This is a genomic window from Enterobacter soli ATCC BAA-2102, from assembly GCF_001654845.1.
Classification (GTDB): Bacteria; Pseudomonadota; Gammaproteobacteria; order Enterobacterales; family Enterobacteriaceae; genus Enterobacter; species Enterobacter soli.
Genome location: NZ_LXES01000024.1, coordinates 114,794 through 227,290 on the forward strand (window position 1 = coordinate 114,794; position 112,497 = coordinate 227,290).

At 53.4% G+C, this 112,497-nt stretch carries 112 protein-coding genes, 1 tRNA gene and 1 pseudogene (1 of these 114 running past the window's edge); 61 read left to right on the forward strand and 53 right to left on the reverse strand.

Annotated elements, in window-relative coordinates; genetic code table 11:
• The 3 genes from M987_RS07945 to bsmA form a co-directional block, all read right to left on the reverse strand.
• A protein-coding gene (locus tag M987_RS07945; protein WP_014068624.1) for a methyl-accepting chemotaxis protein crosses the window boundary here: on the reverse strand, nucleotides 1–1,581 show its 5' portion. It extends 351 nt beyond the left edge of the window; 1,581 of the gene's 1,932 nt are visible here — the first part of the coding sequence; it begins with the start codon at nucleotides 1,579–1,581; its stop codon lies off the left edge, out of view.
• 170 nt (nucleotides 1,582–1,751) lie between these two features.
• A complete protein-coding gene (yjfN, locus tag M987_RS07950; RefSeq protein WP_014068625.1) occupies nucleotides 1,752–2,039 on the reverse strand; it encodes a DUF1471 family protease activator YjfN in 288 nt (95 codons plus the stop codon).
• A gap of 136 nt (nucleotides 2,040–2,175) precedes the next feature.
• Nucleotides 2,176–2,505, reverse strand: a complete 330-nt coding sequence (gene bsmA / locus M987_RS07955; protein ID WP_014068626.1) for a biofilm peroxide resistance protein BsmA — start codon at nucleotides 2,503–2,505, stop codon at nucleotides 2,176–2,178.
• A 137-nt stretch (nucleotides 2,506–2,642) separates the two neighbouring features.
• Here bsmA and yjfP point away from each other — a divergent pair, with 137 nt between their 5' ends.
• Complete coding sequence (gene yjfP, locus M987_RS07960; protein WP_014068627.1) at nucleotides 2,643–3,374, forward strand: esterase; 732 nt, start codon at nucleotides 2,643–2,645, stop codon at nucleotides 3,372–3,374.
• Here yjfP and ulaR read toward each other — a convergent pair.
• Both ulaR and ulaG read right to left on the reverse strand, forming a co-directional pair.
• Nucleotides 3,371–4,126 carry an HTH-type transcriptional regulator UlaR gene (ulaR, locus tag M987_RS07965; protein WP_014068628.1) on the reverse strand — a complete coding sequence of 252 codons (756 nt, stop codon included), beginning with the start codon at nucleotides 4,124–4,126 and terminating at the stop codon, nucleotides 3,371–3,373. The two genes, yjfP and ulaR, sit on opposite strands and share 4 nt — an antisense overlap.
• A gap of 111 nt (nucleotides 4,127–4,237) precedes the next feature.
• Entirely contained in the window at nucleotides 4,238–5,302 is a 1,065-nt protein-coding gene (gene ulaG, locus M987_RS07970) for an L-ascorbate 6-phosphate lactonase (protein ID WP_014068629.1), read from the reverse strand.
• A gap of 359 nt (nucleotides 5,303–5,661) precedes the next feature.
• Here ulaG and ulaA point away from each other — a divergent pair, with 359 nt between their 5' ends.
• From ulaA to M987_RS08000, 6 genes are read left to right on the forward strand one after another with little or no spacing between them, the layout of a single operon-like run.
• On the forward strand, nucleotides 5,662–7,062 hold the full coding sequence (gene ulaA / locus M987_RS07975) for a PTS ascorbate transporter subunit IIC (protein WP_014068630.1): 1,401 nt from the start codon (nucleotides 5,662–5,664) through the stop codon (nucleotides 7,060–7,062).
• 12 nt (nucleotides 7,063–7,074) lie between these two features.
• Complete coding sequence (gene ulaB / locus M987_RS07980; protein WP_014068631.1) at nucleotides 7,075–7,380, forward strand: PTS ascorbate transporter subunit IIB; 306 nt, start codon at nucleotides 7,075–7,077, stop codon at nucleotides 7,378–7,380.
• Nucleotides 7,381–7,389: 9 nt separating this feature from the next.
• Nucleotides 7,390–7,857 (forward strand): PTS ascorbate transporter subunit IIA, encoded by a 468-nt coding sequence (ulaC, locus tag M987_RS07985; protein ID WP_014068632.1) that lies wholly within the window; start codon nucleotides 7,390–7,392, stop codon nucleotides 7,855–7,857.
• Nucleotides 7,858–7,871: 14 nt separating this feature from the next.
• A complete protein-coding gene (gene ulaD / locus M987_RS07990) occupies nucleotides 7,872–8,522 on the forward strand; it encodes a 3-keto-L-gulonate-6-phosphate decarboxylase UlaD (protein ID WP_014068633.1) in 651 nt (216 codons plus the stop codon).
• Between the two features lie 9 nt (nucleotides 8,523–8,531).
• A complete protein-coding gene (locus tag M987_RS07995; RefSeq protein ID WP_014068634.1) occupies nucleotides 8,532–9,398 on the forward strand; it encodes an L-ribulose-5-phosphate 3-epimerase in 867 nt (288 codons plus the stop codon).
• Nucleotides 9,385–10,071, forward strand: coding sequence for an L-ribulose-5-phosphate 4-epimerase (locus M987_RS08000; protein WP_014068635.1), 687 nt, complete (start codon nucleotides 9,385–9,387; stop codon nucleotides 10,069–10,071). The genes M987_RS07995 and M987_RS08000 overlap by 14 nt, the downstream gene beginning before the upstream one ends.
• 142 nt (nucleotides 10,072–10,213) lie before the next feature.
• On the opposite strand, the gene yjfY is transcribed toward M987_RS08000, so the two are convergent.
• Nucleotides 10,214–10,489: a DUF1471 family protein YjfY gene (yjfY, locus tag M987_RS08005; protein ID WP_014068636.1), complete on the reverse strand. Its 276-nt coding sequence runs from the start codon at nucleotides 10,487–10,489 to the stop codon at nucleotides 10,214–10,216.
• A 343-nt stretch (nucleotides 10,490–10,832) separates the two neighbouring features.
• Here yjfY and rpsF point away from each other — a divergent pair, with 343 nt between their 5' ends.
• The 5 genes from rpsF to M987_RS08030 all read left to right on the forward strand — a co-directional run bounded on the left by rpsF (nucleotide 10,833) and on the right by M987_RS08030 (nucleotide 13,354).
• Nucleotides 10,833–11,228: a 30S ribosomal protein S6 gene (gene rpsF / locus M987_RS08010; protein ID WP_014068637.1), complete on the forward strand. Its 396-nt coding sequence runs from the start codon at nucleotides 10,833–10,835 to the stop codon at nucleotides 11,226–11,228.
• A gap of 6 nt (nucleotides 11,229–11,234) precedes the next feature.
• Complete coding sequence (priB, locus tag M987_RS08015; RefSeq protein ID WP_014068638.1) at nucleotides 11,235–11,549, forward strand: primosomal replication protein N; 315 nt, start codon at nucleotides 11,235–11,237, stop codon at nucleotides 11,547–11,549.
• A 4-nt stretch (nucleotides 11,550–11,553) separates the two neighbouring features.
• Nucleotides 11,554–11,781 carry a 30S ribosomal protein S18 gene (rpsR, locus tag M987_RS08020; RefSeq protein ID WP_000135199.1) on the forward strand — a complete coding sequence of 76 codons (228 nt, stop codon included), beginning with the start codon at nucleotides 11,554–11,556 and terminating at the stop codon, nucleotides 11,779–11,781.
• A gap of 41 nt (nucleotides 11,782–11,822) precedes the next feature.
• The gene (gene rplI, locus M987_RS08025) at nucleotides 11,823–12,272 is read left to right on the forward strand and encodes a 50S ribosomal protein L9 (protein WP_014068639.1); all 450 of its coding nucleotides are present in this window, start codon (nucleotides 11,823–11,825) and stop codon (nucleotides 12,270–12,272) included.
• A gap of 152 nt (nucleotides 12,273–12,424) precedes the next feature.
• Nucleotides 12,425–13,354, forward strand: coding sequence for a DMT family transporter (locus M987_RS08030; RefSeq protein ID WP_014068640.1), 930 nt, complete (start codon nucleotides 12,425–12,427; stop codon nucleotides 13,352–13,354).
• A gap of 44 nt (nucleotides 13,355–13,398) precedes the next feature.
• On the opposite strand, the gene M987_RS08035 is transcribed toward M987_RS08030, so the two are convergent.
• Nucleotides 13,399–14,043 (reverse strand): LysM-like peptidoglycan-binding domain-containing protein, encoded by a 645-nt coding sequence (locus M987_RS08035; protein ID WP_014068641.1) that lies wholly within the window; start codon nucleotides 14,041–14,043, stop codon nucleotides 13,399–13,401.
• A 233-nt stretch (nucleotides 14,044–14,276) separates the two neighbouring features.
• Between M987_RS08035 and bamJ the strand changes: the two genes are divergently transcribed.
• Together bamJ and cycA are read left to right on the forward strand one after the other, a co-directional pair.
• Nucleotides 14,277–14,897: a BamJ family beta-barrel-assembly machinery protein gene (gene bamJ, locus M987_RS08040; protein WP_014068642.1), complete on the forward strand. Its 621-nt coding sequence runs from the start codon at nucleotides 14,277–14,279 to the stop codon at nucleotides 14,895–14,897.
• 313 nt (nucleotides 14,898–15,210) lie between these two features.
• The gene (gene cycA, locus M987_RS08045; RefSeq protein WP_014068643.1) at nucleotides 15,211–16,620 is read left to right on the forward strand and encodes a D-serine/D-alanine/glycine transporter; all 1,410 of its coding nucleotides are present in this window, start codon (nucleotides 15,211–15,213) and stop codon (nucleotides 16,618–16,620) included.
• Between the two features lie 96 nt (nucleotides 16,621–16,716).
• Here the strand turns inward: cycA and ytfE are convergent, their stop codons facing one another.
• Nucleotides 16,717–17,379 (reverse strand): iron-sulfur cluster repair protein YtfE, encoded by a 663-nt coding sequence (gene ytfE / locus M987_RS08050; protein WP_014068644.1) that lies wholly within the window; start codon nucleotides 17,377–17,379, stop codon nucleotides 16,717–16,719.
• 248 nt (nucleotides 17,380–17,627) lie between these two features.
• On the opposite strand from ytfE, the gene M987_RS08055 reads away from it, so the two are divergent.
• On the forward strand, nucleotides 17,628–19,277 hold the full coding sequence (locus M987_RS08055; RefSeq protein ID WP_014068645.1) for a methyl-accepting chemotaxis protein: 1,650 nt from the start codon (nucleotides 17,628–17,630) through the stop codon (nucleotides 19,275–19,277).
• A gap of 78 nt (nucleotides 19,278–19,355) precedes the next feature.
• Here the strand turns inward: M987_RS08055 and M987_RS08060 are convergent, their stop codons facing one another.
• From M987_RS08060 to M987_RS08070, 3 genes are all read right to left on the reverse strand, one after another.
• Entirely contained in the window at nucleotides 19,356–20,321 is a 966-nt protein-coding gene (locus M987_RS08060) for a DMT family transporter (protein ID WP_014068646.1), read from the reverse strand.
• Nucleotides 20,322–20,396: 75 nt separating this feature from the next.
• Complete coding sequence (locus tag M987_RS08065; RefSeq protein WP_014068647.1) at nucleotides 20,397–21,221, reverse strand: AraC family transcriptional regulator; 825 nt, start codon at nucleotides 21,219–21,221, stop codon at nucleotides 20,397–20,399.
• Nucleotides 21,222–21,302: 81 nt separating this feature from the next.
• Nucleotides 21,303–22,151, reverse strand: a complete 849-nt coding sequence (locus M987_RS08070) for an SDR family oxidoreductase (protein WP_014068648.1) — start codon at nucleotides 22,149–22,151, stop codon at nucleotides 21,303–21,305.
• An 84-nt stretch (nucleotides 22,152–22,235) separates the two neighbouring features.
• Between M987_RS08070 and M987_RS08075 the strand changes: the two genes are divergently transcribed.
• Nucleotides 22,236–22,619, forward strand: a complete 384-nt coding sequence (locus M987_RS08075; RefSeq protein ID WP_014068649.1) for a winged helix-turn-helix transcriptional regulator — start codon at nucleotides 22,236–22,238, stop codon at nucleotides 22,617–22,619.
• Between the two features lie 89 nt (nucleotides 22,620–22,708).
• Here the strand turns inward: M987_RS08075 and M987_RS08080 are convergent, their stop codons facing one another.
• Nucleotides 22,709–24,652 carry a bifunctional 2',3'-cyclic-nucleotide 2'-phosphodiesterase/3'-nucleotidase gene (locus tag M987_RS08080; RefSeq protein WP_014068650.1) on the reverse strand — a complete coding sequence of 648 codons (1,944 nt, stop codon included), beginning with the start codon at nucleotides 24,650–24,652 and terminating at the stop codon, nucleotides 22,709–22,711.
• A 190-nt stretch (nucleotides 24,653–24,842) separates the two neighbouring features.
• Between M987_RS08080 and cysQ the strand changes: the two genes are divergently transcribed.
• Nucleotides 24,843–25,583, forward strand: coding sequence for a 3'(2'),5'-bisphosphate nucleotidase CysQ (gene cysQ, locus M987_RS08085; protein WP_014068651.1), 741 nt, complete (start codon nucleotides 24,843–24,845; stop codon nucleotides 25,581–25,583).
• Here the strand turns inward: cysQ and M987_RS08090 are convergent.
• Nucleotides 25,577–26,134, reverse strand: coding sequence for a YtfJ family protein (locus tag M987_RS08090; RefSeq protein ID WP_014068652.1), 558 nt, complete (start codon nucleotides 26,132–26,134; stop codon nucleotides 25,577–25,579). The genes cysQ and M987_RS08090 overlap by 7 nt on opposite strands.
• A gap of 324 nt (nucleotides 26,135–26,458) precedes the next feature.
• Between M987_RS08090 and M987_RS08095 the strand changes: the two genes are divergently transcribed.
• Nucleotides 26,459–26,665 carry a DUF1107 domain-containing protein gene (locus M987_RS08095; RefSeq protein ID WP_003856054.1) on the forward strand — a complete coding sequence of 69 codons (207 nt, stop codon included), beginning with the start codon at nucleotides 26,459–26,461 and terminating at the stop codon, nucleotides 26,663–26,665.
• Nucleotides 26,666–26,729: 64 nt separating this feature from the next.
• Here the strand turns inward: M987_RS08095 and paeA are convergent, their stop codons facing one another.
• Nucleotides 26,730–28,067, reverse strand: a complete 1,338-nt coding sequence (gene paeA, locus M987_RS08100; RefSeq protein WP_014068653.1) for a polyamine export protein PaeA — start codon at nucleotides 28,065–28,067, stop codon at nucleotides 26,730–26,732.
• Between the two features lie 206 nt (nucleotides 28,068–28,273).
• Nucleotides 28,274–28,915, reverse strand: coding sequence for a peptide-methionine (S)-S-oxide reductase MsrA (msrA, locus tag M987_RS08105; RefSeq protein WP_014068654.1), 642 nt, complete (start codon nucleotides 28,913–28,915; stop codon nucleotides 28,274–28,276).
• A 224-nt stretch (nucleotides 28,916–29,139) separates the two neighbouring features.
• On the opposite strand from msrA, the gene tamA reads away from it, so the two are divergent.
• Genes tamA through M987_RS08120 form a run of 3 tightly spaced genes read left to right on the forward strand, consistent with a single transcriptional unit; the run spans nucleotide 29,140 to nucleotide 34,993 of the window.
• On the forward strand, nucleotides 29,140–30,873 hold the full coding sequence (gene tamA, locus M987_RS08110) for an autotransporter assembly complex protein TamA (RefSeq protein ID WP_014068655.1): 1,734 nt from the start codon (nucleotides 29,140–29,142) through the stop codon (nucleotides 30,871–30,873).
• A complete protein-coding gene (gene tamB, locus M987_RS08115; RefSeq protein ID WP_014068656.1) occupies nucleotides 30,870–34,646 on the forward strand; it encodes an autotransporter assembly complex protein TamB in 3,777 nt (1,258 codons plus the stop codon). Before tamA ends, tamB begins: the two co-directional genes overlap by 4 nt.
• A 2-nt stretch (nucleotides 34,647–34,648) precedes the next feature.
• Entirely contained in the window at nucleotides 34,649–34,993 is a 345-nt protein-coding gene (locus tag M987_RS08120; protein WP_014068657.1) for a gamma-glutamylcyclotransferase family protein, read from the forward strand.
• 47 nt (nucleotides 34,994–35,040) lie between these two features.
• On the opposite strand, the gene M987_RS08125 is transcribed toward M987_RS08120, so the two are convergent.
• A complete protein-coding gene (locus tag M987_RS08125) occupies nucleotides 35,041–36,621 on the reverse strand; it encodes a methyl-accepting chemotaxis protein (RefSeq protein WP_014068658.1) in 1,581 nt (526 codons plus the stop codon).
• A gap of 217 nt (nucleotides 36,622–36,838) precedes the next feature.
• On the reverse strand, nucleotides 36,839–37,369 hold the full coding sequence (gene ppa / locus M987_RS08130) for an inorganic diphosphatase (RefSeq protein WP_010427397.1): 531 nt from the start codon (nucleotides 37,367–37,369) through the stop codon (nucleotides 36,839–36,841).
• A gap of 309 nt (nucleotides 37,370–37,678) precedes the next feature.
• Here ppa and ytfQ point away from each other — a divergent pair, with 309 nt between their 5' ends.
• The 5 genes from ytfQ (at nucleotide 37,679) to M987_RS08155 (ending at nucleotide 43,877) form a co-directional block, all read left to right on the forward strand.
• Entirely contained in the window at nucleotides 37,679–38,635 is a 957-nt protein-coding gene (ytfQ, locus tag M987_RS08135) for a galactofuranose ABC transporter substrate-binding protein YtfQ (RefSeq protein WP_014068659.1), read from the forward strand.
• Between the two features lie 50 nt (nucleotides 38,636–38,685).
• Complete coding sequence (gene ytfR, locus M987_RS08140; RefSeq protein WP_014068660.1) at nucleotides 38,686–40,188, forward strand: galactofuranose ABC transporter, ATP-binding protein YtfR; 1,503 nt, start codon at nucleotides 38,686–38,688, stop codon at nucleotides 40,186–40,188.
• Between the two features lie 10 nt (nucleotides 40,189–40,198).
• Entirely contained in the window at nucleotides 40,199–41,224 is a 1,026-nt protein-coding gene (ytfT, locus tag M987_RS08145; RefSeq protein ID WP_162271220.1) for a galactofuranose ABC transporter, ATP-binding protein YtfT, read from the forward strand.
• Nucleotides 41,211–42,212 (forward strand): galactofuranose ABC transporter, permease protein YjfF, encoded by a 1,002-nt coding sequence (gene yjfF, locus M987_RS08150; RefSeq protein ID WP_014068662.1) that lies wholly within the window; start codon nucleotides 41,211–41,213, stop codon nucleotides 42,210–42,212. Before ytfT ends, yjfF begins: the two co-directional genes overlap by 14 nt.
• A 93-nt stretch (nucleotides 42,213–42,305) precedes the next feature.
• Entirely contained in the window at nucleotides 42,306–43,877 is a 1,572-nt protein-coding gene (locus M987_RS08155; protein ID WP_014068663.1) for a methyl-accepting chemotaxis protein, read from the forward strand.
• On the opposite strand, the gene M987_RS08160 is transcribed toward M987_RS08155, so the two are convergent.
• A complete protein-coding gene (locus M987_RS08160; protein ID WP_014068664.1) occupies nucleotides 43,849–44,202 on the reverse strand; it encodes a helix-turn-helix domain-containing protein in 354 nt (117 codons plus the stop codon). The genes M987_RS08155 and M987_RS08160 overlap by 29 nt on opposite strands.
• 150 nt (nucleotides 44,203–44,352) lie before the next feature.
• Nucleotides 44,353–45,351: a class 1 fructose-bisphosphatase gene (fbp, locus tag M987_RS08165; protein WP_014068665.1), complete on the reverse strand. Its 999-nt coding sequence runs from the start codon at nucleotides 45,349–45,351 to the stop codon at nucleotides 44,353–44,355.
• Nucleotides 45,352–45,549: 198 nt separating this feature from the next.
• Here fbp and mpl point away from each other — a divergent pair, with 198 nt between their 5' ends.
• Entirely contained in the window at nucleotides 45,550–46,929 is a 1,380-nt protein-coding gene (gene mpl / locus M987_RS08170; RefSeq protein WP_014068666.1) for a UDP-N-acetylmuramate:L-alanyl-gamma-D-glutamyl-meso-diaminopimelate ligase, read from the forward strand.
• 99 nt (nucleotides 46,930–47,028) lie between these two features.
• Here mpl and yjgA read toward each other — a convergent pair whose 3' ends face one another.
• Nucleotides 47,029–47,580, reverse strand: coding sequence for a ribosome biogenesis factor YjgA (gene yjgA / locus M987_RS08175; protein WP_014068667.1), 552 nt, complete (start codon nucleotides 47,578–47,580; stop codon nucleotides 47,029–47,031).
• A 95-nt stretch (nucleotides 47,581–47,675) separates the two neighbouring features.
• Here yjgA and pmbA point away from each other — a divergent pair, with 95 nt between their 5' ends.
• The 12 genes from pmbA (at nucleotide 47,676) to M987_RS08235 (ending at nucleotide 58,449) form a co-directional block, all read left to right on the forward strand.
• Complete coding sequence (gene pmbA, locus M987_RS08180) at nucleotides 47,676–49,028, forward strand: metalloprotease PmbA (RefSeq protein ID WP_014068668.1); 1,353 nt, start codon at nucleotides 47,676–47,678, stop codon at nucleotides 49,026–49,028.
• A 38-nt stretch (nucleotides 49,029–49,066) separates the two neighbouring features.
• Nucleotides 49,067–49,453, forward strand: coding sequence for a cytochrome b562 (gene cybC, locus M987_RS08185; RefSeq protein ID WP_014068669.1), 387 nt, complete (start codon nucleotides 49,067–49,069; stop codon nucleotides 49,451–49,453).
• Nucleotides 49,454–49,772: 319 nt separating this feature from the next.
• Nucleotides 49,773–50,111 (forward strand): glycine dehydrogenase, encoded by a 339-nt coding sequence (locus M987_RS08190; RefSeq protein ID WP_088201846.1) that lies wholly within the window; start codon nucleotides 49,773–49,775, stop codon nucleotides 50,109–50,111.
• Nucleotides 50,112–50,121: 10 nt separating this feature from the next.
• On the forward strand, nucleotides 50,122–50,484 hold the full coding sequence (locus tag M987_RS08195) for an SFCGS family glycine-rich protein (RefSeq protein ID WP_014068671.1): 363 nt from the start codon (nucleotides 50,122–50,124) through the stop codon (nucleotides 50,482–50,484).
• Between the two features lie 2 nt (nucleotides 50,485–50,486).
• Entirely contained in the window at nucleotides 50,487–50,786 is a 300-nt protein-coding gene (locus tag M987_RS08200) for a DUF4312 family protein (protein WP_006810338.1), read from the forward strand.
• Between the two features lie 22 nt (nucleotides 50,787–50,808).
• Nucleotides 50,809–51,585, forward strand: a complete 777-nt coding sequence (locus M987_RS08205; RefSeq protein ID WP_014068672.1) for a DUF4311 domain-containing protein — start codon at nucleotides 50,809–50,811, stop codon at nucleotides 51,583–51,585.
• Nucleotides 51,586–51,598: 13 nt separating this feature from the next.
• Nucleotides 51,599–52,240 carry a DUF4310 family protein gene (locus tag M987_RS08210; protein WP_014068673.1) on the forward strand — a complete coding sequence of 214 codons (642 nt, stop codon included), beginning with the start codon at nucleotides 51,599–51,601 and terminating at the stop codon, nucleotides 52,238–52,240.
• Nucleotides 52,241–52,282: 42 nt separating this feature from the next.
• The gene (locus M987_RS08215) at nucleotides 52,283–53,416 is read left to right on the forward strand and encodes an amidohydrolase/deacetylase family metallohydrolase (protein ID WP_014068674.1); all 1,134 of its coding nucleotides are present in this window, start codon (nucleotides 52,283–52,285) and stop codon (nucleotides 53,414–53,416) included.
• Nucleotides 53,400–54,518: a DgaE family pyridoxal phosphate-dependent ammonia lyase gene (locus tag M987_RS08220; RefSeq protein WP_014068675.1), complete on the forward strand. Its 1,119-nt coding sequence runs from the start codon at nucleotides 53,400–53,402 to the stop codon at nucleotides 54,516–54,518. The genes M987_RS08215 and M987_RS08220 overlap by 17 nt, the downstream gene beginning before the upstream one ends.
• Nucleotides 54,515–55,255 carry a 2-dehydro-3-deoxy-phosphogluconate aldolase gene (gene dagF, locus M987_RS08225; RefSeq protein ID WP_014068676.1) on the forward strand — a complete coding sequence of 247 codons (741 nt, stop codon included), beginning with the start codon at nucleotides 54,515–54,517 and terminating at the stop codon, nucleotides 55,253–55,255. The genes M987_RS08220 and dagF overlap by 4 nt, the downstream gene beginning before the upstream one ends.
• 121 nt (nucleotides 55,256–55,376) lie before the next feature.
• A complete protein-coding gene (locus tag M987_RS08230; RefSeq protein ID WP_014068677.1) occupies nucleotides 55,377–56,519 on the forward strand; it encodes a lactonase family protein in 1,143 nt (380 codons plus the stop codon).
• 19 nt (nucleotides 56,520–56,538) lie between these two features.
• Nucleotides 56,539–58,449 carry a BglG family transcription antiterminator gene (locus M987_RS08235; RefSeq protein WP_014068678.1) on the forward strand — a complete coding sequence of 637 codons (1,911 nt, stop codon included), beginning with the start codon at nucleotides 56,539–56,541 and terminating at the stop codon, nucleotides 58,447–58,449.
• 32 nt (nucleotides 58,450–58,481) lie between these two features.
• Here M987_RS08235 and nrdG read toward each other — a convergent pair whose 3' ends face one another.
• From nrdG to treR, 5 genes are all read right to left on the reverse strand, one after another.
• Complete coding sequence (gene nrdG / locus M987_RS08240; protein WP_014068679.1) at nucleotides 58,482–58,946, reverse strand: anaerobic ribonucleoside-triphosphate reductase-activating protein; 465 nt, start codon at nucleotides 58,944–58,946, stop codon at nucleotides 58,482–58,484.
• Between the two features lie 141 nt (nucleotides 58,947–59,087).
• Nucleotides 59,088–61,226 carry an anaerobic ribonucleoside-triphosphate reductase gene (nrdD, locus tag M987_RS08245; protein WP_014068680.1) on the reverse strand — a complete coding sequence of 713 codons (2,139 nt, stop codon included), beginning with the start codon at nucleotides 61,224–61,226 and terminating at the stop codon, nucleotides 59,088–59,090.
• Between the two features lie 374 nt (nucleotides 61,227–61,600).
• A complete protein-coding gene (treC, locus tag M987_RS08250) occupies nucleotides 61,601–63,259 on the reverse strand; it encodes an alpha,alpha-phosphotrehalase (protein WP_014068682.1) in 1,659 nt (552 codons plus the stop codon).
• A gap of 51 nt (nucleotides 63,260–63,310) precedes the next feature.
• The gene (treB, locus tag M987_RS08255; RefSeq protein ID WP_014068683.1) at nucleotides 63,311–64,729 is read right to left on the reverse strand and encodes a PTS trehalose transporter subunit IIBC; all 1,419 of its coding nucleotides are present in this window, start codon (nucleotides 64,727–64,729) and stop codon (nucleotides 63,311–63,313) included.
• Nucleotides 64,730–64,857: 128 nt separating this feature from the next.
• Nucleotides 64,858–65,805 (reverse strand): trehalose operon repressor TreR, encoded by a 948-nt coding sequence (treR, locus tag M987_RS08260; protein WP_014068684.1) that lies wholly within the window; start codon nucleotides 65,803–65,805, stop codon nucleotides 64,858–64,860.
• Between the two features lie 390 nt (nucleotides 65,806–66,195).
• On the opposite strand from treR, the gene mgtA reads away from it, so the two are divergent.
• Together mgtA and M987_RS08270 are read left to right on the forward strand one after the other, a co-directional pair.
• On the forward strand, nucleotides 66,196–68,904 hold the full coding sequence (gene mgtA / locus M987_RS08265; RefSeq protein ID WP_014068685.1) for a magnesium-translocating P-type ATPase: 2,709 nt from the start codon (nucleotides 66,196–66,198) through the stop codon (nucleotides 68,902–68,904).
• A 175-nt stretch (nucleotides 68,905–69,079) separates the two neighbouring features.
• A complete protein-coding gene (locus M987_RS08270; protein WP_014068686.1) occupies nucleotides 69,080–71,464 on the forward strand; it encodes a beta-N-acetylhexosaminidase in 2,385 nt (794 codons plus the stop codon).
• 49 nt (nucleotides 71,465–71,513) lie between these two features.
• Here the strand turns inward: M987_RS08270 and ridA are convergent, their stop codons facing one another.
• The 4 genes from ridA to M987_RS23855 all read right to left on the reverse strand — a co-directional run bounded on the left by ridA (nucleotide 71,514) and on the right by M987_RS23855 (nucleotide 73,519).
• Entirely contained in the window at nucleotides 71,514–71,900 is a 387-nt protein-coding gene (gene ridA / locus M987_RS08275; protein WP_014068687.1) for a 2-iminobutanoate/2-iminopropanoate deaminase, read from the reverse strand.
• 73 nt (nucleotides 71,901–71,973) lie between these two features.
• Nucleotides 71,974–72,435: an aspartate carbamoyltransferase regulatory subunit gene (gene pyrI, locus M987_RS08280; RefSeq protein WP_014068688.1), complete on the reverse strand. Its 462-nt coding sequence runs from the start codon at nucleotides 72,433–72,435 to the stop codon at nucleotides 71,974–71,976.
• A gap of 12 nt (nucleotides 72,436–72,447) precedes the next feature.
• Nucleotides 72,448–73,380, reverse strand: coding sequence for an aspartate carbamoyltransferase (pyrB, locus tag M987_RS08285; RefSeq protein WP_014068689.1), 933 nt, complete (start codon nucleotides 73,378–73,380; stop codon nucleotides 72,448–72,450).
• A 34-nt stretch (nucleotides 73,381–73,414) separates the two neighbouring features.
• Entirely contained in the window at nucleotides 73,415–73,519 is a 105-nt protein-coding gene (locus M987_RS23855; RefSeq protein WP_022646880.1) for a pyrBI operon leader peptide, read from the reverse strand.
• Here M987_RS23855 and M987_RS25265 point away from each other — a divergent pair.
• Nucleotides 73,499–73,616 (forward strand): annotated as a pseudogene (locus M987_RS25265) (hypothetical protein). The gene M987_RS23855 and the pseudogene M987_RS25265 sit on opposite strands and share 21 nt — an antisense overlap.
• Nucleotides 73,617–73,619: 3 nt before the next feature.
• On the opposite strand, the gene M987_RS08290 reads toward M987_RS25265, so the two are convergent.
• From M987_RS08290 to arcA, 5 genes are all read right to left on the reverse strand, one after another.
• A complete protein-coding gene (locus M987_RS08290; protein WP_014068690.1) occupies nucleotides 73,620–74,099 on the reverse strand; it encodes an arginine repressor in 480 nt (159 codons plus the stop codon).
• A gap of 75 nt (nucleotides 74,100–74,174) precedes the next feature.
• Nucleotides 74,175–75,578 carry a YfcC family protein gene (locus tag M987_RS08295; protein WP_014068691.1) on the reverse strand — a complete coding sequence of 468 codons (1,404 nt, stop codon included), beginning with the start codon at nucleotides 75,576–75,578 and terminating at the stop codon, nucleotides 74,175–74,177.
• A 47-nt stretch (nucleotides 75,579–75,625) separates the two neighbouring features.
• Entirely contained in the window at nucleotides 75,626–76,630 is a 1,005-nt protein-coding gene (argF, locus tag M987_RS08300) for an ornithine carbamoyltransferase (RefSeq protein WP_014068692.1), read from the reverse strand.
• A 122-nt stretch (nucleotides 76,631–76,752) separates the two neighbouring features.
• A complete protein-coding gene (locus M987_RS08305; RefSeq protein ID WP_014068693.1) occupies nucleotides 76,753–77,664 on the reverse strand; it encodes a carbamate kinase in 912 nt (303 codons plus the stop codon).
• A gap of 10 nt (nucleotides 77,665–77,674) precedes the next feature.
• Nucleotides 77,675–78,895, reverse strand: coding sequence for an arginine deiminase (arcA, locus tag M987_RS08310; protein ID WP_014068694.1), 1,221 nt, complete (start codon nucleotides 78,893–78,895; stop codon nucleotides 77,675–77,677).
• 670 nt (nucleotides 78,896–79,565) lie between these two features.
• Between arcA and M987_RS08315 the strand changes: the two genes are divergently transcribed.
• Nucleotides 79,566–80,018 (forward strand): YhcH/YjgK/YiaL family protein, encoded by a 453-nt coding sequence (locus tag M987_RS08315; protein WP_014068695.1) that lies wholly within the window; start codon nucleotides 79,566–79,568, stop codon nucleotides 80,016–80,018.
• A gap of 125 nt (nucleotides 80,019–80,143) precedes the next feature.
• Here the strand turns inward: M987_RS08315 and argF (M987_RS08320) are convergent, their stop codons facing one another.
• Nucleotides 80,144–81,148 (reverse strand): ornithine carbamoyltransferase, encoded by a 1,005-nt coding sequence (argF, locus tag M987_RS08320; protein WP_014068696.1) that lies wholly within the window; start codon nucleotides 81,146–81,148, stop codon nucleotides 80,144–80,146.
• Complete coding sequence (gene argL, locus M987_RS25045; protein ID WP_217188093.1) at nucleotides 81,118–81,213, reverse strand: putative translational regulatory protein ArgL; 96 nt, start codon at nucleotides 81,211–81,213, stop codon at nucleotides 81,118–81,120. The genes argF (M987_RS08320) and argL overlap by 31 nt, the downstream gene beginning before the upstream one ends.
• A 99-nt stretch (nucleotides 81,214–81,312) precedes the next feature.
• Here argL and rraB point away from each other — a divergent pair, with 99 nt between their 5' ends.
• The 6 genes from rraB to M987_RS08350 all read left to right on the forward strand — a co-directional run bounded on the left by rraB (nucleotide 81,313) and on the right by M987_RS08350 (nucleotide 86,286).
• Complete coding sequence (rraB, locus tag M987_RS08325; protein WP_014068697.1) at nucleotides 81,313–81,735, forward strand: ribonuclease E inhibitor RraB; 423 nt, start codon at nucleotides 81,313–81,315, stop codon at nucleotides 81,733–81,735.
• 42 nt (nucleotides 81,736–81,777) lie between these two features.
• On the forward strand, nucleotides 81,778–82,536 hold the full coding sequence (miaE, locus tag M987_RS08330; RefSeq protein WP_014068698.1) for a tRNA isopentenyl-2-thiomethyl-A-37 hydroxylase MiaE: 759 nt from the start codon (nucleotides 81,778–81,780) through the stop codon (nucleotides 82,534–82,536).
• 30 nt (nucleotides 82,537–82,566) lie between these two features.
• Nucleotides 82,567–83,298: a hypothetical protein gene (locus M987_RS08335; RefSeq protein WP_014068699.1), complete on the forward strand. Its 732-nt coding sequence runs from the start codon at nucleotides 82,567–82,569 to the stop codon at nucleotides 83,296–83,298.
• A 105-nt stretch (nucleotides 83,299–83,403) separates the two neighbouring features.
• Nucleotides 83,404–83,488 (forward strand) — tRNA-Leu (locus M987_RS08340).
• Between the two features lie 156 nt (nucleotides 83,489–83,644).
• Nucleotides 83,645–85,357, forward strand: coding sequence for a ParB N-terminal domain-containing protein (locus tag M987_RS08345; RefSeq protein WP_014068700.1), 1,713 nt, complete (start codon nucleotides 83,645–83,647; stop codon nucleotides 85,355–85,357).
• On the forward strand, nucleotides 85,354–86,286 hold the full coding sequence (locus tag M987_RS08350; RefSeq protein ID WP_014068701.1) for an HNH endonuclease domain-containing protein: 933 nt from the start codon (nucleotides 85,354–85,356) through the stop codon (nucleotides 86,284–86,286). Before M987_RS08345 ends, M987_RS08350 begins: the two co-directional genes overlap by 4 nt.
• Here M987_RS08350 and dndE read toward each other — a convergent pair.
• Genes dndE through dndC form a run of 3 tightly spaced genes read right to left on the reverse strand, consistent with a single transcriptional unit; the run spans nucleotide 86,273 to nucleotide 90,270 of the window.
• Nucleotides 86,273–86,635, reverse strand: coding sequence for a DNA sulfur modification protein DndE (gene dndE / locus M987_RS08355; RefSeq protein WP_014068702.1), 363 nt, complete (start codon nucleotides 86,633–86,635; stop codon nucleotides 86,273–86,275). The genes M987_RS08350 and dndE overlap by 14 nt on opposite strands.
• A gap of 1 nt (nucleotide 86,636) precedes the next feature.
• Nucleotides 86,637–88,613 (reverse strand): DNA sulfur modification protein DndD, encoded by a 1,977-nt coding sequence (dndD, locus tag M987_RS08360; RefSeq protein ID WP_014068703.1) that lies wholly within the window; start codon nucleotides 88,611–88,613, stop codon nucleotides 86,637–86,639.
• Between the two features lies 1 nt (nucleotide 88,614).
• Nucleotides 88,615–90,270 (reverse strand): DNA phosphorothioation system sulfurtransferase DndC, encoded by a 1,656-nt coding sequence (dndC, locus tag M987_RS08365; RefSeq protein ID WP_014068704.1) that lies wholly within the window; start codon nucleotides 90,268–90,270, stop codon nucleotides 88,615–88,617.
• 388 nt (nucleotides 90,271–90,658) lie between these two features.
• On the opposite strand from dndC, the gene dndA reads away from it, so the two are divergent.
• The 3 genes from dndA to M987_RS23860 all read left to right on the forward strand — a co-directional run bounded on the left by dndA (nucleotide 90,659) and on the right by M987_RS23860 (nucleotide 93,535).
• Nucleotides 90,659–91,783 (forward strand): cysteine desulfurase DndA, encoded by a 1,125-nt coding sequence (gene dndA / locus M987_RS08370; RefSeq protein ID WP_014068705.1) that lies wholly within the window; start codon nucleotides 90,659–90,661, stop codon nucleotides 91,781–91,783.
• Entirely contained in the window at nucleotides 91,783–92,592 is an 810-nt protein-coding gene (locus M987_RS08375) for a restriction endonuclease (RefSeq protein ID WP_014068706.1), read from the forward strand. Before dndA ends, M987_RS08375 begins: the two co-directional genes overlap by 1 nt.
• Nucleotides 92,593–93,061: 469 nt before the next feature.
• Nucleotides 93,062–93,535, forward strand: coding sequence for a SymE family type I addiction module toxin (locus M987_RS23860; RefSeq protein WP_014068707.1), 474 nt, complete (start codon nucleotides 93,062–93,064; stop codon nucleotides 93,533–93,535).
• A gap of 111 nt (nucleotides 93,536–93,646) precedes the next feature.
• On the opposite strand, the gene M987_RS08385 is transcribed toward M987_RS23860, so the two are convergent.
• The 6 genes from M987_RS08385 to trpS form a co-directional block, all read right to left on the reverse strand.
• On the reverse strand, nucleotides 93,647–93,901 hold the full coding sequence (locus M987_RS08385) for a bacteriocin immunity protein (RefSeq protein ID WP_041161989.1): 255 nt from the start codon (nucleotides 93,899–93,901) through the stop codon (nucleotides 93,647–93,649).
• A gap of 103 nt (nucleotides 93,902–94,004) precedes the next feature.
• Nucleotides 94,005–94,253, reverse strand: coding sequence for a bacteriocin immunity protein (locus M987_RS23865; protein ID WP_071881215.1), 249 nt, complete (start codon nucleotides 94,251–94,253; stop codon nucleotides 94,005–94,007).
• Between the two features lie 67 nt (nucleotides 94,254–94,320).
• Nucleotides 94,321–94,569, reverse strand: a complete 249-nt coding sequence (locus tag M987_RS08395; protein WP_014068710.1) for a bacteriocin immunity protein — start codon at nucleotides 94,567–94,569, stop codon at nucleotides 94,321–94,323.
• A gap of 1 nt (nucleotide 94,570) precedes the next feature.
• Complete coding sequence (locus tag M987_RS08400) at nucleotides 94,571–96,229, reverse strand: S-type pyocin domain-containing protein (RefSeq protein WP_014068711.1); 1,659 nt, start codon at nucleotides 96,227–96,229, stop codon at nucleotides 94,571–94,573.
• Between the two features lie 3 nt (nucleotides 96,230–96,232).
• Nucleotides 96,233–96,715 carry a hypothetical protein gene (locus M987_RS08405; RefSeq protein WP_014068712.1) on the reverse strand — a complete coding sequence of 161 codons (483 nt, stop codon included), beginning with the start codon at nucleotides 96,713–96,715 and terminating at the stop codon, nucleotides 96,233–96,235.
• 251 nt (nucleotides 96,716–96,966) lie between these two features.
• Nucleotides 96,967–97,965, reverse strand: a complete 999-nt coding sequence (trpS, locus tag M987_RS08410; RefSeq protein ID WP_014068713.1) for a tryptophan--tRNA ligase — start codon at nucleotides 97,963–97,965, stop codon at nucleotides 96,967–96,969.
• 198 nt (nucleotides 97,966–98,163) lie between these two features.
• Here trpS and fosA point away from each other — a divergent pair, with 198 nt between their 5' ends.
• Complete coding sequence (fosA, locus tag M987_RS08415) at nucleotides 98,164–98,586, forward strand: FosA/FosA2 family fosfomycin resistance glutathione transferase (protein WP_014068714.1); 423 nt, start codon at nucleotides 98,164–98,166, stop codon at nucleotides 98,584–98,586.
• On the opposite strand, the gene M987_RS08420 is transcribed toward fosA, so the two are convergent.
• Genes M987_RS08420 through M987_RS08435 form a run of 4 tightly spaced genes read right to left on the reverse strand, consistent with a single transcriptional unit; the run spans nucleotide 98,583 to nucleotide 102,077 of the window.
• The gene (locus tag M987_RS08420) at nucleotides 98,583–99,392 is read right to left on the reverse strand and encodes a GNAT family N-acetyltransferase (RefSeq protein ID WP_014068715.1); all 810 of its coding nucleotides are present in this window, start codon (nucleotides 99,390–99,392) and stop codon (nucleotides 98,583–98,585) included. The two genes, fosA and M987_RS08420, sit on opposite strands and share 4 nt — an antisense overlap.
• Nucleotides 99,393–99,450: 58 nt before the next feature.
• Entirely contained in the window at nucleotides 99,451–100,317 is an 867-nt protein-coding gene (locus tag M987_RS08425) for a hypothetical protein (protein WP_014068716.1), read from the reverse strand.
• Nucleotides 100,318–100,344: 27 nt separating this feature from the next.
• On the reverse strand, nucleotides 100,345–101,253 hold the full coding sequence (locus M987_RS08430; RefSeq protein WP_014068717.1) for a GH25 family lysozyme: 909 nt from the start codon (nucleotides 101,251–101,253) through the stop codon (nucleotides 100,345–100,347).
• Nucleotides 101,254–101,276: 23 nt separating this feature from the next.
• Entirely contained in the window at nucleotides 101,277–102,077 is an 801-nt protein-coding gene (locus M987_RS08435; protein ID WP_014068718.1) for a hypothetical protein, read from the reverse strand.
• Between the two features lie 237 nt (nucleotides 102,078–102,314).
• Between M987_RS08435 and M987_RS08440 the strand changes: the two genes are divergently transcribed.
• Nucleotides 102,315–102,920, forward strand: a complete 606-nt coding sequence (locus M987_RS08440; protein ID WP_014068719.1) for an ATP-dependent Clp protease proteolytic subunit — start codon at nucleotides 102,315–102,317, stop codon at nucleotides 102,918–102,920.
• A 27-nt stretch (nucleotides 102,921–102,947) separates the two neighbouring features.
• Here M987_RS08440 and M987_RS08445 read toward each other — a convergent pair whose 3' ends face one another.
• A complete protein-coding gene (locus M987_RS08445; RefSeq protein WP_014068720.1) occupies nucleotides 102,948–103,244 on the reverse strand; it encodes an SH3 domain-containing protein in 297 nt (98 codons plus the stop codon).
• A 203-nt stretch (nucleotides 103,245–103,447) separates the two neighbouring features.
• On the opposite strand from M987_RS08445, the gene M987_RS08450 reads away from it, so the two are divergent.
• The gene (locus tag M987_RS08450; RefSeq protein WP_014068721.1) at nucleotides 103,448–104,569 is read left to right on the forward strand and encodes a ribosomal protein uL16 3-hydroxylase; all 1,122 of its coding nucleotides are present in this window, start codon (nucleotides 103,448–103,450) and stop codon (nucleotides 104,567–104,569) included.
• 150 nt (nucleotides 104,570–104,719) lie between these two features.
• On the opposite strand, the gene M987_RS08455 is transcribed toward M987_RS08450, so the two are convergent.
• Nucleotides 104,720–106,135 (reverse strand): aminotransferase-like domain-containing protein, encoded by a 1,416-nt coding sequence (locus tag M987_RS08455; protein ID WP_064555843.1) that lies wholly within the window; start codon nucleotides 106,133–106,135, stop codon nucleotides 104,720–104,722.
• A 176-nt stretch (nucleotides 106,136–106,311) separates the two neighbouring features.
• Here M987_RS08455 and M987_RS08460 point away from each other — a divergent pair, with 176 nt between their 5' ends.
• Entirely contained in the window at nucleotides 106,312–106,473 is a 162-nt protein-coding gene (locus M987_RS08460) for a DUF1127 domain-containing protein (protein ID WP_014068722.1), read from the forward strand.
• Nucleotides 106,474–106,513: 40 nt separating this feature from the next.
• Here M987_RS08460 and pdxR read toward each other — a convergent pair whose 3' ends face one another.
• Nucleotides 106,514–107,902, reverse strand: coding sequence for a MocR-like pyridoxine biosynthesis transcription factor PdxR (pdxR, locus tag M987_RS08465; RefSeq protein WP_014068723.1), 1,389 nt, complete (start codon nucleotides 107,900–107,902; stop codon nucleotides 106,514–106,516).
• 102 nt (nucleotides 107,903–108,004) lie between these two features.
• On the opposite strand from pdxR, the gene M987_RS08470 reads away from it, so the two are divergent.
• A complete protein-coding gene (locus tag M987_RS08470; RefSeq protein ID WP_014068724.1) occupies nucleotides 108,005–108,484 on the forward strand; it encodes a carboxymuconolactone decarboxylase family protein in 480 nt (159 codons plus the stop codon).
• Here M987_RS08470 and M987_RS08475 read toward each other — a convergent pair.
• The gene (locus M987_RS08475) at nucleotides 108,471–109,373 is read right to left on the reverse strand and encodes a LysR family transcriptional regulator (RefSeq protein ID WP_014068725.1); all 903 of its coding nucleotides are present in this window, start codon (nucleotides 109,371–109,373) and stop codon (nucleotides 108,471–108,473) included. The two genes, M987_RS08470 and M987_RS08475, sit on opposite strands and share 14 nt — an antisense overlap.
• Nucleotides 109,374–109,472: 99 nt before the next feature.
• On the opposite strand from M987_RS08475, the gene M987_RS08480 reads away from it, so the two are divergent.
• From M987_RS08480 to M987_RS08495, 4 genes are all read left to right on the forward strand, one after another.
• Nucleotides 109,473–110,888 (forward strand): aldehyde dehydrogenase family protein, encoded by a 1,416-nt coding sequence (locus M987_RS08480; protein WP_014068726.1) that lies wholly within the window; start codon nucleotides 109,473–109,475, stop codon nucleotides 110,886–110,888.
• 135 nt (nucleotides 110,889–111,023) lie between these two features.
• On the forward strand, nucleotides 111,024–111,347 hold the full coding sequence (locus M987_RS08485) for an antibiotic biosynthesis monooxygenase family protein (protein WP_014068727.1): 324 nt from the start codon (nucleotides 111,024–111,026) through the stop codon (nucleotides 111,345–111,347).
• Nucleotides 111,340–111,738: an amino acid-binding protein gene (locus M987_RS08490; RefSeq protein ID WP_014068728.1), complete on the forward strand. Its 399-nt coding sequence runs from the start codon at nucleotides 111,340–111,342 to the stop codon at nucleotides 111,736–111,738. Before M987_RS08485 ends, M987_RS08490 begins: the two co-directional genes overlap by 8 nt.
• Complete coding sequence (locus M987_RS08495; RefSeq protein WP_014068729.1) at nucleotides 111,710–112,405, forward strand: ArsR/SmtB family transcription factor; 696 nt, start codon at nucleotides 111,710–111,712, stop codon at nucleotides 112,403–112,405. Before M987_RS08490 ends, M987_RS08495 begins: the two co-directional genes overlap by 29 nt.
• Nucleotides 112,406–112,497 lie beyond the last annotated feature (92 nt).

The following is a 112,497-nucleotide window of genomic DNA, read 5'->3' on the forward strand; positions in this document are numbered from 1 at the left end:
AACTTCTTGCGCCACCACGGCGAAACCCTTGCCATGCTCCCCGGCGCGCGCCGCCTCAACCGCCGCATTGAGCGCCAGAATATTGGTCTGAAATGCAATTGATTCAATCACGCGCGTGATGTCTTCGATACGTTTCGATGCGTCGCGAATATCATCCATGGTGGCTACCGCGTGGGTGACCGTCTTGCCGCCCTGATGCACGGCCTGTGAGGTTTCGCCCACCAGTTGCTGTGTTTGCTCCATGTTGGCAGCATTTTGCTGCACGGTCGCGGCAAGTTGCTCCATGCTGGCCGATGTCTCTTCCACGCTGCTGGCCTGTTTGTTGATCTGCTCTGAGATCTCCCCGCTATCCGAGGCCAGTGCGTTCGTGCCCATGTGGATCTCGCCCGCGGCTTCCCGAACCTGAAGCACGATTTTTTGTAATCCGGCACCGATCCCGTTAATGGCGGTGATCAACTGGCCCACTTCATCACGACGGGTGACGGGGAGGTTGGCGCGGAGGTCGCCAGCGGCATATTGACGTGCCAGGTGGATAACATCGCGCAGCGGGCGCGTCAGCATCCTGCGAATGATAAGGACAAACAGGCCCGCGAAGAGCGCGGATAACACCACGCCCGCCAGCAGGAAACGGTCACGTAACGTCGTCACGCTGGCGAGAAGTACCGATTTATCCACTTCGCCCACAATGGTCCAGTTCCAGCCAGGCATCGGCGTCCAGGCCATTTTCAAGGTGCGGCCATCATCGCTTTCGCGTTCCAGCGTGCCGGATTTATCGCTCATCAACTGCTGCTGGATTGCGTTGCTCCACTTAGGTAACTGGCCCTCTTCGCTGGAATGGAACAGGAATTGCCCGTGTGTTTTTCCGTTGCTGCGATCCAGAACAAAGAAATGGCCGCTCTCACCCAGACGGCGGTTGAGGATTTTCTCGCGCATGACGTTCCAGGAGTGGGTGATATCCACGCCGACGAACATAATGGCAATGACCTGGCCATCGCTGTTTTTAACGGGTTGATATTGGGTGATGTAGCGTTTGCCGAATAGCAATGCCAGGCCGCGATACACTTCGCCCTTGCTAACGGCGGCAAAGGCCGGGCTTGCCGTGTCCAGCACGGTGCCAATGGCCCGATCGCCGTTTTCCTTGCGCAGCGAGGTGGCCACGCGGACAAAGTCGTTACCGCTGCGTACAAACAGGGTTGAGATAGCGCCTGTACGGCTCAGAAAGTCGTCAGAAAGGCTATTATTTTCATGAAGTTCCGTTTCACCACCTTTCAGCAGGGGGACGTTCATCCCATTGATTGTGCGATTCTGGCTATTATCGATGTTGAGCGGCTGAGGTAAAAAGGTGCTGAACAGTCGGGTATAACTTTCAACCTCTTCGCTCAGGCTGGTGTTAAACATTTGAACCATATCAACCATGCCGGTGGACTGGTTGTGCAGGTCTTCGACTGCAAGGGCTTCAAGCTGCTGGCTGGTTTTATGGCTAAGCAGAAAAGTGAAGAACAGGAAAAGAATAGCGACACTCACGCCGGTAAGCAGCGATAGCTTAGTGCCCAGACCCGCACGGCGGAAAAAACTGTTCATAAATTGCTCATTATTGAAAAGGTATGGCTCTTCAACGGCAGGGCAGAGATAACATTTATCTTCTTAATGTAACAAAATGTTATTCAATTGTTTTTGAATGATTTATTAAAGGATAAAAGATTTGCAAAAACGAAAAGCCACTAAAAATAAGTGGCTTTTATCTGGAGGAATTACACATAGAGAATGGCCTGTACCCGCCACTGATCGACGTGGTTATCTTCCTGCATCTGGATGATGCGATACCAGGAAGCACCCTGTTCATCTGCTTTTAATGCAACTACACGTTCAACGTCTTGCGGGCTCCCCGAAATGTTATTCACGGAGATCTGGCCAATTTCATTGAGGCCAGTAACACAATCAGCACTGGCGAATTCAGCTGACTGCGCAGTCGTGCTCACAAGGCCTGCTGAGAGCAACAGAGAGGTCAAAGCAAGAGTTCGTTTCATCGTCAGCTCCATTTCACATGTCTCCGGTATCCGCCGGGCAATCCTTCGCGAATAAACTCACTTCCATTGTTGCGGGCATGGAGTTTATTGTGGACAGGAAAATGTCTATGGACGCAAAGCAGTGTAAATGTCGTTCAAATGAAGCCCATTACTTACGGTACAAAATCGCCTGTGAGTACCACTGTCCCGTAATGATGGTTTCATCAACCATGATGATCACGTAATAATCTGCTTTTGCAGCGACGGCCTGGGCTTTTATTGCGGCTTGCGCATCATCCGGGGAGCCGCGAACAAGCGCGGAAACAGTACCCATTCGTTGTAATCCTTCCGTCTGATTACGACGAATTTCCTGCGGGTGATCGGCAACCGGGGGAGCGGGTTGTGGCGTGCCTTGCAGCGCGCTACAGCCACTAAGCAGTGACACCAGCAATAAAGCAGCAAACCTGCGCATAACCATATCTCGTTTCCTGATAGCCATAGTGTAGTTGTCTGTAAATTTAGTTTTGGGGGAATGTTCCCGAAGTGTTATCTGGGGCGTAAATTTCGAATGAAAATGTCGTGAAAGCGTAACCCAGTTCTCAACATTATGAATCATTCAATTGCAAAGGATCGACAATGATAGAACTTGAAACACAACGACTCGGTGACCACGAAATTTTACATGCTTTTCCGGCGGGAAAAGGTCAGCAACCGTTGCCCGTTGTGGTTTTTTATCATGGGTTTACTTCATCTAAGCTGGTTTACAGCTACTTTGCGGTCGCGCTGGCGCAGGCCGGTTTTCGTGTGGTAATGCCGGATGCCCCCGATCACGGCGCACGCTTTACGGGTGATGAACAGGCTCGTCTTGGGCAGTTCTGGCAAATCCTTCACGGCAGCCTTAACGAGTTCGCCGCGCTGCGAGATGCATTGCACCAGGCGGGGCTGGTGGCGGATAACCGTCTGGCGGTGGCAGGGGCATCAATGGGGGGCATGACGGCTCTTGGGATCATGGCCCATCATCCAGAGGTGAAATCTGTGGCCTGCCTGATGGGTTCCGGATATTTCACTTCCCTCTCGCAGACGCTGTTCCCACCTCGCGAGCAGGATGATGTTGAGGCTGTGATGGCGGCACTGGCGCAATGGGAGGTAACCCATGCATTGCCACAGCTGGCGAGCAGGCCGCTATTCCTGTGGCACGGCGAAGCAGACGACATTGTGCCTGCCGTTGAAACCTTCCGCTTGCAGCAGGCACTCAAAAGCGAAGGGCTGGACGGGAAGTTAACCTGCCAGTGGGAAGCCGGTGTGCGGCACCGCATTACGCCATCCGCGCTGGATGCCACGGTCGCGTTTTTCCGTAAGCACCTTTAAACGCGCAGGATTGTGACGCCCTGATCTTCCAGCTTCTGGAGGATTACGGGATCGGCATTTTTCCCGGTGATCACCATGTCGATCTGCTCTGCGCGGCTAAACAGCATTCCGGCGCGCTCACCCACTTTGCTGCTATCGACCAGCACAACAAGCTTGCCCACTACGTTAAGCATGTTTTGCTCTGCCATCGCCGTCAGCATATCAGTTTTATACAGGCCTTCAGCGGTAAGGCCCTTGCCGCTGGTAAACATCCAGTGTCCGGCGTAGAGGCTGTTTTCGCTGTCCTGTGGGCTTAGCGTGATGGACTGGCTTTTGTTGTATTGACCGCCCATGATCACCACGCTTTCATGCTCCTGGTCGATAAGATAGTTGGCCAGCGGCAGATAATTAGTAATGATCTGTACCGGTTTCCCGCACATCTCCCGCCCCAGCAGAAACGCAGTCGAGCCACAGTTGATCACCACGCTCTCTCCGGGATTCACCAGCTGCGAAGCCGCTCTGGCGATACGCACTTTTTCATCGTGATTCAGCGCCTGATGGATGTTCATTGGCGTCCAGCGTGGGCGCTGCTGGCTAATGGCCTCTGCACCGTTGCGGACTTTTTTCAGTTTGCCGCTTTCATCCAGCTTGTTGATATCTCGTCGTGCCGTCGCCGGGGAAATTCCTAAACGATCGATGACGTTCTCGACGGTGACAAACCCTGTTTGCGCCAGGAGTTCCAGTAAAATTTGATGCCGTTGCGCTTCCGTCATGAGCTATTCCGATAAAAATTGATTTGAAAAGATGATATTTGAAATAGCGTGAAATTACTAAGCTAAATATGAAATAGCCAGACACAGAGGTCTGGCTATTTGGCTTCAAAATCAGAGGAAGGACTTGAACGGCAGGTCAGGCTCAATGGTAAAGCAATCATCAAAACCACGTGGATAGTGGTATTCAAGATTGTCTTTGTCCAGCGGCCAGGTGAACTTGCCACCGACCTGCCAGATGAATGGCTTGAAGCCGTATTTCAGGCGGTCTTTTTTCATTTCCCACAGTACGCGGATTTCCTGCGGGTCGGCCTGGAAGTTTGACCAGATATCGTGGTGGAACGGGATCACCACTTTGGTGTTCAGCGCTTCCGCCATGCGCAGCATATCGGCGCTGGTCATTTTGTCGGTGATACCGCGCGGGTTTTCACCGTAGGAACCCAGCGCGACATCAATCTGGTGCTCGTTGCCGTGCTTCGCGTAGTAGTTGGAGTAGTGGGAATCGCCGCTGTGATAGAGGGAACCGCCAGGGGTTTTAAACAGGTAGTTCACCGCGCGTTCGTCCATGCCGTCTGGCAGCACGCCTGCTGCTTTCTGGTCTGCCGGCAGGGTAATCAGGGCAGTACGGTCAAAGGCATCCAGCGCGTGGATCTCAACGTCTTTGATTTTCACCACATCACCCGGCTTCATTACGATGCAACGCTCTTTTGGCACACCCCAGCCGATCCATAAATCAACGCAGGTTTGCGGCCCAATGAACGGAACGTCATCAGCACAGTTTTTCATGACCGCAGCGGCCACGTTCACGTCGATATGATCGTTGTGATCGTGCGTAGACAGAACCGCATCAATCTGACGAATGGCGAACGGGTCGAGCACAAATGGCGTGGTACGCAGATTTGGCTGGAGCTTTTCCACACCTGCCATACGCTGCATCTGGTGACCTTTTTTCATCAGCGGGTTGCCGTGGCTCTGTTTGCCCGTGCCGCACCAGAAATCGACACAAATATTCGCACCACCTTCTGATTTCAGCCAGATGCCGGTGCAGCCCAGCCACCACATTGCAAACGTGCCTGGAGCAACTTGTTCCTGCTCAATCTCTTCGTTCAGCCAGCAACCCCATTCCGGGAAGGTGCTCAGAATCCATGATTCACGGGTGATGGTGTTCACTTTACTCATCGTTTTGACTCCTGGTATTAATCAAAAGTAATCATATGGTGATTTGTTGTGATTAACTCTGGCACTCTTTGAACCGCTTTGCAACGGGTAAATCGCGGAAAATTATCTTTGCGACATCACGTAAAATCCGTTTTTAGGTTGCTAATATATCAGTTATTAAACATCAACCTAATGAATTATAAGGGTTAAATTATTCCACTAACGCAGTAATGAAAATCATTACTAACACCGTGGAAATAAATTGCGTGATGCGTCACAAATAATCAAATGCAATCTTGTGGTGATTATTTGTGATTACTAGAGTGGTGGCACCAACCACACAGGGATTGCCCCTCGTGTTCTCATTTCTGGAGAGAGTTATGGAGATCCTCTACAACGTCTTTACCGTATTTTTTAATCAGGTAATGACTAACGCCCCGCTGTTGCTGGGTATCGTGACGTGCCTGGGCTACATCCTTCTGCGTAAAAGCGTCAGCGTGATTATCAAAGGCACCATTAAAACGATTATCGGTTTTATGTTGTTACAGGCAGGGTCCGGCATTTTAACGGGCACATTTAAGCCTGTGGTCGCCAAAATGTCGGAAGTGTACGGCATCAATGGCGCCATCTCTGACACCTACGCCTCAATGATGGCTACCATCGATCGTATGGGTGATGCATATAGTTGGGTGGGGTACGCCGTGCTGCTCGCACTGGCGCTGAACATTATTTATGTTCTGCTGCGGCGTATCACCGGTATCCGCACCATCATGCTGACCGGCCACATCATGTTCCAGCAGGCCGGTCTGATTGCCGTGTCTCTCTATATCTTCGGTTATCCGATGTGGACAACGATCATCTGCACCGCGATTCTGGTTTCGCTGTATTGGGGGATCACCTCCAATATGATGTACAAGCCAACGCAAGACGTGACCGATGGCTGCGGTTTCTCAATCGGTCACCAGCAGCAGTTCGCGTCCTGGATTGCCTACAAAGTCGCGCCATTCCTGGGGAAAAAAGAAGAGAGTGTTGAAGATCTTAAGCTCCCTGGCTGGCTGAATATCTTCCATGACAACATCGTTTCTACCGCGATTGTGATGACCATTTTCTTCGGGGCGATCCTGCTCTCTTTCGGCATCGACGTTGTCCAGGCGATGGCGGGCAAAACGCACTGGACAGTCTACATCCTGCAAACCGGCTTCTCGTTCGCGGTGGCGATTTTCATCATCACCCAGGGTGTGCGTATGTTCGTGGCTGAGCTGTCAGAAGCCTTCAACGGTATCTCCCAACGTCTGATCCCTGGCGCTGTCCTGGCAATTGACTGCGCCGCTATCTATAGCTTTGCGCCGAACGCCGTCGTCTGGGGCTTTATGTGGGGCACCATCGGTCAGTTGATTGCCGTCGGCATTCTGGTGGGCTGTGGCTCCTCAATCCTGATTATTCCTGGCTTTATCCCGATGTTCTTCTCCAACGCCACTATCGGCGTCTTTGCTAACCACTTTGGCGGCTGGCGCGCGGCGCTCAAGATTTGCCTGGTGATGGGCATGATCGAGATCTTCGGTTGCGTGTGGGCCGTCAAGCTCACCGGCATGAGCGCCTGGATGGGCATGGCGGACTGGTCAATTCTGGCACCGCCGATGATGCAGGGCTTTGCCTCTGTCGGGCTGGTCTTTATGGCCGTCATCATCCTGATTGCACTGACTTATATGTTCTTCGCTGGCCGTTCGCTGCGAGCTGAAGAAGATGCGGAAAAACAAACAGCAGAAGTGTCTGCTCACTAAGGAGTTTCGATTATGACCGTACGTATCCTGGCTGTGTGTGGCAATGGGCAAGGTAGCTCCATGATCATGAAGATGAAAGTGGACCAGTTTTTAACCCAGTCAAACATCGACCACACGGTGAACAGCTGCGCAGTGGGTGAATACAAAAGTGAACTGAACGGCGCGGACATCATCATCGCCTCTACCCATATCGCTGGGGAGATCACCGTGACGGGCAATAAATATGTGGTGGGTGTTCGCAATATGCTGTCGCCCGCTGACTTTGGTCCAAAACTTCTGGAAGTGATCCACGCGCACTTCCCACAAGACGTGAAGTAAGGATGCCACATGAAACTACGTGATTCGCTGGCAGACAATAACTCCATCCTTTTACAGGCCGAAGCCAGCACCTGGCAGGAAGCGGTCAAGCTGAGCGTGGATCTGCTGGTTAAGGCTGACGTTGTCGAGCCGCGTTATTACCAGGCCATTCTTGATGGTGTTGCGCAGCACGGCCCGTATTTCGTCATTGCGCCAGGGCTGGCAATGCCGCATGGCCGCCCGGAAGAGGGCGTCAAAAAAACAGGTTTCGCGCTGGTGACATTAAAAGAGCCGCTGGTGTTCAACCATGAAGATAACGACCCGGTCGATATTCTGATCACCATGGCGGCCGTTGATGCCAACACCCATCAGGAAGTCGGCATCATGCAGATCGTCAATCTGTTTGATGATGAAGCCAATTTTGACCGTTTACGCGCCTGCCGTACCGAGCAGGAAGTGCTGGATTTAATTGATAACGCCACTGCGGCGGCTGTTTAAAAGGAACACACAAAATGTCATTACCAATGTTGCAGGTTGCGCTGGATAACCAAACGCTGTCCCACGCTTATGAAACCACCCGCCTGATTGCAGAAGAAGTGGACATCATTGAAGTCGGCACCATCCTTTGCGTAGGCGAAGGCGTTCGCGCCGTCCGCGACCTGAAAGCGCTCTATCCGCATAAAATCGTGCTGGCGGATGCCAAAATCGCTGATGCAGGCAAAATTCTTTCTCGCATGTGTTTTGAAGCCAATGCTGACTGGGTCACCGTTATCTGTTGTGCGGATATCAACACCGCCAAAGGCGCGCTGGACGTGGCAAAAGAGTTCAACGGCGACGTGCAGATTGAGCTGACCGGCTTCTGGACCTGGGAGCAGGCGCAGGAGTGGCGCGATGCGGGCATTCAGCAGGTGGTTTACCACCGTAGCCGTGATGCGCAGGCGGCGGGTGTGGCCTGGGGCGACGCGGATATCAGTGCCATCAAGCGTCTGGCGGATATGGGCTTCAAAGTCACCGTGACCGGCGGCCTGGCGCTGGAAGACCTGCCGCTGTTCCAGGGCATTCCCATTCACGTCTTTATTGCTGGCCGTAGCATCCGTGATGCGGTGTCTCCGGTGGAAGCTGCGCGTCAGTTCAAACGTTCAATCGCTCAGCTTTGGGGCTAAGGAGCGGGTATGTTGTCTAAACAAGTCCCGCTTGGCATTTACGAAAAGGCACTCCCTGCGGGGGAGTGCTGGATTGAGCGGTTAAAGCTGGCAAAATTGCTGGGTTTTGATTTTGTCGAAATGTCAGTGGATGAAACTGACGAGCGCCTGTCCCGCCTCGACTGGAGCCGTGAACAACGTCTGGCGCTGGTGCAGGCCGTAGCCGAAACGGGCGTGCGCGTGCCGTCTATGTGTCTGAGCGCTCACCGTCGTTTTCCCCTTGGCAGTGAAGATGATGCCGTGCGCGCACAGGGGCTGGAGATCATGCGTAAAGCTATCCGCTTTGCGCAGGATGTCGGTATTCGCGTTATCCAGCTTGCCGGATATGACGTCTATTATCAGGAAGCCAACGATGAGACGCGCCGTCGTTTCCGTGACGGGCTGAAAGAGAGCGTGGAAATGGCCAGCCGTGCGCAGGTGACGCTGGCGATGGAGATCATGGACTATCCGCTGATGAACTCCATCAGCAAGGCGCTGGGTTACGCGCACTACCTGAATAACCCCTGGTTCCAGCTTTATCCTGATATCGGCAATCTGTCGGCGTGGGATAACGATGTACAGATGGAGTTGCAGGCGGGGATGGGGCATATCGTGGCGGTACACGTCAAAGATACGCGTCCGGGTGTGTTCAAAAATGTTCCGTTCGGCACCGGGGTGGTGGATTTCGAACGGTGCTTCGAGACGCTCAAGCAGACCGGCTATTGCGGGCCCTATCTGATTGAGATGTGGAGTGAAACATCGGACGACCCGGCGGGTGAAGTGGCAAAAGCCCGAGACTGGGTGCGCGAGCGCATGGCGCGGGCAGGGCTACTGGAGGCCGGGCATGAAGCAGCTTAAACAGCAGGTCTTTGACGCCAATATGGATCTCCCGCGTTATGGCCTGGTGACGTTTACCTGGGGTAACGTCAGCGCTATCGATCGCGAGCGAGGGCTGATTGCAATCAAGCCCAGCGGCGTAGCGTATGAGGCCATGCAAGCTGACGATATGGTGGTGGTCAATCTTGACGGAAATGTTGTTGAGGGCAAATGGCGGCCTTCTTCCGATACTGCTACTCATCTGGCACTTTACCGGCGTTATCCGTCTCTTGGCGGCGTTGTGCATACGCACTCAACGCATGCCACGGCCTGGGCGCAGGCAGGTCTGGCAATACCGGCACTGGGAACTACGCATGCCGATTACTTCTTTGGCGACATCCCCTGCACGCGCGCATTAACGGCTGCTGAAGTCGAAGGTGAATACGAGCTAAATACCGGGAAAGTGATTATCGAAACGCTGGGTGAACGTGAGCCACTGCATACGCCGGGTATTGTGGTCTATCAGCACGGCCCATTTGCATGGGGAAAAGATGCCCATGATGCTGTTCATAACGCGGTGGTGATGGAAGAAGTGGCGCGAATGGCGTGGATTGCCCGCGGGATTAATCCCCATCTCCAGGGCATAGATGATTACCTGATGAACAAACATTTCATGCGCAAGCATGGCCCAAATGCTTACTACGGGCAGAAGTGAATAAGTGCTCTGGAATACCGAAAAACAGTTGTAACCGGTGGTATTTCAGAGCCATTCGCAAAAAAAAAGCCCCCGGGCAGGGGGCAAGTCAAACTATGGCTATGTTGTCTTTGTTGGCTTTCCTGGTGCTAGCGTTAAAGCGTTATCGGTAGATATCTGCACTTGCATGCATGTTGCCGTTGCTGCCGGGCTCACGCATCAGAATGACGTGATAGTATTTTGCACCCTGGGCATCGGTTTCTTCGTTAATTGCCTGATCTGCTTCACTTTCAGTGGCGAAATTATGATTGATGTAGATTACGCCTAAGCTTTGCACATCATCCATGTTTCTGGCCTGCCGGCCGTCTATCTTGATGGCTGCCATCGCGTTTGCACTAAGCAAAAGCGCAGCCATAATGGCGATTGCGATTTTTTTCATGATATGCGCTCCACGACTGCGTGCTGTGTGACGGTTGAAACATCTCCTTTTGCCTTTGGATGAACTCTGATTAAAGTTTAATCGCTTCTCAGAAGGGGATTGGTGACCATTTCTGATGCTGTTGTTCAAAAAAACAACGCTTCCTGATGTGATTAATTTTAAATCATCCACTTAGTTCATCTTTACGCTTTGTGCGAATTTTTTGCGCAATCAGCTTGAGTTTCCGGGGGCACGCAAGTATTATGACGCGTCAATTTTTCAGCCGACCTTTAACACGTTCCTTGCCTCCCCGGGCCTCGGCTGACCCAGACAGGAGGCTGAATAATCCGTAAGGAGCAATTCGATGCGTCATTACGAAATCGTTTTTATGGTCCATCCTGACCAGAGCGAACAGGTTCCGGGTATGATCGAGCGTTACTCTGCTGCCATCACTGGTGCAGAAGGTACGATCCACCGTCTGGAAGACTGGGGCCGCCGTCAGCTGGCTTACCCGATCAACAAACTGCACAAAGCACACTACGTTCTGATGAACGTTGAAGCGCCGCAGGAAGTGATCGATGAGCTGGAAACTACCTTCCGCTTCAACGATGCCGTTATCCGCAGCATGGTTATGCGTACCAAAAACGCAGTTACCGAAGCATCTCCGATGGTTAAAGCGAAAGACGAGCGCCGTGAGCGTCGCGATGATTTCGCAAACGAAACCGCAGATGATTCTGATGCTGGGGATTCTGAAGAGTAATTTCTGATGACCAACCGTCTGGTGTTGTCAGGCACTGTGTGCAGGACCCCCCTTCGAAAGGTCAGTCCATCAGGAATTCCGCATTGCCAGTTCGTGCTTGAGCATCGTTCTGTGCAAGAGGAAGCCGGGTTTCACCGGCAGGCGTGGTGCCAAATGCCCGTTATTATTAGCGGACACGAAAACCAGGCCATTACTCACAGTATAACGGTCGGTAGTGCAGTAATCGTTCAGGGGTTCATTTCTTGCCACAAGGCAAAGAACGGCCTGAGCAAAATGGTTCTGCATGCCGAGCAGATTGATTTGATAGATTCTGGAGACTAGCCATATGGCACGTTATTTCCGTCGTCGCAAGTTCTGCCGTTTCACCGCGGAAGGCGTTCAAGAGATCGACTATAAAGATATCGCAACGCTGAAAAACTACATCACCGAAAGCGGTAAGATTGTCCCAAGCCGTATCACCGGTACTCGTGCAAAATACCAGCGTCAGCTGGCTCGCGCTATCAAACGCGCTCGCTACCTGTCCCTGCTGCCGTACACTGATCGTCATCAGTAATCGGGCACAGTCCATTAATACGACTTTAAGAGGATAAGGTAATGCAAGTTATTCTGCTTGATAAAGTAGCAAACCTGGGCAGCCTGGGTGATCAGGTTAACGTTAAAGCGGGTTACGCACGTAACTTCCTGGTTCCACAGGGTAAAGCTGTTCCAGCTACTAAGAAAAACGTAGAGTTTTTCGAAGCACGTCGTGCTGAACTGGAAGCCAAACTGGCTGACGTTCTGGCGGCTGCTAACGCTCGCGCTGAAGCAATCAACGCACTGGGCACCGTTACCATCGCGTCTAAAGCTGGCGACGAAGGTAAACTGTTCGGTTCCATCGGTACCCGCGATATCGCTGATGCAGTTTCTGCAGCAGGCGTTAAAGTGGCGAAGAGCGAAGTTCGCATGCCGAACGGCGTTCTGCGTACCACTGGTGAGCACGAAGTTGACTTCCAGGTTCACAGCGAAGTGTTCGCTAAACTGGTTGTTAACGTTGTAGCTGAGTAATTTTTTACTCTGCTCTCGTCGAAGCGCCGGCCTTGTGCCGGCGTTTTGCTTTTTAAGGCTACCCGAAATCATCTTTTCTTCTTGTATGGTAGCTATTCCTGACGCATTCTCAGATAATAAAATGAAACGCAATTTTATCTTTGAGATTTGCTATGGACACCCCCTTATCCGTACCGATTTTCGCCCGTAAAAATGTCGCTTATGCCTGTGCCACCCTGTGCTGTTTACTCTGGGGAAGCTCTTACCCGGCAATAAAAAGTGGTTATGAACTCTTTAGCATTGCGACTGATGATATTCCGTCAAAAGTTGTCTTCGCCGGATACCGTTTTCTTTTCGCGGGGCTGATCCTGTTGCTGTTTGCTCTGGCGCAGCGCAAGCCTATCGCCCGGCTGACAACAAAGCAGTTCGGCCAGCTCACTCTTCTTGGGCTGACCCAGACATCGATTCAGTATACCTTCTTCTATATAGGGCTGGCCTACACGACAGGCGTCAACGGCTCGATCATGAATGCCACTGGCACTTTCTTTAGCGTGTTGCTGGCGCATTTCATCTATCACAACGACAAGCTCAGCTATAACAAGACACTGGGCTGTATTTTGGGGTTTGCCGGGGTCATGCTGGTCAACTTCCACAGTGGGTTAAGTGAATTCCACTTTGTCTGGAACGGCGATGGCTTCGTGGTGCTGGCGGCCTTTATTCTTTCTGCCGCCACGCTATACGGGAAACGCATCTCCCAGACGGTCGATCCAACGGTAATGACGGGCTGGCAGCTTGCTATCGGTGGTGCGGTACTGGTGGCTGGCGGCTACGCAACGGGCGGTACGCTGGAAGTGCATAGCCTGAAGGCCGTAGCGGTGCTCGGCTATCTGACGTTGCTTTCCTCGGTGGCTTTCGCGCTGTGGAGCGTGTTACTGAAGGTGAACCGCGTCAGTATGATCGCACCGTTCAACTTCGTTGTGCCGGTGGCAGGGACGGTGCTTTCCGCGATTTTCCTCGGTGAGAATATCCTGGATATCAAATACGCGGTGGCGCTGGTGCTGGTGTGCTCAGGGATTTGGTGGGTAAATAAGCGCAGTGCCTGAGAAGAACATGGCCGGGTGCGGTTTCGCCTTACCCGGCCTGTAAGTTAACGTGCTCTGATAAAACTGCCATCGGGCTGGCGCGTAAACAGCACCTGCTGACCATTTCCGGTATCAATCGTTAACCCGGTCACGACACCGCTGGCATTCTGGCGGATCTGCACCATCTGGCCATTCTGTAAATTGCTAAGCGGTTTACCCGCCCCTTCAACCTGTGCCATGGCATAGACATCTGTTGGCGGCAGGTTATGGTCGCGGAACAGCTGCGCGAGCGTTTTACCCGGCTCTACACGATACGAGCGCCATTGCTGCTCGATACCTGTCGGTTGCTGGGTTTGCGGTTGTTCAGGAGCCGATGCCTGCTCCTGTGGTTGTTCGTCTTGTACTGGCTCTGGCTCAACGGGAGCGACCTGGCCCGGATCGTTAGAGGGGGTGACCAGCTGAGTCTGCATTGGCTGAGGGTCTGGCTGCGGCTGCGCCTGAGACTGGATATCCAGCTGCGCGTTGCGGGCGACTGGCGCGCTATCGCTGTTATCGCCACCAGAAGGAAGCAGGAAGCCCAGAATAACCAGCAGCGCCCCAATGATGATGCCTTTGCGATGCAAAGATGGCAGCGGGTCCATGAGGCGAAAATTGTCTGGTGCTTGCCAGATTTTCGCCAGGGTAGGTTTCAGTTCAAATCGCCCGGGCATGGCTTTCCTCCTGCTCCGCGTCTTTTTTATCCTGTCCTGAGAAGTGTAGTTTGCTAACTGCCTGAAGGGCGTAACAAAGTCGGCTTCCGTGACACATATTTAGGAAATATCCTGACGGGCTCTATTGTTTCTGTTTCCCCGCGATTTGTCATCTTAACTTAAGACAAAGTTTTACCCGATGGGGTGTGACTGTTATGCTGCCCGCTACTTTAAATGTGATGGAAGGAAAACCCATGACCACCCCGACTTTTGACACCATCGAAGCGCAGGCAAGCTACGGTATCGGCTTGCAGGTAGGACAGCAGCTGAGCGAATCCGGCCTGGAAGGACTGTTACCGGAAGCGCTGGTGGCGGGTATCGCTGACGCGCTGGAAGGCAAACACCCTGCTGTTCCTGTCGATGTTGTGCACCGTGCGCTGCGCGAAATCCACGAACGTGCTGACGCCGTACGTCGCTCACGTTTCGAAGAGATGGCAGCAGAAGGCGTTAAATTCCTGGAAGAGAACCGCGAGCGCGAAGGCGTGAACAGCACCGAATCTGGCCTCCAGTTCCGCGTAATCAACCAGGGCGAGGGCGCAATTCCGGCTCGTACTGACCACGTTCGCGTGCATTACACCGGTAAGCTTATCGACGGTACTGTGTTTGACAGCTCTGTTGCGCGCGGCGAACCGGCTGAATTCCCGGTAAATGGCGTTATCGCTGGCTGGATCGAAGCGCTGACCCTGATGCCAGTGGGTTCCAAATGGGAACTGACTATCCCGCAAAACCTGGCCTACGGCGAGCGTGGCGCCGGCGCGTCTATCCCGCCATTCAGCACCCTGGTGTTTGAAGTCGAGCTGCTGGAAATCCTGTAATCGGCTTTTCTTATTTCCTCTCTCCGCCCGGGGAGAGGAAAATAGTGATAAAACCTATAGTTACGACGGAATCAATATTTTATCTTGCAAACGAAACTGTTGCGTGTATTTTTGTGAGCTGTTTCGCGCTGTATGAGTGATATGACACTCACTTTCAACATATTGTTAACATAATATCCAATTCATAGTATTCATCCCGCCGATTCTTACCTAATATCGATTAGCCCTTACACGGGGAACGTCATTTTTTTGACGTATTTAAAGGCCAGAAGAGCCTTAACAACACAGACAGGCATAAACAGGAAAATATCACATGGTAGATCAGGTCAAAGTCGTCGCTGAAGAAGAAGCGCCGTCTGAACAGTCGCTACGGCGCAATCTCACAAACCGTCATATTCAGCTTATTGCCATCGGGGGTGCCATTGGTACCGGGCTGTTTATGGGGTCGGGCAAAACCATCAGTCTTGCCGGGCCGTCGATCATCTTCGTTTATATGATCATTGGTTTTATGCTCTTCTTCGTGATGCGCGCAATGGGTGAATTGCTGCTCTCGAATCTCGAATATAAATCCTTCAGCGACTTCGCATCCGACCTGTTAGGGCCGTGGGCAGGTTATTTTACGGGCTGGACTTACTGGTTCTGCTGGGTTGTCACAGGGATGGCCGACGTGGTTGCCATTACCGCATACGCCCAGTTCTGGTTCCCCGGCCTTTCTGACTGGGTGGCATCGCTGGCGGTGATTGTTCTGCTGCTGAGCCTCAACCTGGCTACCGTGAAAATGTTCGGTGAAATGGAGTTCTGGTTTGCGATGATCAAAATCGTCGCCATCGTGGGGCTGATTGTGGTGGGGCTGGTCATGGTTCTCACGCACTTCCAGTCGCCTACGGGGGTTCAGGCTTCCTTTACCCATCTGTGGAATGACGGTGGCTGGTTCCCGAAAGGGCTGAGCGGCTTCTTTGCCGGCTTCCAGATTGCGGTGTTTGCGTTTGTGGGTATTGAGCTGGTGGGCACCACCGCTGCGGAAACCAAAGATCCGGAGAAATCCCTGCCTCGTGCCATCAACTCCATCCCCGTGCGTATCATTATGTTCTACGTGTTCGCGCTGATTATCATCATGTCGGTCACGCCGTGGAGTTCTGTTGTGCCAACCAAGAGCCCGTTCGTCGAGCTGTTTGTGCTGGTGGGTCTGCCGGCGGCGGCAAGCCTGATTAACTTCGTGGTGCTGACCTCTGCGGCCTCTTCGGCAAACAGCGGCGTGTTCTCTACCAGCCGTATGCTGTTTGGCCTGGCGCAGGAAGGTGTTGCGCCGAGCGCGTTCGCGAAATTGTCTAAGCGTGCGGTACCGGCGAAAGGGCTGACCTTCTCCTGTATGTGTCTGTTGGGCGGCGTGGTGATGCTCTACGTTAACCCGAGCGTGATTGGCGCGTTCACCATGATCACCACGGTGTCTGCGATCCTGTTCATGTTTGTCTGGACCATCATCCTGTGTTCATACCTGGTGTACCGCAAACAGCGTCCGCACCTGCATGAAAAATCGATCTACAAGATGCCGCTGGGCAAGCTGATGTGCTGGGTGTGCATGGCGTTCTTCGCGTTCGTTATCGTGCTGCTGACGCTGGAAGATGATACCCGTCAGGCGTTGATTGTTACGCCGCTTTGGTTCATCGCGCTGGGTCTGGGCTGGCTGTTTATCGGTAAGAAACGCATGGCAGGCGTAAGGTAAAAGCAAAACGGCAACCTCGGTTGCCGTTTTTAGTTTTTGCGCCCTCTCCCTGTGAGAGAGGGTTGGGGTGAGGGCATCATGCCGCAGCGGCCTTTTTTATTCACCTGCTAATGCACGCGGGAAAAGAACGTTATTTTCAAGGCTGATGTGTTCCATCAGATCGTCGATCATTTCGTTAATGCCGTTGTACATCGCTTTCCAGGTGGTGCAGGCTTCTGGCGGCGGAGTGACGTTGTTGGTGGTGTGTTTGATCACTTCCAGCAGTTCGCCCGCATCGTCGTGCTCGCTTTCCATCACGCTGATTGGCCCCATCGCCTGGCTACCCATTCCCTGTTTGATCATCGGGAAGAGGATTTGCTCTTCTTTCATCATGTGGCTGGAAAGTTCTTCATGCAGCATGGTCAGGTATTTTGCCAGACCGCGTGGAACTGAAGGTTTGTCAGCATGAACACGTTCAACTTTGGTCGCCTGTAAAATCAGTTCTGGCAGCTGTTCACGGTGACGGTCGTGGTAACGCACGATGATGTGGTCGATGATCTCTGCAAGCTCAACCTTGCGCCAGTCTTTCTCGACAGGCTGCTCGGCCAGTTTTGCCAGCTCCGCTTCGATAATCTCTACATCCAGCTCTTTGCGCGAAGCTGCGCGCGCCAGTGTTTGCTTACCGCCGCAGCAGTAATCCATGTCGTATTTACGAAACAGCGCAGAAGCGCGAGGGATGGAGAGCGCCAGCTCGCCGAGTGGTTTGTCGCGGAAGGCCATAGCAGTTACCTCATCATCAATAATATAAGATGCATTTTAAATGCATCTTTAAGCCGATACTATAACCCTTTAGTGGCACGCACGAAAATGTGAGGGGAATCACAAAAATTTCTTATGTTTTAAGCTTCTGAATGAATTCAAAAAATTCCAGGTAAGGGGGTTTTGAAACTGAAGAAACATTAAACAACACGGCCTGCCTGCCGATAGTTACACGTCAGACAATATCCTGCATATAAAAAAGGCGAAGAATGTTTAAACGTATAAAAGTGATTACCCTCCTGGTCTCGGTGCTGCTTGTGCTCGGCATCATGCAACTGATCTCCGCCGGCATTTTTATTAATGCGCTAAATAACGACAAAGATAACTTCACCGTTTCTCAGGTGGCGAGCCAAAACGTGGCGGAATTCACCGATGCGTGGATCAGCCTCAACCAGGCGCGTGTTACCCTGAACCGCGGGATGTTGCGTCTGCAAAGCAGCGTGGCGACCCAGATTAACGGCGGTCAGCTGAATGAGCTGGTAGAGACGGCAAAAAATCTGCTGGCGGATGCACAAGCGCATTTCGATAAATACTACGCGCTGCCAAATACCCCAGGGCTGGGTGAAGACTTGCCAAAGCAGCTGGAAGAACAGTACCGCATTTACTCCGCCACGCTGACACAAATGAACGTACTGCTGGGGCAGGGCAATCTGGAAGACATGTTCAAACAGAATGCCGAGCAGAAGCAGAACGCGATGCAGAAAGTCTATCACGAGTGGCGTACTGCCCAGGCGAAGCTCGCCAACAAAGGGATCAAGGACAATGAAAGTGACTATAAGCGCATCCTGTGGGCGCTCTCTGTCATTATGCTGATCGTCGTGGGTGTGATTATCGCCAGCTGGATTGCAATGCGTCGTGTCCTGCTGCTGCCGTTGCAGGATGTCATCGGTCATATCCGTGCCATTGCCGCCGGTGATTTGACTCAGCCGGTTGAAGCGAGTGGTAAAAATGAGATGGCGCTGCTGGCCCACAATGTCCAGGAGATGCAAAAAGCACTGGCAAATACGGTTGGTGTGGTGCGCCAGGGGGCCGATACCATCTATACCGGGGCCGGTGAAATTTCCGCGGGCAGCAACGACCTTTCTTCCCGTACTGAACAACAGGCCGCTTCTCTGGAAGAAACCGCAGCCAGCATGGAACAGTTGACGGCAACCGTTAAACAAAACGCCGATAATGCACGTCAGGCTTCCCGCCTGGCGCTGGATGCTTCTTCAACTGCGAAGAAAGGCGGCAGCGTAGTGGAAGGCGTGGTACGTACCATGGACGAAATTGCTACCAGTTCCAGCAAAATTGCCCAGATCACGAACGTTATCGACGGTATCGCTTTCCAGACCAATATCCTGGCGCTGAACGCAGCGGTTGAAGCGGCGCGCGCGGGTGAGCAGGGCCGTGGCTTTGCAGTGGTGGCGGGTGAAGTCCGTACCCTGGCACAACGCAGCGCTCAGGCCGCGAAAGAGATCAAAGCGCTGATCGATGATTCCGGCGAACGCGTTAGCGCGGGCTCTCAGCTGGTGAACGAAGCGGGGGCCACGATGGCGGAAATCGTCAATGCCGTGACCCGCGTGACGGACATTATGGGTGAGATTGCTTCTGCGTCTGACGAGCAGAGTCGCGGTATCGACCAGGTCGGTCAGGCTGTTGCAGAGATGGATCGTGTGACTCAGCAAAACGCCTCGCTGGTGGAGGAGTCTGCGGCGGCGGCGGCGGCGCTGGAAGATCAGGCTGCACGTCTGAACGAAGCGGTCGCGGTATTTAAAATTGCACGCGGCCAGGCAGTGAAAGCGGCTCCGGTAAAAACCTATGTGCCAAAAACACAGCCCGTAGCCACGGCAACGGAAGCCAACTGGGAAACCTTCTGACATCATGCCGGGTGACGCTGACGCTTACCCGGCCTACTGTTTTGTAGGCCCCGCAAACGCAGCGCCGCTGGGCAATGCTCACATCTCAGATGCCGGAACGACCATCGGTTTTTCCGGCTTTGCCCTCACCGCAATCACCACACCAACCACCAGCAGTAGTATTCCACAGGCTGTCAGCAGCGGCGGCACGCTCTGGCGCATCAGGAAGGTGTAAAGCAGCCCGGCAAGGGTTTCAAAGACAATCAGTGGCCCCAGGATCACCGTGGGTAACTTCTGGCTGGCGATGTTCCAGCAAAGCGCGCCCACCCAGGAGCAGAGCACCGCGATAGCCACCATTAATCCGACAAACACCCACGGGCGCGGCCCGAAGGGCAGGGCGAATTCAGGTTGCTGCACACCTAACCATGCACAGGCTCCCACGTATCCCACCAGCGAGACGGGCAGCGTAACCAGTGCCTGCGCCGTTGCCCACATCATCGGATGTTTGTCCGGGTTTTCCCGCAACCAGCGGGCATTACGCAAGGCATACCACGTCCAGCACACCACGGAAACCAGCGCCAGTAAGATGCCAGAGCCGTAACGCCACCAGCTGAAATCAGTAAGCCCGTGACTGAGCTCGGCAACGTTCACACACACTAACCCGGCGGCGATGCAGACCAGTGCAGGCACCATTTTTGACCACGCCAGTTTGCCATCGCGTTGGCTGTAAAGCAGGTTGGCAAACACCGGGATCACTACCGGCAGCGTGCCGATAATCATGGTGGAAACCGGCGCGCCCGTGCGCTGAATGGCACTGGCGAGACACACGTAATAGATGAGGTTTCCCATCATGGTTAATGCCAGCGCGGTTCCCCAGTCCTGGCGGCTAAGCTGGCGCAACCGCCCGCGGCCAAACCAGGCCAGAGGAAGGGCAATCAGCCCAAGTGCCAGATAGCGCCCGGTAGACTGCAAAATCGCCGGGTATTCCGGCACGATAACAGGGCCAACAAAAATCAGCCCCCACATCAAACCTGCAAGCAGGGCATACAACACGCCGCTAATCATTTTTCCATCCACATTCATTCACTCTGACATCAGTGTAGAAAGGGAAATCAGCGCCGTATTGTATGAGATTGCGCATTAGCGCTTAACGACCTGCTTCTGGTAGCGCACTGGCGTGATGCCATAGCGACGGGTGAACGCGCGGGTTAAATGGGACTGATCGGTAAGGCCGGTTGCGGCGGCCACTTCTGCGGCGGGCATTCCGTGAGTCAGAAACGCTTTGGCACGCCAGAGACGGATTGCCATCAGCATCTGATGCGGAGTGACATGGAAATGGGCTTTGAACTGGCGCTGAAAATGGTACGGACTTAGCGACACCACATTTGCCAGTTCATCTAATGTGAGCGGATGCATATAGTTGTCGTGCAGATAATCACGCACGCGTTCGAAGCGATGTGCGCCTTCCTGAATCACGGGGGCATGGCGAGCGAGCGGCTGGAATGTCTCTATCAGCTCCAGCAGCATCCCTTTTTGCGCCAGCGGATCGTCCGTGTGCCACAGGCCGTATATTAGCTGGCCGATGTGCTGTGAGCGAAGGGGATCGTGGCGTGTCACATCGTTAAACCACCAGTGGCGGATGCCGGTCACCTCTTCAAGAAGTTGGGGTTCAAGATAGACCATCCGGTAGCGCCAGCCGTCGTCAGTGGCGGACTCGCCGGTGTGGATCTCGTCTGGGTTCATGGTGACAACAGATTGCGCAGGGGCAAGATACTGAGTCCCGCGATAACGAAAGCGCTCGGCACCGGTTTCTATGGTGCCGATACCAAAGGCTTCGTGGGTGTGAGGCTCAAAGGCGTAGTCTGAAATATGTGCATGATACAGTTCGATGCCCGGCACCTGCGCCAGGTGGCGAAAGCGCGCGCTGTCTCTCTCATCAGTGAACTGTTCTGGTACGCCTTGCACGGTGAACCTCCTCGTGGGTCATCTCTTCATTATCAGAGATGACCCGAGGGGATGCCACAAAAAATAACCAGTTTGTAACAATTACAGGATCGCTTTGACGCTCTCAGCCAGTGGCGTCGTTGGGCGGCCAATCAGCTTGCTCAGGGTATGGCTGTCATCGAACAGGCCACCTTTAGACGCGCCGGTATCGGAATCAGCAAGCATATCTGCCAGCCCGGCAGGCAAACCAACGCCTTTCAGCGCGGCGGCAAAGTCGGCTTCGCTAAGGTTCTGATACGCCACGTTTTTACCGCTCTGTTTGCTCAGCTCCGCGGCCAGTTCGCTCAGCGTCCAGGCGTTATCTCCCGCCAGTTCATACACCTTACCCGCGTGACCCTCCTGCGAGATAACCGTTGCGGCGGCAGCGGCATAGTCTTCACGGGTCGCGGAGGCAATTTTGCCCTCACCGGCGGCACCAATGAAAACGCCATGCTCAAGGGCAGGCGGTGCACTTGCCAGATAGTTTTCGGTATACCAGCCGTTGCGCAGCAGGGCGTAAGGCACGCCAGATTCAGCCAGCGCTTTCTCGGTGGCGACGTGCTCAACGTGCAGCCCCAGAGGGGATTTATCGGCATGCAGCAGGCTGGTATAAGCGATGAATTTCACGCCCGCAGCTTTAGCAGCGTTGATAACGTTCTGGTGCTGCGTTGCGCGTTGGCCCACTTCGCTGGATGAGATCAACAGGAGCTTATCCACACCGTTCAGCGCCGTGGTGAATGCCGCCTGGTCGGTATAATCCGCCTGACGCACAACAATACCTTGCTGGCTCAGTGCTCCGGCTTTTGCCGGATTACGCACAATGGCCACAATCTGGCTGGCCGGAACGGTTTTCAGCAGGTGTTCAATAACGAGTTGGCCAAGCTGGCCGGTTGCACCGGTAATCGCGATCATGAGGGAACTCCTTCGTGTTTGTCTTGTGTTGTGGCACACTATCACCAACACTAACTTTTAGTAAGTACGCACAAAAAGGTAAGTATGAAAACGACGCCAACGCTCAGTGAACAGTTACGGGACGGAAACCTGTTTGCCGAACAGTGCCCATCGCGTGAAGTGTTAAAGCATGTCACCAGCCGCTGGGGCGTGCTGATCCTGGTGGCGCTGCGCGATGGCACGCACCGCTTTAGCGACCTGCGCCGTAAAATGGGCGGCGTGAGCGAGAAGATGCTGGCCCAGTCGCTTCAGGCGCTGGAGCAGGACGGATTTATCGATCGCGTGTCGTATCCGGTCGTGCCGCCGCATGTAGAGTATAGCCTGACGCCGCTAGGGGTTGAGGTGAGCGAGAAAGTGGCCGCACTGGCAGACTGGATTGAGGTGAATACGCCGAAGGTGATGGCTAATCGGGACGATCGTGCGGCGTAAAAGCCGGGTGGCGGCTTCGCCTTACCCGGCCTACCCGTAATTTTCCACCCCGTAGGCCGGGTAAGCGCAAGCGCCACCCGGCACAATGACTACTTGCTCAAATCCACCTGATAAATTGCAAACCCGATATCGTCTGTTCCGACCTTATTCATCGGGTACTGCGCCTTATCCTTAATGAACGTCGCTGCCTTATCGGACGGTGACGTTTCAATGCGGATATCCAGCTTCGTGTCGCTGTGGATCGGCGCCAGACGCCAGTTGTTATCCACCGCCGGATGGATTTCACCCGCCTTTTTCGACTCTGCGCTGATCCAGGCTGCCAGCACGGAGCGGTTCTCGTCTGGCGAAGCAAAGGCGATATGGCTGTCACCCGTTCCGGCAAACTTACCGCCGTAGGCGCGGTAATTATTGGTGACCACCAGGAAGGTCGCCTCAGGATCAAGTGGCTTACCGTTGAAGGTCAGGTGTTTGATGCGTTCTGCCTGCGGATTGATGGCCTGGCACTCGCCGTCATATTTCGCAGGTTGAGTAACATCAATCTGATAATCCACTCCGTCGATCACGTCGAAGTTATAGGTGCGGAACCCGTCCCAGTTAATCAGCGACTGCGGTTTACTGCTGTGCGGATCGATCTGATTAAACTGCCCGGCAGAGCACTCAAGCCAGTCTTTCACCTCTTTACCCGTTGCTTTTACCACCACCAGCGTGTTCGGGTAGAGATAGAGATCGGCGGCATTTCGGAAGGTGAGCTGGCCCTTTTCAACTTCAACATAGCTTGCCGGGTCATTCTTACGCCCACCCACTTTGAACGGTGCGGCGGCAGAAAGCACCGGTAGTTTTGCCAGATCCGGATCGCCCTGAATAAAGTGTTCCGCGTAGGCTTTCTGCGCCATGTTGACCACCTGTACAGTTGGATCATCCTGTACAAGCGCCAGGAAACTGTACATGTTGTCGGCGGATTTACCGATCGGTTTGCTGACGAATTCGCGCGTGGCGTCATGGTCGTGCTTCAGCACGTCGACCAGTTTTTTATCTTCAGCGGCCAGTGATTTTTTGGCGGAGGCATCATAAATTGGGCGCGCTTCGGCTTTAGACTGGGTCACTTTCCAGCTGCCGCTGTCGTTATTCAGCACCAAATCCACCACCCCAAGATGATCGCCCCACATGCCAGGCATCACCGACGGCACGCCGTTCAGCGTCCCTTTTTCAACATCTGCCCCTTTGATGCTGGCGAAATCTTTACCCGGGAAGATGGCATGAGCGTGACCAAAGAGAATGGCATCCACGCCCGGCACTTCACTCAGGTAGTACACTGAGTTTTCCGCCATCACCTGATACGGGTCGGCTGAAAGCCCCGAATGGGCGACCACCACCACCAGGTCAGCCCCTTTCTCGCGCATCTCCGGCACATATTTGCGGGCGGTTTCGGTGATGTCGTTAACGGTCACTTTGCCGCTGAGGTTGGCTTTATCCCACGTCATTATCTGTGGCGGTACAAAGCCGATATAACCGATTTTCAGCGACTGCTTTTTACCGTCTTTATCGACGACTTCAGTTTCTTTAATCAGGTAAGGGGTAAATAAGGGTTTTTGGGTCTTAACGTCGATGATATTGGCGTTAACGTACGGGAACTTCGCGCCAGCCAGCGCATCGTGAAGGTATTTCAGACCGTAGTTAAACTCATGGTTACCCAGGTTGCCGACAGTATAATCCAGGGTGTTCAACGCCTTATACACCGGATGGATCTCGCCTTTTTTCAGCCCCTTAGCGGCCATATAGTCGCCAAGCGGGCTGCCCTGAATTAAATCACCGTTATCGACCAGTACGCTGTTTTTCACTTCAGCACGCGCGGCATTGATCAAACTTGCCGTACGTACCAGTCCGAATTTTTCCGTTGGCGTATCTTTGTAGTAATCGAAGTCCATCATGTTGCTGTGCAGATCGGTGGTTTCCAGAATGCGGAGATCCACCGTCGCCGCCTGTACACTTGCTGCGATCAGCGTTGCCAGGAGCGTTGCGCTAAACTTAATCATCAGAGGAGTCCTTTTTTCGATCCAAGCCACAAAAGAATATGTATGTATATTTTGTTGCTTACAGAATTGTGAATCCTGCCAGAAAAAAGCATTTTGAAATCAGTATTGCCTCACAGATAGCGGAATTGTTCACATTACGATATAAATAAAACAACGAGTTATGCCCACTGCGTTAATAAAGAGGTGGAGAATGTTAGATAAGATTTGTCAGCTCGCACGGGATGCGGGTGATGCCATTATGCAAGTGTATGACGGTGCAAAACCGATGGACGTCGTGAGTAAAGCGGATGACTCCCCGGTCACCGCGGCTGATATCGCGGCGCACGGCGTGATCCTGAAAGGGTTACAGGCGCTAACGCCTGATATTCCCGTACTCTCAGAAGAGGCGCCGCAAGGCTGGGATGAACGCCAGCACTGGCAGCGCTACTGGTTGGTCGACCCGCTGGATGGCACCAAAGAATTTATTAAGCGTAACGGTGAGTTCACCGTCAATATCGCGTTGATTGAAAAAGGGAAAGCGATACTTGGCGTAGTGTACGCGCCGGTCATGAAGGTGATGTACAGCGCCGCCGATGGCAAAGCCTGGAAAGAAGAGTGCGGTGTGCGTAAGCAGATCCAGGTGCGCGATGCGCGGCCACCGCTGGTGGTGATCAGCCGTTCGCACAGTGACAACGAGCTGAAAGAGTACCTGCAACAGTTGGGTGAGCACCAGACCACGTCGATTGGCTCATCGCTGAAATTCTGTCTGGTGGCAGAGGGCCATGCGCAGCTTTATCCCCGTTTCGGGCCAACCAACGTCTGGGATACGGCCGCAGGCCATGCTGTGGCCGCCGCAGCCGGTGCGCATGTTCATGACTGGCAGGGCAAGCCGCTTGACTACACCCCGCGCGAGTCGTTTTTAAACCCAGGCTTCAGGGTATCTATTTACTGAGCCAGTAGCTTATGCAGCAGGGCAACCACCTGCTGCACCTCTTCCTGCGTCAGGGCACCATCTTTGGCCCACTGCACGCGACCTTCTTTATCCAGCACCACAATCGCAGAACTCTCTTCTTCCAGTTGCCAGGCCTTACGCGTCACACCATTGCTGTCGACAATAAACTGCGACCACGGGTAGAGCTTTTTATTGCTCTCCAGGCTTGAGCGTACGAACATCCCGGAGCCCGGGATGGCATCGTCGGTGTTCACAATGGTGGTGGTCTGGTAGCGGTCATGAGGGAATTTTGCGGCCTTGATCGCTTCTACCAGGGTTGCGTTTTTTTCTTTTGCAGATGTACGACCGGCAATATGTTGTACAACTCTCACTTTGCCCGCGAGCTGCGCGCTATTCCAGGGTTTGTAGCTAAACTTATCATTGTTGAGAATCAATTCTCCCCGGTCAGCAATACCGACTGGCGGTACACGTTGTCCGTTTTCAAAGTTGTGCGCGCCGGCCCACAGTGGCAGAAGCAGAAATGCTGCTGCCAGGATGTTACGTAGGGTCATGGTGTTTCCTTATTTTTTAGCAGGTGATCCGACCACTTGGTCTTACGCTTTAAGCATAAGTGCGATCAAGAGGGTTTACCCGCAATCCCAATGCCAGATTGCGGGCGAACGCACATAACCACGAAAAAACGACGGCTTATACTGCCCTTAGTCATGGTTTGCAAAGAATATTCTGATTAATTGTAATCAAACGGTAAATAAACTTATGCACACTGGGTATCAACGGTAGTTCTGGTCTATAGTCATTGGGCAATAAATTTGCGCTCAGGACAGTCGGGCCGATTGTGGCACCGCAAGAGCGTATGATTCGCAGGAGATACAAGAATGAAAATTTTCCAACGCTACAACCCGCTTCAGGTGGCGAAGTACGTGAAGATCCTGTTCCGTGGACGGTTGTATATCAAGGATGTTGGCGCTTTCGAGTTCGATAAGGGCAAGATCCTTATCCCGAAAGTCAAGGATAAGCAGCACTTGTCTGTGATGTCCGAAGTCAACCGTCAGGTTATGCGTCTGCAAACTGAGATGGCTTAACCAACGTGCTATGCAGTAGTTAAAAAAACGGCTCCCAATGGGAGCCGTTGATGTTTATGGGGACTTACGCAGAAACCTGCTCCTCCGCGTCTGGCAGCTTCGGCACCAGCACGGTTGGTTTGTTGTCGATACGCGTCACCAGCAGCTGGTCGATGCGGTAGTTATCAATATCCACCACTTCAAACTTATAGCCAGAGAACTTCACCGAGTCGGTACGTTTCGGGATTTTACGCAGCATAAACATCATAAAGCCGCCGATCGTCTCATAGTTGCCGGACTGCGGGAATTCGTCGATGTCCAGCACGCGCATTACGTCTTCGATCGGCGTGCCGCCGTCGATCAGCCATGAGTTCTCGTCACGCTGAACAATTTGCTCTTCCATGCCCTGGCCAACCAGGTCGCCCATCAGTGTGGTCATCACATCGTTCAGCGTGATAATACCCACCACCAGCGCGTATTCGTTCATGATAACCGCGAAGTCTTCGCCCGCTGTTTTGAAACTTTCCAGCGCTTCTGAGAGCGTCAGGGTGTCCGGCACAATCAGCGTGTTACGGATCTGTACGCCGCTGTTCAGCGCCAGGCTCTGGTTCGCCAGCACGCGGTTCAGCAGGTCTTTGGAGTCCACATAACCGATGATGTGGTCGATATCTTCGTTACAGACCAGGAATTTAGAGTGCGGGTGTTCCGCCACTTTGCTCTTCAGGCTCTGTTCGTCTTCATGCAAATCAAACCAGATAACACTTTCGCGCCCGGTCATGGAAGACGGTACGGTACGGGATTCCAGTTCAAAAACGTTCTCGATTAACTCATGTTCTTGTTTGCGCAGAACACCCGCCAGCGCCCCGGCTTCCACTACCGCATAAATATCGTCGGAGGTGATGTCATCTTTACGCACCATTGGCAGCTTAAAGACGCGGAAAATCATGTTCGCCAGGCCATTGAAGAACCACACCAGCGGGCGGAACACGTACAGGCAGAAGCGCATCGGGTTGATGATACGCAAAGCTACAGCTTCTGGCGCAATCATACCGATGCGTTTCGGGGTCAGGTCGGCGATCAGAATGAACAGACCGGTCACCAGCGAGAAAGAGAGAATAAAGCTCAACTGCTCGGCAAGTTCTGCGGACATGTACTGAATAAAGAGGCTGTGGAACGCCGGAGAAAACGCCGCGTCGCCCACGATACCGCCCAGGATGGCGACCGCGTTCAGGCCAATTTGCACCACGGTGAAGAACATCCCCGGGTTTTCCTGCATTTTCAGAACGCGGTGCGCGTTGATGTTGCCTTCGTCGGCGAGCAGCTTAAGTTTGATTTTTCGGGACGCAGCCAGCGAGATCTCAGAGATTGAGAAAAATGCACTAACGGCAATAAGACAAAGTATTACTAAAATACTGTTTAACATAGTTTATCCGGCTTCTCGCCAGATCCTCGGAAGGGAAGTTGATCACGTTTGTGTGAAAACACATTGAACACCAGCTCGTAGCGTTGAGCTGATTATTTCAGCGGGTAGTATAGCGTAAAGGAGTGTAAACCTGCCAGAGGTCACATTTTGAGTGGTTTGTGCAGGAAATACCGCGCCACACGGGTCGTGTGGCGCTATACAAGTGATCAGGCCAGCTGTGGCGGCAGGCACACGCCGATGCCACCAATACCGCAGTAGCCATACGGGTTTTTATGCAGATACTGCTGGTGATCGTCCTCGGCATAGTAGAACGGTTTTGCGGAAGCGATTTCCGTCGTGACCTGGCGGTCATCCCCGGCGTCACGCATGGCGCTCTGGAAGCGTTCCAGGCTGGCGTGCGCAGCGGCATCCTGCTCTGGGGTCAGCGGGTAGATCGCAGAACGGTACTGGGTGCCGTGGTCGTTGCCCTGACGCATCCCCTGGGCCGGGTCATGGTTTTCCCAGAACACCTGGAGCAGTTGTTCATAGCTAATGATGGACGGATCATAGACCACACGGACCGCTTCGGCGTGTCCGGTTTCGCCTGAGCACACTTCGCGGTAGGTTGGGTTCGGTGTGTAACCGCCGGTATAACCCGCAGCGGTGCTGTAAACGCCCGGAAGCTGCCAGAACAGGCGTTCCACACCCCAGAAGCAGCCCATGGCGAACAGGGCGATTTCCATTCCTTCCGGGACGTTAGTCATTGAATGATCGTTTACGGCGTGTAAAGTCGCTACAGGCATTGGGGTGTTCCGTCCCGGTAATGCATCTGATTGAGAAACAAGATGCTTTTTGTCGAATAAACTCACGGTTTGGCCTCCCGGGCAGCGATGTTTCGGTTAAGGTTGTCATGAAGCGTTTAATTGAACACAATAAATACGCTGAATGAGTCTAGATTTAATCATAAGAAATATTTGGGTGTTTAACCCTTTTTCAACCCGCTAATTGGGTTTTGGGCTGTAAAGCCGTATGGAGCCGCGGAGCGGCACTTCATTTGCTTCCAGGGTGGAAACAAGGATATTCAGGAGAAAACGTGCCAAAGATCCGCCAGTTATGTTTGGTCAGTTTATTGCTGACAAGCGGAGTCGCCAGCGCGGCGAATGTCCGTTTGCAGGTTGAGGGGTTATCCGGGGCGCTGGAAAAGAACGTGCGTGCACAGTTGTCTACGATTCAGGGAGACGAAGTGACGCCGGACCGGCGTTTTCGCGCACGTGTTGATGACGCGATCCGCGAAGGGTTAAAAGCGCTCGGCTATTACGAGCCGACCATCGATTTCGATTTACGTCCGCCACCGGCCAAAGGCCGGCAGGTATTGATCGCCCGTGTTTCGCCGGGCGAGCCGGTACTGATTGGCGGCACGGATGTGGTACTGCGCGGTGGTGCGCGTACCGACAGGGATTATCTGGATCTGCTCGGCACACGTCCGAAAATCGGTACGGTGCTGGATCATGGCGATTACGACCATTTCAAAAAAGAACTCACCTCTGTTTCGCTGCGAAAGGGCTATTTCGACAGCCAGTTCAACAAAAGCCAGCTGGGGATCTCACTGGAAAGGCATCAGGCCTTCTGGGATATCGACTTTGACAGCGGCGAACGCTACCGCTTCGGCGATGTGACCTTTGAAGGCTCGCAAATCCGCGAAGAGTATCTGCAAAATCTGATCCCGTTTAAAAAGGGTGATTACTATCAGTCGAGGGATTTGGCGGAGTTAAACCGTCGCTTGTCGGCGACCGGATGGTTTAACTCGGTTGTTGTTGCCCCGGAGTTTGATAAATCCCGCAAGACCAAGGTGTTGCCGCTGCATGGCGTTGTATCGCCGCGCACCGAGAACACCATTGAGACGGGGATAGGCTATTCGACGGACGTGGGCCCCCGGGTGAAATCCACGTGGAAAAAACCGTGGATGAACTCCTACGGCCACAGCCTGACGACCAGCGCCAGTATCTCTTCGCCAGAGCAACAGCTGGACTTCAGCTATAAAATGCCGCTGCTGAAAAATCCGCTGGAACAGTACTATCTGGTGCAGGGTGGTTTTAAACGCACCGATCTGAACGATACCGAATCAGATTCCACCACGCTTGCGCTGTCGCGCTTCTGGGATCTTTCGAGCGGCTGGCAGCGCGCCATTAACCTGCGCTGGAGCCTCGATCACTTTACCCAGGCGAATGTCACGAACACCACCATGCTGCTGTATCCCGGCGTGATGATTAGCCGCACCCGTTCGCGAGGTGGCCTGATGCCAGACTGGGGCGATTCCCAGCGCTACTCCATCGATTACTCCAACACGATGTGGGGCTCTGACGTCGACTTCACGGTGGTGCAGGCGCAAAACGTCTGGATCCGAACCCTCTACGATAAACACCGCTTCGTCATGCGCGGCAATCTTGGCTGGATTGAAACCGGCGATTTCGACAAAGTCCCGCCTGACCTGCGTTTCTTCGCCGGTGGCGATCGCAGTATTCGTGGGTATAAGTACAAATCCATCGCGCCAAAAGATGACAGCGGCAAGCTGATCGGTGCGTCCAAGCTGGCGACAGGCTCACTGGAATACCAGTACAACGTCAGCGGAAAATGGTGGGGCGCTATGTTTGTGGATGGCGGTGAAGCCGTGAGTGATATTCGCCGCAGCGATTTCAAAACCGGCGCGGGCGTGGGCGTGCGCTGGCAGTCTCCTGTTGGGCCAATCAAACTCGATTTTGCCGTGCCTGTGGGTGACAAAGACGAACACGGTTTACAGTTTTATATCGGTCTGGGGCCTGAATTATGAGTTTATGGAAGAAGATAAGCCTCGGGGTGCTGATTTTTATCGTGCTGTTGCTCGGTACCGTGGCGTTCCTGGTGGGGACCACTACCGGCCTGCATCTGCTGTTTAACGCGGCTAACCGCTGGGTTCCGGGGCTGGAGATTGGCCAGGTGACAGGCGGCTGGCGCGATCTGCGTCTGAAGAATATTCGCTATCAACAGCCCGGTGTGGCGGTTAACGCGGGCGAATTCCATCTGGCGGTCAAGCCTGGATGTTTACGCGACAGCAAACTGTGCGTGAACGATCTATCGCTAAAAGATGTGAACGTGGCGATAGATTCGAAAAAAATGCCGAAGTCTGCGCCGGTAGAAGAACAGGATACTGGCCCGCTTAATCTCTCCACGCCTTACCCCATCGCGCTCTACCGGGTGGCGCTGAATAACGTCAATATCAAAATCGACGACACCACCGTGTCCGTGATGGACTTCTCCTCTGGTCTGCGCTGGCAGGAAAAAAATCTCACTCTGACGCCAACCTCACTGCAAGGGCTGTTGATTGCCCTGCCGAAAGTGGCAAAAGTGGCGCAGGAAGAGATTGTTGAACCGAAGATCCAGAACCCGCAGCCAGAAGAAAAACCGCTTGGTGAAACGCTGACGGAACTCTTCGCAAAACCGGTGCTGCCGGAAATGACCGACGTGCACTTGCCGTTGAACCTCAATATTGAAGAGTTCAAAGGCGCACAGCTGCGCCTGACGGGTGACACTGACCTGACGGTCTACAACCTGTTGCTTAAAGTCAGCAGTATCGACGGCAATATGAAGCTCGATGCGATGGATATCGATACGAATCAGGGTTCCGTGAATGCGAGCGGGAATGCGCTGCTGCGTGACAACTGGCCGGTGGATATCACGCTTAACAGCGCGCTGAACATTGATCCGCTCAAAGGCGAGAAGGTGAAGCTGAAAGTGGGCGGGGCGCTGCGCGAGAAACTGGAGTTTGGCGTTAACCTGTCTGGCCCGGTGGATATGGTACTGCGCGGGCAAACGCAGCTGGCAGAAGCGGGTTTACCGCTGAATCTGGAGATTGTCAGCCAGCAGCTTTACTGGCCGTTTACCGGTGAAAAACAGTTCCAGGCCGATGACCTGAAGCTCAAACTCAGCGGCAAAATGACCGATTACACGCTGTCGTTCCGCACTGATGTGAAGGGGCAGGGTGTACCGCCTGCCGGCATAACGCTGGATGCGAAGGGTAACGAACGCCAGATTAATCTCGACAAACTGACCGTCGCGGCGCTGGAAGGAAAAACAGAGCTGACGGCGCTGCTCGACTGGCAGCAGGCGATCAGCTGGCGCGGTGAGCTAAAACTGACGGGCATCAACACCGCCAAAGAAGTGCCGGACTGGCCATCAAAACTTGATGGCCTGATCAAAACCCGTGGCAGCCTGTACGGTGGGACGTGGCAGATGGACGTGCCGGAAATCAAACTCACCGGCAACGTGAAGCAAAACAAAGTCAACGTTGAAGGTTCGGTAAAAGGTAACAGCTACCTGCAATGGGTGATCCCGGGGCTGCATGTGGCGCTGGGGCGCAATACGGCGGACATCAAAGGTGAGCTTGGCGTTAAAGACCTCAATCTGGATGCCACCATCGACGCGCCGAATCTGGATAATGCCCTGCCGGGTCTTGGCGGTACGGCGAAAGGGTTAGTGAAGGTGCGCGGTACGGTGGATGCACCGCAGCTGCTGGCAGATATCACCGCGAATGCCCTGCGCTGGCAGGAACTGACCATTGCCCGCGTCCGTGTGGAAGGGGATGTAAAATCCACCGATCAGATTGGCGGGAATCTGAACCTGCGCGTAGAGCGTATTGCCCAGCCGGATGTGAACATTAATCTGGTAACGCTGGCCGCGAAAGGCAACGAGAAACAGCATGACCTCCAGCTGAACGTGCAGGGTGAGCCGGTTTCCGGGCAGCTGCACCTGACGGGCAGTTTCGACCGCAAGGAAGAGCGCTGGAAGGGAACGCTTGATAATACCCGTTTCAACACGCCGGTTGGCCCTCTGGCGCTGTCACGCTCCATCGCGCTGGATTACCGCAATGCCGAACAAAAAATCAGTATCGGACCGCACTGCTGGACCAACCCGAATGCCGAACTCTGCGTGCCGCAAACCATTGATGCCGGTGCGGAAGGGCGCGCGCAGATAAACCTCAACCGGTTTGATCTGGCGATGCTGAAACCCTTTATGCCGGACACCACCCAGGCGAGCGGTGTCTTTAGCGGTAAAGCGGATGTGGCGTGGGACACCACCAAAGAGGGGCTGCCGCAGGGAAGTGTGACCCTGTCCGGGCGCAACGTGAAGGTGACGCAGGAGGTGAATGACGCACCGCTGCCGGTGGCATTTGATACCCTGAATCTGAGCGCCGACCTGCATAACAACCGTGCAGAGCTGGGGTGGCTTATTCGCCTGACTAACAACGGTCAGTTCGACGGACAAGTGCAGATAACCGATCCGCAAGGGCGACGTAATCTGGGCGGCAACGTCAACATCCGCAACTTCAACCTGGCGATGGCGAATGCAATTTTCTCGCGCGGTGAAAAAGCCGCCGGGATGCTGAATGCCAATCTGCGGCTGGCGGGGACGGCGCAAAGCCCGCAGTTGTTCGGGCAGATGCAGCTGAATGGCGTGGATATCGACGGTAACTTTATGCCGTTTGATATGCAGCCAAGCCAGATTGCGATGAACTTTAACGGCATGAGCTCCACGCTTGCCGGGGTGGTTCGCACCCAGCAAGGGCAAATCAACCTGAGCGGTGATGCCGACTGGAGCCAGCTTGATAACTGGCGTGCGCGCATTGCGGCAAAAGGCAGCAAAGTGCGTATTACCGTACCGCCGATGGTGCGTCTGGACGTGTCACCGGATGTGGTGTTTGAAGCCACGCCGAGCCTCTTTACGCTGGACGGACGCGTAGACGTGCCGTGGGCGCGTATCGTGGTTCACGACGTGCCGGAAAGCGCGGTTGGGGTATCCAGTGATGAAGTGATGCTCGATAAAAACCTGAAGCCGGTGGAACAGAAGAGCGCGGGTATCCCGATCAACAGTAATCTTATCGTGCACGTCGGGAACAACGTGCGCCTCGAGGCGTTTGGGCTGAAGGCGAGACTGACGGGCGACCTGAAAGTGGCTCAGGATAAACAAGGGCTTGGCCTGAACGGGCAGATCAACATTCCTGACGGGCGCTTCCACGCCTACGGTCAGGATCTGATTGTCCGTAAAGGTGAGCTGTTGTTCTCAGGGCCACCCGATCAGCCGCTGCTGAATATCGAAGCCATTCGTAACCCGGATGCCACCGAAAACGACGTGATTGCTGGCGTACGCGTCACGGGCACCGCCGACGAGCCAAAAGCGGAAATCTTCTCCGACCCGGTAATGTCGCAGCAAGAAGCGCTTTCTTATCTGCTGCGTGGACAGGGTCTGGAAAGCGGCCAAAGCGATAGTGCCGCGATGACATCAATGTTAGTGGGTCTGGGGGTTGCACAAAGTGGGCAGGTTGTGGGTAAAATCGGCGAGACGTTCGGCGTTAGCAATCTGGCACTGGACACCCAGGGCGTTGGTGACTCTTCACAGGTGGTGGTCAGCGGCTATGTACTGCCGGGTCTACAGGTAAAATATGGTGTGGGGATCTTTGACTCACTCGCTACACTCACGTTACGCTATCGTCTGATGCCTAAGCTATATCTGGAAGCAGTGTCCGGCGTAGATCAGGCACTGGATTTGCTCTATCAGTTTGAGTTTTAGCAATGCGAATATTTGTTTACGGCAGTTTACGAACTAAGCAAGGTAACAGCCACTGGATGACGAACGCCCAGTTGCTGGGGAATTACAATATCGAGAACTACCAGTTGTACAGTCTGGGCCACTATCCAGGCGCAGTTCCGGGGAACGGAACGGTACAAGGTGAGGTTTATCGTATTGATAATGCCACGCTTGCCGAACTTGATGCCTTGCGCACCAGGGGCGGTGAGTACGCTCGCCAGTTGATCCAGACACCGTACGGAAGCGCGTGGATGTACGTCTACCAGCGTCCGGTTGAAGGGTTAACGCGGATTGAAAGCGGTAACTGGTTAGACAGAGACCAGTACTGATAAACGACAACGCCACCGTGAGGTGGCGTTGTTTTTTGTGCGCGCTTTTAGGCTTCCTGACGTAGTTTGAAGACCTGCACCGTATCCAGAAGCTGTTCGGCCTGGCGATGCATCGCCTGCGCCGCAGCAGAGGATTCTTGCGATAAGGTGGCGTTTTGCTGCGTCGCCGCATCCATATGCGTTACCGCGACATTCACCTGATCAATACCCGTGCTCTGTTCATGACTGGCGTGTGAGATAGCTTCGATAAGCTCACTCACTTTGCTGACGCTATGCAGAATATCAGCCATTGCCTCACCGGCTTGTTTTACCTGCCCGTTACCCTCATCAATGCGGTTAACGGAGCGATCGATAAGCACCCGAATTTCTTTCGCCGCGGCGGCTGAGCGTTGTGCCAGGGCGCGGACTTCAGCTGCAACAACCGCAAACCCACGCCCCTCGGTACCAGCACGCGCTGCCTCTACGGCAGCGTTCAGCGCCAGAATGTTGGTCTGGAAGGCGATGCTGTCGATCATGCCGATAATGTTATTAATTTCGCTGGAGAAATTGTGGATTTCGCTCATGGTCTGTACTGCGCGCTCGACGGCTTCTTCACCCTGGCGGGCAACCTGGCGCGCATTCTGGGCAAGATCGCTTGCGGTGCGTGAGTTTTCCGCATTGCTTTTCACCACCGACGTCAGCTCTTCCATTGACGCGGCAGTTTGTTCCAGCGCGCTGGCCTGTGCCTCGTTACGGGATGAAAGTTCATGGCTACCGCTGGCAATCTGGGCAGACGCGGTGGCGATCGTTTCTGTGCCGCTACGTACCCCAGAGACAATGCGGGTGAGGTTGTCGTTCATCTCTTGCAGGGCGCGCATCAGTTCTGCTGTCTCATCACGGCCTGCTACGGCAAAGTGAGATTGCAAATCCCCTGCGGCGACCGTGCGAGCAATGGTAACCGCCTGCGCCAGCGGGCGGGTAATGCTACGCACCAGCCACCAGGTGACCAGCATTCCGGCAGCCAGGGTGAGCGCCATTGCCAGCATCAGCATCCATTTTGTCTCTTCGTACTTAGCCTGGTTACGCGCGATAGTCTGCTTGTGTAGCTCTTGAGCATGTTGCAGCGTGCGGGTCACCACGTTGTCGATCATTTTGGTGGGTTCACGGTCGATCCCCGTTACCAGTTTGTCGACCTGCTGGGCGCTAGTGGCATCACCAACCTGATAAGTCGTCAGTGCTGCCAGATACTTTTGTTCAAGACCCGCATGGATTTCACGTGTTTCCATCACCTGCTGGTTATCCATGCCAATCTTTGGCAGCAGTTCTCCCAGGTGCGTCAGCAGTGCCTGCGTGTTCTGGCTTTCTGCAATAAACGCACTCTTGTATTTGTTGAACGCCTCTTGTCCCTGAGCACCGCGAATCAGTGTGTTTTTCCACTCCTGAACCTGAATTTTGAATTGAACCTGGGCATTACGCGCAGTATCGATACTGTCGGTTATGGTTTGTTCCATCGCCATTATCTGCTCGTTTTGCGCCCGGCTGTCGCTGTTAATAACCAAACCCCGCAGGCCGATGAACAGCGTAGCAAGCAGCAGAAGCGACGCCAGAAGTCCCAGGCGTTGTCCAATTGTGAGTGTGTTGAGTTTCATGATTTCCCGTTAAGTGAAAAAGCGATCGCGATCACGCAGGGGAGGTATCGACCTGGGAAAGGCAGACTTTAAGGGGGGAAAGTGGAGGTAAGGCAGGCAAAAAGCGCTATCTAATTAATATCGCGAACTAAAATCTCTTTGTGACGTTTTTGTGACAATTTGCAATCGATACAAAAAAGCCCCGACATTGCGGGGCCTTAGCAATCAGCGGTAAGAATTACTTCTTAGCTGCACGCTCGAAGGACGCGATGATTTCTGCTTTTGCAGCTTCAGCGTTGTCCCAGCCGTCAACTTTAACCCACTTGCCTTTTTCGAGGTCTTTGTAGTGCTCGAAGAAGTGAGTGATCTGCGCTTTCAGCAGTTCTGGCAGGTCGTTCACATCTTTAATGTGATCGTACTCTTTGCTCAGTTTGGTGTGCGGTACTGCAACCAGTTTCGCATCTTCACCAGATTCGTCGGTCATTTTCAGCACGCCAACTGGACGGCAGCGGATGACTGAGCCTGGCTCCAGTGGGTATGGCGTTGGGACCAGCACGTCAACCGGGTCACCGTCCAGAGACAGGGTGTGGTTGATGTAGCCATAGTTGCATGGGTAGAACATTGCGGTAGACATGAAACGGTCAACGAACAGTGCGCCGCTCTCTTTGTCCACTTCGTATTTGATAGGATCTGCGTTAGCCGGGATTTCGATAACAACGTAGATGTCTTCTGGCAGTTCTTTACCCGCAGGGACGTTGAGTAAGCTCATGTCTGTATCCTTTAAAATGTATGGTAAACAAGTGGCGAGTATTATAGCCAACTGGCGCTGAATGTCTTCGCTTGTTTTCGCCATCGCCCGCCGTTGTTTGCCATTTTCAGACCGATTCCATGACAGAAAAATCCATAAACTCAGCCGCATTTTTCATGACGGAATGAAAGCGATTACAAACTTGTGATTAACGTTTTATTCACTTTTCCGAAGTGTGATGTAACGCAATCCGTTACATCTCTCATTGTCTATAGTTTTCCCGCAGAACATCTTTTAACCAACAATAACCTACCCTACGAGGACGCACTTATGTGGAAGCGCTTACTTCTTGTCACAGCAGTTTCAGCAGCCATGTCGTCTATGGCGATGGCAGCACCATTAACCGTAGGATTTTCTCAGGTCGGCTCTGAATCTGGCTGGCGTGCGGCAGAAACCAACGTTGCGAAAAGTGAGGCCCAGAAACGTGGCATCACGCTGAAAATCGCCGATGGTCAGCAAAAGCAAGAGAATCAGATCAAAGCCGTTCGTTCCTTTATCGCGCAGGGCGTTGACGCCATCTTCATTGCCCCTGTTGTGGCAACAGGTTGGGAGCCGGTCCTGAAAGAAGCGAAAGACGCGGAGATTCCGGTCTTCCTGCTCGATCGTTCCATCGATGTAAAAGACAAATCTCTCTATATGACCACCGTTACCGCCAACAACATTCTTGAAGGTCAGTTGATCGGTGACTGGCTGGTTAAACAGGTCGACGGCAAGCCGTGTAACGTGGTTGAACTGCAAGGCACAGTGGGTGCGAGCGTGGCAATCGACCGTAAGAAAGGTTTTGCTGAAGCCATCGCTAAAGCGCCAAACATCAAGATTATCCGTTCTCAGTCCGGCGACTTTACCCGCAGTAAGGGGAAAGAAGTGATGGAAAGCTTTATCAAGGCTGAAAACAACGGCAAGAACATCTGCATGGTTTACGCCCATAACGATGACATGGTGATCGGTGCCATCCAGGCCATCAAAGAAGCGGGCCTGAAACCGGGCAAAGATATCCTCACCGGCTCTATCGACGGCGTGCCTGACATCTACAAAGCGATGATGGATGGCGAAGCCAACGCCAGCGTTGAGCTGACGCCAAACATGGCGGGCCCGGCATTTGACGCGCTGGAGAAATTCAAGAAAGACGGCACCATGCCTGAGAAGTTGACCATCACCAAATCCACTCTCTACCTGCCAGATACCGCGAAAGAAGAGTTAGAGAAGAAGAAAAATATGGGCTACTGATGCCTTTTGCCCTCTCTCCTGTGGGGAGAGGGTTAGGGTGAGGGGGAATCATGACAACAGAACAACACCAGGAAATCCTCCGCACAGAAGGATTAAGTAAATTCTTCCCGGGCGTAAAAGCGCTGGATAACGTCGATTTCAGCCTGCGTCGCGGCGAGATCATGGCGTTACTGGGGGAAAACGGCGCAGGAAAATCGACGCTGATTAAAGCCCTGACCGGCGTATACCATGCCGATCGCGGCACCATCTGGCTGGAAGGCAACGCCATTTCGCCAAAAAACACCGCCCATGCCCAACAGTTGGGGATCGGGACGGTCTATCAGGAAGTGAACCTGCTGCCAAATATGTCGGTGGCAGATAACCTGTTTATTGGCCGCGAGCCAAAACGCTTTGGCCTGTTGCGCCGCAAAGAGATGGAAGCGCGGGCGACAAAGCTGATGGAATCTTACGGCTTCTCCCTCGATGTGCGTGAACCGCTGAACCGCTTTTCCGTGGCGATGCAGCAGATTGTCGCTATCTGTCGGGCAATCGATCTCTCGGCGAAAGTATTGATCCTCGATGAGCCCACCGCCAGTCTCGACACCCAGGAAGTTGAAATGCTCTTTACCCTGATGCGCCAGTTGCGCGATCAGGGCGTGAGCCTGATCTTCGTGACCCACTTCCTCGATCAGGTGTATGAGGTGAGCGATCGCATTACGGTGCTACGCAACGGCAGTTTTGTCGGCTGCCGTGAAACCCGCGAGCTCCCGCAGATTGAACTGGTCAAAATGATGCTCGGACGTGAACTGGACACCCACGCGCTACAGCGCGCCGGCCGCACGTTGCTGAGCGATAAACCGGTTGCTGCTTTCAGTGATTTCGGCAAAAAAGGCACGATTTCGCCTTTCAACCTTGAGGTTCGCCCCGGCGAAATTGTCGGCCTGGCGGGATTGTTAGGTTCCGGGCGCACAGAAACCGCCGAAGTGATCTTCGGGATCAAACCGGCCGACAGCGGCACAGCGCTTATCAAAGGCAAACCACAAACACTGCGATCGCCGCATCAGGCATCCTGTCTGGGCGTCGGCTTCTGCCCGGAAGACCGGAAAACGGACGGGATTATTGCCGCGGCATCGGTGCGGGAAAATATCATTCTGGCGTTGCAGGCGCAGCGCGGGTGGTTACGCCCGATCCCGCGCAAGGAACAGAATGCCATTGCCGAGCGCTTTATCCGCCAGCTGGGTATCCGTACTCCGAGTGCGGAACAACCCATTGAATTTCTCTCCGGGGGTAACCAGCAGAAGGTGCTGCTTTCACGCTGGCTGCTGACCAAACCCCAGTTCCTGATCCTCGACGAGCCGACACGCGGTATTGACGTGGGCGCGCACGCCGAAATTATCCGCCTGATTGAAACGCTGTGCGCAGACGGGCTGGCGCTGCTGGTGATTTCGTCTGAACTGGAGGAGCTGGTGGGGTATGCCGATCGCGTCATCATCATGCGCGATCGCAAGCAGGTGGCAGAGATCCCGCTGGATGAACTGTCTGTTCCGGCGATCATGAATGCCATTGCGGCATAAGGAGTTAACCGTGATGCCCCGTTCTCTTTCGCAAACCGGAGAGTCGAAGCGCCGCTTCAACTGGCCAACCGGCACGCCGCAAATCATCGCGCTGTTGCTGGTGCTGGTGGTTGATAGCCTGGTCGCGCCGCACTTCTTCCAGATTATTGTGCAGGATGGCCGCCTGTTTGGCAGCCCGATTGATATTTTAAACCGCGCCGCACCGGTGGCGCTGCTGGCGATTGGTATGACGCTGGTGATTGCCACTGGCGGGATCGACCTGTCCGTTGGTGCGGTGATGGCAATTTCGGGCGCCACGGCCGCCTCCATGACCGTTGCCGGGCACAGCCTGCCCGTGGTGCTGCTGGCCGCGCTGGGCACTGGCATCCTCGCCGGGCTGTGGAACGGCATTCTGGTGGCGGTTCTCAAAATCCAGCCGTTTGTCGCCACCCTGATCTTAATGGTCGCCGGGCGTGGCGTGGCGCAGCTTATCACCTCCGGGCAGATAGTGACCTTTGATTCGCCGAGCCTGGCGTGGATCGGCAGCGGCAAGCTGCTGTTCTTCCCGACGCCGGTCATCATTGCGCTGGTGACATTAGTCGTGTTCTGGCTATTCACCCGTAAAACGGCGCTCGGCATGTTTATTGAAGCGGTGGGGATTAACATTCGGGCGGCGAGAAACGCCGGGGTGAATACCCGGCTGATGGTGATGCTGACCTACGTGCTGAGCGGTGTGTGTGCCGCCATCGCAGGGGTGATTGTCACGGCGGATATCCGTGGGGCGGACGCCAATAACGCCGGGCTGTGGCTGGAGCTGGATGCCATTCTGGCCGTAGTGATTGGCGGCGGCTCGCTGATGGGCGGACGCTTTAACCTGCTGCTGTCGGTGATTGGCGCGCTCATTATTCAGGGGATGAATACCGGCATTTTGCTGTCGGGCTTCCAGCCGGAGCTGAATCAGGTGGTTAAAGCCGTGGTGGTGCTCTGCGTGCTCGTCGTTCAGTCGCCGCGCTTTATCAGTCTCATTAAGGGGATCCGCGGTCATGATAAAACGTAATTTGCCATTAATGATCACGCTGGGCGTGTTCGTGCTGGGCTACCTCTACTGTCTGACGCAGTTCCCGGGTTTTGCCTCTACGCGTGTAATTTGCAACATCCTGACAGATAACGCTTTTTTAGGCATTATCGCCGTGGGGATGACCTTTGTGATCCTCTCCGGTGGGATTGACCTCTCTGTGGGCTCGGTGATCGCCTTTACCGGGGTCTTCCTGGCGAAAGCGATCGGCTTCTGGGGCATTTCACCGTTTTTGGCCTTCCCGCTGGTGCTGATGATGGGTTGTGCGTTTGGTGCCTTTATGGGGCTGCTTATCGACGCGCTGAAAATCCCGGCGTTTATCATCACCCTCGCAGGGATGTTCTTCCTGCGCGGCGTGAGTTATCTGGTGTCAGAAGAGTCGATCCCGATTAACCACCCGGTGTATGACACGCTCTCAAGCCTGGCGTGGAAAATCCCCGGTGGCGGGCGTCTGAGCGCGATGGGCCTGCTGATGCTCGGCGTGGTGGTGATAGGTATCTTCCTCGCCCACCGCACCCGGTTTGGCAATCAGGTGTACGCGATTGGCGGCAGCGCGACGTCGGCAAACCTGATGGGGATCTCGACCCGCAGCACCACTGTTCGTATTTATATGCTCTCTACCGGGCTTGCGACGCTTGCGGGCATTGTATTCTCGATTTATACCCAGGCAGGCTACGCGCTGGCGGGCGTCGGGGTGGAGCTGGATGCGATTGCCTCAGTCGTGATTGGCGGTACGCTGCTTAGCGGGGGCGTCGGCACAGTTCTGGGCACGCTGTTTGGGGTGGCCATTCAGGGGCTCATTCAGACGTATATTAACTTCGACGGCACGCTCAGTTCCTGGTGGACGAAAATCGCCATCGGTATTCTGTTATTCATCTTTATTGCGCTCCAGCGCGGCCTGACGGTGCTGTGGGAGAACCGCCAGAGCTCACCTGTTACCCGTGTAAACACATCGGTAACAGGGCGATAACACACTGAATTTGCTTAAAGTCTAAACATTTTCCGGTAGCGGCCGATACTCTTTTTTTATGCCCAGAAATATCTCGCTACCGGAAATAACATCATGCTTAAAACGCTATCGATTCGTACCGGCTTGCTTTCGTTACTGGCCGTTATGACCCTTCTGCTGCTGATTGTCAGCGGTATTGGCATTTATGCCCTCACACAGAGTTCGACTTCTCTCCAGCGCATCAATCACCTTCAGGGTGAGCAGATGGTGCAGCTTAATTCTGGCTATACGCTGATTTTACGTGCGCGCAATGAGGCCGGTCAGGCTGTTCGCATGATGGAAATCGGGATGCTGGACGATGCGGCAAAATCGGTGAAAACCATTAACCAGGAAGTCGCCCAGGCGCAAAAAACGCTGAAAGGCGTGATTGATGGCGGCGTGGCGGATAAACAGGGGCAGCAGCTTCTGGATAAGGTCGCAGCCAGCCTTGACGCCTACAACCAGCAGGGGATCACCCCGATGCTGAAAGCCCTGAATGAACAGAGCGCCGACAGCTATTACGATCTGCTGGAGAACAAGCTTATCCCGGTGGCGAAGCAGTTTGATAACGACATGCAGGCGTTCCAGGCATGGAGTGAAGCGCGCGGCAAGGCGGAAGTCAGCGCCGTGCAGTCGAGCAAAAACCGGGTTCTGGTCCTGATTATCGTTGCGGCGTTGCTGACGGCAGGCATTATTGTGCTGGCGTGGCTGGCGCTGCGCCATATGCTGCTTAAGCCGCTCACGGCCTCTATTGCCCAGCTTGAAAACGTGGCATCGGGGGATTTAACCCATAACCTGAACGCTTCTGCGAGCCAGGAATTCAACCGCCTGAACGCGGCCATTGAAGAGATGCGCCAGTCGCTGATGGGCTCGGTGCTGCGCGTACGTGACGCCAGTTCGCAGATTGATACCGGCAGCCGCGAGTTAACCGCGGGGAACATGAACCTTGCCCAGCGCACCGAATCTACCGCAACGTCGCTTGAGCAGACCGCCGCCAGCATGGAAGAGATCACCGCCACGGTGAAACAAAATGCCGATAACGCCGAACAGGCGCATCAGATGGCGAAGGCGGTGTCTGATACCGCCGATCATGGCAGCGAAATGGTCTGCTATGTGATTGAGAAAATGCGCGATATCTCAGGCAGTTCAGCCCGAATTGCCGACATCCTGAGCGTTATCGACGGCATTGCGTTCCAGACCAATATCCTGGCGCTGAACGCCTCTGTTGAAGCGGCGCGTGCCGGCGAGCAGGGTCGTGGCTTTGCCGTGGTGGCCGGTGAAGTGCGCAACCTCGCCAGCCGCAGTGCCGACGCAGCGAAAGAGATCCGCACGCTGATCAGCGATTCGCAGACGCATGTGAATGAGGGAAGCGAACTGGCGCAACAGGCGGGCGAAACCATGGATGAGATCGCAACTGAAGTGCTGCGCATGACCAAACTGATGCGCGAGATTGCCAACGCGTCTCAGGAGCAGAGTCGTGGCATTGAGCAAGTTAATATCGCGGTGAATCAGATGGATGAAACCGCACAGCAAAATGCGGCGCTGGTACAGCAATCCTCCGCGGCGACACGCTCTCTGGAAGAGCAGTCGCGCGAACTGATGGAAGCGATGTCATCATTCAAACTGACGACTCAGCCTGCTGCATAATAATATCCCGCCCTGGTGCATTCTGTGCCAGGGTTTTATTTGATGAATTTATCTCAGCAATATTATCATGAATATCACCCATTAATATTTCCAGTGAGCTGGTTAAGGCTAATGCTTTTTCGGTAGGTTCCAGATATAAGCCTTTACGGAAAAATAATGGCTCGTTAAAGAGTTGATTAAAGCGCTTCAATGCCAGGCTCACTGCTGGGCGAGACATATCAAGGCGTACAGACGCTTTTGCCATGCTGCCGCAACGAACAACTTCAATAAAAACAGGAATAAGATTTAAATCAATGCCGGTATTGGCACGAGAAAAGTTTTTCATCTTTATTTTGCTCCAGGAAATATTTGTCAAACTGTTATGGAAATAATGCAGGAGCAGCGCTGAATATTAAAGCGTCATTTTTATATTCATTTATACGGTAAAATATATAAATGAGAAGGGGAGCCGGATCGGCTCCCCTGGAGAGAGGTGTTACGCGTCGGGGAACTCGCGGATGAAGCGTTCTACGTCTTCCACCATGTGGTTGTTGCCGACGAAGAACGAACGGCGCTGGTGCAGGCTTTCTGGCACGATATCCAGAATACGCTCTTTACCATCGCTGGCTTTGCCGCCGGCTTGTTCAGCCAGGAACGCCATCGGGTTGCATTCGTACAGCAGACGCAACTTCCCGTCCGGGTGGCTGGCGGTGCTTGGGTAGAGATAAATCCCGCCTTTCAGCAGGTTGCGGTGGAAGTCCGCCACCAGTGAGCCGATATAACGAGAGGTATACGGGCGCTGGGTATTTTTATCTTCTTCCTGGCAGAATTTGATGTACTTCTTCACGCCATTCGGGAATTTGATGTAGTTGCCTTCGTTGATGGAGTACGTGTTGCCTTTCTCCGGGAAGCGCATACGCTCCTGGCACAGACAGAACACACCCAGTGAAGGATCGTAAGTAAAGGCATGAACACCGCAACCAGTGGTGTACACCAGCATGGTGGATGAACCGTAGACAACATAGCCCGCCGCCACCTGGTTGCTGCCTGGTTGCAGGAAGTCTTCTTCGGTCACCGGCGTGCCAACAGGCGTGACACGGCGATAAATGGAGAAAATAGTGCCGACAGAAACGTTAACGTCGATGTTGGAGGAGCCGTCCAGCGGATCCATCAGTACAACGTATTTTGCGTGTTCACACCCTTCGAAAACGACAATTTCATCTTCTTCTTCAGAGGCGATACCCGCAACGATGTCGCGCGCGCGCAGTGCAGCTTTCAGTTTTTCATTCGCGAACAGGTCGAGTTTCTGCTGAACCTCGCCCTGCACGTTTTCGGCACCGCTGGCACCCAGGATATCGACCAGACCGGCCTTGTTGATATCACGGTGGATGATCTTAGCGCCAAGCTTTATCGCCGACAGCAAAGCAGTGAGTTCACCCGTAGCATGAGAAAACTCGTGCTGCTTTTCGACAATAAATTCACCTAACGTTTTCATAACACTTTCCCTGCATCTTATGTGAGTAGAGCGATCGTATGTTCACTAAAACGACTAAAGCCCAACAATCTTAACAAACATTCAAATATTAGCGCAGAGGTGAATCGCGCCAGCAAAATACGGATTTACCTGAAATGCGTTTCACACCCGCTGACATGTGAGTAAAATGTGCGCCACATTGAAGAAGGATAGTGACGTATGCGCATTCATATATTGGGGATTTGTGGCACTTTTATGGGCGGGCTGGCAATGCTGGCGCGCTCGCTGGGCCATGAAGTAACAGGTTCGGACGCCAATGTGTATCCGCCGATGAGCACGCTTCTGGAGAATCAGGGCATTGACCTTATTCAGGGTTATGATGCCAGCCAGTTAGACCCGCAGCCGGATCTGGTCATCATTGGCAATGCCATGACCCGTGGCAATCCGTGTGTTGAAGCGGTGCTGGAACGCAATATTCCATACATGTCTGGCCCGCAGTGGCTGCACGATTTCGTGCTGCGCGATCGCTGGGTTGTGGCCGTTGCGGGTACGCACGGTAAAACCACGACCGCCGGGATGGCGACCTGGATCCTCGAAGCCTGTGGTTACAAGCCAGGTTTTGTGATCGGCGGCGTGCCGGGCAACTTTGACGTCTCTGCGCGTCTGGGTGAAAGCCCGTTCTTTGTGATCGAAGCCGACGAGTACGACTGCGCGTTCTTCGATAAACGTTCCAAGTTCGTGCACTACTGCCCGCGCACGCTGATCCTCAATAACCTTGAGTTCGATCACGCAGACATTTTTGACGACCTGAAAGCCATCCAGAAACAGTTCCACCATCTGGTGCGTATCGTCCCGGGCCAGGGCCGTATCATCCTGCCGGAAAACGACATTAACCTGAAACAGACGATGGCGATGGGCTGCTGGAGCGAGCAGGAGCTGGTGGGCGAGCAAGGCCACTGGCAGGCGAAAAAACTCAATGCCGATGCCTCTGAGTGGGAAGTGCTGCTCGACGGCGAAAAAGTGGCTGAGGTGAAGTGGGGCCTGGTGGGCGAACACAACATGCACAACGGCCTGATGGCGATTGCTGCGGCACGTCATGTGGGCGTAGTGCCTGCGGACGCGGCCAATGCGCTGGGGTCATTCGTGAATGCCCGCCGTCGCCTGGAGCTGCGCGGTGAAGCCCACGGCGTAACGGTGTATGACGATTTTGCACACCACCCAACGGCTATTCTGGCAACGCTTGCTGCCCTGCGCGGTAAAGTTGGCGGAACGGCACGTATCCTGGCCGTGCTGGAGCCTCGTTCAAACACCATGAAGATGGGCGTCTGTAAAGACGATCTGGCGCCGTCTTTAGGGCGTGCGGACGAAGTGTTCCTGCTGCAACCTCAGCATATTCCATGGCAGGTGGCGGAAGTTGCTGAAGCTTGCGTACAGCCCGCACACTGGAGTGCGGATGTGGATACCCTGGCAGATATGGTGGTGAAAACCGCCCAGCCTGGCGATCACATCCTGGTGATGAGCAACGGCGGATTTGGCGGCATCCATCAGAAACTGCTGGATGGCCTGGCGAAAAAGTCTAAAGCCGCAGCCGCAGAGTAAAAAAAAGCCCGGTGGCGCTAGCGCTTACCGGGCCTTCATTCTTTTCTCCCTCGCCCCACAGGGGAGAGGGCCGGGGTGAGGGGAACAGACGATTCGATATTACTCGTCGTTCTCTGACAGCTCGCGCAGATACTGGAAAATCAGGCGCGCAGACTTCGGCGGCTTATTCCCTTCTTTCTCTTTCTTCGCATTGCGGATCAAAGAACGCAGCTGCTGGCGGTCGGCGTCTGGCCACAGATTCAAGACTTCCGGTACCGCGTCATCGCCCTGTTCAATCAGACGGTCGCGGATCTGCTCAAGCTTATGGAAAAACGCAACCTGCTGGTTGTGGCGGTTCTTAAGCTTGTCCAGAGCCTGGCGAATCGGTTCAACGTCGCGCTGACGCAACATTTTTCCGATAAGCTGAAGCTGGCGGCGACGGCCTTCTTTTTTGATTTTCTGTGCCAGTTCAATGGCATCACGCAGATCCTGGTCGAGCGGGATCTTATCCAGCGCGTTTTTACCCAGTTCTACCATTTCCGCGCCAAGCTGTTTTAACTCTTCGGCGTCGCGTTTAATTTCACTTTTACTGACCCAGATGATCTCATCATCTTCGTCTTCGATGTCATCACCGGGAACGTCGTCGAGCCAGTCTTCGGGCTGCTTAGTCATGTCAGGCTCCTTAAAAAAAGAGGCTAATGTTACCAGTTAAGACGCGCACTGAAAAACGGTTCTCTGATAGACTTCACTTAACTCTCTCTTACAGTATGGCATTTGCGATGAAAGTAACCTCACAAGTTGAAGCGCAGCGTAAGATTCTGGAAGAAGCAGTCTCCACAGCGCTGGCGCTGGCTTCAGGTAAATCAGATGGCGCCGAAGTGGCGGTAAGCAAAACCACCGGCATTAGCGTAAGTACCCGCTATGGCGAAGTGGAAAATGTTGAATTTAACAGCGATGGCGCACTGGGGATCACGGTTTATCACCAGAATCGCAAAGGTAGCGCGTCATCGACCGACCTCAGCCCGGATGCCATTGCCCGTACGGTGCAGGCCGCGCTGGACATTGCGCGCTATACCTCACCCGATCCTTACGCAGGCGTAGCGGATAAAGAGCTGCTGGCGTTCGACGCACCGGATCTGGATCTTTTCCACCCGGCGGAAGTTACCCCGGATGAGGCCATCGAACTGGCGGCGCGTGCAGAACAGGCGTCTCTGCAAGCGGATAAACGCATCACCAATACCGAAGGCGGCAGCTTTAACAGCCACTACGGCATCAAAGTTTTCGGCAACAGCCACGGCATGTTGCAGGGCTATTGCTCAACCCGCCATTCGCTTTCGAGCTGCGTGATTGCCGAAGAGAATGGCGATATGGAGCGTGATTACGCCTACACCATTGGCCGTGCGCTGGGCGATTTGCAGTCTCCGGAGTGGGTCGGTAAAGAGTGCGCCGAGCGCACGCTGTCACGCCTGTCGCCGCGTAAACTCTCCACCATGAAAGCGCCGGTTATTTTTGCCAACGAAGTGGCTACCGGTCTGTTTGGTCACCTGGTGGGGGCGATTGCGGGCGGTTCAGTTTACCGTAAGTCCACGTTCCTGCTGGATTCACTCGGCAAACAGATCCTGCCGGAATGGCTGACCATTGAAGAGCACCCGCATCTGCTGAAAGGGCTGGCCTCCACGCCGTTCGACAGCGAAGGTGTGCGCACTGAGCGTCGCGATATCATCAAAGATGGCGTGCTGACCCAGTGGCTGCTGACCAACTACTCTGCGCGCAAGCTGGGGCTGAAAAGCACCGGTCACGCGGGCGGTATCCACAACTGGCGTATTGCCGGCCAAGGCCTGAACTTTGAGCAGATGCTGAAAGAGATGGGCACCGGTCTGGTGGTCACCGAGCTGATGGGGCAGGGCGTGAGCGGCATCACCGGAGATTACTCTCGCGGTGCAGCAGGCTTCTGGGTTGAAAACGGTGAAATTCAGTATCCGGTGAGCGAAATTACCATCGCCGGCAACCTGAAGGATATGTGGCGCAATATCGTTACGGTCGGTAACGATATTGAAACACGTAGCAATATACAGTGTGGTTCAGTTCTTCTGCCTGAAATGAAAATTGCCGGACAATAGATTTGGCGTTTTGTTAATTATAAAAAAGGAAGTGAGCAATGCGTAAACACCTGTTAGCGATCGTCGCGGCTTCAACGCTGGTTCTTGGTTCGACTGCGTTTGCTGCCGATCTTGAAGACAATATGGACACCCTCAGCGCCAATCTGAAAGTGGTGCAAAAAACCGATAATGCGTCTGAAATGAAAGATGCATTAACCAAAATGCGTGAAGCGGCTCTGGACGCGCAGAAAGCAACGCCACCAAAGCTGGAAAGCAAAGCGGCAGACAGCGCGGAAATGAAAGATTACCGCCACGGTTTTGACATCCTGGTCGGCCAGATTGACGGTGCACTGAAGCTGGCGAATGAAGGTAAAGTGAAAGAGGCGCAGGCCGCGGCTGAGCAGTTCGTGACCACCCGCAACACCTATCACAAAAAATATCGTTAACAGATTCAGCATCTGACACAACAGAAGGCGAGGGCGTAATGCTCTCGCTTTTTTTATGCATCGTAATAAGTAAACCCTATCGCTGTCACATTTCTGCGACTCCCCCTCCAGATGTTTTCGTTTTCTGCCCTGCCGTTTTGTCGAAGGATTGCGTGATATTCATCACGTAAATCCAGCGAATTGTCATTATTCAGCGCATTTATGTGGCACAGATCACTGCCGCCGCTCTCCTTTCCACTTCGAAGTGGAAAACAACTCGCTACAAACAATCAACCGCCAACGTTAGTTTTATCCCAGAGACATTAACGGGGTAAGACGAGTGATTAACGGAGCGGTAATGAACGACGTTGGAGACCAGGCGGTGCAAACAGAGCAGCTCGCAACCACCATGCTTAAGCAGGTTTATGCCCTGCTGGCCCGGCACAACATCATCCCCAATGCAGTACAGGAACAGATGCTGACTTCACACGTTCGCGCGATGGCGCACCGGTCCGTGACCGGCGAGCCGCTGCCGGAAGTCGAAGCGGAATTGTTCGACGAAATTTCACCCGATTCAATGCGACTTGCCCGCGAAGTGGTGGCGCAGTTTGGCAACCTTCCTGATGAAGAAGCCTGGCTGCTTTCCGTTCACTTTGAAGTCGCAAAAGACAACCTTTAAGGAGCAACACATGGAACAAATTACAGTCGTGATTGGCGATCGCCTGGGTAAAGGTCAGAAAGTGGCGGCCGGTATCGAAAAAGCAGGTGGACGCGCGGTGGTTGTGCCGGGTATGGCAGCGGATATGAAGCTGGGTGACGTGATGAAAGCGGAAAACGCAACCTTCGGCATCTCCTTCTGCGGCAGCGGCGGCGCGGGTGCCATCACTGCCCAAACCAAATATGGCTACAAAGCCAAATACGGTATGCGTTCAGTAGAAGAAGGCGTAACCGCCATCAATGAAGGCTGCAACGTACTCGGCTTCGGCTTTATGGATAAAGAAGAGCTGGGCGAGCGTCTGGTACAGGCGTGGCAGAAGAAGCACGGCGCGTAAGCATGAAAGAACAATTCACTACCACGGTGAGAGTGAAGGGAAAAGGCGATGCCAAAGCGCGCGCCTTTGCCGATGCACTCAACCACGTTCAGGCCGCGGTGATGAAAGCCTCACCGCATATCTTACTGCGTATTGAGCCACAGGATGTGCAGGTCGTTCAGGCGCAAGAAGCGGTGCGAAAAGAAGCGTTTCTGTTCTTCTTTTTGCGTCGGGAAAGACGCACCTACAGCGTGGAGCTGGATGTGACTGTCAACGTGACCGCCATCAATCTCGACCAGGTGGATTTCGTCACGCAACGCTGATTATTCATAAAAGGGCAGACTGATGTTCTTAATTATATTAATAAAATCGCTCATCATTGGCGGCCTGGTTGGCGTCGGTGTTGGGGCCGGGGCTGCACGCATGTTTCATGCGCCTACCACTCAGGGTATGGGCGCGTTTCGTACGTTGGGGGAACTGAACTCCTGTGAAGGGGATCCGGCTTCTCACTTCTCCTTTGGGTTAGGCTTCTTCTTTAACGCCTGGGCTTCTTCCGTGGCCGCAGGTGCGTTCACTCAGGACGTTGACCACCGCATTATCCCGAACTGGGGCGCGGCGGCGCTGATGATCAAAAACCGTAATGTCGGTGAAACACTCCACGACCCACGCAAAATGGCGATTGCCTGCGGCGTGATCGGCATGATCGTCGTGACCTTCCTTAACCTTACCGCCTCTTCCGTTCCGGCTGCACTTCAGGTGACGGCCGTTAAGGTGCTGGTACCGGCAGCTAACCTGCTGGTGAACACCGTGATGCCGGTGATTTTCTGGCTGGCGGCTATCGATGCGGGCAAAAAATCCGGCTTCTGGGCCACCGTATTTGGCGGCGCAGCGCAGCTGATTATGGGTAACGCCGTACCGGGTCTGGTGCTGGGTATCCTGATTGGTAAAGGCGTTGAAGAGAGCGGCTGGAACCACGTCACCAAAGTGATGATGGCAGCCATCATCGCACTGTTCGTGCTGAGCGGCTTCTTCCGCGGCTTCGACATGAAGATGATCGAATCCTTCCATCTGACCGTGCCGAACTGGCTCGATATGATCCACAACTCGCTCAGCGGCAAGTAACAGGAGCCTCTAAATGGAACAGAATAAAGGTTTTTGGTATGCCGACTGGTCGTTCCCGATCTTCGTTGGCCTGCTCTCTTCCGGCGTGTTCGCCGGGACGCACATGTACTACCTGTATGGCATTGGCGCGTTTAACGAAGTGGCCTTTGTGGCGATGCTGAAAGCGGGTATCGATACCGGCGTGTACGGGGCTGTAGCGGCGTTCGGCGCAAGCTTCCTGTTCGCCCGTATTATCGAAGGCTCTCTGGTCGGTATTCTTGATATCGGCGGCGCAATCCAGACCGGCGTAGGCCTTGGTGTGCCAGCGCTGCTGCTGGGCGCGGGCATTATGTTCCCGGTGACCAACTTCATTGCTGCGCTGATTACCGGCCTGGTGATTGGTCTGGCGATTGGTTACGTCATCATCCTGGCGCGTAAATTCACCATCAATCAGAGCAACTCCACCTACGGGGCTGACGTGATGATGGGCGCGGGTAACGCCTCCGGCCGCTTCCTCGGCCCGTTGATTATCCTCAGCGCCATGACCGCCTCCATTCCAATCGGTGTCGGTTCACTGTTGGGCGCGCTGCTGTTCTATATCTGGCAGAAGCCAATCACCGGCGGTGCAATCCTCGGTGCGATGCTGTTGGGCTGGCTGTTCCCGGTCGCCCTTTAATACCTGCGGGCGCTCCGGCGCCCGTCTTATCAGGAGAACCCCATGTTTGATTTACTCCTGCGCCGTGCGCGCCTTACCGACGATACCCTGACCGATATCGCCATTCAGGACGGGAAAATCGCGGCGCTTGGCGAGATTGACGCCCCCGCCCGTAAAACGGTTGAGCTTAATGGCGAAGTGTTCGTCAGCGCAGGCTGGATTGACTCCCACGTTCACTGCTACCCGAATTCCCCGATTTACCACGACGAACCGGACAGCGTAGGCATCGCCACTGGCGTGACCTCCGTAGTGGATGCGGGCAGTACCGGCGCGGATGACGTGGACGATTTTTACGAAATCACCCGCAAAGCCTCAACCGAGGTCTTTGCCCTGCTGAATATCTCCCGCGTGGGGCTGATTGCCCAGAACGAGCTGGCCAATATGGCCAATATTGACGCGGATGCCGTGAAGCAGGCCGTTAAACGCCACCCTGAATTTATCGTCGGTCTGAAAGCGCGCATGAGCAGCAGCGTGGTCGGCGAAAATGGCATCACCCCGCTGGAGCGTGCCAAAGCTATCCAGAAAGAGAACGGCGACCTGCCGCTGATGGTGCACATTGGCAACAACCCGCCAAATCTCGACGAAATTGCCGAGCTGCTGAGTTCCGGGGACATCATTACCCACTGCTACAACGGCAAACCGAACCGCATTCTGACCCCATCCGGCGAGCTGCGCGCGTCCATCACCAGCGCCCTGAAACGCGGTGTGCGTCTGGACGTGGGCCACGGTACGGCGAGCTTCAGTTTTGAGGTGGCGAAACGCGCCATCGCGATGGGCATTCTGCCGCACACCATCAGCTCAGATATCTACTGCCGCAACCGCATTAATGGCCCGGTCGGGTCGCTGGCGAGCGTGATGTCGAAATTCCTCGCCATCGGTATGTCGCTGCCGCAGGTGATTGAGTGCGTGACCGCAAATGCCGCCGACGGCCTGCGCCTGACGCGCAAAGGGCGCATCCAGCCAGGTCTCGACGCTGACCTGACGCTATTCACCATTAAGCGCCAGCCAACGGTATTAACCGATGCCGAAAACGAAAGCCTTCAGGCTGAACACATTCTGGTGCCGCTTGCCGCGATCCGCGCAGGCAAGGGCTACATGACCGAACAAGGGAGCACGGAACATGCCTTCGATTTATGAGAAGTACAATTTAAAGCAGGTCATCAACACCTCTGGCCGCATGACGGCGCTGGGTGTCTCCACGCCACGCCCGGAAGTGGTGCAGGCGGCAATGGACGGGATGAACCAGTACTTCGAGATGAAAGACCTGGTGAACAAAACCGGTGAATACATTGCGAACCTGCTGGATGTGGAAGGGGCGACCGTTGTCTCTTGCGCCTCTGCGGGCATTGCCCAGTCCGTGGCGGCGGTGCTGGTGAAAGACAGCGACTGGCTGCTGGAAAACCTGCACGTCACCCCGATTGAGAACAACGAAATCGTGCTGCCGAAAGGTCACAACGTTAACTTTGGCGCGCCGGTCGGCACCATGGTGGCGCTGGGCGGTGGCAAGCTGGTGGAAGCGGGCTATGCCAACGAATGCTCAGCCGATCAGTTGGCGGCTGCCATCACCCCGCGCACGGCGGCGATCCTGTACATCAAATCTCACCACTGTGTGCAGAAAAGTATGCTCAGCGTAGAGCAGGCCGCCGTGGTGGCGCGTAAACACGATCTTCCGCTGATCGTCGATGCGGCGGCAGAAGAGGATCTGCACGTGTATTACCGTTCCGGGGCGGATCTCGTGATCTACAGCGGCGCGAAGGCGATCGAAGGCCCAACCAGCGGTCTGGTGATCGGCAAAACGCAGTATGTTGAGTGGGTGAAACGCCAGACGGCGGGCATTGGCCGTGCGATGAAGGTGGGTAAAGAGGGCATTCTTGGCCTGACCTGCGCCATCGAACACTACCTGACAGCGACCAAAGAGAGTGGTGCAGAGATGGTGGCGAAGATGACGCCGTTTATCGATGCGCTGAACACCCTGAACGGTGTCACCGCTCGCGTGGTCTGGGACAGCGCGGGTCGCGACATCGCGCGCGCTGAAATCAAGTTCGACGAAGCCACCACCGGCGTGGGCACTGGCGAGCTGGTGAACCGCCTGAAGCAGGGCGAATATGCGATTTATTTCCGTGGCTACAAGGCCAACGAAGGGATTATCGAAGCGGATGTGCGCAGCGTGAACGCAGAGCAGCTGAACATTGTGTACCGCCGCATTAGCGAAGTTTTAGGACAGGAGAAAAAAGCATGAAACTGACCCCCAACTTTTACCGTGACCGTGTCTGCCTGAACGTACTGGCGGGTTCAAAAGCTAACGCCAGCGCCATTTACGAAGCGGCAGAAGGCCATGTGCTGGTGGGTGTGCTCTCCAAAAATTACCCGGACGTGGCAAGCGCGGTGGCCGATATGCGCGAATATGCGCAGCTGATTGATAACGCGCTGTCTGTTGGCCTGGGCGCGGGCGATCCGAACCAGTCGGCGATGGTGAGTGAGATCTCCCGTCAGGTACAGCCGCAGCACGTGAATCAGGTCTTTACCGGCGTGGCGACCAGCCGCGCGCTGCTGGGGCAAAATGAGTCTGTGGTTAACGGTCTGGTCTCTCCGACCGGGACTGTCGGGATGGTCAAAATCTCCACCGGCCCGCTGAGCAGCACGGCCCCGGACGGCATCGTGCCGGTAGAAACGGCGATTGCTCTGCTGAAAGATTTCGGCGGCAGCTCTATTAAATACTTCCCGATGGGCGGCCTGAAATGCCGTGACGAGTACAAAGCGGTAGCGGAAGCCTGCGCCCGCCACGACTTCTGGCTGGAGCCGACCGGCGGTATCGATCTGGAAAATTACGAGGAGATTTTGCAGATTGCGCTGGATGCTGGCGTGAGCAAAATCATCCCGCATATCTACAGCTCAATTATCGACAAAGCCAGCGGCGACACGCGCCCGGAAGATGTGCGCACGCTGCTTGAGATGACGAAGAAACTGGTTAAGTAAAAACAACACCCCTCACCCCAGCCCTCTCCCCAAAGGGGAGAGGGTGTAATCGTCCCCTCTCCCCTGTGGGGAGAGGGTTAGGGTGAGGGGGCAAATGACGCACAAACCCAAAGGAGCCACCATGCACACCCGTAGCCTGCTTGTCGCTTCACTCTCTTTACTTGCCACCGCCGCCATCGCCCAGCCGCAGTACGCCTGGGTGGGAACCTATAATCCCAACGGAGAAGGGCTGTACCGCTTTACCGTCGACCCGCAAACCGGCGCACTCGGCAACAAAACGCTGGTCAGTAAACTGCCCAATGCTGCGCAGCTCACCATCTCGCACGATGGCAAAACGCTGTACGTGGCAAGCGAAGTGGAGCAGGGCGTGGTGCAGGCATTACGCGTGGGGGATAACGGCGCGGTGAGTGAATTAAATCAGGTGGCTTCCGGTGGGGCTGGCCCGGTTTATCTCTCTTTAACGCCCAATGGCCGTCATCTGCTGGTGGCAAACTATGTGAGTGGCTCCATTGCCGTGTTGCCCGTGAAGGCGGACGGCAGCCTGGGGGATGCATCGGATACCCATCAGGATCAGGGTGAACCGGGCGCTGCTAAACCGCAAGCCGCAGCGGAAGGGAGTTTTGCGGTAAGCGATCATAATGGCCCACATGCGCACATGATCGCCGCCGATCCTGGCGGAAAGTATGTTTTTTCCACCGATCTTGGGCTGGATCGCATCTATCAGTACCGTTTTGACGATCAAAGCGGAAAGCTGACGCCGAACGATCCGCCGTTTATCAGCGCCTCTTCAAAAGGGGCCGGGCCGCGCCATTTCGTCTTTACGCCAAAAGGTGATGCCCTGTGGCTGATTAACGAAGAGGCGTCTACGCTGACCCATTATGCCGTAAATGCAAATGGCACCCTGAAAGAGGGCAAAACGCTTTCGGCATTGCCAGCAGGCTATAAAGGCACCAGTTTTGCCGCCGGGCTGGCATTAAGTGCAGACGGTAAACAACTGTATGTGGCTAACCGTTTGCATAACAGCATCGGGCACTTTACCGTAACAGCAGATGGCACGCTGACGCATCAGGACGATGTCTGGACGCGTGGTGATTACCCGCGCTCGCTGACGCTGGATAAACAAGGACGCTGGCTCTACGTCATGAATCAGCGCAGTGACAACATCACCCGATTCCGCGTAGCGGAAGACGGCAAACTCAGCTTCGAACCGGACTATACGCCGGTTGGCAGTCCATCCCAGATGGTCATTTCACCTTCTCCCTGAGCTGTAAGAGGACAACGACGTGCGATTCCCGAACCAACGTTTAGCGCAACTTTTCGAACTGTTGCAAAACGAAACGCTGCCACAGGACGAACTGGCGCAGCGGCTGTCGGTGTCCACGCGTACCGTCCGTGCTGATATCACTGCCCTGAATGCGCTGCTGGCGAGCCACGGCGCACAGTTTATTCTGAGCCGGGGTAATGGTTACCAGCTCAAAATCGACGATGCGGCGCGCTATCAGCAGCTTCAGGATTCTCACCCGCGCGCGCTGCGTATTCCTCGCACGGGGCCGGAGCGAGTGCACTATCTGGTGGTGCGTTTTCTGACATCGGCCTTTTCGCTTAAGCTTGAAGATCTGGCCGACGAATGGTTTGTCAGCCGCGCCACGTTGCAAAGTGACATGGTGGAAGTGCGCGAGTGGTTCCACCGTTACAATCTGACTCTGGAAACCCGTCCGCGCCACGGCATGAAGCTGTTTGGCAGCGAGATGGCGACCCGCGCCTGTCTGACCGACCTGCTCTGGGAGCTGGCGCAGCAGGACAGCCTGAACCCGCTGGTCACCGAAGTGGCGCTGAATGCAGGCGTGCCTGAACAGATGGTCATGGTGCTGCATGATGCGTTAACCCGTCACCACATCCGCCTGACGGACGAAGGCGAACTGTTCCTGCGCCTGTACTGCGCGGTGTCGGTGCGCCGTATCAGCGAAGGTTATCCCCTGCCGGAGTTCCACGCGGAAGATGTGGAAGAGAACGTGCGGGAAGCGGCGAAAGACATCGCGGTGACCATTCAACAACTGGCGGGCAAGGCGCTGGCCCCCTCGGAAGAGAATTGGCTTTGCGTGCACATTGCCGCGCGCCAGATCCAGGAGATTGCCCCAAGCGCCATCAACGCCGACGACGATGAAGCGCTGGTCAATTACATCCTGCGTTATATCAACACGCACTATAACTACAACCTGCTCAGTGATGAGCAGCTGCACGCGGATTTGCTCACGCACATTAAAACCATGATCACTCGCGTGCGGTATCAAATCATGATCCCCAACCCGCTGCTGGATAACATCAAACAGCACTACCCGATGGCCTGGGATATGACTCTGGCGGCGGTATCAAGCTGGGGTAAATACACGCCGTATGTGATCAGCGAAAACGAGATTGGCTTCCTGGTACTGCATATCGGCGTCGGACTGGAACGCCACTACAACATTGGCTACCAGCGCCAGCCCCGCGTGCTGCTGGTGTGCGATGCGGGCAACGCGATGGTGAGAATGATTGAGGCGGTGCTCCAGCGTAAATATCCACAGATTGAGGTGACGCGCACCCTCACGCTGCGCGAGTACGAGCAGGCAGAAAGCCTCAGCGAAGATTTTGTGATCTCAACGGCGCGCATCAGCGAAAAGGCGAAACCGGTGGTGATGATCGCCCCGTTCCCGACCGACTACCAGCTTGAACAAATCGGCAAGCTGGTGCTGGTGGACCGCACCCGACCGTGGATGCTGGATAAATACTTCGACGCCGCCCATTTCCGCATTATCGATAAACCTATCGACCAGCAGACGCTGTTCCGTGAATTGTGCGGACAGCTTGAAAGCGAAGGCTTTGTCGGCGCGGAGTTTCTCGATTCCGTGGTCGAGCGTGAGGCGATCGTGAGCACCATGCTCGGTGAAGGGATTGCGTTGCCGCACTCCCTGGGCCTGCTCGCGCAGAAAACCGTGGTCTATACGGTGCTGGCACCGCACGGCATCCCGTGGGGCGATGAAACCGCACACGTGATTTTCCTGCTCGCCATCAGCAAAAGCGAGTATGAAGAGGCGATGGCGATCTACGATATTTTCGTCACTTTCCTGCGCGAACGGGCCATGACGCGGCTTTGTGGCTGCAAGGATTTTGCCGGGTTTAAGGCGGTGGCGATGGAGAGTTTGAGCCGATTTTGAGATGAAGGCGGAGAGAGGATATCCGCCTTCAATCACCGCAAGTGATGCACAACCTGGTTACTGCTGCCGCGCCAGATAAGCGCCGGGTCTTTTAAATCCTGCACGAACTTGCCATCGACCAGCACGTTGATCAGATCCACCACCTCCATTTGGGCGGTGTTCAGTTCATCCAGCTTATAGCCCGTCCACACCCAGATATCTTTTCCCGCGCACTCGCGGCGAATGCGTTTAACCAGCTTCAGGATCTCCGGCACGTTTTGCGGATGCAGCGGATCGCCGCCCGACAGCGAAATCCCCTGGCGGTGAATGCGCGTGTCGTTCAGGTCGTTGATGATCCGGTCTTCCATCTCCTGGGTGAATGGCATCCCGGAATTTACACGCCAGGTGCTTTTGTTGTAGCAGCCAGGGCATTCGTGAACGCAGCCTGAAACGAACAGGGTGCAGCGGGTGCCGGGGCCGTTGACGATGTCGACGGGATAATACTGGTGGTAATTCATAACGTTAACCTGATGCCCTTACCCCGGCCCTCTCCCACAGGGAGAGGGAGAAAACCGGCGTCAGGCTCAACAATGTGCTCGATCGGTTCCCTCTCCCTTGAGGGAGAGGGCTAGGGTGAGGGGGAAAATCCGGCGAAAAACTTAACCTATCTGCCCATTCCCCAGATGTTTCACCCGGCGTTTCACCTCTTCCTGCTTACCGGCGTTAAACGGACGCGCATCCGGGCTACCAAGATAACCGCACACGCGGCGGGTGACGGAAACGCGAGCCGCATCGTGGTTACCGCATTTCGGGCAGGTGAAGCCTTTGCTGGTGCACTCAAACTCACCGGTGAAACCGCACTCGTAGCACTCGTCGATTGGCGTGTTCGTGCCGTAATACGGCACGTGCTGATAGCTGTAATCCCACACGTCTTCCAGCGCTTTCAGGTTGTGCTGGATGTTCGGGTACTCGCCGTAACAGATGAAACCACCGCTGGCGATTGGCGGGTAAGCCGCTTCAAAGTCGATCTTGTCGTACGGGTTAACCTTTTTCTCAACGTCCAGGTGGAAGCTGTTGGTGTAGTAACCTTTGTCGGTTACCCCTTCCACAATGCCGAATTCTGCGGTGTCCAGGCGACAGAAACGGTCGCACAGGTTTTCACTTGGTGTGCTGTACAGGCTGAAACCGTAGCCCGTTTCATCTTTCCACTGGTCAACCGCATCTCGCAGACGCTGGACGATAGCGACGCCTTTCTCACGCAGGGCTTCGCTGTCGTACATATGCGTGTCGCCACACAGCGCGTTAATGGTCTCGTGAATGCCGATGTAACCCAGAGAAATAGACGCACGGCCGTTTTTGAAGATCTCTGATACGTCATCGTCCGCTTTCAGACGCACGCCGCAGGCCCCTTCCATATAGAGGATTGGCGCGACGCGGGCTTTCACCCCTTCCAGGCGCGCAATACGGGTCATCAGCGCTTTACGGGCCAGTTGCAGGCGCTCATCCAGCAGTGTCCAGAAGGCGGCTTCATTGCCTTTGGCTTCCAGCGCGATGCGCGGCAGGTTAAGGCTGATCACACCCAGGTTGTTACGCCCGTCGTGGATCTGCTCGCCATTTTCATCTTCATACACGCCGAGGAAGCTGCGGCAGCCCATTGGCGTTTTGAACGAACCAGTGACTTTCACCACCTGGTCATAGTTCAGGATGTCCGGATACATACGCTTGCTTGCGCACTCCAGCGCCAGCTGTTTGATGTCGTAGTTCGGATCGCCAAACTTATGATTCAGACCGTCGCGGATAGCGAATACCAGCTTCGGGAACACGGCGGTTTTGCGGTTTTTGCCGAGACCAGAAATACGGTTGCGCAGAATCGACTGCTGGATCAGGCGCGATTCCCAACTGGTGCCCAGGCCAAAGCCAAAGGTCACAAACGGGGTCTGGCCGTTAGCGGTATGCAGCGTGTTCACTTCATATTCGAGCGACTGGAATGCGTCATAGCACTCTTTTTCAGTGCGCGAATGCGCATAGCCGTCCGCGTCCGGGATCTGCCATTCTTCAGCAGTTTTACGGTGTTTGTTGAAGCTCGCCGTCACGAACGGCGCCAGCACTTCATCAATACGGTTAATGGTGGTGCCGCCGTAAATGTGGCTGGCAACCTGCGCGATAATTTGCGCGGTTACTGCCGTGGCAGTAGAGATCGATTTTGGCGGCTCAATCTCGGCGTTACCCATTTTAAAGCCGTGGGTCAGCATCCCTTTCAGGTCGATCAACATACAGTTGAACATCGGGAAGAACGGCGAGTAGTCGAGATCGTGGTAGTGGATCTCACCGCGCTCGTGCGCGGAAACCACATCGCGCGGCAGCAGGTGCTGACGGGCATAGTGTTTGGCAACAATACCGGCCAGCAGGTCGCGCTGGGTAGGAATCACTTTACTGTCTTTGTTGGCGTTTTCGTTGAGCAGCGCAGAGTTGGTTTGCTCGACCAGGCCGCGAATGTCCTGGTTCAGACGACCACGTTTTTCGCGCTGGACGTCACGGTCGTGACGGTATTCTATGTAAGCACGGGCCAGCTGCTTGTACGGGCCCGCCATCAGCTGGTTCTCAACAGCGGTCTGGATCTCGCTGATATCCACCTGGCTACGTTCGGTCATCTGGCTGCTAACGACTTCTGCGACGGTGGCGCAATAATCTGCGTCATCGACTCCCGCTGCTTTAGCTGCACGCAGAATGGCTTCTTTGATGCGCTCTGATTTAAACGGCACTTTACAGCCATCACGTTTCATCACATGCGGTGTCATGATCACTCCATTTTAAAAACAGGTTATCCACAGAGGTGGAGAAGACTGCACCGGGCTGATGTATTGATAGCCCAGTCACTTCCCTCGTTCCCGACAGTTGTTATCCACAATTCCGGAGAGCTGAGTCGCCGTCTTGTTGTAGGAATAGTAGACGATAAATACAAGATGTTGGGTCGGCGTGCATTTTAAGTGCTACATATAGTGATTTGCATCAAACATGTTTGCGTTTTATTTGATGCAGAACAAAGTAAAAAGACGAGAGTACAAATGACGGGCGCTACAGCGATTGTAAATTGTCGTGGGAAAAATCTGATTAATTATTCAACAAAAACAGTAAGGTAAACCGGGCATATTGCAATGCCCGGCGATGAAAATTACGACTGAAGCCACCAGACGGCTTCAAACGGACGCAGGGTCATGGCCTGCGGTGCGTTGGCCGCTTCCGCATAGTTACTCATCACTACCTGCCATTCGCTGCTCTGTATGTCTGGCTGCCATTGCTGGCACGCATTGCTGAGGTTTGCCGCCACGATCAGGGTTTGCCCCTGCCACTGACGACGGTAGCACCACAGGGATGGATGCTCAGGGAGCAGATCCTGATAATCCCCCCACGTCAGGACCGGCAGCGTTTTACGCAGCGCAATCAGCGACTGGTAGGTATAGAACACCGAATCCGGGTCGCTCAGTGCCGCGCTGGCGTTAATGCTCTGGTAGTTATCGCAGACCGCAATCCACGGTTCACCCGCCGTAAAACCGGCGTTTGGCGAGGCATCCCACTGCATTGGCGTCCGGCCATTATCACGGGATTTACTGGCGAGGATCTCCAGCAGTTCATCCGCTTCACGGCCCGCGGCGCGCAGCTCGGTGAACATATTCAGGCTTTCCACATCGCGATAATCCGTGATCTGGCGGAAGTGCGGGTTGGTCATGCCCAGTTCTTCACCCTGGTAGATATACGGCGTGCCCTGCATTCCATGCAGCACCATCGCCAGCATTTTGGCGGCCGGGACGCGATGCTCGCCCTCATCGCCAAAACGCGACACGATGCGCGGCTGATCGTGGTTACACCAGAAGAGGGCGTTCCAGGCCACGTTATGCATTCCCTGCTGCCAGTGGCTGAACAGGGTTTTCAGCGCCACGTAATCGGGCTGCGCTTTCGTCCATTTTTCGCCGTCAGGGTAGTCCACCTTTAGGTGATGGAAGTTAAAGGTCATCGACAGCTCGCGTCCATCCAGGGAGGCGTACTGCTGGCAGTTTTCTAACGAGGTGGAAGACATCTCGCCCACCGTCATCAGGCTGCGCGGGGTGAAGACGTCGCGGCTCATCTCCTGCAAATATTCGTGAACGCGCGGCCCGTCGGTGTAAAAGCGACGGCCATCGCCGTGCTCATCATTCGGGAATGTCTGATCTTTGGAGATAAGGTTAATCACGTCGAGACGTAAACCGTCCACGCCGCGATCGGCCCAGAATTCGCACACTTTTTTCAGCTCGGTGCGCACTGCCGGGTTTTCCCAGTTCAGATCCGCCTGTTCCGGAGCGAACAGGTGCAGATAGTACTGCTCGCTGCCCGCGTGCCAGCGCCAGGCATTGCCGCCAAATTTAGAGCGCCAGTTGTTCGGCAGCAGGCCATCCGGCGTGCCGTCGCGCCAGATATAGAACTGGCGATACGGGCTCTCTTTGTTCAATGATTCGCGGAACCATGCGTGCTGGGTTGAGGTATGGTTAAGCACCATATCCAGCACAATGCGGATGCCGCGAGAATGGGCCTGCGCGACCAGTTCGTCAAAGTCATCCAGCGTGCCGTATGCCGGGTCGATGGCGGTGTAATTCGCCACGTCATAGCCGTTATCAATCTGCGGAGAGATATAGAACGGGGTCAGCCAGATGGCATCAATACCGAGATTTTTCAGGTAGTCGAGGCGCTGCGTTACGCCGCGTAAATCCCCGGTACCGCATCCGGTGGTGTCCTGAAAACTCTTTGGGTAAATCTGATAGATGACACCGTTTTGCCACCACTGAGGAAGGGTATTCATAGTTCGTTCCTGCAAATGCGAAGGGGCGCAATTGCGCCCCGAAAGATGAAGTTAAACAATCTGCAACGTGCCCTGACGGTACTTACGCTGATAAACGAAGGTGGTCAGCGCCATCGGGACAATAATCGCGATAGCCATGGCCAGCGCAAACACCTGCCAGAAGGCTGGCTGAATGGAGAGGATGCCCGGCAGGCCACCCACGCCAATCCCGTTCGCCATCACGCCGTTCAGGCCACACACCAGGCCTGCAAGGCCAGAGCCGATCATGGCGCACAGCATCGGGAAGCGATATTTCAGGTTGATACCGTACATCGCCGGTTCGGTCACGCCGAGGTAGGCAGAGATAGCCGCCGGAACGGAAATCTCACGTTCATTATGCTTACGGCTGATGATGATGATGCCGGTTACCGCAGAGGCCTGAGCAATGTTAGACAGCGCAATGATTGGCCAGACTGGCGTGCCGCCCATGCTCTGAATCATCTGCATATCAATGGCCAGCGTGGTCTGGTGCACGCCGGTAATCACCAGCGGCGCATACAGGAAGCCAAACAGCGCAGCACCAATCGGCGCGAAGCTACCGGTCATCAGGTGACGTACCGCAAAGGCCACGCCGTCGCCGATCATGCGGCCAAACGGGCCGATAAAGGCGTGAGCAAGGAACACGGCGATAATCAGGGAACAAACCGGCACCACCACCAGATACAGGTAATCCGGGACGATGCGTTTTAAGCGAGTCTCAATAAAGCCCAGCGCCAGACCTGCCAGTAACGCCGGAATCACCTGCGCCTGATAGCCCACTTTCGCGATAGTGAACAGGCCGAAGTTCCAGACTTCCGGCACCTGCTGACCCAGTAAGTAAGCGTTCATTAACTGCGGAGACACCAGCGTGACGCCAAGGACAATCCCCAGGATTGGCGTGCCGCCCATCTTACGCACTGCCGACCAGCAAATCCCGACAGGCAGGTAGAAGAAGATGGCTTCACCAATCAGCCACAGGAAGTCGTAAACGGTTTTCAGTGACGGGTAGATCTGCGCCAGCGTTTTTCCGTCGCTCATCGGCACATCGCCGATCACGTTACGGAACCCTAAGATCAAGCCCCCGCTGATGAGCGCCGGCAGCAGCGGGAAGAAGATCTCTGCAAAGTGCGAGATCAGCTGCTCGTGCCATTTCATGTTTTGACGCGCGGCGAGCTTCGCCTGCTCTTTATCAGCAGATGAGTGGCCAGTGGTGGCCAGCAGAGCCTGATAGTAATCGCCCACTTCTGTGCCGATAACCACCTGGAACTGCCCGGCGTTGGTAAAGCAACCTTTTACCATCGAAAGCTCTTCAATCGCTTTCGGGTTAGCTTTGGCCGGATCGTTCAGCACAAAGCGCAGGCGGGTAATGCAATGACTGACGGTTGCGATGTTCTCGCGTCCGCCAACCAGGACGATCAACTGGTCGATATCTGCTTGTTTGACTTTGCTCATCATGAAACCTCATGACAGATGGAGAAGGGTGTAATGACCTGAAAGCAAGCCTACTCGTTAAGCGTCATCGGGAAAATGGGAACGTTCCCGAAATCAGGCGAAGATCACAATAAACCGTTTAATGGGGTTTACGAAAGATGGGCTGGAATGACTATCTGGCGCGGTTCTATGCGACCGGTGATCTGCTCGATCAACTGAGCGGCAGCCTGTCTCCCGGACTCGGCGTAGCCGGGATCGACGGTGATAATTTCCGGGTGAAGGAACTTCATCAGTGGCGTACTGCCGACGCTTGCGACCTGCAAATTATCGATACGCTGTTCCTGAAGGTATTTACTCGCGCCCAGCGCCAGGGTGTCCGTAGCGCACACCAGCGCGGTGGTCTGTGGAGTCAGCACGCTGGCGACCTGCTCGTAGCCCTGCTTCATACCCAGCCCTGGCAAGGAGGCTACAGCTGAGAGGTTGTGGTTTTTACAAAACGTCAGGTAGGCTTCATGACGCCGTTTACCGGTGGTCACGTCCGCATGGGGTACGCCGAGGAAGCTGATATGGCGATGGCCCTGATCGTATAAGCGCTGCATCAGCGTGAAGATAGCGCCTTCATCGTCATAACAGACAGAGGCAAAACCACTGGCATCGCGAGCCAGCAGCACCAGTGATGGCTGCCAGGGTTTAAGCATCTCTTCTTTAATGCCGGTGAAACCAAACAGCACCACGCCATCGATGTTGCGGCGTTGCAGCATGCCCAGGTGCTCTTCCACCAGCTGCGGCGAAAACTGGCTTTCCATCATAATCGGGTCGTAACCCTGTTCGTAGAAGGCAGGCAGCATGGTCTGAACCGCCAGGTTTTCAGACAGGGAATCGAGGCGCGACACAATAATGGCGACCACTTTGTCACTTTGCCCACGCATGGCGCGGGCGGAGCGGGAAGGGGAAAAACCGTGCTGATTCATGACCGCCTCGACGCGCTCGCGCGTGCGCTCGCTGACACCACTTTCGTTGTTCAGCACTCGCGACACGGTGGATTTCCCCACGCCGCTTAAACGCGCGATGTCTTTAATGGTAAGGCGGTTTTGCATCCTCTATTCCCTGTAACAGCGACGGCGGTCGTCAATTGAGCGTAATGGTATAGCGTGATTTTGCTATGGGCAAAGTCTGGTTTACGTATGGTTTACTTGCGCGGGGTTATAATACCGCCCGAATCGTCACAAACGGTACGGTTAATTCCTTATACTGCACGGCGAAATACCAATTTTACTTACCGGAGGTTACATGGATCCCGATCCCACGCCTCTCCTGAACGGGAGAGAGCTTTCTTTCCGGTAAGCCAGCCTTTTGCTGTCTCACCGGTGATGTGAGGCAGCAACGTCCCAAACGTTTCTGCTAATAATTAAAGTGCCGCCAGGTACGGATTAACCGTGTCTGCCAGCAAAACTGCGTTCGCCGCTGCGCGCGCAGGAGAGCTTATTATGCTGAAAAATATCACCCGGCAGCTGCTTGATCAGCTGAGCCGCCACCTGCCACGCCGTCTTATCCAGCGTGACCCAATGCCAAACGCCAAAAATCTGGCGGGCGCGGCTATTCCTTCTTCCCTGACCGAACGCTGCCTGAACGTGGCGGCGATGGACGAAAACGAAGTCTGGCGCGCCTTTGGTGGGCACCCGGAAGGGCTGAATGCAGTTGAAGTCGACAAAATCCGCGCCGAGCATGGCGACAATCAAATCCCGGCGCAAAAACCTTCGCCCTGGTGGGTGCACCTGTGGGTTTGCTACCGCAACCCGTTCAACCTGCTGCTGACGGTGCTCGGCATTATCTCGTATGCCACCGAAGACCTGTTTGCCGCAGGCGTTATCGCCCTGATGGTGGGGATTTCCACGCTGCTGAACTTTATTCAGGAAGCCCGCTCCACCAAAGCGGCCGATGCCCTGAAAGCAATGGTCAGCAACACCGCCACCGTCTCGCGCGTGATTAACGAGCTCGGTGAAAACGCCTGGCTTGAACTGCCTATCGATCAGCTGGTTCCGGGTGACCTGGTGAAACTTGCCGCCGGGGATATGATCCCGGCAGATTTACGCATCATTCAGGCGCGCGATCTGTTTGTCGCTCAGGCGTCGTTAACTGGCGAATCACTGCCGGTGGAGAAAGTGGCGCGTACCCGCGATCCGCAGCAGATGAACCCGCTGGAATGCGACACCCTGTGCTTTATGGGCACCACGGTTGTGAGCGGAACCGCGCAGGCCATTGTGACGGCGACGGGCGGTAACACCTGGTTCGGCCAACTTGCCGGGCGCGTAACAGAGCAGGAAAGCGAACCTAACGCCTTCCAGAAGGGGATTGGCCGCGTCAGTATGCTGCTGATCCGCTTTATGATGGTGATGACGCCGATTGTGCTTCTGATCAACGGCTACACCAAGGGCGACTGGTGGGAAGCGGCGCTGTTTGCGCTCTCTGTGGCCGTGGGCTTAACGCCAGAAATGCTGCCGATGATTGTCACCTCCACGCTGGCGCGCGGGGCGGTAAAACTCTCAAAGCAAAAAGTCATTGTTAAACACCTCGACGCTATCCAGAACTTTGGCGCGATGGACATCCTCTGCACTGATAAAACCGGGACGCTGACCCAGGATAAAATCGTGCTGGAGAACCATACCGATATCTCAGGCAAGACCAGCGAACGCGTGCTGCACAGCGCCTGGCTTAACAGCCACTACCAGACCGGGTTGAAAAACCTGCTCGACGTTGCCGTGCTGGAAGGTGTGGACGAAGAGTCTGCCCGTACGCTGTCTGGCCGCTGGCAGAAGGTGGATGAGATCCCGTTTGATTTTGAGCGCCGCCGTATGTCGGTGGTGGTGAGTGAACAGCAGGACGTGCATCAGCTGATCTGCAAAGGCGCATTGCAGGAGATCCTCAATGTGTGTACCCAGGTACGGTACAACGGTGACATCGTCCCGCTGGACGACACCATGCTGCGCCGCATCAAACGCGTGACCGACAACCTGAACCGTCAGGGGCTGCGCGTGGTGGCGGTGGCCAGCAAATTCCTGCCAGCGCGCGTTGGGGATTATCAGCGTATTGATGAATCAGACCTGATCCTTGAAGGCTACATCGCGTTCCTCGATCCACCAAAAGAGACGACGGCACCGGCGCTAAAAGCCCTGAAGGCGAGCGGGATCACCGTGAAAATCCTCACCGGCGACAGCGAGCTGGTGGCAGCAAAAGTGTGTCACGAAGTGGGGCTGGATGCCGGTGACGTGGTGGTGGGAAGCGAGATCGAACATCTTTCTGACGATGAGCTGGCCCGGCTTGCTCAGCGCACCACGCTGTTTGCCCGACTGACGCCGATGCACAAAGAGCGCATTGTGACGCTGCTGCGCCGCGAGGGCCATGTGGTGGGCTTTATGGGCGACGGTATCAACGATGCCCCGGCGCTGCGTGCGGCAGATATTGGGATTTCCGTAGACGGCGCCGTGGATATTGCCCGTGAAGCGGCGGATATCATTTTGCTGGAAAAAAGCCTGATGGTGCTGGAAGAGGGGGTGATCGAAGGCCGCCGTACCTTTGCCAACATGCTGAAGTACATCAAAATGACCGCCAGCTCGAACTTCGGTAACGTCTTCAGCGTGCTGGTGGCGAGTGCGTTTTTACCCTTCCTGCCAATGTTGCCGCTGCACCTGCTGATCCAGAACCTGATGTACGATGTCTCTCAGGTGGCGATCCCGTTTGATAACGTCGACGATGAGCAGATCCAGAAGCCACAGCGCTGGAACCCGTCCGATCTTGGCCGCTTTATGCTGTTCTTTGGGCCGATCAGCTCCATTTTTGACATTCTGACCTTCTGCCTGATGTGGTTTGTGTTCCATGCCAACACGCCTGAACATCAGACCCTGTTCCAGTCCGGCTGGTTCGTGGTGGGGCTGCTGTCGCAAACGCTGATTGTGCATATGATCCGTACCCGCCGTATTCCGTTTATTCAGAGCCGTGCCGCATGGCCGCTGATTGTGATGACGGGGATTGTGATGGTGCTGGGTATCGCGCTGCCTTTCTCTCCGCTGGCGAGTTACCTGCAATTGCAGGCGCTACCGCTGAGCTATTTCCCGTGGCTGGTGGCGATCCTCGCGGGCTATATGGTCCTGACGCAAATGGTGAAAGGGTTCTATGCGCGCCGGTATGGCTGGCAGTAAGTCGTTTTACCCTCACCCTAGCCCTCTCCCTGTAAGGGAGAGGGAACCGTCCGGTGCGGTTTCCTCTCAAATTCAACAACCTGTGATCTCCGTCGTGTCATTCTCTTGACGACAAATTGAGCGCATGTTAACAGAATGTTTTGCCTTTTTTCGGCCCGTCAAATAAGGAACATTCATGTTACGGTACAGCCTCTTAACCGCCGGGCTTATGCTCGGCGCTTCTGCGTTTGCCGCTCCGGCAGGTGACCTCCCCCTGATGCCCTGGCCTGCAAAGGTTGAACGCCCGACAACACAGGGCGCGCTGGTGCTCAGCGATAACATTTCCGTTAGCGTCAGCGGTGACGATCTGGGTGACGCGGTTAACCGCCTGCGCCAGCGCATTGCGCTGCAAACCGGCTGGACACTCCGGCCGCAGGCCGATAAGCCAGACAAACCTACCATCCGCATCGACATTGCTAAAAAGGTGAAGCCGCAACCGCTGCCCGACAGCGATGAGAGCTACACGCTTAAGGTAGACGCTGACGGCGTGAACATCTCGGCCAACACCCGTTTTGGCGCGCTGCGCGGGATGGAAACGCTGCTTCAGCTTATCCAGAACGGGCCAGAAAATACCGCGATACCCTGGGTCACCATTGAGGATGCGCCGCGTTTCCCGTGGCGTGGTTTGCTGCTTGATTCCGCCCGCCACTTTATCCCGCTGAACGACATCAAACGGCAGATTGACGGAATGGCGGCGGCAAAACTGAACGTGCTGCACTGGCATCTGACTGACGATCAGGGCTGGCGATTTACCTCGAAGCGCTATCCAAAGCTCACGCAGCTTGCCAGCGACGGACAGTTTTACACCCCGGACCAGATGCGCGAGATCGTGCGCTACGCTACCGACCGTGGCATTCGCGTGGTCCCGGAAATCGACATGCCGGGCCATGCGTCGGCAATTGCCGTTGCCTACCCCGAGCTGATGAGCGCACCGGGGCCTTATGAAATGGAGCGCCACTGGGGCGTGCTGAAACCGGTGCTGGATCCTACCAAAGAGGCGACGTATACCTTTGCAGAGGCAATGGTCAGCGAACTGGCGGCGATCTTCCCCGATCCCTATCTGCATATTGGTGGCGATGAGGTAGACGACACGCAGTGGAAACAAAACGCCGCCATTCAGAAATTCATGCGTGACAACAAACTGGCGGACAGCCATGCATTGCAGGCGTATTTCAACCGCAAGCTGGAAACGATCCTCGAAAAACATCACCGGCAGATGGTGGGCTGGGACGAAATCTTCCATCCCGACCTGCCAAAAAGCATTCTGATCCAGTCCTGGCAAGGGCAGGACGCGCTGGGGCAGGTGGCCGAAAAAGGCTACAAAGGCATTCTCTCGACCGGTTTTTACCTCGACCAGCCACAGTCTACTGCCTATCACTACCGCAATGAGATTGTGCCGCAGGGCTTAAACAATGTGGATGTGATTGGCGATAACGACAGCCCGCAGAGCTGGTCTTTCACCCTGCCGCGCCTGAAAGGCAAGCCGGTGGAAGGGAGCTTTACGCTAGTGAAAGGCGATTCCGGCTGGCGAGGATTTATTGATTTTGCCGGGAAGTCGCGCCGCGCGGTTCAGAATATCGAATGGCGTAGCGACGACCAGGTGACCTTTACCGTCGATACCTGGATGGGCGAAACGCGCCCGGTGGTGACGGTGAGCACGGATACGCTGAGCGGCTATTTCCTGCTGGGCAACGCCCGTTACCCGGTCAGCGGCAAGCTGCTGGATGAGGTGCCAAAAGGTATCGCCCCGGTCGTGCCCGATACTGCCCAGCAGGCCAATCTGCTGGGTGGCGAAGCCGCGCTGTGGGCCGAAAACGTGGTGGCGCCGGTGCTGGATATTAAACTCTGGCCGCGCGCGTTTGCCGTGGCGGAACGCTTGTGGTCGGCACAGGACGTGAACGATACCGACAACATGTACACCCGTTTGCAGGCGATGGATAGCTGGTCAACGGTGTCGGTGGGGCTTTTGCAGCACAGCCAGCAGCAGGCGTACTTCACCCGCCTGGCGAACAATGGCGACAGCCTGCCGCTGCAGATCCTCGCGCAGGCGGTGGAGCCAGCCCAGTATTACACCCGTCAGCACCTGAAATTCCAGGCCGGGAATTACCATCAGTTTGAGCCGCTCAACCGTTTTGCCGATGCGCTAAGCGCTGAAAGCGCAACCGTGCGTCAGATGAATAAATGGGTCGACAGGCTGGTGAGCGATGCCGAAGACACGGAAAGTGCGGATGCGCTGCGCCACGTGTTTAATCGCTGGCAGAGCAATACCAGCGATGCGCTGGCGCTGAGCGGAAGCAATTATCAGCTGAAAGCCATTAAACCGGTGATTCAGGAAGTGGATAAGCTGGCGTCGATTGGGTTGCGCTTAACCGATCTGGTGGCGCGTCAGGGGACGCTGGATGATAAAGAAATTGCGTCGATTCAGGCGGAGCTAGATAACGCGGCGAAAATCCAGGATGAAGTGGTGATAGCGGCGGTTTACCCGCTGGAGACGCTGCTGCGCGCGACGCGCAATCAGTAACCGGGAATAAAAAAGGCAGCCCAGGCTGCCTTTTTCACGGGGAAACGAATTAACGACGTACTGCAATCGCTTCAATTTCAATTTTCACGTCTTTCGGCAGACGTGCCACTTCAACGCAAGAGCGCGCCGGGAAGGTGGCATTGTGTTCGGTGAAGAATGCTTCGTAGGTCGCGTTTACGGTCGCGAAATCGTTCAGGTCTTTCACGAATACCGTGGTCTTCACGATATCGCCCACTTTCAGACCCGCAGATTCAACGATAGCCTGCACGTTTTCCAGCGACTGACGTGCCTGCGCAGCTACGTCTTCCGGCACGGCGCCGGTTTTCGGGTTAACCGGGATCTGGCCTGAGGTAATAATCATGCTACCCAGATCAACGCCCTGAACATATGGGCCGATAGCCGCTGGTGCATTTTCCGTCGCGAGTACTTTGGTCATGATTTCTCCAGAATAACAGCTGATTTAAGAGTCCCGGCCATTATAACAGCCGGGATTTCATTACCAACCTCAATTAGTTGGCCAGCACCACATAATGAGAAAACTCTTTTTCGCAGTATTTGCATTTGAGTGCGATGTCATCGGCGCGTTTTTTCACTGAAAAACTGGAGGAAACCGGCTCAGCATGGCTGATGCAGTTGCTGTTCGGGCAGACCAGCACGCTTTCGATACGATCCGGCAGGCTTGGGCGCGATTTACCCACCACGTCATAATCGTCGATACGGTTAACGGTGGCGTCCGGTGCGTACAGTGACAGCTGGTTTACCTGCTCGTCAGTCAGGAACGTGTTCTCAATTTTGATCAGATCTTTGCGGCCCATTTCGCCAGACGGCAGGTTCAGACCGATGGTGATGCGCTGGTCAGTTTCGGTCAGCTTAAACAGGGTCAGCAGCTTAAAACCTACCTGCGCAGGGATGTGGTCAATCACGGTGCCACGTTTGATGGCTTCAACCTGAAGTTTGTTATCGTGTGTCATTGTCATTTCCCCTTACAGAGCTAATTCGCGATTCAGAACCAGTGCCAGTAACGCCTGGCGAGCGAAGATGCCGTTACCGGCCTGCTGGAAGTACCAGGCATGTGGCGTCTTATCAACGTCTGTGGTGATCTCATCGATACGCGGCAGCGGATGCAGCACCTTCATGTTGTCGCGTGCGCCCTCGAGGTCGCTGGCGCGCAGCACAAACTGGGCCTTCACGTTGGCGTATTCAGAGGGATCCAGGCGCTCTTTCTGCACGCGGGTCATATACAGAATATCCACGCTGTTCATCACTTCTTCGATGCTGGCGTGCAGGCTCCACTGAATGCCTTTCTCGTCCAGCATATCGAGGATGTACTGCGGCATCGCCAGTGCGTCCGGGGCGATAAAGTAGAAGCGGTTGCCGTTAAATTTCGCCAGCGCCTGGGTCAGGGAGTGGACGGTACGGCCATATTTCAGGTCACCGACCATGGCGATGTTCAGGTTTTCCAGGCTGCCCTGGGTTTCCTGAATGGTGAACAGATCCAGCAGCGTTTGCGTCGGATGCTGGTTCGCGCCATCCCCGGCGTTCAGTACCGGAATGCCGCCGGAAAACTCGGTCGCCAGACGGGCCGCACCTTCCTGCGGATGACGCATTACGATGGCGTCAACGTAGGTGCTGATAACTGAAATCGTGTCCGCCAGCGTTTCGCCTTTTTTACCCAGCGACGTGTTGCTGCTGTCTGAGAAGCCCACCACGCTTGCGCCCAGGCGGTGCATGGAGGTTTCAAAGGAGAGGCGCGTACGGGTAGAGGCTTCGAAGAAGCAGCTCGCAATGACTTTGTGTTTAAGCAGCTCCGGTTGCGGATTCGCCTTCAGTTTTGCCGCGGTTTCCAGAACCAGTTCCAGCTCTTCGCGGCTGAGGTCGTTTATGGAAATGATGTGTTTTTGATAAAGCGGATTCATGTTTATCTCCTGACGCCGGGCAAAAAAAAGCCCCTCAAATGAGGGGCTCTGGGAATAGGTTTAGCAACGGGAAGAAAAACGGCAGGCCAGCGTCTGATTTCAGACGCGGTAAGACGTTATGTCGTACACGCTTGACCATGCTTCCTCCCGGCAAATTGTCGGGCATTATACGCACCCCGATTTTCGGATCAAGCGATTTAATGCACACTTTACTCAATGCAAACGGTTCTTTGTGAATATTAATTCGTTCTGAGTAAATAATTAATTTGTTTGTGCACCAGGGCAGTGCGCTTCACCACGCGCGGGGCAACCCAGACAATACTGCTTCCGGCAACCACGCCTAAAATTTCCGGTAACTGGTGATAATCCAGAATACGCGCCACCGCGCGGCCATATCCGGCAACGGTATGGATAAGGATAAACTCGCTATTATGCTCCACGCTGACCACCATTTCGGAAACCGTACGCGCAGCATCGGGAGCAGGGCGTAACTGGTGATTCAACGAATAAATCTTTAGCCCTTTGGCATTTCGAATTTTTATGACTCCGAGCAACTTGAGCAGACGTGAAACGGTAGACTGGCTGATGCTGTCGAACCCCCGCTCCTGTAAGTCGCGGCGAATTTCTTCCTGGGAGAGATAACTCTTTTCGGTAATCAGACGCTGACACACCGTCAGCTGTAGCTGTTCCTTTGGAGAGTAATCACCATATTCCGTCATAACTTAATCCCATGTAATTGGCTGAAACAAAATGCCCGGTGGCGTTAAGCTTACCGGGCCTACAACGTCAAAAGATCACAACAACGCTCCGAGGCTCAACGCCACCATAATCACCACCGTCAGGATCGCCAGCAAAGGAGCAACCCACTTCAGGTAACGCACATAAGGGACGCGGGCGATCGCCAACCCGCCCATCACAACGGCAGAGGTCGGCGTGACCAGGTTAACGATGCCGGAAGCTGACTGATACGCCGTCACCACCAGGTCGCGGTTGACGTTAGCGAAATCGGCAAGCGGTGCCATGATCGGCATCGTCAGAACGGCCAGGCCGGATGAAGAAGGCACAAGAAACGACAACACCACCTCCAGCCAGTACATCACGTTGATAAATGCGACGGTCGGCAACCCGCTCACCAGCCCTTCAGCACTGTGTAAAATGGTGTGGGTAATCATGCCTTTATCCATTATCACTACGATACCGCGCGCAATGCCGATAATCAGCGCGACACCCAGCAAATCCCGCGCGCCGTTGATAAAGGTTGAGGTAAGTTCTTCTTCGCTCATGCGGGCGATAAGCCCGACGATGATCGCGCTGGCGAGGAATACCGCGGAGATCTCCGCCATCCACCAGCCGAGCACCGCCACGCCGTAAATCATCACCGCGAAGGCGAGGGCGAAAATCACCAGGATGATTTTGCGCACCGGGGTAAATTCCAGCGACTGTTCGCCTTTGTTACCGAGGAAATGGGCGAGGTTCTCTTCCTGTTTGTCTGCGACGATAGAGAGAGAGGGGTCCTTACGCACTTTACGGGCGTAACGCATCACCCACGCCACGCAGATTATCCAGCCAATCACCAGCAGCGCCACGCGCAGGGCGATGCCGTTGGTGAAGGGGATCCCGGCTGCGTTGGCGGCGATCACCGTGGCAAACGGGTTGATGGTGGAGCCGAGCGTGCCGATCCCGGCGCCAAGCAGGACGGTGGAAGCCGCCACCACCGGATCAAACCGGGCAGCCAGCATCACCGGAACCAGCAGCGTGTAAAACGGCAGAGACTCTTCGGCCATGCCGTAAATCGTGCCGCCTGCGGCAAACAGCGCCATCAGGATCGGGATCATCCACTCTTCACGACCACGTAACCGGGTGGTGACGCGCTCGATCCCGGCGTCAATCGCCCCGGTTTTGGTGACGATCCCCAGAAAACCGCCGATGATCAGAATAAACAATGCCACGTCGATGGCACCGGCCTGGCCGGATTCCGGATCGTACAGCCCGGCGATAGGAGCCATCAGCACCGAAATAATGCCCTGCGGATGGGCGGCTACGTGGGCGTAAGTCCCGGCAATGGGCACTTCTTTGCCGAGGGCCGCGTTCATTGCCATCTGGTACTGACCGGCCGGGACAACCCAGCTCAGCGCGGCCACAACGGCAATCAGAAAGAAGAGAATGGTGTAAGCGGAGGGAAACTTAAACTTGCCCATGGTGTTCTCCTTAAACCCGGCGCACCCCGCGGCACGCCGGGTGGTGATTAGTCGCCGAGTGTCGCCACCATGACCGCTTTAATGGTGTGCATCCGGTTTTCGGCTTCGTCGAAGACAATGGAATTGGGGGATTCGAAGACCTCTTCCGTCACTTCCAGCCCTTTCAGGCCGTAAGCCATTTCAATTTCGCGACCCACTTTGGTGTGCTCGTTATGGAACGCAGGCAGGCAGTGCATGAACTTAACATTCGGGTTGCCGGTGGCTTTCATCACCTTCGCGTTGATCTGATACGGCGTCATCAGGCTGACGCGCTCGGCCCAGGCTTCCTTCGGCTCGCCCATCGATACCCACACGTCGGTGTAGAGGAAATCGGTGCCGTGAACGCCTTCTTCCACGTCGTCAGTCAGGGTGATGCGTGCGCCCGTTTCTTTGGCGATGGCGCGACACTGCTCAACCAGCGCCGCTTCTGGCCAGAAGGATTTCGGCGCCACAAGACGGATATCCATGCCCATTTTGGCCGCGCCAACCATCAGTGAATTACCCATGTTGTTGCGCGCATCGCCCAGGTAGGCAAAGCTCAGCTCCGGCAGGGTTTTTCCCGGCGCGTGTTCGAGCATGGTCATCAGGTCGGCAAGAATTTGGGTCGGGTGGAATTCATCGGTCAGGCCGTTCCAGACCGGCACGCCCGCGTATTCGCCCAGCTCCTCGACAATCGCCTGACCGTAGCCGCGATACTCAATGCCGTCGTACATACGGCCCAGCACGCGGGCGGTGTCTTTCATTGATTCCTTATGCCCAATCTGCGAGCCGCTTGGGCCGAGGTAAGTCACCTGTGCGCCCTGGTCGAACGCGCCCACTTCAAAGGCGCAGCGCGTGCGGGTGGAGGTTTTTTCAAAAATCAGCGCGATGTTTTTGCCAACCAGAGTCTGCTTTTCGCGCCCGGCTTTTTTGGCGGCTTTCAGGTCAATGGCGAGGTCAATCAGGTACTGGATCTCTGCCGGGGTGTAGTCCAGCAGTTTGAGGAAGTTGCGGTTTTTCAGGTTGATGGTCATGTGGGAAATCCTTTTAAAATTAATGTCTAAGACCTGACCCCTCACCCTAACCCTCTCCCCAAAGGGGCGAGGGGATGGTTTGCTCCCTCTCACCTTTGGGGAGAGGGCAGGGGTGAGGGGTTTTAGTTGCGAATCAACGTGCCTTTCTCGCCTGCGAGGATCTCCGCGCCATCGGCCAGCGCGCCGATCCCGGCAATGCCGTTGCAGGTTTCAACAAACTCGCGGCAGGCGGCCACTTTCGGCCCCATCGAGCCGGCGTCGAACTGCATGTCTCTGAGCAGTTCCGGCGTGACCTGTGCCAGTGGGCGCTGGGTGGGTTTGCCCCAGTCGAGATACACCGCATCGGCATCGGTCAGGATCAGCAAGGCATCCGCCTCTATCTGACGCGCCAGCAGCGCAGCGGACAGATCTTTGTCGATCACCGCTTCGATGCCGTGGTAGCCGTTGGCGTTTTCCACCACCGGAACCCCGCCGCCGCCGTTACAAATCACCAGGTGGTCGCGCTGGATAAGTGCGGTAATGGCATCGCTCTCGACAATGCGTTTCGGCTGCGGGGAAGGCACCACGCGGCGGAAGTAGCGGCCATCGGCCTTAAACACCCAGCCTTTTTCCGCTGCCAGCGCGCTGGATTGTTCTTCGCTGTAGACCGGGCCGATGTACTTGGTCGGGTGAGTAAACGCCGGGTCGGCGGCATCCACTTCCACCTGGGTGAGCAGCACGCTTACCTCACGCTGGGGCAGGTTGTTTTTCAGCGCTTGCTGGAGCATGTAGCCGATCATCCCCTGACTTTCGGCCCCGAGGATGTCGAGCGGGTAGGGCGTGACCTTGTCATAGGCGCTGTTTTGCAGTGCCAGCAGCCCGACCTGCGGCCCGTTGCCGTGAACCAGCACCACGCGCCACTGCTCGGTCAGCCCGGCGATGGTGCGGGCCGCCAGCTCGATGTTCTGGCGCTGGATCTCCGCTTCCAGTGGTTCACCGCGTTTGAGTAACGCGTTACCGCCAAGCGCGACGACCAGAGTGGGTTTTCTTTCCATGATGGCTCCTTTAAATTCCGTCGCGTTCCAGCGGGCAGCTCATGCAGCGCGCGCCGCCGCGGCCACGTCCCAGTTCGTCGCCAGGGATTGGCAACACGGTGATCCCGGCCTTGTCGTACTTCTCATTGGTCCAGATGTTGCGCTCGTAGCCAATCACCACGCCCGGGCGGATGGTCAGCACGTTGTTGGCGTCGTTCCACTGTTCGCGCTCGGCTTCAAAGGCATCGCCACCGGTGGTGATCAGGCGTACGTGGTTAATGCCGAGCGCTTTTTCGATGGCGTGGAGCAGGTCGGTTTCCTGGGTACGCAGCAGGCCGCCGCGTCCGTCCGGGGTCAGCGTCCAGCACTGGGCGTCTTTGCGCACCACTTCCGGGTAGACGGAGAAGGTGTCGACATCGATGTGGGTCATGACGGTATCGAGGTGCATACAGGAGCGGTGTTTTGGCAGTTCAACGGCGATGACGCGTTCGGCCTGGCGGTGTTTGAACAGACTGCTGGCGAGGAACTCCACGCCCTGCGGGGTGGTGCGTTCAGACATGCCGATTAATACCGCGCCGCGGCCAATGACTAATACATCGCCGCCCTCTAATGTGGCGTGGTCGTAATTAATATTTTCATCGCCGAAGTATTTAATAAAATCACCGTCGGCAAACGCAGGGTGCCAGCGATATATAGCGCGCAGGTTATTGGTTTCACGCTGGCGGGCGGCTTTAGCCATTGGGTTAATCGACACACCGTTATATATCCAGCAGGAGGTATCGCGGGTAAATAAATGGTTTGGCAGCGGCTTCATAATAAAATCATTTGCCGTGTGGGTATCGACGACCATATTTTTAATTGCCGCCGGAATTTCGCCGTAGGTTAATCCACCGCTTAACCGGCGAGCCAGTTCGCGGTGCGGCATATCGGCCAGCCAGCCACGAACATCGCCCGCAAAGGTCGGCCCGAGGCGATAATCAGAGATTTGGGTTTCCAGCAGCCAGGCTTTGGCGTCTGCAATATCAAGGGTTTGTGTCAGAAGGTCGGTTAACAGCAGGACTTCCACACCCTGCTCGCGCAGCGTGTTTGCGAACATGTCATGCTCTTCACCCGCACGTTCAACCGATAACACATCATCGAATAATAATTCCTGGCAATTCGAAGGAGTTAAGCGTTTTAAACTTAAATTAGGGCGGTGCAGCATCACACTGCGCAATTGACCAATTTCAGAACCGACGTAATGCTTTTCCATAATTATTCCTTTAACTGTTTTTCAGAATAAAAAGGGCTGGGCCATGTAGTTATTTGCATGGCGGATTAGCTCAATTGATTTCACGGCTCATACTAGGCGACTTGTTATTTCATATTGTGATGTTGCTCACGCGGAATGGGGTATTGAATGGTTTGTTTTTATTTGCATGACGCGTATCAGATAATGATTAACTAGGCATTATTCAGAGATGAATAACTACGCGGTATTCTTCGGTCTTATTTGTATTTGTTATTAACTTGTAGAATTTAACGCTTTGACATATTTGGTTATCGTATTGATTTTAAAGTATTAAATTAAGTCAGTAGAATGACTATGCAAAAACACACATTAATTATTTTTGACTTAAGGAAAATCAATAAATATTTATTTGTTGATTCCGCAAATTATCAAAATGGTGAAATGTGAGGTAGGGATGGTTTTTGTGATTAGATCTTTTGAATCAACAGATTAGATTAGTGCGTGTGAAGCCCCTATTCTGAGGTTATGCATAACCGCTGCATATTTTCTTGTTGCAGGTTAACAGGCAATTAACAGATTTCCCGATAAACATGCGTTTGCGCAAATCTCTTCTAAAAAGTGGTGGTATGGCAGTGGGAATTCTCGTATAAAAGATAAAAATGAAACGATGTTTTATATTAAGGGTTAGATCATGATTGTTGGCAACATCCACCATCTACAGTCCTGGCTGCCGCAAGAACTGCGTCAGGCCATTGAACACATCAAAGCGCATGTCACCGATACCACCCCGCTCGGCAAGCACGATATTAACGGCAACAACCTGTTTTATCTGGTGTCTGAGGACATGACTCAGCCGTTTGTTGAGCGCCGCGCGGAGTATCACGCGCGCTATCTGGATATCCAGATAATCATGAAAGGCCAGGAAGGGATGACCTTCAGCACCCTGCCGCGCGGCACGCCGGACACCGACTGGCTGGCGGATAAAGACATCGCGTTCCTGCCAGAAGGTGAGCAGGAGAAAACCGTGGTGTTAAGCGAAGGGGATTTTGTGGTGTTTTATCCGGGGGAAGTGCACAAGCCGCTGTGCGCCGTGGGTACGCCTGCGCAGGTGCGCAAGGTCGTGGTGAAGATGCTGATTAACTGAAACGGGTTTGCTCCCTCTCCCAGTGCAAGGTAAAAGCAAAAACGACAACTTTGTTGTCGTTTTTTAGTGTTTGCTCCCTCTCCCCGTGGGAGAGGGCTGGGGTAAGGGCACCAGCCCGCAGAGGACTAACTGCCAAGCGTCGCCACCATCACCGCCTTAATGGTATGCATCCGGTTTTCTGCCTGGTCGAACACAATACTCGCCGCCGACTCAAACACTTCGTCCGTCACTTCCATCCCGCCGTGCAGGTCGAACTCTTTCGCCATCTGCTTGCCGAGCGTGGTCTGGTCGTCATGGAATGCTGGCAGACAGTGCAGGAACTTCACGTCCGGGTTGCCGGTCAGCGCCATCATCTGGCTGTTCACCTGATACCCGCGCAGCAGCGCAATACGCTCCGCCCACTTCTCTTTTGCCTCGCCCATCGACACCCACACGTCGGTATAGATGAAGTCCGCGCCTTTCACGCCTGCCGCCACATCTTCCGTCAGGGTGATTTTCCCGCCGTTCTTTTCGGCCAACGCGCTGCACTCTGCCACCAGGCTCTCTTCCGGCCAGCAGGCTTTTGGTGCCACCAGGCGCAGATCCAGCCCAGTCAACGCCGCGGCTTCGAGCATGGAATTGCCCATGTTGTTACGCGCATCGCCTGCATACACCAGCGTCATCTCGTTAAACGCTTTGCCTGGCAGATGCTCCTGCATGGTCAGCAGGTCGGCTAACAGCTGGGTTGGGTGGAACTCGTTGGTCAGCCCGTTCCACACCGGCACGCCAGCGTACTGTGCCAGGGTTTCAACCACTTCCTGACCGTGGCCACGGTACTGAATGCCATCGTACATGCGGCCAAGCACGCGCGCGGTATCTTTAATTGATTCTTTATGCCCAATCTGGCTGCCGCTCGGCCCTAAATATGTGACGCGCGCGCCCTGGTCAAATGCGGCAACTTCGAAAGAGCATCGTGTGCGGGTTGAGTCTTTTTCGAAGATGAGCGCGATGTTTTTACCGGTAAGCTTTTGTACTTCCTTGCCATTTTTTTTATCAGCTTTGAGCTGTGCGGCAAGTGTCAGCAGAGAGGTGAATTGTGCAGGGGTAAAATCGAGCAATTTCAGAAAGTGTTTCTTATACAGATCAGACATTTTATCCTCACATGGCGAACGCCACTTATTGAATTAAAATTCACTTTATATGTATGAATATTCATTTGCAACCCCGTTTCACAAATCTTTCTTACAAAGGTGGAGGCAAACACGTCCGTGTGTGAAAATAGAAGTATCTGCCGCACTTTAAAGAGGAATGAGCCATGGCAAACCCGGAACTACTGGAAGAGCAACGCGAAGAGACGCGTCTGATTATTGAGGAACTGCTGGAAGACGGCAGCGATCCGGACGCGCTGTACACCATCGAGCACCATTTCTCTGCCGACGATTTCGAAGCGCTGGAAAAGCTGGCGGTTGAAGCTTTCAAACTGGGTTACGAAGTGACCGAGCCAGAAGAGCTGGAAGTGGAAGAGGGCGACACCGTCATCTGCTGCGATATCCTGAGCGAAGGCGCGCTGAAAGCAGAGCTGATTGATGCGCAGGTAGAACAGCTGATGAACCTGGCCGAGAAGTTTGAAGTGGAATACGACGGCTGGGGAACCTACTTCGAAGATCCGAACGGTGAAGACGGCGACGAAGACGACGAAGATTACATCGACGAAGACGACGACGGCGTGCGTCACTGATTGTATTTTGCGGCAGCTTCGGCTGCCGCTTCAGGAACCCGAATGGATTACCCGCAGATACTCGCCCCCGTACTCAACTTCCTCCAGTGCCCGACCCCGCAAGCATGGATTGATAAAGCCCGCGACCCGGCCAACCTGCCGCTGCTGCTGACCGACCACATGGTGTGCGAACTTAAAGCCGCACAGACCGCGCTGCTGCTGGTGCGTAAATACGTCGCCGATGAAAGTGGTGCCGACGCGTTGCTCGACTGGCTCAGACCCTACGAAGTGTTTACCTTCCGCGACGGCCCGGAGCCGGACTTTATCGCCCTGCACAAGCAGATTAGCAAAAGCGTGATGCCCAAAACCGACGATCCGTGGGGCCAGTTGCTTATCGACAGCATGGTGCTGCTGATAAAAGAAGAGCTGCATCACTTCTGGCAGGTGCGCGAGGCGATGCTGGCGCGCGATATTCCGTACGTCAAAATCACCGCCAGTCGCTACGCTAAAGGGATGCTGAAAGAAGTGCGCACGCACGAACCGCTGACGCTTATCGACAAGCTGATTTGCGGGGCCTATATCGAAGCCCGTTCCTGCGAGCGCTTTGCCGCACTGGCACCGTTCCTCGACGACGATTTGCAGAAGTTCTACCTGTCGCTGCTGCGCTCGGAAGCACGCCATTATCAGGACTATCTGACCCTTGCCCAGCAGGTGAGCGACAACGATATCTCACCCCGGGTACAGCTTTTTGGTGAAATTGAAGCCACACTTATCTCGACACCGGACAACGAGTTCCGCTTCCATAGTGGCGTGCCGGTGTAAACCGACACTGCAAAAGGATGCGAGATCGAGATGAAAAAAACGTGGATACGTATTGTAGTGGTGGCCGTAGTGGCCGCCGCTGTGGCGTTCTGGGTCTATTTTGATAAGCAGCGCTTGCAGCAAGATCCGGAACAACAGCTTGATACCACCCTGAACGCCATGCCCGCCTGGCAGGTGCTGAAAGAACAAGAGCCGGCGCTGCAAAAGCGCATCCGCGAGCAGATCCTCACGATGCAGAAGGCGGGCGAATCTGAACAGCACATCATCGATGTGATCCAACCGCAAATCCTCAACCTGCAAATGTCGCGCCTGCAATACGCCCCGGATGCCAACGTGGTGGAGTATATGAAGGCCAATATGGAGCAGACCGCCGCCATTCAGAAGGTGAGTGACGATGCCTGTTTCCGGTTCTTGTATCCCGGCGTGAAGGGCGGCGTGAACCCGATGCGGGTGCTCGATAAACCGATGATGCAGCGTCGAATGCAGGCCGATGCCGACATGATGCGCGCCGCCTACGGGAAAAACCGCCACACCGTGACACCTGAGGAGCGTGCTGCCGCCGTAGCCGATGTACGACCCATAATGAAGGAACTTGCCGACAAATATGGCGAGGCCATCCAGCTGCTGCAAACCCCTGAGCAAGCGGTCGGCAAGGAGAAGCTTTCGTGCGATATGGTGCAGGATATGTGGGCGAAGGTGCTGAAGCTGCCAGAGCCGAAGGCGGCTGGTGTGATTCGACTGGCGGTTTCGGAGCTGGATTGACAGGTGTGCTGGTTTTTTGGGCACTTAGCGTGGGTTTAGCGCGTCGCTGCTTGCATGGCGGCGCGCGACAGGTATAATCCACAACGTTTCCGCATCCCCTTCAGTGCCGAAGTGGCGAAATCGGTAGACGCAGTTGATTCAAAATCAACCGTAGAAATACGTGCCGGTTCGAGTCCGGCCTTCGGCACCACGCTATCTTAGTCTGTTACAATCACTAGACTGCTTTTCAATATCCTAATTATTGGGTAAAGTACTCCCTATCTAAAGCTATGCTCATAAGCAATCTGAGAAGTTAAGTTTTGAGAATAGCTTAATTGTTGGACGCCCAAAACAATTAGGGAATATTATGACTATCAGATTTAGTTATCCAGGTATAAAAATTAAGCAAACAAAAGAGTCAAATGAGATTGTTTTGTTTGGTGCATCTGCCTATGAAATAAGTCGATGGGCAGGTGTCCCGCAGAAAACAAAATTTGATGTTGTTGAGTCCGTTGGTTTTCAAAGGGTTAAAAACGAAAAAAGATTAACTGAATTAAAACGCTTTTATACCAATGGTCATAATGTTGTGCAGAATACATTAATTTGCGCAATAAGAAATATTGATGAATGTAAAATTATTTTCGATGGTGAAGATACTGGGAATATTATTATAGAATTCCCAGATTTTTATAAAATGCCCTTAGTTGAGCTTTTCGGAATTCTCAGGAAAAATCTTGAAGAACGTGTTACTGATAAGACTTTACTAAAAACAAGTCTCTTAGATATACAGAAAATAAAAAGAGCTCTTTCGATCTCAGGCGATTACTATCAAGAAGAGTTTCTTGATGAATCAGCGAATAATGATGAGCGCTTATCATTAAACGACACTGAATCTGATTCGAATGATTCAAATGAAGTGGTACTTGATGAATCACATTTTTTTGATTTTATTAAAGAAGTTGCTTCAAGGCATGAAGTTTTGAAAGAACTTGGGGAACAATATAATAGTAATGATTCTTTCTTGGGATTTGATAGAGACGCTCTTATATCATTTATCTTGCCCGTTAGCCTTGTTGATGGGCAACACAGATTAGCTGGTGCTATTGAAGAGACGCAAGCCAAAATAAATGAAGGATATTATGCGGATGAAATTGAAAGTTTGTACGCGAAAGATATTCCTGCTGATGAAATAAATGAAAAACTCTTAACTAAATATTCTAGAAAGTTGCCTGTTTCTTTACTTCTCTCATCGGATCCGGCGGAGCAAGTTTTTCAGTTCGTGGTAATTAACCAAAAAGCGACTCCTATTGAAAGATCATTATTGGGAACAATTGTCTCGACAACGCTCACTAATGATGAGATGGAGCAGGTATCGGAACGTTTACGCTCATCTGGTATACAGTTAGAGGAGGCTCGAGCTATTACCTGGATGGCAAGAAGCGAAGAAAGCCCATTCTGTAGATTAGTCGAGCGTGGTGTAGAAGATGAAAAAAATGATCTACTACAGTGGTCAGTAATGGGTAAAATAATTGCTATCTTTAAAGAACTTTCTGGCGGAACTAGATTTGGGGAAGGTAATGATTATGCAAGAAGGTGGAAAGATAAATTCTTAGCCAACTCTGAAATTGTAGCTGATTATGCTAATCAAGGCTACGAAACACCATTCGATTATTGGCATTCTCTTGAAGGCCCATGGCGTGAAATATTTATAGAATTTTGGAACTGTATTAAAAACTTTTTCTCACAGGATGTAAATCCGGAAAGATTTAACTTCTGGGGTAAACCAAGAACATCCAATTTATTTAACAAAATATCTTTGACAATTTTGGCAGCAGATTTCTTTGAATATTTAGTTGTTGCGAAGATAGAGCTATCTTCTAAAGAACAAATAAAGCATCTTGTTAATGAATGGCTTACGGATGTCAGCCCAGAGTACTTCGATCGCGACTGGCAACTTTCAGGTGTTAAGAAAGATGCAAAAGGAATACGTGAACAATGGGCATATCTTTGGGCGGAATATCGTAAATCACCGGATACTTTACCAAGATATACGCAATATAGAATTTCTAAAAAATCATGATGCAATATCAATCAACAGATATCGCTGCCCTAATAGGCAGCGTATTAAACCAAGATGATGTTTGGAATACAACATCCCAAGCTTCAATTTCTTCAATGAATTTTCCTGATCAACTTTTGGGAAGACGAAAAGAAATTTTACGGGGGGATATACATCGTGAGTGGGGTCGTTGGTTTATAGAGCAATTTATGGATGAACGATATTTCATCGAAAATATTAATTATCCAAAAGTTTTTTTAGAAGTAAACGCGATTTTGAAGAATATATTAAGTTGGGATTTTGAAGAAGATAAAGTTAAAACTCTAGCGAGAATTATAACAAAATATGTTTTGGATCAGGTTCAATTTGTTAAATCAACAAGGAAACGTAAGGTATTAGATAATAAAGATAAATCTTTCTTATTATCATTATATAGTAGCCAACCGAGATGTTGGTTAACGGGGTTGCCTTTTTCTGATAATGCGATAGACCTCTTCTTAGGTTACGAGCCTGGTCCTATAATGCTTCCAGAGTTTGTGGATAAATACTTACCTATCGGCCTTTTGCAACAACATTTAACAATTGAAATCGATCATCTTTATCCTTTTCATTGTGGAGGTGACGATGATTTTGCAAATTTCAAATTGATTTGTGGATGGGCAAACAGAGTCAAAAGCTCTCAAATATCCTTTTATATGAAGGGTACTGGAAATGTTGGAAAATCGAATATCGGTCTGGATAACTATTATTGGGCTTTGCGTGCAATAGGGATGCGGAGAAAATGTGAGCATCCTAACTGTACTGCAACATTAGAAAACTCACCACTAACAATTGAATCGTATCATGGTGAGGGAAAAATCATTAACCCTATAAGTATGAAGGTATTATGTTATGATCATATTCAGGATAAAGAGCGATTTATCAAACGGGAGAAATTCATAGCTTCTTAATATCATCAAGACTATATACCTTGTTTAATAAATATGAAATACCTCGATGCAAATGTAGCTTGAAAGATTGGTTCAAAATATCGTCATCGAGGTTATTAAAATCTTGGAAAGTACGTTGACGAAGCATCACCATGTATACATCTGAAAAATCACCACCGAACGTTTTCCAAGACATTTCAATATTGCTATTTGTTATTATATCCTCATGTGGAGGAATACTTTCCTCTGCAAGTGATAAACAAAAAGCCCATCGACATAATATGTTCCAGTGATCTATTCCTGTACGTTTCTTCAATGTGATTAGCTGTTGTTTAGCTTTTTCAGAAACTCTTATTATCTCAATAGTCATTTTATTTCTTTACCTTCAAATATCCTTTATGAAATTCGGAGCTATTGCATTCTTCACTATAAATTATAGTGTATTGTTGTGCTAATGCCGGAGCAAGATCGTCATAATATTTACCGTAAATTTCTTCATCGGTAGATAATAAAATTACTTGTGAGGCTGCTCTTGGAAAGTAATTTTTGATTAAGCGAGTTCTATGCACACCATCAAGCCTTCCCATTGGAGTATCAATTATAGTTGGTAGTTCTTTTCCTGAGCAATCGGCCAAACCCCATAGTATTGATATGGCAAATAGCTGCCGTTCACCAGCAGAAAGACGATCAGCTGATAAAATTTGATAATCATGTGTGTATAAAGTTATATTAAAATCACTAGGATCAATTGTAAGTCTCTCAATCAAACTGTCTTTTCTTTTCAACTGATCAAATTTTGATTTAATTCTTCCTTCAAGTCGCTTAATGTTTTCTTGAACCATCTGTGCATTAAATTCATTTACAATTGTTTGTAATGAGTCTATATGATTAATGATCTCATGCTGTCTTTCATGCTCGAATGTTTCGGAATTAGACTTATGAAGTAAAGATTCATATTTTCGCGTTAATGTATCTAATTTTCCATTAAGAATGTTTATTTCATCATTAAGTGTATTTGTTTGATTCGTAATGGTATTTTTTTTCTCATTGAGAAGAGCGTTTTTTTCGATTAAATGCTTAACGTCATCTAGGTTTGGAATTATAGCCATTTTCTGATGACAAAAAGCAAGCTCTTCTAATATCTCTGCTTTCTTGTCAATAAACTCTTTAAACTCTTTATCTTCAACTTTCAATTTTTCCTTTATGAAGTCGAAATTAATTTCTGGCGAGTTTAAATAACAATAGAAATTTTCATCCATAGCAGGCGACACATTGTTTCTATCAAAAACATCACAGATGTCTTTTTTAATTTTAGAATCAGTAATTACTGATAAAATAGCCTCCATTAATGAGTTCTGATGTTCTATGATAATTTTTTCAGCATTTTTATATTGATTGAATTTAATCTCTGCTTTCAATTGTACATTGCATTTGTTTATTAGATCGCTTACAAGTTTTAATGGTAATACACTTGCAGCAAGTTTCAATTGCGAATGCTCTATTTCAAACCGTTGTTGATTTAAATCGAATATTTTCTTTTCGATTTCTTTACGTAAGGATAATTTATCAGCCCCGCTAGATGTTAGCTCATTCTCTAATAAGCTTAATTCTCCATTGACACTTTCTAATTCAATATTTCGAGTGTTTAATTCTTCATGTAACTTATCTCGGTTAGTAGTAAGTTGCTCTAAATTATTCTTCAGAGTTAGGAGCTCATAATTATCTTCTTTATTTAGTAATTTTTCTTGCTTTCGTCTTTTGATAACTTTTAGATTATTAGAAAGTTGACTTAAATTTTCTAGCCCCAGTAATGCTTCAATTCCTGTTTTGAGAAATTCAGCCGAACGCTTAGGATCTGCGATGTTTTCAATTTTTTCGCCGTCAAAGAAAAATAATTCTGAAAGGGATTGTGGAATAAATTCATTAACAATTTCATCCCAATTTTCACTTAGAAGTAAGTCATGTACTCCATTATAAAAAACAGTTATCTTTTCTTTACAATCTTTTTTATCTGTTTTTTCCCAGCTTCGTTCTATTTCATAAACATGAGGTTTAAAAGTATTATCATTATGACGAAATCTAATAGTTACGGATGCAGTTTTTTGTGCCGCAAAGTGATTAATGTTTTTTTCAAGGAATGCAGAATAGCTTAATCTTCCTCGATTAGAACATTTAGCGAATTTTCCATATAAAGCTAATTGAAGAGCGTCTAAAAATGTAGTTTTTCCTGCACCGTTTAGAGCCCCGATAAGAATTACTGGCTTTAACGGATCGGAGCTATCAAGGGATATCTCGTGCATCCCTTTGTATATTCCAAAATTATTAAGTTTGAGTTCTTCTAAAATCATACTATAGCTCTTGAATGTCAATATGTTCTAATTGAAGGTATTTATTTTGGCTCAATGTGCTTTCGATTATTTCTTTTTCCCAAAGAAGCTTTTGCCTTTCATTAACATCTAAATCTTGGTTGTCAAGCTTTAAAATATTTTCAGACAATCTTTTTCTTAATGCAAACTGCCTTGCTTTAGTAATATTTTCAAAAGCACCTTTGTCTAAGGAATTTTCTATTTCTTCAAACAACTTAGCTCGGCGAAAAGGGCTCTTATGATTACTTACGATAGATAGAAGTTCACGAACTTGTTCATATTTCAATCCATCCTCATCACCGACATTCTTACATTTTTCTTTTAATTTTGACAAAACAGAACTATTTAACAAGGGATGACTTTTGTGCTTTGCACCAGGGTAAACTCTTCCTGTTGTTTCAAAATATATAGCAGGAAGGTTATCCTCCACCTCGTTTTTTATTTCTATCCATATTTTTCGAATGGCTTCAAGATCTTCAAGCGAAACAAGTTCAATATTTCGGACTTCTTCTGGGCCCATTTGGCGGACTTTTTCCTGCGCCTCAAGAACCTTCCTAAGCATGTATTCACGGAAGTGTTGGCGATAGGGGCCTCGAACTAGATCTGCTCCATATTCATTTATATGAACCGTTAAAGAACCGTTCATTCTTCTAAAATCTCGACGATCTTTATCGGCCTTTAATTTTGCAGATTTTTTATCCTTGTTTGAATCATTTACATCAATTTCGCTACGTAAGTTCAAAAGGGGAAGCATCCAGTCCTTTTCAGAATCATTCTGAATCATCGCAGCCATAGACTTATCTTCACCAACCATCGTACAAACATAGCAACCAAAGCGGCTATCACCGCAGCTAGGTGTCGATTTATCAACAACTAAAGGACATTCACCATCTTCAGTGGCTCCTTGATACATAGTTAAAAGTTCTTGGTTTTTAAAACCCCACGGGTTTTTCACCTGCATGAGATATTGCCACACATCATCATTGCTCCACTCAGCAATAGGTGTATATACCCAAACTCGATCTAATTCTTTATTTACACTTAATCCCGCAGCTCGGCGAGTATTATCTGCTCGATTTTCATATACTTCCATCGTTGCTGAACGAGTTGAGCTCTCAGCTTTGCGTGTTCCAAGTACAAGTATTGCTTCGCCATTATTCTGAACAACACTTTTTATGAAGTTGTTTGACGGACTAATTTTTAACCTATCAGTACACCATCTAAATTTGTAACGTGGTGCAGGATAACCACGGCCAATAAGATTAACCCAGAAACGGTCATTAACTGCAGGCGTTAAACGGTGTGCCTCTAAAGGTATGCCTTGCTCTTTGACCGCAGCTTCCATCTGCTTCAATGAGCGTGTTACCCACAAAGCAACAATAGGATTCTCGACAAGAGTATCGGTACTAATCACATGGACTTTTTTATGAGCTTTTTTCTCTGCTGCTAGTTCCTGAAGCGCCTGCCAAACAATTTGTAAGATAGCGGTGGAATCTTTACCTCCGCTGTAGCCGATCACCCAAGGGATGTCATCACTCAAGTAAAGTTCTTTAGTTTGCTGCACCAGCTTACCTACCGTCTCTCTAAATCCGTGAGAGTCAAAGGCTGAACGTGCTGGTTGATGGTCTTGTACTGTCATTTTCTACCTTTGGTTAATCGGATAGCCTTAGAAAAGCGTTGGAACACCTGGTGTAAAATCAAACCGATCATTTTACTATGTAAGGAGTGTTTTGTCTCTCACTAGCAATGTATGAGGTCCTGGGGGAGTTACTCAAGAGGGGCGCTTGAACATTATGTGCGCCTAGCCGATTACAACAAGATGTATCAAGATTAAGATGGCTAGCTTAGCTGTACTTCATGGTGATTATCTTAAGGTTATGACGCCCTACGTCAAGTACAAAACCGTAAAAAATACTGTTTGCATGTACAGTGTTCAGTGTGGTGACGGACAAACAGTAACTTGCCGTGTTCTGGCCAGTATGTCAGCATGCCTGTGGGCTTAAACAAATTTTGCGAATGGGAATTCTATGAGCGTTTATCTGGATTGCAATGCAACTACACCAGTATCTTCTTCTGTAGCACAAGTAGTTACACATTTTATAAATGAAGAATTTGGTAACGCAGGTAGCCGTACACATGAGTTCGGACTGGTTGCAAAACAGGCAGTAGAAAAAGCTCGCAGCCAAGTTGCCTCATTAGCTAATGCAGATAAGTCCGAGGTGGTTTTCACGAGTGGTGCTACCGAGAGCAATAATATTGCTATTCTTGGCCTGCAGGCAGAAGCACGAAAGTCTGGTAAAAAGCACATAATTACTACTCGTATAGAACATAAAGCTGTCCTTGAGCCTATTGAGTTTCTTGCATCAAATGGTTTTGAAGTGACGTACCTTGATGTCGGAGAGAGTGGAGTCTTAGATCCTGTCACACTCGAAAATTCATTGAGAGAAGACACTATCCTCGTTTCGATAATGCATATAAATAATGAGACAGGGTCAATCCAACCGATCAACGCTATTTGTAATGCATTAGAAAACCACGATGCTTATTTTCATGTAGATGCCGCTCAAGGATACGGTAAGTACCCTGAGGATTTAATTAATCCTCGTATAGATATGATTAGTATAAGCGGCCATAAGTTATATGCCCCAAAAGGCATTGGTGCACTTATAATCAGAAGAAGGGGGTTTTCAAAAATTCCGTTGGCGCCTTTAATGTTTGGTGGTGGGCAGGAAAAAGGATTGCGCCCAGGTACTTTGCCTGTCGCATTAATCGCCGGTTTAGGTCAGGCATGCTTAGATGCACAACAAAATTATTTAATTTGGCGTTCTAAATGCGAAGAAATTAAATTATCCATGATAACGCTATTCGACTCTTTGGGGGGCACGATTAATGGTTCAAATACCGCTAGCCATGTTTTAAATATATCTATACCGCATGTTAATTCTGAAGCAGCCATGGTTGCTTTGAAAGGACTGATCTCAATTTCTAATGGGTCAGCCTGTACATCGCAAAATTACACAGCAAGCCATGTGCTTGCCTCGATGGGCTTTGATGATGAGCGGATAGAAAATGCCATTCGCATATCTTGGTGCTATATGACAGAAAATATTCCGTTTGATTTGATTTATGAGCGAATCAAAGGGTTAATGTGATGTCTAAGACAATAATTGATGCTGCTATTAAGGCCTCTACAATAATTGGAAAAGCTGCATCGATAGATGAATTATATGAAACTATCATAAGTAATAATTTGTACGTGTTTGGTGCGAAAGATCCAAAATCTGTTTTGAGGATAACACTTGATAGACACTGCATTAATAAAAATCTGGGTGTTATGCATCAGAAACGGTACTATAAAAAAATTATAGATGGCTGTTATGAATTACTAGTGAGCATCTCTTCCACAGAAAAGAATGTTATGGAGGATAGCTTGCAGAGCAAAGCTGATGAAGTTGAGAGTTCAATTCGAGATATTTATTCCTTAGCCTCTGTGCAGAGGGATAAAGTTAAAGGCGAGATTTTAGAATGCCTTGTCCAACTTCATCCGGACCAGTTCGAAGAGTTTTGCCGGATATTTCTAACAAAATATGGCTTTCTTGAAATGGAATTAACGAGCAGAGGCCGTGATGGTGGTATAGATGTCAAGGGAGCTCTGAAAGTTGGCTTATCTTATATGCGTGTCGCAGTTCAATGTAAAAAATACTCACCGTCCAATAAAGTTGGTAGGCGCGCTATTTCTGAGTTCAGAGGGAATATTACTGGTGAATTTGAACAGGGTATTTTCATTACAACGAGTAGTTTCACCAAAGAAGCCGCTGAGCTATCTTTTAAGCCGTCATGTGTTCCAATAATTTTAATCGATGGGCAGCAACTCTCTGATTTTATGATTGAAAAAAGGATTGGTGTTGAAAGAGGGCTTGTTGAATTCTATAACTTTGAACAAGATCTTCTTTGGGTTTAATACTTCGAGTCTGAGGGTTTTGTTAATTTTGAACTTGAGGACTAGTTATTACTTTGTGAGCCTAATTGTTAGCATGTACTATAATCTATTTTTCATATTGTTATAGACATTATCATGTTTTTTAGTAGCGGAATTGGTAAGTAAGTATTACTCAATACTTCTTGTTATCGATGTAACTTGCTGATTTTAAAACGATTGGCCTCTTTTTAATATTTTATCTCTGCTCAATGTATCCTTACATAGCTAGAGACTGTTCTTCTTAGTATCTATTTTCTGAAGCCCTCTCGCATTTTTTAAATTTCCCCCACATCAAACCGCTGTATTTATACTCAGTCCTGTATAATGAGCACCAGAAATTACGCCGAACGGCAAAGGAAGTATCGAAGATTATTTAAAGAAGAATTCGCGATATGAAGGTGCTGCAACACCCCCATACCGCTAACCACAACCAACTACTGAGGAGTTGAAAATGGCTGCGACGAATTTTAAGCCAGAGTTTACTGTTTGCAAAACAGAATCAGACGCTTTTACCGGCGTGATTGAAAACCACGAGCTGGTACGCAAAAACAGCGCCCGGCGTCTTCACGGCAACCAGACCCGTACCGCGCCCGTCCATCCAAGGGCGGAGACGCCGCAAGCGAGCTCGGCCTGCTGCGAACTCTATTCACGGGTGGACAATAATTATCTTCCTCTGGAGGGGGAGTGGTTATCCCGGGCGGGTTTTATTAACGGGATGCCGGTCAAAATCCGGGTGATGAAAGACTGCATTGTGATTACGCCACAACATACAAGAGAATTATGGGGATGCCTGGATGGTATGAGTGTGGTGAATATAAATAAACAGAAAGTCGCGCAGTGGTTGAAGGCGTTTCCGGGCGCGCTGAATGATACGGGTGATATTCCGGTTGTGAAACGGGGAAGTGGGCTGGCGATGTCTGAGTAATTTCTGACTTCCCACCCCAGGTAATCGTTGAATCAATAAAAATATACGGGCATGTTATCTCATGCCCGTCTTAAGAAAAGTCCAGAAAGCATGATTCTCTGTGCTAACCCACTACAACGATGGTTTGAAACCTGGTTTACCATTTGCACTACGCCACTCCTTTACCTCATTGACAACGCCTTCAGGGCTATCCTCTCGCCCATCCCGAGGATAGTAAATCAGGTCAGAGCCATCAGGATGTTCAGCCAGTCTTTTGAATTCGAGAATATTCTTGATATCTTCAGCTTCAGTCGTTTCAGTTACATCAAATAATTTCTGTACTAATTCCAAAAATTCGTTCTCTGTATAATCTTTTAAGGTTTTCATGAAAATAACCAATTGATCCTGTTATCTAAAGTAATCTTGTCGCTGGTGTACTCAAGGCCAAAACCGTGCATCAAAGCGCGATTTTATGAGCTACACGATGGCTTTATTCCTTGAAACCAGATTTGCCATTTACGCTACGCCATTCCTTTACCTCTCGAACAATACCTTCCGGGCTGTCATCTTTTCCATCTTCGGGATAAAAAATAAGATCTGCCCCAGAGGGATGTTCGGCAAGTCGTTCGAACTCTCTAACCAGATGATTGCCATCTTCCTCTGTTTCACAATCGGCAGAGCATATTTTCTGCACTAAATATAGAAATTCACTTTCAGTATAATCACTTAATTTTTTCATGGTTTTTATATTGTTGAGAGTTTTTTCACACAACCCGCGCTCGGAAGCGCGGTATTGTTAATCATGATTATTCCTTAAACCCAGATTTACCATTTTCTCTACGCCACTCCTTAACTTCTCTAACAATACCTTCCGGACTGTAATCTTTACCTTCCTCAGGATAAAAAATAACATCAGATCCATTAGGGTGTTCAGAAAGACGTTCAAACTCTAAAACTAATAAACTTCCTTCTTCTTCTGTATCACTTGCGGCAGTGCATATTTTTCTTACTAAGTCCAAAAATTCACTTTCAGTATAATCACTGATAGTTTTCATCTTAATTTCCTCTATGTATATCAATATGATGGTTAGGTGTCGTTATGCTCATATTATCTAGATCATAAACAGCGCCACCCTGACTTATAGGATTAATGTGATGTATCTCATACCGATTCCTTTTACCGACTTTATCTTTTGCTGGGGTAAAAGGAGAAGCTCCGCTCTGAATATTTGATTGATTGTTTATGATAAATTGCTCCAGCAGTCCCGGATCCCTCGACACCTCCATCCAAAACGCCTTACGAAACTGGTCAAAGTCCGCAAACGTGCGCCCACGTAGCCGATCCGCTATCTGACTCGGCACGGGTGAGCCATTCCCCGCATTCGCATCAGATAACCAAACCCCGCTAACTTTTTGCCCCTTGCCTGTGACCTGTCCGGGATTGTGGCGGATATAGACATAAATCGGCGGCACCCCGCCCACCGGCAGAATCAGAATATAATCTGCAAACGTCTTCTCTTCCGGAGTCGGGCTGGTCGTTACACCAATCCCCGTATCCTCCGGGAGCGGATCAACCACAACCGGGTTCGGTATCCGCACCGGATTCTGGTTGCCCGTATCCCACGGCTTATTCTCTCCGGTGCGATCCGGTGTCCAGATGAGGGTGATGCCGGGGTCTTCTTCGGTGGTAAAGGTGTACGCCTGGCGTCGGCCGTCCCACTCCATCCTGCGAACGCGCACGCTGTCCTTGCCTGGCGGCGTATGCCAGCCGCGCGGTGTCGGGTTGCCGCTGGCGTCGTTCTCCCAGGTAAATCGAACGCGGGTAGGGGCTTCCCGCATCTGCTCGGCGCGCATCCGGTCGATAAAATCCTGCTCGCCGTCGTTCAGCTTGCCGGGATACATCCCTATCAGCAGCCCTGCAACAGGTGCGCCAAGGCCTCCCGTGGCTATTTCGCCAAGTGCAGCGCCGCGCACGGCCCATGTCCCGGGTGTGACGGTGCGCCCGCCAATCAGGGCGAGCTCGCTGGAACCGGCTATTGCGGTTCGCGCAATCCAGGCCCTTTCTTCGGCCGCAACGGCAGCCTGATAGTCCATCTCCTCGTGATGCCCATTCCACCAAAGATAAAGTGCGCTGCGTTGCTTCGGCTTTGGGATCGCCTTACGCTTTGCCGCCTGGGCGTGCTGCGGGGCGTCGTTAGGCATGGCCTGGTAAAATGCCATCTCGGCGAAGTTGGTGTGCGGTTCGCTTCCGGTACCCACATCGTTACATCCTTCACCGCGCAGGCAGGATTTTGCAAAGACCCGTTTGCGATCGTGTTCTTCTGCTTGCCGCTGGGCTTCGGCCTCTTCCTCTTTTCGGCGTGCTGCGAGCATAGCCTGGTGCTTTTCCTGTGCGATCTGTTCAGGAGAGGGACCAGAGCCGAGCCACTCTCCCGATGGGGCGATCACGCGGTTGGTTCCGCGCGGGCAGCCACAAATGACGACAGAATCATCGACGGCTGAGGCTTGCCCCATCCAGTTGACGCGTGGCTCACCGTTAGCAATCACGCCCTGCTTGCCACATTTGGGGCAAGCCGTGGTTTTATCGCCAACACGAACGATGCCGCGACCGTGCTCGGTGCAGTAGGGCAGGGTGGTGCAGCATATTGCGCCAGTGGTTGTTCTGTCGCCGTGCAGCGCCTGACCGCGTCCATGGTTATTGGAACGGTAGCCCATGGCCTATTCTCCGGGCCATGTTAAGAAATCCTCATAAGGTGGAATACCTTCGCGGGTGACCAGATAAGTACTGCCGAGCGGTGTGCTGATAATCTCGTCATCGTTATCAAGCAGGCTGCCAACCAGGACAACGCCTTGTCTTTTCCAGGAAAAAGCGGAACCCGCTGAGGTCATAATCGTGGCGAGCGTTCCATCCGGATAGGCCACACGGTCTCCTTTGACAATTAGACTGGTGTAACTGCCATCGTCCATGAGCATTGTGGCTTCGCGAGCGACGGGAAGAACAACGCCGCCCAGTCGGGTCTGGCTGCCAGCTGTGGCGATCCGCCAGATGGCGGTGACGGGATGTTGTCGATGAAAGGCTTCCTGTTCGGCAATGATGGCCCGCGCGTCCTCAGGCATGGCGGCCAGTTCTTCATCGGAAAAAGGCGAACGATCTATTTCCGCTTTTAACTCAGCGGTGAATTCATTGGTATAAAACTGCATGACAATTCCTTGTAGGGGGAGAAGAGTAAATGCAGCAATGCTAGGTTTTAGACTGTATGGCGAATATACATAAAGTGGTTAATTAGTCGGGCTAAAATCCGAAATAAATATCCGGATTGATACCGGTCATATTTTAAAGAAGGGAAAGTAAGGGGGCCTGTTAATTAGAAATGTAATATTCGTTGAGTGGCCAATAAATAATATTATGCAGCGTATGTATTATTCGAATGTATACGCTGCATGGGTTTATTTCAAAATACCGGCACCCCCAGCCCAACCTTCACCTCCCGCAGCGTCGCCTGCGTCACCCCCTGCGCCCGTTCCGTTCCGCGTTTCAGCATCGCCATCAGCTCGCCCCTGTCACGCATATACATCGCCCGCCGCTCGCGCATCGGGGCAATAAGCTCCTGCAAACACGCTTCCAGTTCGTTCTTACACACCCTGTCACCCAGCCCGCCCGTCTGATAGTGCGCCTTCATCGCGGCAACCTTGTCTTTGTCCGGATGAAACGCGTCGAGGTAAGTAAACACCACATTCCCCTCAATCTGTCCCGGGTCGTTCACCTTCAGGTGGTTCGGGTCGGTGTACATCGCGCTCACCGCACGGTGGATGGTCTCTTCGCTGGCGGAAAGGTGCAGCGTGTTGCCGAGTGATTTCGACATCTTGGCGCTGCCGTCGATGCCGGGCAGGCGGCTGGTGTCGCTCAGCATTGCCTTGCAGTGGCGCAACACCGGGGCGGGCAGCAGGCTGTTCATCTTGTGCACAATCTCGTTGGTCTGTTCAATCATCGGCAGCTGGTCGTCGCCCACGGGCACGCATTCGGCCTTAAACGCGGTAATGTCCGCCGCCTGGCTGATGGGGTAGGCCATAAACCCGACCGGCAGCGAGCGGGCAAACCCTTTCTGCGCGATCTCATTTTTCACCGTCGGGTTACGCTCCACGCGGGCAACAGTGACGATGTTCATATACAGCATCGTCAGCTCGGCAAGGGCGGGCAGGGCGGATTGCAGGCAAATGGTGGTCAGGTTCGGGTCGATGCCTGCGGCCAGGTAATCGGCCAGCACTTCGGGGATGTTATCGCGGATCTTCTGCGGGTTGCTGCCGTTGTCGGTCAGCCCTTGCAAATCGGCAATCAACACAAACTGATTGTGCGTCTGTTGCAGCGCCACGCGCTGGCGCAGTGAACCGACATAGTGACCAAGGTGCAGCGGGCCGGTTGGGCGATCGCCGGTGAGAATAGTGGTGCTCATAAAGACTCCTTAACGTATCAATGCCGAAAGGGGTCTTTAAAACACAATAGCCGCCTTTCGGCGGCTATCTGGAAATGGGTAAAACAACTCCGGGCCGCCTTAAAAAGGCTGCCACCAACGGTTTACGGTGAGCACGGCGTGGTTTATGTTCATCCGGTTACCGTACCATGTCTCACACAAAAAACAACAGGGCATGTCATGCTGCAATCGCTCAACCACCTGACCCTTGCGGTCAGCAACCTGCAAAAAAGTCTGGCCTTCTGGCACGATGTACTGGGCTTAACGCTCCATGCCCGCTGGGATACCGGGGCCTATCTCACCTGCGGCGATCTGTGGCTCTGCCTCTCTTACGATGAGACGCGCCGTGTCGTGCCGCCGCAGGACAGTGACTATACCCATTACGCATTTAGCGTGGCGGAACAGGATTTTGAACCGTTCTCGCACAGGCTTGAACAGGCGGGCGTTACCGTCTGGAAGCAGAACAAAAGCGAGGGGGCGTCGTTCTATTTTCTCGACCCGGACGGGCACAAGCTAGAGCTGCACGTGGGCAACCTCGCCGCGCGGCTGGCGGCGTGTCGGGAAAAACCCTACGCAGGGATGACGTTCTATCTGCAGGGTTAACCCTGCGTCATCTCAAACTGGGTGATTGCCAGTGGCTGATACCCGGCCGAGGCAAACAGCGGAGCAAACCGCTCAGGTACGGCAACGGGCGTGCAGATACCTGGATGCAGGGCGCTGAGATTTTGCAGCATTCGGCGCGCGTGGCCCTGGCCACGCGATCCCGGCGCCACAAACAAGAACCGCAGCAGCGGTTTCATGTTGTGCGTGGTGAAGGCAGCCCAGGCTCCGGCGCCATCGCTGATAATTTCACAAGGCATCAGGTGCAGCGAAAGCGGATCAAGCTGCCACGGCATGCGTTCACCGGGGGCGGACCACACCGCCCGCAGCAGGTCGTTAAGCGTGGCTTCGCGAAGCTCCCCGTTCATCCGCACATCTGTTGTTTCGCCTTTAAAGCCCCACAGGCCCTGAGAGATGCGAAAACCCAGCGCTTCATACAAGGCGATCGCGGCCGTATTTTCGTGGATCACTTCCAGATAAAACGGGCTGATACCTTTGGCTTTCAGCGTGGTGAACAGCGGTGTCAGCATTCCTCGTGCCAGCCCTTTGCCACGGTATTCCGGGAGAATGGCAAACGCACCCAGCCGTGCCGCACCTGCGCGGCGCATAATCAGGGCGATGGCTACAGGCTCGTCGCCACGAAGCCAGACGCACGAGTCCTCATAACTTAACCCTTCAGAGCCAAAGCGCAGGGCAAAGGCTTCGGGCGTCAGCGAAAACGGGACGAAATAGTCCTGAAAGCAACGCTCCAGAATGTCGGTAAGAATGGCGGCACTAAAGTGAAGTGCGCTCACGGCGGTCAGTTCCATTACCATTGCCCTGTGTCGTGGGGAGACAATCAGTGTAGTGGAAGCTCCGCGTTCTTTCTCACTGAACTTCCAGCGTTTTTAGCTCATCGGTGATGGCTTTATTGCGTTCAACAAGCGAATCACACATCGCCTGATCCGTTTTTTTACCGCTACAGTAAATGTTCATCTGCGCGTTGTTCAGCAACATGCGGTTGTTGAGAGTATTGATTTTGTTTTCTGTCGGGTTTTGTGTGCCATTCGCCAGCGCAAGGCGTAACCCTTCCATAAACGAACAACTGTTGTGGTAGGCCATAAAGTCGTTCAGGGCGCGGCTAAGCGGGTAATCTTTCATGCTGTCGGTTTTTAAATGCTGGACGATAGCCACCGCTTTGGTATCGCGCGTTTGCTGGATTTTGGTATCCACGGCAGTGACGATCATCTGCTTATAGACCACTTCGTTGACCAGCGATCGTTCCGAATTAGAGAACATCGCCAGCGCCGAGAAAATGGATTTGCTGACCGTTGGCGTCACCACGGTGGCAACGCCGGCGAACAGGCTGGTGAGGGTGCCGGCGGAAATATTAAACATCGCATCATTGCCATAAATGCTCCGGCGATGGGCCAGGCAAACCTGCTCTGAACCGGTCATCAGGGTGTAAATGGCATCGTTGCGCTGGGCCTGGCATCCCTTTTCATCGTCGACGGCAGTCCCTGCATTGGCACATTCTTTTGTGATAATGGCATCCCGATGATCGACGTCTACGGGCTTTGTCGTGCCTTCCGGTACAGCTGGCGGGTTGAGCAGGATCTGCATCAGCGTGTCAGATGTCGTCGTGATGGTGCTATCCACCTCAGGGCTGGAGAACCCCTTATACAGAGGGTTGTTCTGGACGCAGCCTGCCAGGAGCAGGCCGGAGACGAAAACTAACCCAATGTGTTTCACCATGATAGCGCCCCGGGCGGATTCGTGGAGTCACGATGCCCACTGAGATTTGAGATCTGCCAGCGTTCCCGGGAAATAATTGCAATCCAGGTGACCACGCGAATTACCAGGAATGCCGGGAACCGTGCGGCATCCCGCCGGGCCTGTGGGGCCATCCGTGTATTGCCAAAGCCAGTAGTTATCCCAGTGCACCGGCAGAGTAGGATGCGCGCCGTACTGCGCGAGCCATAAACGATGGCCGTGGTAGAACGCATCGCGTGTTGAACCCAGCGCTTCCCGTAGCAAATTGCTGCCGTAAATCACCGGGCGGCGATTCAGTTTTGCAAAGATCGCGTCACTAAAGTCCCTTACTCCCTGGGCCGTCATTTGATTACCGGGGGTGGTTTCAAAATCCAGGGCAACCAGCGTGTTCTGATCCGGGTTGGCATAGGTTAAAAAATTGTCCACCTGCTCCGCGATGTTTGCCGCTGTACCCCAGTGGTAGGCTCCCCACAGCAGGCCTGCGGCCAGGGCATCACTCCTGCGATTATCGTATTGATCGTCCCGGCCTTTCCTCCCGGTGGTGGCTTTATGGATCACCGCCGCCAGCCCGGCATTTTTCGCCTGTTGAAAACTGGTCACACTATCCCCGTGGTAAAGATCCACCACCAGGGGGACAGGGCTTAAGTCGATGCTGCTTTCCTGAAGGGGCGCGGTAATACTGTGCGCCGAAGCGGGTGTGCAGGCTCCGGCCCAGATAAAGGTGCTGATGGAAATGCGATACCAGTGGGCATTACCTTCAAAGGCATCGCCAATGACGGCAGCCAGAACCGCCAGCGTTTGCCCGGCGGCCAGCTTTTGAACCACCGGTGCCTGGAGCGACGGTGCGCCCTGGCGAACATTGACCAGCACGGTGGTCGTCACACTGCCTGTTAAGGGAATTTCAGGATAGTTGCTCATCGCTACCTCGCACGCAGTCTGTGTTAACCCGCACCGGATGACGTTGTGTTGTTTGTTGAGGGAGGCGGCGTGGATGCATCACCGTGCGGCGCAGCTTTATAGGCAAGGTATCCCGCATGGCTAATGCCCAGCAGCCAGGACATGTGGTCGGAGACATCAGGGAAGGTGTTGAGTTCTGCCACGGGGTGGGAAAAAAAGTCCCAAAGCGACATGCCATATATCGCTAACAAAATAAACGTGATGACGAACTGCTGTATTTTTCCCAGGTCAGCCGAACCCGCATTGGTATTTTCCTCGCCACGAAAAAGATCCAGCCAGCTGGCCAGCTCAGCGCTTGAGAAAGAAAAGATTTTCCCGGCAGGAATAATGTCTTCTACCGGTTTATTCAGCGCCTGAGAAACCTGCTGCGCAGCCTGAGCGGTGACATTATTATCGGCTTTGGCATTTAAAATGGCGGGTGCCGCCGCCAGTGAGGTCAGCGATATTCCCATAATGGCCAGCAAAGGCTCATTTAGCGTTATTTCGAGTGGGTTCAGTATACCTTTCTGGATCCTCAGCAATGCCGCGGTATATATCGCAGACAAAATCAGCATGGACCAGCACAGTGCCTGTAATTTAGACAGGCTCAGGCGGTTGCGGTAATCAATAAAAATGCCATTGAGGCGGCCATTGATGGCGTATCCAACCCCCATACAAAAAATAATCATCGCGACGAGCGTCAGGAGCCAGGCAAACTGTTGGTTCTCGATAATGACCGGTGCAGCAATAAATAAAATCAGGCTACCGAGGATCCAAAATAACGTGCCAGAGGATGCTTTAGGCATACACCATACCTTTTTCATAACAGGCGATGTTAATACCCTACTCGGCAGGCATTTTTCCGGCTGTAACAACAAAGCATGAAATAAAAAAGGTTTTTCATGCTTAAGGCTGAAAGGGGATTATCTTCGAGCAGGCCTTTATTGGCGGCTGCGCGATGGATCCTGATATGGGGCTGAGGACTTTGACCTATAAAACAGGCTACACTCTGCTTTTGAGCGCTAAATGCTGAGGAAATAACAATGCACTACACCATGAAAGAAAGCGACAACAAAGATAAAGCGGAAGGGACACACGGCGCGGGCGCTTTACAGCAGAAGTTGCTGGATTCCCGTTCGATTGTTATCTCCGGCGAGATTGACCAGGCGCTGGCCGAGAAAGTGATCACCCAGCTGATCCTGTTGCAAAGCATCAGTAACGATCCTATTAAGCTGTACATCAACAGCCAGGGCGGCCACGTTGAAGCGGGCGACACCATCCATGACTTCATCAAATTCATCCGTCCGGAAGTGCACGTGATCGGCACCGGCTGGGTTGCCAGCGCGGGGATCACCATCTTCCTGGCCGCGAAAAAAGAGCACCGTTACTCCCTGCCAAATACCCGTTTCATGATCCATCAGCCGCTGGGCGGTGTACGTGGTCAGGCGACGGATATTGAAATCGAAGCCCGCGAAATCATCCGGATGCTGGATCGCGTGAACAAGCTGATTGCTGACGCTACCGGCCAGCCGCTGGAAAAGGTGAAAAAAGACACCGACCGCAACTTCTGGATGTCCCCTTCAGAAGCGCTGGATTACGGCATTGTGGGTAAAATGATCACCCATTATGACGATCTGAAGCTCGATTAAGCCTCACCCGGCGCCCGGCAACGGGCGCTATCGCACCTCAAACACCACCGCCATCCAGTTCACCCTGTTATTTTCCGGAAACGCCGGATAGGGATCGAGCCGCGTACAGGCACCCGCCCAGATAAACGTATCCTCATCAATGCGATACCAGTGTGCATTGCCTTCAACGGCATCGCCCACCACCGCTCCCAGAACCGTGACGCGGCTTCCCGCGGGCAGTTCACAGGCGACAGGTGAGAACACGGACGGATTATCCCTGCGCGTATAGACCCCCGTGGTGGTCTTCACGTTGCCCGTTGCCGGGAATTCAATGAAATCGCTCATCTCAGGCCTCATGACACGCTCTCTTAAGGTAACGATATAAGTCGCTGTAAATCTGGCGCTCACGATAAAGCGTGAAACTGCCAGGCTGTGTCATACGAATGGCTGAATGTGGCGACTTTTTACCCCCCTTTGACCCACGACAAGGCAACCCGGCTTCGGCTTGCGCATAATCGCGCCTGTTTACCTTTTTACTGGTGCTAACCATGGCGTATCAACTGAACCTGAACTGGCCGGAATTTCTCGAGAAATACTGGCAAAAACAACCCGTTGTGCTGAAAAATGCCTTCCCGAATTTTGTCGATCCGATTACGCCTGACGAGCTTGCAGGTCTGGCGATGGAGCCGGAAGTCGATAGTCGTCTGGTGAGCCATTTCAACGGTAAATGGCAGGCCAGCAATGGCCCGTTTGAGCATTTCGACGATCTGGGTGAAACCGGCTGGTCACTGCTGGCGCAGGCGGTGAACCACTGGCACATGCCAGCGGCTGAGCTGGTGCGTCCGTTCCGCGTATTGCCGGACTGGCGTCTTGATGACCTGATGATCTCTTTCTCTGTACCGGGCGGTGGCGTTGGCCCGCATATCGATCAGTACGATGTGTTTATCATTCAGGGAATGGGTAGCCGCCGCTGGCGCGTGGGGGATAAACTGCCAATGCGTCAGTTCTGCCCGCATCCGGCGCTGCTGCACGTCGATCCTTTTGAGCCGATCATCGACGAAGATCTGGCTCCTGGCGATATCCTCTACATTCCACCTGGATTCCCGCACGACGGTTTTACCCATGAAACCGCGCTGAACTACTCCGTAGGTTTCCGTGGGCCAAACGGCCGCGATCTGATCAGCAGCTTTGCCGATTACGCCCTGGAAAACGATCTGGGCGGCGAGCATTACAGCGATCCGGATCTGACCTGCCGCGAACACCCAGGCCGTGTGGAACAGTACGAGCTTGATCGTATTCGCCAGATGATGATCGACATGATCAGTAAACCTGACGATTTCACGAAATGGTTCGGCAGCTTTGTCTCTACGCCGCGTCATGAGCTGGATGTTGCCGCTGCGGAACCACCATACACGCCAGAAGAGGTGCTTGATGCCCTTCAGGGCGGTGAAACCCTCACCCGCCTGAGCGGGCTGCGCGTGCTGAATATTGGCGGCAGTTTCTTCATCAACAGCGAACAGCTGGAAACGGTGGATGCAAACGCTGCTGATGCGCTGTGCCGCTTCACCAGCCTTGGGCAGGCTGAACTCGGCGCGGCATTGCAAAATCCGGCGTTTGTGGAAGAACTGACAGACCTGATTAACCAGGGTTACTGGTACTTCGAGGAGTAAGCCGGTTTTCTCCCTCTCCCTGTGGGAGAGGGTTGGGGTGAGGGCATCAGGCCGCACAAGGTAAAAGCAAAACGGCAACCTCGGTTGCCGTTTTTAGTGTTTTCTCCCTCTCCCTGTGGGAGAGGGTTGGGGTGAGGGCATCAGGCCGCACTATGCCTCCATCGCAATATGGATCGCCTCGCCCATTTTTTTCAGCGCATCGCGGTTTTTGTCGGTGGGCGGCAACGCCACGTTGATCCGCAGGCAGTTGCGGTATTTCCCGGATGCGGAAAACAACGACCCGGCTGCGGCCTGGATTTTCAGGCGGCACAGCTGCTTACTCACGCAGACCATGTCCACTTTTTCCGGCAGCTCCACCCACAGTAAAAAACTCCCCTGCGGGCGCGTCACGCAAATTTCTGCCGGGAAAAACTGCCGCACCCAGCAGGTGTAGGTTTCCATATTCTGCTGATAAATCTGGCGCATCCGCCGCACATGCCGGTGGTAATGCCCGTCACGGATAAACGCCGCCACCGCCATCTGTGTCCCCGGCACGTTAAACCCGCCCGCGGCATATTTCATGTGCATTACCCGGTCGTAATAACGCCCCGGTACAATCCAGCCTACGCGCAGCCCTGGTGCCACGGTTTTGGTAAACGAGCTACACAGTATCACGCGGCCATCAATATCAAAGGAGTGGATCGTTCGTGGTCGCGGATACTCTGCCGCCAGCTCGCCGTAAATATCATCCTCAACTATCGTGATATCGTGGCGTTGTGCCAGCGCCAGCACCTGGCGTTTGCGCGCCTCTGGCATGATAAATCCCAGCGGATTATTGCAGTTGGGCACCAGGATCACCGCCTTGATGGGCCACTGTTCCAGTGCCAGTTCCAGGGCTTCAATGCTGATCCCCGTTTCAGGATCGGTCGGGATTTCAATGGCCTTGATGTCATACCCGCGCAGCATCTGCATGGTGCCGTGAAACGACGGAGACTCCACCGCCACAATATCTCCCGGTTTGCACACCGAGAGCAGGGCAATCGACAGCGCGCCGTGGCAACCGTTGGTGATCACAATCTCGTTGGGGGCAACGGTTGAACCACCGTCCAGCATCAGGCGGGCAATTTGCTCACGCAGTTCAAACCGCCCGTCCAGCACGTCGTAGCTCAGCACATCGGTGGGGTTGTGCTGCACAATGCGGCTCATTTCCCGCCACAGCGGTTTCAGGCTCGGCTGGTTCAGGTCTGGCGAGCCGCCGCCAAAAGAGATCATCTCTTTGTCGGCACGCGCGTCCAGCAGCATCATCACTTCATCCCATTGCGTGACATCCACCGGGCGCTGCACCGGGCGCGTCATCGCCGGAACGGGGGGTTGGGCCTTGCGCTGCGAAACAAAATAACCGGAACGTGGCTGTGGGGTAATGAGTTGAAGGTTTTCGAGGATCTGATAAGCCTGCTGTATGGTGCTGATACTGACGCCGTGTTCCTGGCTCAGGGCGCGCACGGAGGGCAAACGCTCGCCGCTGCGATACAGCCCTTGCTCAATGCGTTCGGCCAGAATATTGGCCAGATGTTGATAGCGCGTCATGCTGTATCCTCTTTTTACACCATACAGATTGTCAAACCAGTACAGATCGCCGCAAAAAACGACATTCAGATTCTGTTTTAGCGGATCTGTATGTTAAATAAAAGTTGTTTTTGAGTCTGTATTGCATACACCGATTTCCACGATGATAACCCCACTGGCACAGCGAGGAGAACATCATGGAATTTCACGAGAATCGTTCAAAACGTCCGTTTATTGCATTTGTCTGGATGTGGAAAACGGTGAAGAACTGGTATCGCATCAACCGTACTCGCCGCATTCTGAGCCGCATGAGTGATGAACAGCTCAAGGATGTTGGGTTGTCGCGGTTTGATGTGTAGATCGTAGGCCGGGTCAGGCGCAGCCGGCACCCGGCGATTTTTAGCCCAGCAGCTCAAGCGTCTGCTGTTTCGGCCCTTCCAGCAAATTCAGTGCTTCCTGATACGTCCGCACGTTGTTATAGCCCATCACCAGTCCGTAGCGTTTGCCCGACCCCCGATACCACTCGGAAAGCGCATTCACCTGTAGCTGGTGCTGTTGCCAGCAGCGCGCCACCTCGCGATCGCCGCTGCCTTTGGATAAAAACGCCACAATGTGCATTCCGCCGTCGTTCTGCTCGGTGAAAAACAGATCGCCGTACACCTCCTGCAAGGCAGCGATCATCCAGTCACGGCGGATCTGATACAGCGCGCGCATCTTTTTGAGATGGCGGAAAAAATGCCCCTCATTCAGGAATGTGGTCAGGATTTTTTGCGTGAGTACCGGCTGGCCGCTGGTCACGATGTCGGCGCAGTCGGTAAACGCCGCCACGGTGCTGGCGGGCATCACCACATAGCCCATACGCAGTGACGGCATGATGGTTTTACTGAAGGTGCCCATAAAGATCACCCGGTCGTGCTGGTCGAGGCTTTTCAGTGATGGCAGCACCTTGCGGGTGTAGTGAAATTCACCGTCGTAATCATCTTCGATAATCCACGCCTCGTTCTGGCTTGCCCAGTCGAGCAGCTGCTGTTTACGCGGCAGAGAGAGTGTGACTGCCAGCGGGCTCTGGTGTGATGGCGTGACGATAGCAAAACGGGCATCGTGATGGTGGCGCAGCAGGTATCCGGTATCCATGCCCGAACGATCGACCGGCACGGTGTGCAGACGCGGGACGATGCGCTTGAGCAGCTGTTGCCCCATAAAATAGCCAGGGTCTTCAAACACTACTTTGTCGCTACGGCTGGCAAGGGTGTCGAGGATCAGGCGCAGGCTGCCGCTATAGCCACTGGTGATCAGCACCTGTTCGGCGGTGCAGGACAACCCGCGCGAGATATTCAGGTAACGGGCAATGGCCTGGCGCAGTGGATACCAGCCCAGGACCGGCGGGTTGAGCATCTCTTCCTGGCGCATGGAGCGGGTGGCCTGGCCCGCGAGCAGCAGCCATTTTTTGTACGGAAAGCTGTCGAGCGCCGGGATGCCCGGGCGTAAAAATCCGCTGCGTTCACGCTGGCTAATCAGCGATTCCGGGAGCGTGCCGGTGGCCTGTTCCGCAGGCGCGTCGTGCCCGGGTAGTAGCAGGTCTGGGTTTACCCGCGTGCCGCGCGCGCCCTGGCTGACCAGATACCCTTCTCCGGTGAGAATGGCATAGGCCGTTTCAACCGTTTTGCGCGCCACTTTCAGCTCTTCGGCCAGCACGCGGATCGCGGGCACTTTGTCGCCGGGTTTCAGCACGCCGCGCGTAATGTTGTCGCGGTAGCGGGTATAGATATCGTGATAGCCCGGTTTCATGTCCTACCTCGTTTTGTGTTTTTTGTATCTTTTTACTATGTCATGAGCGGCGTAAATTTACCTCATCGCATTACCTGGGCCGCATACAAAAGAGGAAAGACTATGAGCACTCGCGTTAACCACCATAAAGCTACACCTGCACTCGCAAAAGCGCTGTCCGACCTGAGCATGGAAGTGGCGAAAACCTCCATCGACCCGGCGCTGAAACACCTGATTGATATTCGTGTTTCTCAGCTGAACGGCTGTACTTTCTGCCTGGACATGCACTCGAAAGAGGCCAAAATTGCCGGGGAGCGCGAACTGCGCCTGTACCATCTGGCGGCGTGGCGCGAGTCCCCGCTGTTCAGCGCCCGTGAAAAAGCCGCCCTGGCGTTTACCGAAGCATTGACCCAGATTGGTGTTCACGGCGTGAGTGATGCCCTGTACCGCAGCGTGGCGGAGCATTTCTCCGATGTCGAAATTTCAGAGCTGAATTTCGCGATTGTGGCCATCAACGCCTGGAATCGTCTGGGGATCACGTCCCGCATGGAGCCCGGCTCGCTGGATGTGGCGTATGGCCTGAATAAGGCTAATCTGGAGTAATTTCGCGTTCGCGCACCAGGGCAACTAAAGCCCGCAGCCCGGGTGGGACATGGCGATGCCCGGGGTAGTAAAGACGCAGTCCGGCAAAGGGCTGCGTCCAGTCTTCCAGCACGCTCACCAGTTCCCCGCTTTCCAGCTCCTGGCGGATATAGAGTTCCGGTAAAAATCCCACCCCAAGGCCGGCTTTCACGGCGCGTATTGATGCAAACAGATCGGATGTGGCAAAGCGTGGCGGAACCGCCAGAGCATACTGCTCACCACGTCGCTCCAGCTCCCAGCGATACAGCCCGCCGTGAGACATCCTCATGCCAATCCCCTGATGATGCAGCAGATCGTCGGGCGTTTGCGGAATACCGTAACGGGCAAAGTGGTCAGGCGTGGCGACGATCAGCTGGCGGATGTCTGGCGTGAGTGCCACCGCTACCATGTCCTGCGGCACCGATTCCGCCAGGCGGATCCCGGCGTCGTACCCTTCGGCCACGATGTCGATCATCCGTGCTTCGCTGACCGTTTCGACGCGCATTTTCGGGTAACGCTGCATATACGCAATCAGCAGATTATCCAGAAACAGTGGGCCAATATTGTTGGGAACGTTCAGGCGCAGCGTACCTGCAGGGGCATCGTTATCGCTGTGGATCTCTTCGCTGGCCTGGCGGATCTCCTGAAGCGCAGGCCCCACACGCGCCACAAACCGTTGCCCGGCATCGGTGAGCGCCACGCTGCGGGTGGTGCGGTTAAACAGGCGTGTTTGCAGGCGACTTTCCAGCCCGGCCACCGCATTGCTCACCGCCGTAGCCGACATGCCCAGCTCCTGAGCAGCCGCGCGAAAGCCTCCGCGACGTACCACGGCCAGTACCACTTCCAGCTCTGTGAGCCCTGAACGATGCATAGATTGTCCTGATTATCGAAACAACCCTTGCAGCATAGCGTGGATTATCGAAACGTAAAAGGCGTGCCAGACTGTGTTCACACAGCCTGAGGAGGCCTTATGCATCACATCGAACAGATCTTTATCAACGGTGAATTTGTCACCCCACACGGTACTGTGCGTTTTGATTTGTACAATCCGGCGACGGCACAGGTGATTGGCCAGGTGCGTCTGGCGGATGAGGTTGATGCGGAGCGTGCCATTGCAGCCGCCAAAGCGGCGTTCCCGGCGTGGGCAAACACCACCCGGCAGGAACGTATTGCGGCGCTGAAGCGGATGCACGCGGCGGTCGTTGCCCGCCACGACGAACTGCTGGAGGCCATTATCGAGGAGTACGGTGCGCCCGCGTCGCGTTCGGCGTGGATGGCCAGTTACCCGGCGGATGTTATCGCCCAGGCGATCGATGCACTGGAATCCTTTGCATTTACGACCACGGCAGGTGCAGCCAGGGTGCAGATGACGCCACTTGGCGTCGCCGGGCTGATCACCCCGTGGAACAGCGATGCAGGTTTTATCTGCGGCAAACTGGCAACCGCACTGGCTGCTGGCTGCACGGCGGTTATCAAACCCAGCGAGATGAGCGCCCTGCAAACCCAGATTATCACTGAGGCGCTGCGCGATGCCGGATTGCCGCCGGGCGTGTTTAACATTGTGACCGGGCGCGGTGACACGGTGGGCGAGACGATCAGCCGCCACCCGGATGTGGCGAAAATCTCCTTTACCGGCTCTACTCACACCGGAAAGGCCATTTTGCGTAATGCCGCGGAAAGCTTTAAGCGTGTGACGCTGGAGTTAGGCGGTAAATCGCCGACGATCATGCTGGATGATGTCGATTTAGCGCAGGCGGTTCCGCTGGTGATTCAGGCGGGTTTCATGAACAGCGGACAGGCCTGCGTTGCCGGAACCCGTATTCTGGTACCGCAGTCGCGTAAAGCGGAAATGGAACACGCGCTGGCACAGGCTGTTGCGGCGGTGCGGTCTGGCGACCCGCGTGACAGCGCCACCGAGGTGGGACCGATGGTCAGCGAAAAGCAGTGGCAACGTGTTCAGGGGTATATCCGCAAAGGGACAGAAGAGGGCGCGCGCCTGCTGGCGGGCGGTGAAGGACGCCCTAAAGGTACGCAGGATGGCTGGTTTGTCCGTCCAACGCTGTTTGCCGATGTGAATAACCAGATGGCGATTGCCCGCGAGGAGATCTTCGGCCCGGTGCTGTGCGTGATCCCCTATCGCGATGAAGAAGAAGCGATCGCCATTGCGAACGATACCGACTACGGCCTGAGCGCCCTGGTGCTGGGCAGCGATGCCGGGCGTGCGCAGCGCGTGGCGGAGCAGATCCAGTCCGGCCGGGTGCTGGTCAACACGCTAGCCCATGAGCCAAAAGCCCCGTTCGGTGGGTTTAAACACTCCGGCGTGGGCCGCGAGATGGGCACGTGGGGGATCAGCGCGTTTATGGAGCCGAAGTCGATCCTGAGCTAAAACCTGCCCGGTGGCGCTGCGCTTACCGGGCCTGCTCGGGCCAGCGCTCTCGGGCAACAACACTTCGCCATCCACCGAAGCATCCCGTTCTTCCTTCCTGCATTCTCTCCTTAACACCACAACGGAGAGACCATCATGATCGCAGTCCTTTTCGAAGCCAAAGCGGAGCCTGCACACCAGGCGCGCTACCTGCAACTCGCGGCTGAACTCAAACCCCTGCTGGCCGATATCGACGGATTTATCGATATCGAACGTTTCCAGAGCCTGACCACCGACGGCAAAATCCTCTCCCTCTCCTGGTGGCGGGATGAAGAGGCCATCCGCAACTGGAAACACAATGTGTTCCATCTGGCCGCACAGGAGGAGGGGCGGGCGTCGATTTTTGCCTTCTACCGCATTCGTGTGGCGCAGGTGATACGGGAATATTCCTCCGAAACCGGAGGACACGCTGATGTATGACATTCACGTGATTTTCGAGAATGCCCCCGGTGAACTGGCGCGCTTCGGGCAACTGCTCGGGCGTAATGGCGTGGGGCTGGAGGGCGGCGGGGTATTTGGTGTTGATGCACATTTTCTGGTGGAAGAGGGGGAGAAAGCCCGGCGCGTATTGCTGGCTGCCGGGTTCAGGGTGCAGGCGGTAACAAAACCGCTGATCCGTAAGCTAAAACAGGAGCGCCCGGGGGAACTGGGTGAGATTGCCTGCGCGCTGGCAGTGCAGGGGGTGTCTATTCTTACCCAGTACAGCGACCATGCGAATCACCTTATTCTGCTGACGGATAATGATAAGCTGGCCGCAGAGATAACCGAACCCTGGGCTGCCTATGTTAAAGACCCAATTACCTCCCGATAACAGCGCTGCACTGGAGCAAGCCATTGCGGCCGTGGCGGCGGCGATGGCCGATCCGTCACGGGTAAAAATGCTCTGTGCGCTGATGGACGGGCGGGCGTGGACGGCTACCGAGCTGAGCACGGCGGCAGATGTTGCACCGTCGACCGCCAGCGGGCACCTCGCCCGGCTGGTGGAGGGAAGGCTGATTACCTGCCTGTCTCAGGGCAGGCATCGCTATTATCACCTTGCAGGGCACGACGTGGCAGCGCTGGTTGAGCAGATGATGGGGCTTTCCTGGAGCCGCATTACGCCGCCGGAAACCACCGCGCCAAAAGGCATGCGCGAAGCCCGCACCTGTTACGACCATCTTGCCGGAACCGTGGCGGTACAGATCTATGATTTTATGCAGGCGGAAGGCTGGCTGGAGGCAGACGGTTCAGCGCTCACGCTGTATGGCCGTGAGCAGTTCCTGAAACTCGGTATTCTGTTGAGTGCTCATCCCCGTCGCAAGGCCTGCTGCGCCTGCCTGGACTGGAGCGAGCGGCGGTTTCATCTGGGCGGTGAGGCTGGCGCGGCGCTTCTCACGCATCTGGAAAACAAAGGCTGGATCCAGCGGGTGGCGGGGTACAGGGAAGTGGTGGTGACGGCATCCGGGAGGTCTGCCGTCAGGAAGTATTTTAGTCGCTAAATACCTCTGCGGTCTGGTGCCCTTATCCCAGTCATGTTTGTCTTTATTCAGCGATGACATTACGCCATTGAAATAAAAGACTTACCGCAGCT

Coding starts and splice junctions, on each gene's coding strand:
- yjfN (WP_014068625.1), bottom strand. CDS start 2,039: ATGGAGCTGACGATGAAACGAACTCTTGCTTTGACCTCTCTGTTGCTC.
- bsmA (WP_014068626.1), bottom strand. CDS start 2,505: ATGGCTATCAGGAAACGAGATATGGTTATGCGCAGGTTTGCTGCTTTA.
- yjfP (WP_014068627.1), top strand. CDS start 2,643: ATGATAGAACTTGAAACACAACGACTCGGTGACCACGAAATTTTACAT.
- ulaR (WP_014068628.1), bottom strand. CDS start 4,126: ATGACGGAAGCGCAACGGCATCAAATTTTACTGGAACTCCTGGCGCAA.
- ulaG (WP_014068629.1), bottom strand. CDS start 5,302: ATGAGTAAAGTGAACACCATCACCCGTGAATCATGGATTCTGAGCACC.
- ulaA (WP_014068630.1), top strand. CDS start 5,662: ATGGAGATCCTCTACAACGTCTTTACCGTATTTTTTAATCAGGTAATG.
- ulaB (WP_014068631.1), top strand. CDS start 7,075: ATGACCGTACGTATCCTGGCTGTGTGTGGCAATGGGCAAGGTAGCTCC.
- ulaC (WP_014068632.1), top strand. CDS start 7,390: ATGAAACTACGTGATTCGCTGGCAGACAATAACTCCATCCTTTTACAG.
- ulaD (WP_014068633.1), top strand. CDS start 7,872: ATGTCATTACCAATGTTGCAGGTTGCGCTGGATAACCAAACGCTGTCC.
- M987_RS07995 (WP_014068634.1), top strand. CDS start 8,532: ATGTTGTCTAAACAAGTCCCGCTTGGCATTTACGAAAAGGCACTCCCT.
- M987_RS08000 (WP_014068635.1), top strand. CDS start 9,385: ATGAAGCAGCTTAAACAGCAGGTCTTTGACGCCAATATGGATCTCCCG.
- yjfY (WP_014068636.1), bottom strand. CDS start 10,489: ATGAAAAAAATCGCAATCGCCATTATGGCTGCGCTTTTGCTTAGTGCA.
- rpsF (WP_014068637.1), top strand. CDS start 10,833: ATGCGTCATTACGAAATCGTTTTTATGGTCCATCCTGACCAGAGCGAA.
- priB (WP_014068638.1), top strand. CDS start 11,235: ATGACCAACCGTCTGGTGTTGTCAGGCACTGTGTGCAGGACCCCCCTT.
- rpsR (WP_000135199.1), top strand. CDS start 11,554: ATGGCACGTTATTTCCGTCGTCGCAAGTTCTGCCGTTTCACCGCGGAA.
- rplI (WP_014068639.1), top strand. CDS start 11,823: ATGCAAGTTATTCTGCTTGATAAAGTAGCAAACCTGGGCAGCCTGGGT.
- M987_RS08030 (WP_014068640.1), top strand. CDS start 12,425: ATGGACACCCCCTTATCCGTACCGATTTTCGCCCGTAAAAATGTCGCT.
- M987_RS08035 (WP_014068641.1), bottom strand. CDS start 14,043: ATGCCCGGGCGATTTGAACTGAAACCTACCCTGGCGAAAATCTGGCAA.
- bamJ (WP_014068642.1), top strand. CDS start 14,277: ATGACCACCCCGACTTTTGACACCATCGAAGCGCAGGCAAGCTACGGT.
- cycA (WP_014068643.1), top strand. CDS start 15,211: ATGGTAGATCAGGTCAAAGTCGTCGCTGAAGAAGAAGCGCCGTCTGAA.
- ytfE (WP_014068644.1), bottom strand. CDS start 17,379: ATGGCCTTCCGCGACAAACCACTCGGCGAGCTGGCGCTCTCCATCCCT.
- M987_RS08055 (WP_014068645.1), top strand. CDS start 17,628: ATGTTTAAACGTATAAAAGTGATTACCCTCCTGGTCTCGGTGCTGCTT.
- M987_RS08060 (WP_014068646.1), bottom strand. CDS start 20,321: ATGATTAGCGGCGTGTTGTATGCCCTGCTTGCAGGTTTGATGTGGGGG.
- M987_RS08070 (WP_014068648.1), bottom strand. CDS start 22,151: ATGATCGCGATTACCGGTGCAACCGGCCAGCTTGGCCAACTCGTTATT.
- M987_RS08075 (WP_014068649.1), top strand. CDS start 22,236: ATGAAAACGACGCCAACGCTCAGTGAACAGTTACGGGACGGAAACCTG.
- M987_RS08080 (WP_014068650.1), bottom strand. CDS start 24,652: ATGATTAAGTTTAGCGCAACGCTCCTGGCAACGCTGATCGCAGCAAGT.
- cysQ (WP_014068651.1), top strand. CDS start 24,843: ATGTTAGATAAGATTTGTCAGCTCGCACGGGATGCGGGTGATGCCATT.
- M987_RS08090 (WP_014068652.1), bottom strand. CDS start 26,134: ATGACCCTACGTAACATCCTGGCAGCAGCATTTCTGCTTCTGCCACTG.
- M987_RS08095 (WP_003856054.1), top strand. CDS start 26,459: ATGAAAATTTTCCAACGCTACAACCCGCTTCAGGTGGCGAAGTACGTG.
- paeA (WP_014068653.1), bottom strand. CDS start 28,067: ATGTTAAACAGTATTTTAGTAATACTTTGTCTTATTGCCGTTAGTGCA.
- tamB (WP_014068656.1), top strand. CDS start 30,870: ATGAGTTTATGGAAGAAGATAAGCCTCGGGGTGCTGATTTTTATCGTG.
- M987_RS08120 (WP_014068657.1), top strand. CDS start 34,649: ATGCGAATATTTGTTTACGGCAGTTTACGAACTAAGCAAGGTAACAGC.
- M987_RS08125 (WP_014068658.1), bottom strand. CDS start 36,621: ATGAAACTCAACACACTCACAATTGGACAACGCCTGGGACTTCTGGCG.
- ppa (WP_010427397.1), bottom strand. CDS start 37,369: ATGAGCTTACTCAACGTCCCTGCGGGTAAAGAACTGCCAGAAGACATC.
- ytfQ (WP_014068659.1), top strand. CDS start 37,679: ATGTGGAAGCGCTTACTTCTTGTCACAGCAGTTTCAGCAGCCATGTCG.
- ytfR (WP_014068660.1), top strand. CDS start 38,686: ATGACAACAGAACAACACCAGGAAATCCTCCGCACAGAAGGATTAAGT.
- yjfF (WP_014068662.1), top strand. CDS start 41,211: ATGATAAAACGTAATTTGCCATTAATGATCACGCTGGGCGTGTTCGTG.
- M987_RS08155 (WP_014068663.1), top strand. CDS start 42,306: ATGCTTAAAACGCTATCGATTCGTACCGGCTTGCTTTCGTTACTGGCC.
- M987_RS08160 (WP_014068664.1), bottom strand. CDS start 44,202: ATGAAAAACTTTTCTCGTGCCAATACCGGCATTGATTTAAATCTTATT.
- fbp (WP_014068665.1), bottom strand. CDS start 45,351: ATGAAAACGTTAGGTGAATTTATTGTCGAAAAGCAGCACGAGTTTTCT.
- mpl (WP_014068666.1), top strand. CDS start 45,550: ATGCGCATTCATATATTGGGGATTTGTGGCACTTTTATGGGCGGGCTG.
- yjgA (WP_014068667.1), bottom strand. CDS start 47,580: ATGACTAAGCAGCCCGAAGACTGGCTCGACGACGTTCCCGGTGATGAC.
- pmbA (WP_014068668.1), top strand. CDS start 47,676: ATGGCATTTGCGATGAAAGTAACCTCACAAGTTGAAGCGCAGCGTAAG.
- cybC (WP_014068669.1), top strand. CDS start 49,067: ATGCGTAAACACCTGTTAGCGATCGTCGCGGCTTCAACGCTGGTTCTT.
- M987_RS08195 (WP_014068671.1), top strand. CDS start 50,122: ATGGAACAAATTACAGTCGTGATTGGCGATCGCCTGGGTAAAGGTCAG.
- M987_RS08200 (WP_006810338.1), top strand. CDS start 50,487: ATGAAAGAACAATTCACTACCACGGTGAGAGTGAAGGGAAAAGGCGAT.
- M987_RS08205 (WP_014068672.1), top strand. CDS start 50,809: ATGTTCTTAATTATATTAATAAAATCGCTCATCATTGGCGGCCTGGTT.
- M987_RS08210 (WP_014068673.1), top strand. CDS start 51,599: ATGGAACAGAATAAAGGTTTTTGGTATGCCGACTGGTCGTTCCCGATC.
- M987_RS08215 (WP_014068674.1), top strand. CDS start 52,283: ATGTTTGATTTACTCCTGCGCCGTGCGCGCCTTACCGACGATACCCTG.
- M987_RS08220 (WP_014068675.1), top strand. CDS start 53,400: ATGCCTTCGATTTATGAGAAGTACAATTTAAAGCAGGTCATCAACACC.
- dagF (WP_014068676.1), top strand. CDS start 54,515: ATGAAACTGACCCCCAACTTTTACCGTGACCGTGTCTGCCTGAACGTA.
- M987_RS08230 (WP_014068677.1), top strand. CDS start 55,377: ATGCACACCCGTAGCCTGCTTGTCGCTTCACTCTCTTTACTTGCCACC.
- nrdG (WP_014068679.1), bottom strand. CDS start 58,946: ATGAATTACCACCAGTATTATCCCGTCGACATCGTCAACGGCCCCGGC.
- nrdD (WP_014068680.1), bottom strand. CDS start 61,226: ATGACACCGCATGTGATGAAACGTGATGGCTGTAAAGTGCCGTTTAAA.
- treC (WP_014068682.1), bottom strand. CDS start 63,259: ATGAATACCCTTCCTCAGTGGTGGCAAAACGGTGTCATCTATCAGATT.
- treB (WP_014068683.1), bottom strand. CDS start 64,729: ATGAGCAAAGTCAAACAAGCAGATATCGACCAGTTGATCGTCCTGGTT.
- treR (WP_014068684.1), bottom strand. CDS start 65,805: ATGCAAAACCGCCTTACCATTAAAGACATCGCGCGTTTAAGCGGCGTG.
- mgtA (WP_014068685.1), top strand. CDS start 66,196: ATGCTGAAAAATATCACCCGGCAGCTGCTTGATCAGCTGAGCCGCCAC.
- M987_RS08270 (WP_014068686.1), top strand. CDS start 69,080: ATGTTACGGTACAGCCTCTTAACCGCCGGGCTTATGCTCGGCGCTTCT.
- ridA (WP_014068687.1), bottom strand. CDS start 71,900: ATGACCAAAGTACTCGCGACGGAAAATGCACCAGCGGCTATCGGCCCA.
- pyrI (WP_014068688.1), bottom strand. CDS start 72,435: ATGACACACGATAACAAACTTCAGGTTGAAGCCATCAAACGTGGCACC.
- pyrB (WP_014068689.1), bottom strand. CDS start 73,380: ATGAATCCGCTTTATCAAAAACACATCATTTCCATAAACGACCTCAGC.
- M987_RS23855 (WP_022646880.1), bottom strand. CDS start 73,519: ATGGTCAAGCGTGTACGACATAACGTCTTACCGCGTCTGAAATCAGAC.
- M987_RS08290 (WP_014068690.1), bottom strand. CDS start 74,099: ATGACGGAATATGGTGATTACTCTCCAAAGGAACAGCTACAGCTGACG.
- M987_RS08295 (WP_014068691.1), bottom strand. CDS start 75,578: ATGGGCAAGTTTAAGTTTCCCTCCGCTTACACCATTCTCTTCTTTCTG.
- argF (WP_014068692.1), bottom strand. CDS start 76,630: ATGACCATCAACCTGAAAAACCGCAACTTCCTCAAACTGCTGGACTAC.
- M987_RS08305 (WP_014068693.1), bottom strand. CDS start 77,664: ATGGAAAGAAAACCCACTCTGGTCGTCGCGCTTGGCGGTAACGCGTTA.
- arcA (WP_014068694.1), bottom strand. CDS start 78,895: ATGGAAAAGCATTACGTCGGTTCTGAAATTGGTCAATTGCGCAGTGTG.
- M987_RS08315 (WP_014068695.1), top strand. CDS start 79,566: ATGATTGTTGGCAACATCCACCATCTACAGTCCTGGCTGCCGCAAGAA.
- argF (WP_014068696.1), bottom strand. CDS start 81,148: ATGTCTGATCTGTATAAGAAACACTTTCTGAAATTGCTCGATTTTACC.
- argL (WP_217188093.1), bottom strand. CDS start 81,213: ATGAATATTCATACATATAAAGTGAATTTTAATTCAATAAGTGGCGTT.
- rraB (WP_014068697.1), top strand. CDS start 81,313: ATGGCAAACCCGGAACTACTGGAAGAGCAACGCGAAGAGACGCGTCTG.
- miaE (WP_014068698.1), top strand. CDS start 81,778: ATGGATTACCCGCAGATACTCGCCCCCGTACTCAACTTCCTCCAGTGC.
- M987_RS08335 (WP_014068699.1), top strand. CDS start 82,567: ATGAAAAAAACGTGGATACGTATTGTAGTGGTGGCCGTAGTGGCCGCC.
- M987_RS08345 (WP_014068700.1), top strand. CDS start 83,645: ATGACTATCAGATTTAGTTATCCAGGTATAAAAATTAAGCAAACAAAA.
- M987_RS08350 (WP_014068701.1), top strand. CDS start 85,354: ATGATGCAATATCAATCAACAGATATCGCTGCCCTAATAGGCAGCGTA.
- dndE (WP_014068702.1), bottom strand. CDS start 86,635: ATGACTATTGAGATAATAAGAGTTTCTGAAAAAGCTAAACAACAGCTA.
- dndD (WP_014068703.1), bottom strand. CDS start 88,613: ATGATTTTAGAAGAACTCAAACTTAATAATTTTGGAATATACAAAGGG.
- dndC (WP_014068704.1), bottom strand. CDS start 90,270: ATGACAGTACAAGACCATCAACCAGCACGTTCAGCCTTTGACTCTCAC.
- dndA (WP_014068705.1), top strand. CDS start 90,659: ATGAGCGTTTATCTGGATTGCAATGCAACTACACCAGTATCTTCTTCT.
- M987_RS08375 (WP_014068706.1), top strand. CDS start 91,783: ATGTCTAAGACAATAATTGATGCTGCTATTAAGGCCTCTACAATAATT.
- M987_RS23860 (WP_014068707.1), top strand. CDS start 93,062: ATGGCTGCGACGAATTTTAAGCCAGAGTTTACTGTTTGCAAAACAGAA.
- M987_RS08385 (WP_041161989.1), bottom strand. CDS start 93,901: ATGAAAACCTTAAAAGATTATACAGAGAACGAATTTTTGGAATTAGTA.
- M987_RS23865 (WP_071881215.1), bottom strand. CDS start 94,253: ATGAAAAAATTAAGTGATTATACTGAAAGTGAATTTCTATATTTAGTG.
- M987_RS08395 (WP_014068710.1), bottom strand. CDS start 94,569: ATGAAAACTATCAGTGATTATACTGAAAGTGAATTTTTGGACTTAGTA.
- M987_RS08400 (WP_014068711.1), bottom strand. CDS start 96,229: ATGGGCTACCGTTCCAATAACCATGGACGCGGTCAGGCGCTGCACGGC.
- M987_RS08405 (WP_014068712.1), bottom strand. CDS start 96,715: ATGCAGTTTTATACCAATGAATTCACCGCTGAGTTAAAAGCGGAAATA.
- trpS (WP_014068713.1), bottom strand. CDS start 97,965: ATGAGCACCACTATTCTCACCGGCGATCGCCCAACCGGCCCGCTGCAC.
- fosA (WP_014068714.1), top strand. CDS start 98,164: ATGCTGCAATCGCTCAACCACCTGACCCTTGCGGTCAGCAACCTGCAA.
- M987_RS08420 (WP_014068715.1), bottom strand. CDS start 99,392: ATGGAACTGACCGCCGTGAGCGCACTTCACTTTAGTGCCGCCATTCTT.
- M987_RS08425 (WP_014068716.1), bottom strand. CDS start 100,317: ATGGTGAAACACATTGGGTTAGTTTTCGTCTCCGGCCTGCTCCTGGCA.
- M987_RS08430 (WP_014068717.1), bottom strand. CDS start 101,253: ATGAGCAACTATCCTGAAATTCCCTTAACAGGCAGTGTGACGACCACC.
- M987_RS08435 (WP_014068718.1), bottom strand. CDS start 102,077: ATGCCTAAAGCATCCTCTGGCACGTTATTTTGGATCCTCGGTAGCCTG.
- M987_RS08440 (WP_014068719.1), top strand. CDS start 102,315: ATGCACTACACCATGAAAGAAAGCGACAACAAAGATAAAGCGGAAGGG.
- M987_RS08445 (WP_014068720.1), bottom strand. CDS start 103,244: ATGAGCGATTTCATTGAATTCCCGGCAACGGGCAACGTGAAGACCACC.
- M987_RS08450 (WP_014068721.1), top strand. CDS start 103,448: ATGGCGTATCAACTGAACCTGAACTGGCCGGAATTTCTCGAGAAATAC.
- M987_RS08455 (WP_064555843.1), bottom strand. CDS start 106,135: ATGACGCGCTATCAACATCTGGCCAATATTCTGGCCGAACGCATTGAG.
- M987_RS08460 (WP_014068722.1), top strand. CDS start 106,312: ATGGAATTTCACGAGAATCGTTCAAAACGTCCGTTTATTGCATTTGTC.
- pdxR (WP_014068723.1), bottom strand. CDS start 107,902: ATGAAACCGGGCTATCACGATATCTATACCCGCTACCGCGACAACATT.
- M987_RS08470 (WP_014068724.1), top strand. CDS start 108,005: ATGAGCACTCGCGTTAACCACCATAAAGCTACACCTGCACTCGCAAAA.
- M987_RS08475 (WP_014068725.1), bottom strand. CDS start 109,373: ATGCATCGTTCAGGGCTCACAGAGCTGGAAGTGGTACTGGCCGTGGTA.
- M987_RS08480 (WP_014068726.1), top strand. CDS start 109,473: ATGCATCACATCGAACAGATCTTTATCAACGGTGAATTTGTCACCCCA.
- M987_RS08485 (WP_014068727.1), top strand. CDS start 111,024: ATGATCGCAGTCCTTTTCGAAGCCAAAGCGGAGCCTGCACACCAGGCG.
- M987_RS08490 (WP_014068728.1), top strand. CDS start 111,340: ATGTATGACATTCACGTGATTTTCGAGAATGCCCCCGGTGAACTGGCG.
- M987_RS08495 (WP_014068729.1), top strand. CDS start 111,710: ATGTTAAAGACCCAATTACCTCCCGATAACAGCGCTGCACTGGAGCAA.